Genomic DNA, 94281 nt, shown 5'->3' on the forward strand with positions numbered 1-94281 from the left:
TTTTTTGACAAGTTGTTCAATACGACTTCGCGTATCATCAATTAATTTATAATAGTTAGAAATGCTTATTTTGATTTTAGTCTTTAGCAATTCCAATTCCTCTTTACTTTCACCATCCATTAGATCTTTACTATAAATTATGTGAACATTCTTCATATGATCTATGGCCTCTGGCTCATGTGATGTCAACATTATAATCGGAATATGTGGTCTTACTTTTTTAAACTCATCAAACAGAATATTTCCATTAAAACTAACTTCGCCTTCTTCCTCTAGAAGATAATCAACTACAACAGCATCTACCTCATTTTCGAGTGCCTTACTTATTAAAGACGGAACATCAGATTCTGAATCTACTTTTATTTTTACAATTTCAAAATCAGATTTAAAGCTATGATAAAATTGACTTATTGCTTGATCACTTTCATCTATATGCGCTAATTTATATTTCATTTCCTTGTCTTAAAGGTTATTTTTAAACTTAATCCTTGTTCAACCCCAATGATATTTATTGTAGATTGATTGTATTCCTCAATTATTGATTTAACAATATACAGTCCCAATCCAGTTCCTATTTTATTACCTCTAATATCTTCTCTAGAAGACTCATTTAGAACAAATATTTCATCAGGATCCTCTTTATACTTTTCATCAAGCCCTTTTCCATTGTCAAAAAAACTTATTTCGATATCATCCTGAACCTTTTTCCAATTTATTGTAATTGTTTTCTCTCGTCCTTTTATTCCTTTAACTGCATTTATCGCATTTGAGAGAAGATTGTTAAAAATTGAATCCATATCCACTTCAAATGCCTGAATTTTACAATTATCTTCTCCTTCGATAATTAAGTTAATATTTCTCTGCTGAAGGGCTTTGTTCCAAGTAGATTTAAAACGTTCAAAATAATCAGAAAAATTTAAACCTACTCTTTCTCTTTTATCTCTCTTTAATGTGTTTAAAGAATAATCTAACCAATGTTTTAATTTTGTATCTTCTTCACTCATCAACTTTATCATATAGAAAGGATTATCATCCTTATCCAATTCTTTATCCTTAGCTAGTTCTTCCTCATTTAAATACTTGCTTAATTCATTAATTAAATGTTCTGTTCTCGGAATAAGCCTCGATCTCAAACTTTTAACTTCGTGAGCAAAAGAAGAAATAATTAGACCAACACTTGCTAAACTTCGTAATAGCCTAATTTCATCATCCTTTTCTTCATTTTCTTTAGTCAAAATTTGAACTCCATCCGCTAAAACTTTCTCTCTATCAGTATAAGCAGAGGCAGATTTCCCATCAGAACTTCCATTGTCTTGTTGATTGTTCGTAGCCTCTTCCTTTTCCTCCTCTTCTTTTTTTATATTATCGGCTTCTTCCTGAGCCTTCCTTCTTAACTCTTCTTCTTTATTTTTATCCTTATGTAATTCAGATAAATAATACATTATAGTATTTCTATCTTTTTCAAATAAAGAAATAATATCCTTTATAACATTTTTAAATAGTTCGAAGACATCATTTTCAATGATACCTTCACGACCTGATTTATCTTGAAAACTTATGTTATTTATTCTCGAAATGTTTACCGTTCCTGCAATCTGATTAGGCCTAATTCTATATCCACCTAACCGCTGACCCGCACCGCCTGGACTTTGAGATTGCCTCTCTCCCAGTCTTAACCAATCCTCTCCTTTTTCACCATATGGCCTAATTCTAAATTCATCTCGAAAAATCTTAACCCCACCAAATTTTTTAAGCCAAGCCTTTCTATTAGCACTGTTGAATGACCGATAAGGGTACTTTTTTATATTACCGTCATTCTTATCATCAGATATTGTATTTTTTAAAAAATAAAAAGTAAAATCAAATTTACCTATTTGATCAAGTAAATCTTGGCTCACATCTTTTGACATTATTGAAGACAGAGGCTTCGAAATTTTAATCTTATCTTTTTTGAAATCTGACAACGTATAAGGGCTCACTTTCATAGATTCATAGTCAAAAACTTCAAAATACCTTTTTTCTAATGCTTCAATATCTAATTCCTTGCGACTTATGTCTAAGTTTAGTATTTTATCATTATTTTCATCATAACTTGCTTCAACTTTATAATCAAAATCATCGTAGAAAGCGGTCTTTACTTTTCCAAAATCACTAATATTACTCAGCGAAAACATATCAATTCTAAAATCTGACTGTTCCTTCGGTGGTAATAACATCTCTAAATTTTCAAACAATCTTGTTAATTGGGATAGATTCCAATCATCGTTTAGTTCCGTAATTTCTATAACTGTACCTGAATCAAATGAAATATCATTAATTAACGAACCTATCCTTTCATACTCTCTAAACCTATCTAAAAGAACATTTTTTAAATTTAATGACTCGTTTTGAATTAAAATAGCTTCAACATCTGAGACACTCGCTCCCTTCCGATCAAAATCTCGCCAGTCCACCAGCCACTCCACACCTTTTCCTTCTTCGATAGAGACTGTCGAAAGTTCTGTTAACAATCCCAATCTATTTAAGGCAAAGCGTCCGATCCCTTTTGCTCCAGTTTTTACTCTGCCTTTATCCGATCTCGGATCGTATAATTTATCATCGGTACCGATCGTCATCCATTGATTTGAAATGATCTTTTCAGTCATTCCAATACCATTATCGATTATATAAATTTTACTAAACTCCTTATTGATGGACGGCTCAATGTCACCTTCATTGCTATGATACTTTAAATCAAAAATCAACAAACAATTTTTACTGTCTGCGTCATAAGTATTTTTGACTAACTCAATAATAGCGCCTTCCTCAGTCGAGAAATTTTCTAGTCCAATAAGCTTAGCAGTTCTCGCTGACACTTTGAATGGCAACTTTTTACTAACAGAGACAGTATCTTTCATAAATTTATTGTTTAAAAAATAGTACTTTTATTTAGCTTTTCATTCCTTTTATTATAAAAACATTCAAGCCAAACATATTGTCAGTTTGTGAAGCTCCTTTCTATCACATAAATTAATATTGAAACAAAAGCACTTAATCACCTTACTAAAAGGGAGATAACTCAGAAAAATTAATTCTTGCTTTTGAAAAGCCTATTGCGTAAAGATATTGTTTTTTTTTATCTTTCGTAACTTCTACTAAATAAATTAGGATGGATAGTTATTTTGTAAAACGCATTCCAGGCTTACCTTTCACTTGCAATTGTATCCGGATCTACAAGCTCATGAATGGAAGGAACTTTCGAATACCCGTTCCCTCCATAACGAATATGGTCATTATTTTCACTTTTGTAAGTTGTCAGTATATTTTTAAGCTCAATCGCTCCTTTTATGTCAAAAATTGCCTTTACATTCTCAAAATGCTTTTTAGATGTCATTTTTGCGAAAAAATTGATAGGCTGTGATTCACCATAAATATAAGTATAAGGAAACCACGTTTCGTAATCAACTATTTTCAGATAGCTAACAAAATAACATACCATATCAGCTAATATAAGGTCGGTCTTTTTAAAATCTTCGCACAAATTCATAATAATATACTCTCCAAAACCTGTAATCTTCTTGTGTTCCCTAGAAAAATATTGTTCCAGATATTCATGGTAACACCCAATAAAAGTAAACTTTGAAGCTTCGGTCTTCCTTGCATATTTTTCTTTTTTGTAATATTTAGTATGTAGCAGATCTGCAACGAGTTTGTAGTTTTTGTTTTTTAAGGCAGCAGCTATTGCATACAGGAACAGTTCATGAAAAATTACTTTAAAAATGTCAAATCTAGCAGGGCTCCAGCTGCCTTCGTGTTCTCTCGGACTGTCATAAAGCGGAGCAGTTTCAAAAAATTCGATTAATAATTCATCGCTATTTTCCAGTTCGTTACTTGCCAAAATTTCAATAAATTGTACAAAATCCTCTTTCAATGGTCTATATGATTTCAGCGTATCATATAATTTCTCGCCATAACCGATTATATCAGTTGGCGTATTGGCAAGCTCAAAATCCCAAAGTTTATCCTGAAAGATCTCAATAAAATTTTTCAATTCCCTATATGCAACCTTTCCATTCTTATTGATCTGGTTATTTATTGTCTTTAATTTATTGTGGGTTTCAGCAAGATTTACAACAGAATCAGTGATATAGGTGGGCGCTTTCATTCCTAATTTAGGTTTAGGAAGCGATGGGGCTTCAAGAATATTTCTTAACAATTCCTCATAACTATTTTCAAAATCCTCTTCCCTAGAAAAATCGATATATTTTCTGCTTTGTAAATACACAGGAAGAAATGCATGTCCATCCTCATCCCTCTCTCGGACGAGTGGAATAAATTTGACTTGATCTTCCTTCGAATAGATATTGGGCGTAATAATCTGGGTTTCGGTTCCCACGCCCCCAGATCGATCATTAGATTTTTCTGTATATGTTTTATCAGAAACTATAAGTACCCGAAAAATATCTTTTGCCTTAACCATAGTTTCCATGAAACTATGGATATCATGACCATCTTGAAGTGACCACCTATCCAACACAACGTCAACGCTGTCGTTCATTAGTCTTGTTGCAAGATCAACTATCCATTGTTGATGCTCACTATTACCCCATGCATAGGAAATAAATACTTTTTTACTCATGTAAATTGTGCTATTCTAGGTTTAAAATTTGCGTAAAGAATGCTATAAATTCTCCAGCTTTCTATTACACAAAAGTAAGTAAATCTTTGTGTTTAAAAGCAACCAGCAACAGATCCACGCGAATAATATGAAAAACAAATCAAGGAAAAGTTAAAGACCGCGTAATTTTTCAGCAGTGCATTTCCTACTCTGTTTGAAAAAATCTATTCAGTCCACTTAACGCTATTCCCAAAATGCCTTATGTATAACATTATTATGGCGTGTGCTCTATGGCACCGCGCTTTCCGTTACAAGTCCTCGTTCCTGTGGGTTTTCCACTTCAATCACTCACGCAAAAGATATCGTTTCAAAATCCATAATACAAAACATCAATATCATTGCCAGCCCACAAAAGCAAAAGCACATTTACGCCATGCTCGTTCCTTCATTGTAAAAGAGCTTTCTGCTTCCCTGACATAGAAAATTGAAAGCCGCTCTCCTAAGCTCGTCCGGATGATACGCAGCTTTCAATTACCTATGAATAATACTGCTTTACCACGATTGAAATTTCAGGAAAAATAAGATTTGTTTAATCAGTTTTTATCAAAAGAACAGTCGAAAAAGGGAAGTAAAAATACGTCGGCCAGCCACCGACACCACCCTGCAAGAGAAATAACGAATGAACGGTCTACGCCCCAGAGGGTCCCCCCCCATTAAATCATGATTTCTCTTGACTCTGCACCATTTGACCGGCGTATACATTGACTTTCTTTTTTTTCCTGTTTTTTCTTTTGAAAAAAATGATTCGGGGCCGAGCCTCAGCAAGACAGGAAAAGGGGGAAGCATAACAGGATTGTATAACTTAAAAACAGACGATTATGAACATCATCGGAAGGCTGACAAAAAATGCAGAAGTCAGCAAAACACCAAACGGAAAAGAAGTTGTAAACTTCTCCATCGCAGTGAACGACAGCTACAAAAACAAAGCAGGACAGCGAATCGAGCAGACCGAATTTGTGGACTGCTCCTATTGGCTTACGCCTAAAGCCGTGACATTCCTTGTCAAAGGGCTATTGGTTGAACTATCGGGCAGAATCAGCGCAAGGGCATGGCTGTCAAGTGACGGAACAGCAAAAGCAGGGCTCAACTTCCACACCTCGGCGATCAAGCCTTTAGGAAAATCCTCAAAGCAGGAAAACGGACAAAGTACACAAGCCAGCGCAGGCAAACAGAACGCAAACACCGCAATAGTGTCAGGCTCGGATGATGACGATTTACCTTTCTAATTGTCCGATTCAATCTCACAGATTCATCAATAAACAGAACACCTTAAAATCAGAAATCATGGCACATAATCTAAATTACAACAACAGAACAGGCAGATATTCATTTTTCTCGGTAAAGGAAAAGGCTTGGCACGGACTAGGACAGATTGTTCAGGACTACCCGACAAGTGCCGAGGCAATCCGGCACGCAGGTCTGGACTACGAAGTAGAAAAAAGCCCACTATTTACAAAAGGTTCGGGCATCGTTCAAATTGCAGACGGTATCGTCATTCAGGACACGGAAATCGAGGTTCCCAATTATTTTGCAAACATCCGCACGGACAACAATACCGTACTCGGTGTTGTGGGCAAAGACTACCATATCGTGCAGAAAAAGATGCCTTTACCTTTTTTGATGCTATCGTAGGCGGTGAAAGTGGCATCCTCTACGAAACCGCAGGGGCATTGGGGCAGGGAGAACGTATTTTTATAACCGCCAAACTCCCTAACTACATCCGCATCGGCAATTCCGATGATGTGATTGAAAAATATATCTTCCTGACGACCTCCCATGACGGGAGCGGAAGCATCACGGCAGCCTTCACCCCTATCAGAATCGTCTGTCAGAACACACTGAACGCTTCACTCCGCAACATGAGCAATGTAGTACGCATCAAGCACACCGCAGGAGCAAAACAGCGCCTGAACGATGCCCACAAAGTAATGGGATTGGCGAATAGCCTGACCATGCAGATGGATGGCATTTTCAACAGTTGGGCAAAGGTCAAAGTAAAGGACAGCGAAATCCGCAAGCTGATTCAGCTCGCCCTATGTCCGAACAAGGAAACATTTGACCTGCTGAAAAAAGGGGCGGATGATGAATTGTCAACGATGTTCAAAAACACGGTGGATGATGCATTTGCATACGCCATGATTAACGATACCCAATTGATGGAAACCACAAAAGGGACATTGTTCGGCGCTTATAATGCCGTGACGGGGTACTTTCAAAATGTCCGAAACTACAAAAACCCCGAAGCAAAACTACAGAGCATCGTTCTGGGCGGTACTGCACAGCTTAAAACCCAAAAGGCATTTGAACTATGCACCTCATTTGAGAAAATCGGTGCTGATGTGTTTGAACTGAATTAATAAAACTTTGAAAGGTGGCAGTCCTGCAAAAGTCTGCCACCTAAAATTAATCCTAAAAGATGTACAAATGAAAACACTAAATCAAATGGACAACCTTGATAGAGCCTATTTGCTTGCCAACCTTTTTCCCGATGAACTTAAAAATCTGACGGATTTCATCAAAAAAGAAGCAGATTTCTGCCAAGATAACAAGGAACAGATTTTAAAGGATTGGACAGCAGAGCATATTACTGCCGAACTATGGTACAATTTAATAGCCTTTTTTGTGCGTAGATACAAAAAGAACGGTACAAGACTGTACAGAAATAAAAAAACATTCAGGGACCAGCTTTTTGACGGTTACGATGCGCTGTTCAGTATCAATGCTCTCATCAAATTTACAGCAGAGCCACAGTGTTCTAAAAAGCTAAAATATGCGATTTACTTGCTGTTTGGAGACAGTAAACTTGTACAGATTGATTTAAAATCATAGTCATGAAACCATCAGAAAAAGTGACTGATAAAATGATGCTCAAAGCCTATTCCAATGGTTATCGGAACAACTATGAAATTGCAATTGTAAACCTGACCAACACTTGGTTCAATTCGACGAAACGGATATTTACCATCGCCAGATCGGCAGGGGTCGGACTTGAATTAAGGGACAGATATAGGGATGGCTCTGCAAAATTCTTGGTCTATATCGGATGTAACTGTCCACCTTATGAGCATCTTTTCGGTGAAAAGGACATTGCTTTTATAGAAGCTGACCCCGAAGAAATTGAGCAATTGTATGCTGACAACGAATACATGAAAAGTGACACGCTCCTTTTTACGTATGACGGTATCTCTCATTACAGGACAACGCAGGACATTTGTTATCAAACAGCGGAGTTCGACCTTGAGCTACTATTAGAAATTTTAGAACAAAAAAATCAACAAAAATGACACGTTCAAATCTTCATATCACATTAAGCAACGGCGAAGAAATTATATGCGTTGCTGACAGCTCGAGTGCCCCCGAACAGGGTTATATCGTAGAGGAACTTCTTACGCCCTTACTCGCATTAAGCAATAGCAAAAGAGAACTTTCTTTAATCAAAAAGTACTGCACAATGGACGAGAGACGGACAAATGCATCGTACCGCTATTGCATAAACCTCAAAACCAAAACAGTTACCCTGTTCGAGGAAAATTATAACTACCGCACAGACCGATTTAAAAAGGGTAGTGATTTAACAGAACGCTATACAAGCTACTTAGAAACTTTAAATAATGGAAACCATGAAAAAGGAAAATGAAACATCGTTTCAGGCGCTCGCCATTATCGCTGAAATGGTAACGAAATTCGGACAGCTCTACGTCCTCAATATATCATCCGAAGATTGGGAGCAACTACAGTACGTCAGGGACAGGCTTGAAAAGGTCATTCACGATAATGGCTACCGAATGAACTACGATAAAAATATTAAGCAGAACATTATTAAAAGATAACTATGGATACTTTGGCAAAATACAAGTTCGCAGATTGGTTATTCAACAGATTTGTCGAAAAGTATAAAAATCAAAATGTCGTGGAAGCGTTCATTTTCTTGGACATCCTTTCACGCTATCAGCTATTTGCACAGGAAATACGCAAACTTTCTGACCAACGAAGACATATCAAAGAACTGCACAGAACCGTCACTAAGGCACTGAAAGAAGGAACAGCGCACAGACTTCACCTTGCAGACGAAGAAGGAACAGCAGAATTTAATAAGGTAATGGCAGAATATGAAGCACAATTAAGGGAAATCGGTCTTTCCGAATCATACATCACCGACCGTGTAAGCGACAAAAAAATGAATTATTATGGAAGCAACTAATTTTTTCAGACAGATTGCGAAAATGGAAATGAACAGCAAATTGATGCTAACCATTACCAAAGCAACAGAAAATATAATTATCGTTTCGATATTGATCGAAAATGACAGTTGTGGGGACAAGGCTAAAAACCTGATTCCTCCCTTTAACCTGAAAGGTACGCCCGAAGAACTTGACGAGGGATTTTTTTCCCACATCAAAAAACCTGTTCAGACAGCTTCTGGCCTGCTCTCCAATATGGAACATTTTATGAAACAGGTAGAACTTGCTCAGGCTAATTCTGCGATGGAAAAACAAAACTCCAATAAGGAACAAAAGGACAAAGACAACAGAAACAAGAAATATAATGAAGCCATGCTAAAAGCGGATGCCTTTGAAAAGGAGGGAAAATACAAAGATGCTTGGACTGCACTCCCTAAAGTCGGGGATTATCCTGAACATTCCGAAGTTATCAAAAACAAACAGGAAATCTATGAAAGACAGTTTGCCCCTAGCCTATTTTCAGATACAGGAAAAGAAACAGTCGAAATCACTCACGAGAATAACCCTTAAAATCAATAGTATGTTAGTAGCAACAGCACTTCCAAGAGTATTCGTACTCAAAGAGAAAGAACAGGAAATCAGGCTTGACGACCCTGAGCCAAAATGGAGCGTACAGGCAGTCCTTAATTTTTATTCAAATAACTATCCTGTACTCACCACTGCGAAAATTTCACGTCCCACGATTGCGGATGATACGATTCTCTATCGTTTTGAGACGGTCATCGGAACTAAAGGTTAACTAAAAAATCAAACACATGAATTATGCAAACACAATATCCCGAAACGGTAAAGTTACCAAGAAAAGAAAACCAAGCGCCACTGCACCGACAGTTGGAGCAGTTCGAACGGTGGATGAGAAAACCAAAGGATGCAGGGGAAATACAAAAGGACAAACAGAAGTCCGTACCACCTGCGATGTTGCCAATGCCTTTTTAGGAATGCGCTTTCCTCCACGATTGCAGGAAACCGAAACTATACAGGACTGTGATAGATTAAAAATGGATAGGGATTTTAAAAAATCCCTGTCTCTAATCGCTAAAAAATTTAATCTTTCTTTACAGGATTGTGGAAATATCCCTTTTCCGTATAACATTGCTGAATCATTGGTAGACCTTAAAAAACAGCTTAAAATTACGGAGACGGATTGGAAAGAAGTCCGATTGATACATCATAATAACAGCACTTACTTTGCAAAAGAAGACAGATACGACACAGGAATGACTTTATACTATATCCCTGTGATTCCACTTTATGGTATCCTGCACAATTCAGAAACTGAACAGGCTAGTAAGCTTTTACTTTCTGTATATGCCTACATCTATCAGGTTCTCGGTGTACCCTACTATAGAGCTGATGATTGCTATTTGTACTCTATGTATGAAATGCATGAAAATTGGATGTACGATGACGGTGCGGAGGAAGAGTTTATAGCCGACTTCAATGATGCTAAACGCATCGGTGATTTTATCAAAAAAATAATCAGTGACCCGATAAACCTGCGCAGTTACACAAGCCGTTTAAAAACATTTGTCTCAAAAACCGATTTTGATAAAAAATGCCTGACTGTTGCAAAGTCTTTTTATAAGATTTTTAGCGCCTATCCTAATGTTCGAATCAATAGAAAATTCTATCCCTTGCGTTTCAGGGAAAGAATAGAAATTGATGAGCGTGCAGTTTCATTGGATAACTATGTTTCTTTTTGCGCTTCGATTCACGGTAGTTTATTTGAATCGCTCTGCCAGTCCATTAACGAAGATTTACAGGAATACTGCGAAATAGACGAGCCTACACGCTTTATCCCCTACGACAACAGGAGAATAAAAGAAAACAATTTTGATTTTGAAAGCAAGGTTTTTAATGCCATTGATAACCTTATTCAAATTTGGCAGGAACATCAACTCTAAAATTTAGAAATCATGGAAGATATTACAAACAGTTTTGGAACTTATTTTTACCCCTCAAGCGCATTGGTTTTTTATCAAAGCAACGGTGGCTTAAATGATACTTATGTAGAACACTTTGATATGGACAGTAATGGAGCGCCCGTCAATCCCCACCCCCTTACGATAAGTGAAGCAAAAAGGTTGGCGACAGCACTAAATATTGATGAAGATAGTCTCACTCAGTTAAAATCGGATGGCATTTTACCCAATAACCTATTGTCATTTGACGCAAAATCCGCAACCATAATTTGGTATAGTAAAGCTCAAAAAAGAGAACTTATATTTTCTGAGGGACTTGGAATAAAGTCTGGAACAGCACAAATTCCGCCTTTGGTTTGGATGGCAGACCGAGAATCACTCCATGTTTATGCTTTAGCGATAAATAGTAAACCAACAGCAAACACCGCCCTGCATTATGCACCTTTTTTCAATGTATATGAAAGTGGTGAGGTCTGTATGGGAACAGTGGACATAAAAGCAACCGAAACAGGTTCCATAAAAGAGCTGATGACCTTATGGGAAAACTATTTTTTTAATAGCTATTTCTCCCACCTGATGGCTGACCATAATCCTGTTAACGGAAACTGTGTACTGCTATGGGAAAGCCTAATCGGAACTGATACCATGTTCCCAACTGATAGACTTATCAAAAGCAATCAAAAACTTAAAGATATATTACGATGAGATCACCAAAAACAAATGTCCACTTTCTGGACAATTACCTTCTAAGCCCAACAAACCCCGTCCGTGTCAACGTAATCGGTGCAGGGGGAACAGGTTCGAAATTTATGACTGCGCTGATGGAAATCAACCACAGTTTATTGGAACTTAACCACCCAGGATTGGAGGTACATCTGTGGGATGACGATATGATAACCTCCGCAAACGTAGGTCGCCAAAGATTTGCAGAATCAGAAAAGGGACTTTATAAATCTCAGGCAATTATCAATAGACTTAACCGTTGGTCGGGCACAAACTGGAAAGCCAAAACAGAAAAATTCCAACGGGTTGAAAATGGAGAAATACCGCTCCATGCAGGTGCATCAATTTATGTATCCTGTGTAGATACCGTGCATTCAAGATTTACGATGTCAGAAATATTACAGGAACTAAATAACAAATACCCAAACCATAGGAATAAAGGAAGGTATTGGTTAGACCTTGGGAACACCAAATACACAGGGCAGGCAATACTGTCAACCATTGGAAAAATAGAACAGCCCACATCAAAAAAATTTCAAACCTTTGATTCGCTTCCCTCCATTATTGCGGAATACGGTGATGCAATGCTCAGTTCTGAAAAAGAGGATAACACCCCAAGTTGCTCGCTGGCTGAAGCTCTTTTAAAACAGGACCTTTTTATCAACAGTACCATTGCACAAATGGGAGCTTCCCTACTTTGGAATTTGTTTACAACGGGAATGACAGAAAACAGGGGCTTCTTTTTAAATCTAAAGAATTTTAGAACACAACCTATTTGCGTTGGCAGTTGAAAAACTGCCCGCGCCAAAATTCGGTTCCTCCTATTGTCGGAACCGAATTTTGGCAGAAAAGCGGTGCAAGCGCTTTTAAAAATAGCTTCCGCTAAGCCATTCCATTTTTAAAACCGCTTGCGGTTCGTTCATTATTTTGGTTTGTTTTCTTCTAACAGCTAAATTCTATTTATCAGTTTATACTTTTTTGCTAATTCTTTCACCATAAATCTAACCAACAAATTTGCCACGATTTCAAAAGAAAATCTAATTATAAAAAGGATTATTTTCAAAGTTTATAAACAAAAAAAGCACCGACGGGTGCTTTTCAAACTTCATTTAATGCTATGATTTTATATTTATCCAGCCTTCCATAAAACAAATTCTGATGTATATTTTAGACATTAATTTTATTATAAAATCGATTTTCTATTGATGTCAAAAATATCAATTTCATTTTCTTCTAACAATGTCTCTAAAGCATCGGAACCTTTTTGCTTAAATAATTCAAATTCAGGTTCTGATATCGGAATAGCAAGAAGAAAATGGACTTCTTCATTTTGCACCATAAAATCTTCAAGTTTATCCTCCCACAAATACGGTGCAGTAAAATAAATTTGTTTCATTTCAGAAGCAGGGTAATACATTTCAACAAGTTTTTCAAAAACCACCCCTTCAGAAACCTTCCATTGATCTTTAATACAAAAAAAAGCACTTGTACTCACAATATTTCCCACTTTATCTTGCGCCGAATATCCTGAAATCATTAGTTCGTAGTTTTTATCACCTACGGAATAATCAGACAATCCAATTGTAGCATAAAAAATAACATTTTTATCTAAAGGATCGGGACATTCCATAATGAAAATAGCATTTTCACCCGTATCATCTCCATATTTAATGACTTTAGGTTCTGTACCTACTATTGGTGCGAGCTTTTTATATAATTCTTTTTGTCTTTCTGTTGGTTTCATCTATAAAAGCATTTTATGAAAAAATAACTATCAATCTATTCTGTTTCCTCTGGCAAAATGTAATAAAAAAGCTACCTGAGAGGCAGCTTCCATTATATCACTAATATCTATTTAAGGGTATTTTTCCTTTTATTCGATCTTTCCTAAAGCTTGTGCAACTATGGATATATGTTCTCTTAATTTAACTTTTTGTAAATTTTCTACTTTTTCCGGTCCCCCGAGCCCTAGAAGAGGCACGTAACCATAACATTCATCTGCTTCAACTTTTCCAAGTCTTTCTTTCGCTGGTTCATAATTATCTAATAATAATTCTTCCGAAAAGTATTCCCAATCAGTCATTATCGAATTAAACAAAACATTGACTTTTCTTCCAATCACCTTTGAAACGCTATGACGGATGTTTATATAAATCACACTTCCACCCTCATACGAATATAATCCCCCAAAAGCATCCCTAGCAAAACAAATTGATGGTTCATGGACAGGAACATAAATTTCCTTTAAAATAGGATCAAATTGTACCGGATCAACTACCCAAAAAAAACCATCCATATAACTTCCCGCACCGTTCGATATAAAACTGAAAAGCTCATCCGGTAAAAAGCTTTTTACTTGCTCAAGGTGATCATTTGGCAACTCAACTTTATGCTCAATATTTCCGTATTCTTCAATAAATTTTTCAAACATGATATCTTTTTTACTATAACAAATATAATCATTTAAAGCCTATTACGGGTATAGTTCGACGTTTAAATATGTACTTTTTCGCTCCGCCTCGCTCATTTTCTCAGCAGCATCTCTGACATTTTTATCAAGGTCATCTATCCTTGTTTTCCACTGACTACCCAAGCTTGAATTTACTCTTTTATCACCCATCCCAGTTACTTTATCTCCGAATCCGCCAGCAATTTGATCTGGATCGTGTAGAGCTGCTTTATCACTCATCCATTCTTCTGCTTCCAATTTTGCTTTTTTAGGAGACATTCCACTTTCAATATTGTTTTCAATTCTTTCCTGCAATGCTTCTTGTCTGAACCTTTTCTGAGCAGCACTACCTTCTGCTGATCTTCCATTTTTCAGGTATTCATCTCTGTTCTTTAAAAAATCATCAACACTTAGTTTATTTAAACCTTCTTGTTGACCTTTCAATTGTCGGATGAACTCATCTAAATCATGCTCAATATTTTTTAGGAATGGATTAGTTACCTTAAATTTAGGAAGCAAACTTCTAGTAACTACAGCAGCAATTTCATCACTTTCTTTTTTAGCTAGCTGCTCCAAGGTTTCCTTTATTCCTTTTTTTGCACCTGCTTCCAAAGCCTCTTTACCTGCTTTTTCTGCACCTGCCTCTGCAACTTCCTTTACAGTCTTTTCAACAACTACTTCTGCACCTTCCTTTAAAGCTGTCTTACCTGCTGTAGCTGCTAGTGAGCCACCGGCCGTGTACACAGCTGCAACAGCATCTGGTATAAATTCTCCAACGGTAGTACCGATCTTCCGAGGATTTTTAGCGATCCATTCGCCCGTATCTTGAGCTCCCTTGACAATATCATTTCCAAGCTTATCCCAATTTTCTTCTTTGGAAGCCCAATCCCATGTTGAATTTGCTGCTTTTTCTAAATTGCCTGGTGTCGTACTCCATTTGTATGCCTCATTAAGTCCTTTAGTGGTCGCCTCATACCCCTCTTTCACCATACCTCCTAAAGCTTCGGCAGTACCTACCGGATCTTGCCCAACCTGATAGATAACTTCCCCAAGTCCAACTACTCCATTCACTGCGCCTTCCACCAATCCCGTTCCAAGATCATCAAACCAATCCTTTGCTCCCGCTATTGGCTTCATCCAGTCAGGAATCATTTTATCACGCTCAGCTCGATTTTCTTTTGTTTTTTGTTCAAGCCAGTCAAATCCTTCTTTAATGTAATCGCTGGGCATTTTCCCCTCTCCTATACCGTAGGCAACGGCGGAAGCCCTATCAAAAAATATACTGATCTTACCTCCAAAAATACAATTGCAGGTAGAATCTTCTAAAAGCATCCTGTTTCCATTAATTTTTACACCATCCTTCGGATTATCCCATTGCAAGGTCGTAGGTAAACAGGTAACACCCGTAGCCCATTTTGCAGGACAGGTACAAAGTCCCATTGGTTTAAGGTGAAAAAAAGGTAACTTATCTGCCTCGGTTGCCATTGGCACCGCATATATTGTCGTATTTTTGTTAAAGCTAACCCGTAATGTCGATGGGCTCGTTCCTTTATCGCAGGCGAGAAAAGCACCCTCTGGCACATACTTTTTTGCCATGATCCACTTATTTATAGTTAACGTTCTTAACGCAGGTGCAGATTTCTACCAATTTGGTTTTTCTAAAAATCCGCTCCAATTCACTTAGGTTTTCTTTCGACTCCAAGACCGTGAAATCAGGAATCTTTAATATTTCCGATACCAGACAACCTGATAAACGTTTAATCTTTACGTTGTCGGCATAGATATCTAGACAGTTTAGTTCTGCTAGTTTATCGGCATCCTTACTGCTCAGTAGTATAAAGTATCGGTCATTTTGAAAGACAAGATCCTCTATCTTAAAAATCATATTGCTTTTAAAATATTTCTTTCTTCACGGTACAGCGTACCAGGAATTTCCGCTATACTCATGCACATACTCTGTTCAGACCAAGGCCATTCATCCAAACGGTATCTTTCGATGTAACCTAACTGTAGCTGTGTTGGAACGCGTGGCCTGTTTTTCAAAATCCTGATCATGGCAGTAACTTTCTCCTGTTCAAACTTTTCATCGTCAATTGTCCCCTTAACTTCAATCTGGATTTTGCCGCCTTCTAATTCTGTAAGCGTTTCCACGGTATTAATCGGAACCATTTTTGCCGCCAAAAAATTGGGAAGTTCACGATATCCAGTTGTCTCTTCATCTTTTTTTAACTGCTTTGCATGAATACCCGGAAATAAAAGAAGATAAGGCTGTGCAAAACGTAAAGCATCCGATAAGTTGTCTGCGTTTTCCAAAAGTTCATTAATACCTGTAATAAAAATATCTTTGTGCGAGTCTTTCTTATGTACTTTTATAAGCTCAGGTTTAATTTTTTCCCATTTCCGGCGTATATCTTCCATATTTAAGATTGTACCTAATTGCCCTTTTTCATTTAGTGTAAAAATCAGTTCACTCCTAATCTCATGAATATCGCCCACCCAACTGTACAAGCCAGTAGCATTACTCTGTTTATATCGAATTATATTGATTTTAAAGGTGGGAACTCCCTGAAAGACGGACAATAACTTTACATCGAGACCAATTTCCAAATGATTCTCATTGCGCAAACCCTGAAATTGATAGCGCTCTTCCCTGAGAAAAGCATACTTTCTTGTTTTCCCAATATCCTGAATATCGAACTCCATAATTATCCTTTATTAATTTCTACATCTGCCCCTGTAATATTGGTCGGCCCACTTGAATTGATCTTTGAAGATTTACTGTCAATAGCTAAGTCAGCATCGGTCGTGATATCCATGTTGCCATTACTATGAATAGTAAATGTTCCCGCAGTCGCATCGAAACTGATGTTTCCATTGGTAACTGTTCCGGTAATCCCCTTTTTGTCGATGACAATTTTATTTCCGCCAACCTGAAAGGTTATACTTGTCTTGCCGTCAAGCGTAATATTACCTGCTGCGTCCATATTTAAGAGAGATTGTGGCGGGGCATTTTTTTTACCGCCGACATTAATGGAACTATTGCTGCCAGCATTTACACTATGGGCTGTTTTTGCATTTGTTGTGGCATTTCCAGCTCCGTCAAAATGCATGTTTGCTCCGCCCTGATCCTGTAGATTCATGGAACCTGCACCATTATGAAATTTCAATTCTGCTCCGCTCCTACCACTGAAACTCATTACATTATTCCCTTCACCACCACCAGCGCCAACTTTTCCATGAAACATGCCTCCCATAACAAATGGCCGATCGGGATGCAGATGGACAAAATTTACAATAACCTGATCCCCCACTTCAGGTACAGACATAAATCCACGATTTTTGCTGACCTTATCGCTACTACCTGCATCGGGAGACATTACACGGATAAATTCAGTAGAATCTTTTCCACGTTGCCAGTCCAGTTGCACCTGTACGCGCCCTTGATTGAGTGGATCTGTATTTGACATTACTTTCCCAAACTGCGGTTCCGCAGTTGGAACTACAAATTCCGGCCTTGGGATGAATCCTGTATCGGATGCAATCGCTTGAAATGAACCATCATAATACCCGCGAGCGTCAACTTCGTGCATCACTTCAATAAGCATCAGTTTTGTAAAGTATGAGGTTTCGCTACTATTAGCTTTTCTCATCTCGATATCCGCTATACAGCCAGGATGAAGAAACGGAACTGTTGTATTTCCTGAGGTAACAAAAACTTCCGACGCTTTACTCCCGGCAGTGCCTTTCTGCGATGCATCAATATCCATAAAGGTTGCTGCTTTTATAGGGGCAACACGTAAAGATGGTGTTTGAAAAGTCCGTTCAGAAATCTCATATGCTCTTTTGGCAATATCTGATTTATGGTCAATTTTACTTTTTCCACCAGCGAATTTTTCATCTTTACTACTGTTATAACCATAGAATGTTGGATTTACATGCTGCGCCTTCATTTTGATTTTCACATCAGTCAGATTGCTGCCATAAGTAAGTACAACGGGTTTCTCCTGCGGCGGTAACTGTCCAAAATGAAGGACTTCACCATCATAGAAAAATTGTTCACCATAAGCTTCTGCCATTCTAGCCAGATAGTTATAATGTGTCTCCTCATACTGACAACTATAAGGTACATTTCCATAGCGGGAATCAACCCTGAAATCAAATTTGTCTGCACCTAAGCCTTCTTTGATGACTTCACTTGCTATACTATTTAGGCTGATAGGTCTTGATCCGCCGAAACTCTGAATATGCGGTGCTGCATCCAATAATATTGTGGGGCTATAGCCTGTCATGACAAGATTGCCTAGACTTCCTTTTTCCTGGCTAAAACCTACTTCTGTAATAACTCCTACAAAATTTCTCTCAGGGCTATTATCTACATCTTTATATTTAAAGACAATGGTTATTCTTTTTCCCAGAAAATTTTGCGCCTCTTCCAGATTGTGATTTTCCGCCGCTCCTAAGGTATCATGAGCAAGTGTAAGCTCAAATTCATGGTGCTTCACAGCGCTTTGGGTAAGTTTAAGGTGCTTGAAATATTTGATTTCTTTTCCATCGACAAAAATATCGAGCTTTACTACCCTATTGATCCCTGCAATTGCATTTTCAGGAATCCCTGCTGCATTAAATATTTTGGAAGTAGGCTGGTTTGACCAAACTTTTTCCTTGAGAGTGGTGGGGTCATTTGGTAATAACGGCTGATTCAGAAACTGCCGCCCCGTGTCGGTTATATTTTTTGCTTGTTTAAGATACTCTTTTTGTGGACCCGGAATATTAGTAACGTCATCTAAATTGACGTCACTTAACGAATCCAAAACGTTTTTCTTGGATGAATCTATTCCCTTACTGGAAAGATTATCTTCTTGTTGAAACATGATAACATAATTTTTTTCGGTTGTGTTATTTAAAAAGGTTTATCACCGAGCGGTGAATTCAATTACCAGGGCTACAAATTAATAAGCAGGTAGTACTTTCACAAGGCTATCGTAGTAGAGATCTGATAATGGTACCAAAAGAAATTCCGTGGGTCGAAATTACTCTTTAAGTATTAAGATACGCGAACTATTGTTTGGTTGTATTCATTCTTTTTCATAAGCATTTTAATGATTTTGGTTTTGCAATATAATACCTTACAACTTCACGGCAAAATGATTTTGACATTATTTTAAAAATTGTCGTAATTCTACTAATCAGAGTTTTACAGTGTTTACCTACTGTCCTTTTCTATTTTTTCAACTTTGTAAACATAAACTTTAAAAGTATCGCCTTGTTCATTTGTGCCAATGAATTCCAGCAGTTCCACAGGAACTCGCACTTGTTCTTTTACAACTCGCTTTGTCCATTTTACATTAATTAATTCACCAATCATAAGTTAAATATAGGAAATGAGCTTATAGCAAAAATTAGAAAATCCCGATTGATCCAGCAAACAAATGTTTTTTTTAACTGAAATGCAAAACAATATTTATCCTGCATATTAGTGTTCAAAAATTTATTATATTGTAGCTAGAAACTAACAAGCCATTACTAATGCCAAATAACCTATTAAACCGGATCAATTACGTCCATGTTGGAAAACATGGGACATTCTACCCTGACAATAATCCCCTGTACAATTCAACACCAGAGGAGGTTGATTCATTGTTCAACTTCTTAAAGGATAATAATAAATCTAAGTTACTGTTATACTTTCACGGTGGATTGGTTCCCGCGGACGAAGGATTGAAAACCGCTGAAAGAATTGTAAGGTATAGCAGCTCAGGTTCTGATTCCCATGCATTCTGCTTTGTCTGGGAAACAGGCTGGATGAAGACAATTACAGATAATCTAACGACCATTTCTAATTCTGATTTTTTCAGGAAAATTTTAATAAAAGTTTTAAAGGTCACAGGTCCAAAATTAGGAATTGAACCTGATGATCTTTTCGACGGTGCAAAAGGTTTTGCTCAATTTACAGAAGAAGAAATTGAAGCCGAACTCAGAAAAGAAGCACCTTTTGAAAGCTATCAGATTAATGCGGGCGCAAAATCGGCAACAATCTTAGATGCTGAATCTGCAATGGATGAAAGTGGTATTCAGATCCTAGAGAGTGAATTGCAAGCAGAGCTCGAACTAGAAATAGAAAGCGACCCAGAGCTACAGGAACTTATTTCTACTGAAAAAAGTCAGGCTGAAGAAGATATCTTAGATCCTAAGTACAAGCACAATTTAGAAGAAAATGCCAAAGGGTTAATCACCACAATGGAAGTGATTATAGGAGCAACCAAAGTTGCAATCCGTGTTATAAAGCGTTATATAAAAAAAAGAAATCATGATTTTTATCCAACAGTCGCCGAAGAGACCATGCGTGAATTGTATGTTTCGGAACTTGGGAATTGGCTTTGGGGAAATATGAAAAAGAAAGCCACAGATATGTGGAAGCACAGCGACTTTGAAGGAGACTACACTCAGTGGCCTGTAGGATTATATTTCATAAAAAAGCTTGCTGAGTATCAAGAAGAAACAGGCAAAAAATTAACAATCGATTTAGTGGGACATTCTGCTGGTTCTATCGTCATCTGTGAATTGATAAAAATGATATCGGCCAAAGGCTATGACATAAAATTTCGCAATGTTATTTTCATGGCTCCAGCATGTCGTACAGATCTTTTTAAAGATACCATCCTTAAAAACCCTTCGATCTTTACTTCATTCAGATGTTTCACTATGTCCGACGAATATGAGAAAAAGGATAGACTGTTTTACTTTGTGTACCCAAGATCCCTCCTATATCTAATTTCAGGGATACTGGAAGATGAGAGCGATGCATTGATTTTAGGGCTCCAAAGACATACGACAGGGAATCACCCATATAATGATAATAATGCCATCCAAATATCAGATTTTCTAAAAAAAGAAGGTCATACTGTTTATTCAGTGACGGATAAAAGCGCGTTAGACGGATTCCGATCTGGAGCACGAAAACATGGAGCCTTTGACGATGATGAAGAAACGACATTGGATAGTATTATACATATAATAAAGCAATAACAAAATGCCTGCAAATATAGACGATTATGCAGTAATAGTTGGTGTTAACCACTATGCTGAATTAGCAACGTTAAAAGGGCCGGATAAGGACGCCAAAAGATTTCATAATTGGGTTGTTGACGAAAAGGGAGGATATGTTCCACCTGATAACTGCTATCTGGTACTTTCAGAAAAAGATTCTCTATTACCTATACAGTATACCATTGATCAATGTTTCGGTAAAATCAACAGCAGAACCAAGAGGCGAAAAGGCAGAAGGTTATATTTCTACTTTTCCGGACATGGTCTTGGTTTATCCTGGAATGACACAGCGCTTGTTCTACCTCAGTGGGATACCTTTTTTAGAAACCACGCCCTTTCATCAGGTGATTACCGTACCACTTTGATCGAATCAGGAATTTTCAGTGAAATATTCTTTTTCTTTGATTGTTGCAGAAATCGGAAAGTAGCCGTGAATGGTGCGCCACCATCGTTTGGCAACGTTATGCCTGCTGCGACGGCAGGAGCATGCAGATCATATGTCTATTCAGCTTCCGAATTTACTAATCAAGCTTATGAAGCGCTTATACAGTCAGAAAGTGGCAGTTTACAAGAAGATGGAATCAGGGGAATATTTACGGAATCGCTTTTACGCGGCTTAAGGGGAGCAGCTGAAAAAGATGGCAAAATAACTTCCCTTTCGTTAGCAAATCACCTCGAAAGAGATCTGCCAAAGATCGCTGCGCAAACTAAAAAAGTTCAGGTCCCAAATATTCAGGGTGATCATGCTGACACGACAATAATAGATGGACTGACTGTAAATATTACCAATGTGCAGATTACTTTTACCGTCAGCGGTAAAAAGGCAATATTGGAAGATTCAGAACTTAAAGTTTTAAAAGAAGGTATCTCAGATGTAAATGAACCTTGGACAGTAGACCTTTACAAAGGCCTTTACACCATTTATTATGAAGATGAACAATCTTTTGCAAAAATGATAAGGATTGATGGAACGCTAAAAACAGTAAGTTATGGTATTTAGAACACAAGAAATAAATGAACAACAAGAGTTTAATTTTAACTTTTCTGTTGTAGGGCCATTAAGTGAATTTGTTTTACTTAAACTATTCAGTGGTAAAGGAGAAATGTTAGTTAGCCGACATGAGGAGATAACAAAAAATTTACCCCGCGGGCTTTATCAATTACAGATCTTTTCCAATGAAAAATTTGAACAGAAATTCATCAGATTGGAAGAAGATCTTCACTTAACATGGGAAAATAAAGGCTCCTTTTCGTCTATTCCGGCAGATTTCTTGCGAAGTACCAAAAATTATTACCAAATTGCTGTTAATCAGTGGTGCCAAAGATCCACTATGGATAACATGGAAATTAGCGATAATGATGCATCGTTGTTTTTATTTTTTAGATACCCCGATGAAATTATAAAAGGAAAGCAGGAAAATGTAGCCCAGTCTATGGGATGGCGCTTTTCAATATTGGATAGTGATAGAAAGGTAATTTATCGCCTGTATAATGAAACAAACATTAAAGAAGATACACGTGACGGTTGGTTGGCATTCCACGCAAAAATAGAACCCGGTATCTACTATCTTGTATATAAAGGTAATTCTAAATTAAGAGAAATTCCATTGTATGTATTTCCAGAATGGCAAACCCAATTCTATCTCACTTTCAAGCGCACACCTATTTTTTCGACAGCAAGGGTTCAACTTGTTCGACAGAACAGCCATCATAGATTGCAAGAACAGGAAACAATTCAGTTAGACGCAATTTTAAGAAATCTGGAAAATGGGATCTATTATGTTCCACAGTCTCTGATTAGTAATACTGCACATTCAAAATGGCGCAATCCCATTTTAGCAATTGCGGTTTGCTACGCCTATTTACTTAGCAATGAAGAAACAAATGACAATCTTTTTCGTATAATGCTGCGGAATATTGAAGAAAGGATATTACCCCTGGAAAATGCTTCTGACCTAAAAGCACTACGATTACTGGCCGCAAATCATTTCGGAGATCCTATACCTCACATGGAGTTGCAGGAACCTTGCATGTTTAATGTAGGAATGAGAGCATTTATTGAGCACTCCATTAAATATCCTGACAAGATTACTATAAATGACATGTGTGAAGAAATTATTTCAAATCTACATAGTGACTGTGCCTGGACATCATATAGACCTCTTGAAAACTCTTATAAAGATGTAGTATGGAATTATTCGGAACAGATTAGGATTTTCGAAACTTTTCAACTGGAAAATAACCCTTATGAAAAAATAATAAAATCCTTACCTAAACCTAAGAAGCTTCGACTTGAAGATTGGCTGAGTCTCAGTATTACTTCACAACTAATGGCAAAGAAAGAAAGTCCAGTAACGACGAAAAGCTTAGCATTACAGTTTCAGGTAACACAGTCAATGGTTGAACATAGCATTGATAACATTAAGAATGAGTTAATCAATAATAACCGGAAAAATTTATTACAGGACAAGAATGAACAGACAGATAATTTAAAGGACAACATTTATAAACTAATAATTGATGACTTAGATAATATACTGTAAATTATTCCTGCCTGATGTCAGGTAATCTCCTGAATTAAGACAGGGTGAATTAAAAACTCAAATTGGAATCGCTATACTATTGTCTCAATGGTGAGGTTCTGCTCCATATTAATATCGTGCATGCGTCTCTTGATAAATTCGGCAGGGCCTATTCCATTGATTTCTTTGAAAAGTTTCGAAAAATGATTTCTTGAGCCCATACCACATTCTTCAGCAAGGGTTTCGATCTTATATTTGCGGTATTCCGGGTCACTATAGAGTTTATCAGTTATATATTTTATCCTTAAATCTATGAGGTATTTCGTAAAATTCATGCCTTTGTATTCGTTCACGATCTGTGACAGATAGAAATGATTAGTATCAAATTTATCAGCCAATTTATGCTGTGTAATCCCATTCTCCCTGAATCCTCCCTTATCCTCAAAATCCTGTAATTTATGCAGTATTTCCTCTATAACTTTTTGGTCAATTTCAAGCTTATTGCCATCTTGCTTTTCTTCTATTTTAATAGCTATATTGGCACTGTCTCTAGCTTTGATCTTTTGCTCCAGAATGTCATATTTCGTTCGGATTCTTTTTTCTCTTCTTTTATAAAACAACATAGTCGCAGCAAAAGTGACTGCCACTGTACCTAAACCCCATTGGGCCACTTTATCTTTTATGGATTTCTTTTCTAGTCGTTTTTTATCTTCTTTCAGTAAACGTGTATCATACTCCTTGCTTATCTTTCGGGACAGATAATTGAAATCTCTGAATAAGACACTATCTACTTTTAAAAGCTGATTGGTATAATATAACTGCTTCTCTACTCCATTGTTTGCTTTGTAATGATCAATCAAAAGTTCATAGGTATCCCGAACTTCTGGAACAATGAAACCATGCCTCTGAAAAATGGAATCGACTTTTTCAAAGTTTTTTAAAGCATCTGGTTCATCACCCAATGCAAGATAGGATTTCCCCAAATATGAATAGTTTACAGCTAACCATGAAAAATCATTAATTTTTGAAAGTGCTACTGATGAAGCCATAAGTGAGGCGATAGCAGTTGAAAATTCTTTTTGCCGAAACTCTGAAATTCCTTTTTCTTTTATAAAATATCCAGATTCCTGCCTATGTTCACGGGTGGAACCGATTTCTTTAAGTCCGATGCTAACAATAGAATCGGCAAGTGAAAATTTTCCCATATTTCGATAACAAATAGCCATCTGATGAAGACTATTATAGTTACCCCTCCTAGAATCATATAGAATATTAGGATCTTGCTGTTTCTTTAGCTCTGACGCAAAATGGTTCCGTGTCTTTATAAATATGGGCAATGCCTCATCGTAGTAGCCTATATAGCTTTTGACAACACCGATCAGATAATTTAGCCGGTTCTGATAATAGGGATCTGTATCTTTTGGTGCATACTGAACTGCTATAAGAAACTCATTCAATGCCAATTGGTATTTTTTGAAATGGAAATAGTAGACAACTCCCTTTTCAAGGCATGCAGAACTTACTAGCGCCTGTTTGCGGGATAATTTGGCGGCAATGATTGTACTGTCTGCAAATTTTAGCTTTTCATTGCGATCAGCGGAAAATTCGACACCGTCTGCATATCCCTGATATAATTTATCATAATCCTTATCCTTTTTTGCTTCAGCAATGTACTGACGTATGAATGGAAGCGCCCTGAAATCATTCTCTGAGAATACTTCATAATTTCTCCTGATATAATAATACTTACTGTATTCCTCTTGCTGGGCACAGAGAAATTCACAGTGCAACAAACATAAAACAATTATGATATGAAAAGAGGAGAATTTCATAGGTCAAGTTTATATAAAATTAGTAAAAATCGCCAAACCATGATTTATCAAAAACGAAAAACTGCAACATACCATAAAAACATTTTAAAACATTGATTATCAATTCTATAACAATGCTCAATTTGAACAATTTGCGCATTCAAATTGTTCAACGGGCGCAATAAACAGTTTTTCCGTCTTCAAATGCCCTCTACCTTCGCTCTTGAATTCGAAATAACCGGCCGGGATAATTCTTAAAATTTTTAACAAAATGAAAACTATTATCTCAACAATATTAATCATCGCAGGAGCGGTCATTTTACACTCCTGTCGAGAATCCGAAATTGAGGAACCGCTAGAACTGGAAAAACTGAATACTGTCAACTCAAAAACAGAAATGTCAAAAAATAGCGATACAATTCAAGCAGGAATAGTCTCCAACGACGCCGACACTGATGAGACGATCAAAGACCCACCGATCAGACATGGTGGCCAATGGAGGACCTCGAAATAATGCTCGATTTAAACAGTGTGTGGAATAACCTTTCAACTTGAATCACAAAATACTCATACCATGCGAACGAAAAACTTGATAGCCGAAACAATTATATTCTTACTCCTACTCATGTGGGCATATACATTTGCCAGTAAGGTTCTTGATTTTGACACTTTCAGAAGGCAGATCAATGGTGCATACCTACTGTCCTCCATGGGATCAGCTTTGCCTTACTGTTTACAACTACTGCATTTATTACTTGTGTTACTGCTGCTAAAGAAGTCTTGGAGGAAAATTGGACTTATTACCTCGCTATCTGTTCTGCTGTTATATACAGGATATCTCATCTATATCTTAAAATTTGCACCAAGCATACCATGTTCATGTATTTCACTTTTTAGAGGGTTGAACTGGAATGATCAACTGTGGATTAATCTTGCGGTGCTGACGCTAAATATCATTGGTCTGATCATGTTTTCGTATAAAAGTCCGCCACACAGTAGTCATGTTCAGACCACGTACTAAATTTTAAAACTAATAACCAAAACAGGGGAAGCCGAAAACCTGAAACCCAGAGTAGGCAAAAAACTAAAGTTTAGCTTTTTGATCTATAAAAGCACCAAACATCATGAAATCACTTAGAATTACCTTAGGAGTTGCAGCAATTGCACTAGGTACGTTTACAGCTTTCTCTTTTGCTCCGGCAAAAGTTGATTCAAAATTATCAACAGGAGTTTTTTATTCAAATCCAGTAGATGGATCATGGACACCTGAACAAGTTATGGGTGAGGGGGATTGCAATAATGAAGAAGGACCAATATGCTCCCAAGAGTATGATTTATCAACACATGAACCAACTGATAATCCTGCATTGATTAAAACAGGTGAAAGAGAGGAGTAAATTTAAATAGGAGAACCAAAAAGGTTCTCCTTTCTGTTATAGAGAATTAATAAATCTAACAAATTCCTCACCTTTGCTTCTAGGATCAGGCGGGCTCCCGACCATTTTCCCATTTTGGTCAATAACAACCAATTTTGGATATGTTGTAAAATTAAGATATTTGATAAGGGGGTGATTAGCATGCTGTTCATCAGTATACAAATGTGTGGCATTTAGACTTGTAAATTTACCAATACCAGCTAACCACGTCTTTCTAGTATCTATATTTACAGAAATAAATTCAACTTTGTTCCTATCAAATCGAGTTTCCAACAGATCCAATGCTTTAGTAATTTGTGCACAGCCCACACATCCATAGAACCAAAAATCTAAAACGATAACTTTTCCTTTGTAGTCATTTAATCTGTGTACTGTCCCAGTACTATCCGGCAACTCAAATTTAAAAAATGTCGACCCAGGCGCGAGATTTAAGATATTATAATTATATAAATTTTGTACCTCCAGAAAAAAAACACTATTAATTGATACATTTTCACCATAAAAATTATATAAATCTTTCGCATTGTCACTAAGCATGTTCCTAGCTAAGTTGCTTAAAGTTAAATCCGCTAACAGATATTCCTTAATAGCAGAATTCTTATCAAAATTTTTAATTATTAAATTAGCGAAATCGATTGGATTGTTTTTTATGAAATTTATACCAGTTTGTTGTGCAGGATTGGTAAAAGATGCTAAATAGACATAATTATAAAGAACATGGGGTGGAAAATAATTTATCACCTCGGGATCTAACAAGACATTCATCCTTTTTTTCAGGATTATATACTTATCAAAGAAATATCGAACAGAATCGCTTTTATTTCTTGCTATACCAAGAAGTGGTATATCGAGGGTATAATGGTATTGGTAGGCTCGCAAGATATCTTTAGCATGTTGGCTTATCTTTCCTTTAAATGATCTGTATACTGAATCAATACAGTTTAATTTTCTGTCAGTAGTTTCAAAACGAAATTGCAGGGATTGATAATGAGGATCTGTTTTATAAATGGGGACGAGCGGTTTAATAATTTCTTTTAAAAAATCAATTTTCTCTTTTCCATTACCTGTAACCTCAATATTAAGTAATCCAAGCTTTTTCAGACTGGGTATTTTGATGTTCAAGCTATCACCCGGTTCAACCAATAAATTATACACCCCAGGAAATAATATGTTTCGACCTTGTGCTTTTATTACTATCATACTTGGCGTATCGATTTCGAAATCAAAGGAAAACAATCCTTGATCTGTTTTTGCCTCCAATAGCCTTTGATTGGCAATTTTTATAGCTTTAGGGTCGTTGATAATTAATTGAACTAATACAGACGAATCTTTACTTTCGGGAATGTATCCTGATACTTTTGTAAGTTTCTGGGTGAATCCAGCTATAGCTACTAGATTCATAAATATTATAAGAATTATGTGGCTTTTCATGGTTAATATTTGTTTTGCTCTAAGCCATTAAAATTGATAATATACTGCGGTATGGGCAGTACATACCGTGGATCATTTGGAGGCAATAAATAATTTTGTAGTCCTATTGACCTTTTAAGAGTCTTAGTATATTGTGGATCTCTATTTAATCGCTTTAAATCTTGCCAGCGAAGACATCTAGTAAGGAGTTCTTTTCTTCTTTCCAACAAAATTATGTTTAAAGATTCATCTTTTGTTGATGCCTGCAGAGAAACATACGTTCCTTTCTTGAAGCGTTTTTCCAAGATGAGATTTAGTTTTTGCATAGCAATAGCAATATTGCCAAGCCTTGCATTACATTCGGCACTAATTAGTAATACTTCCGGTGTTGTAGTGCCGGAAAACAAAGCGGATCTGTAATGACCTCTAAAGGAATATTTACCATCTGATTCCAATTTAAAAAATAAGTTCTTTCTTAGATCATTCTTATCATAGGTCCCATATAAAATACTATCAATCCTACCAGTAGTGGCATAACTCACCGCGATTCTTGGTTCTAATGGAATGTGGATTTCTTTACTTTGTATATTTAAAGGACGTGATGGAGAGCTATTAATAGAATTATAATCTTCAATAAAACTGTGATATTTGTAACTACTATCCGCAGCCATCCTAGCCTCTTCGTATTGATCCATGAACAAATAGGTTCTTGCTAACAATGCATATGCGCCACCCTTTGCGATATGAGTTAGTGAGACCTTTTGCAATGGCAACAAGCTACAAGATAATTTTAAATCAAAAACTATTTTCCGATAAGTATCTTCCAAAGATGCTCTGAAAATATTTTCATCTATATCATCTGATATTTTCAGAGGTATACCCAGATCAGTTTTCGCCGTTGATTGTTCATAATATTTACAAAATGTCATCGCTAGATTTAAAAACTGTCTACTGCGATGATAAAGGGCTGTGCCTTTTATACGATCATATAAATTAGCATTTTCATTTGTTCTACTAATTTTTTCAAGGGCAGCAAGAACGACATTGCAAATCTGAATTTGATTATAAGAAATATCCCATTCATCTTGATTTACTGTACCATATTGAATAAATTCTGAGACTTGCCAAGTTGCAAGATTCCTTAAAAAATCCCTTGGCAATGCGTTGAATTGTTCCGTAGAATATGTCGCATCGTCAGAAGACATTTCTGATGCACCACGACCATCATTTAAAAAGCTGGGATTGTTAAGTAACATATCCAGATCATTTAATTCAGTGGGTACAATCAATTTAATATCCTGCTTCTTTTCTAACCATTCTTTGGAGCAACCGCTTAATACACATAGAATATATATTATAACAATAAAATTTATCTTTTTCATAGGAATTGAGTTTAAAAATTACAATGGAGTCCAAATGTTAATGTTCTTACAGGCTTGTTTGAGGGGAAATCAGGATCTAATTCCATTTTATTCGCTTTCCAAAGAATTCCTAAATTATTTGCCAATGCAAAAGCTTGTAAATTTGTTACTTTCAATTTCTTTAAGAATGTTTCATTGAAGCTATATGACAAGCGAATATCTTGCAATCGAATATGGTCTCCTTTTTCTACCAGCGTTTCAGAATTCCTATAGTACTGATCTGTAACACTACTAGCTGGATAAATCATTGCAGGAACATTGGTCTTCATCTCATCTCCAGAAGCCTGCCATCTTTGATAATAGTCACCGTGACTTGCATAGTTATTATACAATGTAGTGTACATTATCGAACTGCGCCTAAAATAATAGCCGAAACGATATGTGATGTTGAAAGAAAGTTCCACACCCACACATTTAAAAGTATTCCGAAAGGCTCCAAAGTAAGGAGGTAATGCATTTCCATTAAAAATAAGATTATTAACAGGATCTAGTGCTAAAGAAGCTGTAATTTTCGTATATTCTGTGGAAGGTTGCCCGTCTAAGTATCCACGAGGCTGACCTGTTTCGGGGTCTAGCCCAGCCCAAGGATAAGAATATATACTAAATAAGGATTTACCTACAACCGGTGTATAAGTCGTAGGATTTCTATAAAGACTATTATCATTTAAAAAATTACTGATGCCTACTGTCCGCTGATATTTTGTCACTTTATCTTTGGCATATGAAAAAATTATATTTGTTAGCCAAGTGAAGTTATTTGTCTTAATATTTATAGAATTAAGTTCAATATCTAAACCTTTCCCCTCCATATTTGCCACATTTCCCCTGTAAGAAGAAAATCCAGTTGTGGGATCTATAGCACCATTGCCAATCAAATCAGTCCCTTTACGATTAAAGTATTCAATATTTCCTGACAAACGATTTCTTTTTAACGAAAAATCTATCGCAATGTTCCACATCCTATTTTTCTCCCATCTCAAGTTTTTATTTGGTGGATTAAGCAAATATGCTGCTGGTAGATTATTAGTATAATTCATACTGGCCATTGCCGTTGTGTAGGCAGTCAGTTTTCGATCGACATTTCCGCTATATCCATAGGTTGCTCTGAAACTTAATTCGGGTAACCAATCAATATTATAAAATGCTTCCTTATTAATATTCCATTTGCTTCCCAATGACCAAAGTGGAACAGATTTTTGATTGGTTTGTACACCAAATAAATTAGACTGATCTATGCGGGCACTACCTGATATAACATATCGTAAATCATAATTATATGCTGCATTAACATAATTGGATCTCATTCTGTCGAGCGTTTCAGAATAATCGTTTAAAGGGGTAATTGATTCCGTTATACCCTTCCCATATAGTTGAAATTGAGTCAAATTATCTACAATAAGACTCGATCCAATATTGGGGTCAAAACCGTACAGTCTATTTGAAATGCCATTTGCTTTTGTCTCACGAACTTCAAATCCTGCTATTGCATTTATCTGGTGTTTATTCCACTTTTGATCATAATTTAGTTGGAAACGTCCATTGAGCGCATTAAGCTCTGTATTGGAATTATCTAGCATCCCTCCCAAGGGAATATTTCTAATTAATGCATCGTCAGTAAATGTTGAATATAGATTGATTTGATTCCTCATGTAGTAACTTTCCTTATCGTAGTAATTTCGACCATTTCCCTTTTGATTTTCATATTGAAATCTGGCTTCAGCTGATAAAGATGGTAGGATACTGTACTTAAGAGCGGCATTCACACGCATCTCAGATTGCTTTATTTTATTGTCCTGATATTTAAGTTCATCAAGTGGAACAAAATTCCAATTAAGCAGCCCATCTGTAATTGCTTTTTGCTTAAGTATATTGCTATGATCTTTTGTTACAATTGAGGGATTTCCGTTATCATCAACCAATCTCGCATATGGATACATCTGCTCCTGTCCCATATTAGATAGCATCGAAACAACATTCGAGGTTGAGTTATTATTCTGATTGTAAGAAAGTCCAGCAGAAATCTCCAGTTGCTTAATTGGTCTAAACACCTGATTACTATTCAGGCTTACTCTATTGAATCCACTTTCCTTTTCCGAATTACTATTTTTGTCCAATCCCGCTGAAAAATAATATGTGTATTTATTTGTTCCACCATTAAAATTCAAAGCATATTGTTGTTTAACGCTATTTCTGTAGAGATACTTGCTCATTTCATCACGCAGGTCATATTTCCTCAGTGCGTCAATCTGTGCTGTAGCTTCATCAGCCGTCAGCAGTCCATTTTTTTTATCATTGAGTATGCTGACAACTGGTGAATATGGTCTATTTGATGCTGTATTGCTAATAATAGTATTGTAAAAACCCTTATCAAAAAGCATCTTTTCAATATCAATGAAATCGGTTGGTTTGATCTGTGGAATATAGTTCAGATCTGGCTTCTGTCCTATGGTGACATTAGATATAAACCCTATGTTCATAGGCTGGTCTGCTCGTCCTCTTTTAGTTTTTATGACGATCACACCATTACCAGCACGAACTCCCCAGATCGAAGCCGCCGCCGCATCTTTCAGAATATCAATGTCCTCTATGTCGTTCGGATTGATATTGTTGATATCACCTTCATATGGGAAGTTGTCTACTACAATTAGCGGTTGATCATTACCAAAAATCGTAGCTTGTCCCCGTATTGTTAGCTTCGGGCTTCCTGAACGCTCGTCAAATAAAATGGATGGCGCAATTCCTTTCAGCCTGCTGATCACATCAGTTGAAACCTGTCTATTAAAAGTAGCATTATCAACCTTGGAAAAAGACCCTGTTGCTCTTTCCTTTGGAATAGATTGATATCCACTGGCAACAACGGATACCTCATCTATAACATTGTTATTGGTTGTCAATGTTATACGGTCAATGTATTTTGCTGATACCGACAATGGCGCATAACCTAAAAAGCTGATCTTTAGCTCAAATTCAGTATACTCGGCTGGTAATTCAAAATTTCCGTTATTATCGGAGTTCGTCACAAAGTTGCTTCCCTTGACCTGAATAGTTGCCCCTGCTAATGGATTGCCCTTTTCATCGACGATCTTTCCTTTTATGGTTTCCTTTTTTTTTGAATTGGAAGTATTCGATGTTTTCCGCTCCTGCAAAATGATAATCCCATCCGCAATTTCAAATGCGATCGGTTGGTTTGCGAAGAGTGTTCGTAATGTCTCTTCTAATGACGCATTTTTCAGGTTTACAGTAATGGGGCCAACTTTTTTCAGTAGATCCTCATTGTAAACAAAATCATATTTGGTCGCTTTCCGAATTTCTGAAATTGCTTTTGACAAAGGCGCTTTATGCAAGGAAAGGCTAATCTGTTGAGCCTGTAAAGCTGTACCGCTGGCAAGCAGTATAAAGAGCGTTGCACTCTTTATACCATTGCGCAGAAGTTTTCTCCTGTGGGAAAACATATCCACCCATGGCGGTATGTTTTTCTTGTTGGAAAAATCATGTTTTTTCATAGATTTGTGTAGGGTTAAAAAGTAATTTTCGTTGCTGGAAATTTATGATGTAGACCCGATCGCCGGAGTGCGCTAACACTCCGGCATATTTTCAGGCCAACATATGAAACTATAAATTCTTATTTCTGAATCTCAATCCTCCTTCCTTTCGTTAGGTTGATCTGTAAATCTGTAATTTTTTCAAGTGCATATAACACACTGGAGAGTTTCTTTTCTCTTGAAATAGTTCCGTTAACCTTGATATTTGGAATATTGTTGTAATCAACGTCAACGTCATACCATCGTTCAATTTGTCTCAAGACTTCCTGCAAAGCTGCTCCTTTAAACTGAAACTCATTTGAAGTCCATGCTGTAAAAGGTTCGGTATCTACGGAATTTATGGCAAAACCGTCATTGACTAGCTTAGCTTGCTGGCCGGGAACAAGTATAACAGTTGCCTTGTCACGGCTACTTAACAATTCAACTCTTCCGCTGATTAACGTAGTTCTGACAGAAGGTTCATTGGAATAACTGTTGATGTTAAACTTAGTTCCAAGTACCTTCACCTGCTGGCCATTAGAAGCAACGATAAAAGGCTTTGCCTGGTCGTGCGCCACATCGAAAAAGCCTTCCCCCTGCAATTCAACATACCTGTCTTTATCAGTGAACTTTGTAGGATACCGTAAAGAAGACTCCGCATTTAGCCAAACTTTAGTACCATCGGGAAGTGTTATCTTATACTGTCCCTTACGTGGCGTTGTTAGTGTTGCAAACTGTACCTTATTTGGTGATATGCTCGTGCCATCCATATAGGAAGTGCCCTGCTCATCTACTTTTATAGCTTTTTTATCCCCTGCGAGCGAAAGAACTCTACCATCTTCAAAAGTTAGCGTTGCTTTATTACTTCCCGGAAGAATATCTCCCGATAAGGTAGTTGTTGCGACTTCTGTCGATAAAATCTTGTCTGACTGATAAAATTTATAAAGCCATATGGAAATTGAAATCGTGAAAAGGACTGCTGCTGCTGTCATAAGCCTGAACCAGATGCTCTTTGGCTGTGGCTTGTCAAGTATTTTATTGAATCTTGCAAGTTCATCTTTGGTTGTAGTACCTGATTCTTTCAGTTCGATTAGATCAACAGCCAATCGGTGTTGATCCAACAGCTGTTGGAAAATAACTCTATTGGATTCACTTTCTTCGATCCAGTCCTCCAGGAACTCCCTGTCCCAATACGGGAGCTTTTGTCCAGTAATATACTTATGGAGTAGTTCCGTGATCTCAAATCCATCGAACAATTCTTCCTCTTTCATGTTTCGTATTTATTATAGAAACGGGAAACATAGAGGGCTTGTCCAAAAGAAAATGAAAATATTTTAAATAAAATAACACTGGAATTTTTCAGCTACTTTTGCCGGTAATAAAAATGCTTACAATATCATCGGATAGTTATCCTAGATAGTCCATATATTCATCAAATGTAAAAATGGATAAATTCGCATTGTTCTCCCTACCTACTTTCAGCATGGCCTTATCAGAGGTTACAAAATACAATTTATCATTTTCGATCTTATGCTCTCCGACATTTAACATCAATTGGGTGTCCCACCAAAAATTAGCTCTATTATTTTCAAACATATTGATCTGGCTGTTTATTATATTTTCGTAAACTGACTTGTACAATGCAATATACTCTGGAAAATTATTCACAAATTTAGTGCACAAAAATGTCCACTGAACCTCATCTGGCCTAACTAGTGTAGGATGTTCTAAAGCATAATAATTAAATACTGGCTCTATATACTCTCGTGCTAAAAATTGAGAGAACTCAGCGGATCGGATCTCATTTAAAAGTTTCCTCCGCTTCTCTTTATTATTAGGAAAAACAGCCCAATCTTCCATCTCAGGATCATATTCCTTTAGCTTTGTCAAAAATGATGTCGCGTATAAGTGCTCTGCATTTTTTACGAAACTCTTGGTTTTATTAAGGTTATCTTCCAAACGCTCAAAGATTTCATTGGTGGGAGACGTAGCCAAATCACGTACAATTTCAATAAATGCATTGCCTGTTTGCACTTTCTTTTCACTTGATAATCCAAACATATATTTGGCCACAAGCATTTCTGGTCTAGCTAACATTCTAGAAAACCCATTATCAAAACAATGAAGATACATTGCTTTAATCGCGTTTAAAGACTTTTGAAATAAACTGCTCCCACTTCGGCCCGCGACATGTGCCAAGAGTTCCTGTATGACAATTGGACTAATGGATGCTTCCAGGTTATTTTTCTTTTCCTTTGCTCGGATCTCAAGCATGTAATCATCTAAATCATCAAAACTTAAATCTTTAATTAGGTACCTATATGCATTGGTATCAAATACTACTCTTTCCATTTATTATTGTTTGAAATCATACTTCTCCACGAGAAGAAATTAGGAATTAAAACGCTAAAAATACAGATATTTAACCAAAGAAATAAACTTATTTAGGTAGGAATAAAGGATGGTATACAAGTTAAATGCATAAAAGCAAAAGTGCAATCCCCTTATTGGAAAGGGTCTTTTTCAATATGGAAATAGCCCGTGCCTTCTGGCTGTTTACAGTGCTGACACTAATATGAAATTCTTCGGCGATCTCTTTAGGTGTCATTCCATCCATTAAACTTTGCATAATATTCCGACATTGTTCGGGAAGAAGCTCAATAGATTGACTCAATTCAAGAAGTACCTCTGTATGGATCATTTTGCTCAATATGTTCTCCTCATCGAGTTCCTCTAGCCCCTGCGAATATTTGTTCATCCGATTTAACCGTACCTTCTCTTTCTCAATAACATCAAAGCACTTGTTTTTTGTGGAGATATACAAAAATGCTCTAACACTGTCATAACTTTTAAAGGTTTCCCGTAATTCAAATGTTTTGAGCATAACGTCAAGAACAATCTCCTGTGCATTAGCCTGATCAAAATTGACAAGTAGTCTATGGGCAAAAAAGATCAATGCGGGATGGTAGATCCGGAAAAGTGTATCCATTGCTCTCCTATCACCGCTTTGGAACTTTATTAGCAGTGCCTTTTCTTCGATCTCTTTTCTGGATGTCATAATAAGGCTATTGTTAGAAGAGTAAAGTTAGAAAATATTTATTTCAAAAAAGAAATCTTAAGGTCTGCAAAAAGTAGATTTGTTTATTAAGCGGCATTAATGGTAGTAATAAATCCTGAATAACAGCAATGTTCAGCTCATTATATATCAAAACAGCTTGTTTTCCAGCACTAAAAAAAGCCGAATTATTTGCTTAAATCTAATTTTGATTGCCTCGATACTCAAGAATAGTTAAATTTGTTATTAAGGCAAATACTTCCGTATAATTGGATTGTGATTTCCCTGTAATAAAGCCATCCTATCACCCTAAGATTTGTAAAAGTATATGAATATAATAAAAGTACAGGACTTCAACAGAAAACTTACTGATGAACGACTTCACAATCATAACAGATACCAAAATGAACTGACAACCCTTTATCGGGAGATTATTTCCGGTATGGCTACGGACTACTTTGAGTATCGGAACCATATACCAGCTTTCTTACATAGTTTAGAACAAAATAGTGATCATTCTCTTCCGTATTCCATTGATCTTTTCCTTGAGCTATATAACAAACTTCTGGGCTCAAAGAACTTTAATTTATTTGACCTCTCTATTATGGATCATAAACCGGATGATCATACAATCAAAATGATGGAGCCGATTTTAGAAGCTTCCTATAAAAAGAAAAAAGAACAGAGGTTATCAGAAAATAATTTTGATATTTCAACAATTTCCGATCAGAATAAAAAAAAGATGGCTACTTTGGTTATCCGGAAATTTCAGAATGATGCCAAGCAATTAAATTGGGATGAAGGTCTGGTTATCTCAAATATATCTCTGGCAGGATTCTTACGTCAAATACTGCTAGCACTCAACAATCCAGAATTATTTTATCATAGCGTTGGGCTTATTGTTGATAGGTTAAGCTCCTCCGAATATTATCAACCCGGACGCGATTTTGCAGAAGAGGTCATACTGTCATCCTATAAAGACGGTATCCCTGAAGCGGGTTATTTTAATAGTTTCCGCATATATTCCAACATTGGTAGCATCCATGCTTCTTTAATTTATATTAATCTTGCTTTAACCTGCTTACTAGAAAAGAAACCGCCGTATTCAGATAGGTTAACAAGGGAAATTATCTGGCAAAGCTTTAAATTTTTTAGAAATGTTAAATTTTATGAATTTGCCATTGAATTGTATACTGAAATCCCTGCAGAAATCAATTTTCCGGCCTATGAAAGGAGATCTCTCGATCACGGATATTTCACCGTTTTACTAATGATGCATGATCAATCTCTTCCATCGAAATTACTCGATTATCTGCGTACAGAAAGAGAAAACATCTTGGCTGGAGGAATTAACGACGCTACGCCTTGGCTTCTAACCCTATACAATATCAAAAGAACTTACCCATCTGCGGACTTTAGTGCCAGTGGATTTGGTTTTTTTCTTTCCACATTTGAAATGATTGTTCCACCGGAGAACGTTAAAAAATACAAGGATATCATTCATGCGGATTCAGAGGATCTAAAAAAGCATTTAAAGGAATCTCTTGTTAAATTGAATGAAACAAGAAATACAGCAGACTTTGTTTACGATAACAAAACTGCCATCATGATTTCAGAACGACTTATTGACTATAGCACAAAAAAGGAGAATGCTGCAGCTTTCCTTTTGTCCATGGTACTAAAGTCTGATTACAGTATCCTGTTTCAAGAAAAAAAATCAGCCGAACTTGTCCCATTAATTCTACCGGAGATAAATGTTGATGAATTAGAAACACTCTATGATAATACGGAGGAATTTAAAAAGGAACTATCACTCAGTACCAGGATCGCAATGTGCTGGCTTGCCTCTGCGGAGGAGCAATTATCCGAGTTGCAGTTATTTAATGATGTATTTTCATTTCATCTTCTTAAGGACTGGAATCATAGTATATATAAACAATTACTTGATAGTGACTATTTTGTTGATCTTGAATTTAATGATACCGTAAAAGAGAGTCGAAGTATACGACAGGTCTATCCCGAAGAGTATGAAAATGAAGAAATTAGAATGATCAAACAGCTTAGTATTGGAAAGTTGTCAATTCATAATATGGCTCAGGGACTGTATATTGTAAATGATATGGAGCTGGCAAGATTTCCTCATAACTTATTTCTAAATGGCGTAGGCGACTTTATCGCTAAACATATTCCTGTTACTAATGTCCTTTCGACCGAATGGCTTTTAGAAAAAAAGGGAACTAAACCATTACATTTTGATTACAGGAAATCTATCTGGATACCTATTGAAAGTGGAGATATTCCGCTGAGCTACTTATATGGAAATATTGAAAATACGCTGCAAGAATTTTCTTTTGTTGTTCATCAGGAAATACAATTACAAACTCCTCTATCTGCGGAGATCAATATAGTATGCTCGCACGGTGCAAAAAACATTTCCGACACCCAAATGATCTCTCAGGGAGGTAACTTCACATATGACTTAAACACCATCATTGGAAAAGGGAAAATTTTGATCTTCTTTGTTTGCCATTCAGCCTCTATGAAAACAGAGTTTTTCAGGAACAACGTAACGTCTTTGATTAAGAGATTTATTGCTCAGGGCTATGATGCTGTCATCGCGCCATGCTGGGCACTAGATGTTACAGTTCCAAAATATTGGTTACCAGAATTTTTAAAGTCATTTGAAGAAGGTCAAACTGTATCAGAGGCGATGTTCAATGCAAACAAGAAAGTATATGAGCGATATCCTACACCAGCAGCTTGGGCATGTTTACACCTATATGGAAATCCGAATCTAAAAAGAGATATCAATTAACAAAATAATACAAAATCTGAATTAATTTACTCTTTTAACTTGCTATCAAAACCTATTCTTGGTAATCCAATTTCATGTTCCTGAGGATAAGGTGCCCGAAAAGTCATACTCACATCTTCTTTCATACGTTGCTGTGCTTCGTATTTCTTATCCTCATCGTGCGAATATCGTGGATCAGGAATAAATGGCATCTTTGCCATTTTAGTTATTGTAATCGTAGGAAAATGAAAGTCTACTTCTACTATTCCCAAAAGCAGATAGCACCCACCCCCTTGAAATGGATACTTTTCAAGAGAATCTGGAAAATGAGCCGTATCAAAGTAATTTCCATTGACATCGACCCAGGTTCCAAAATACATAGTCCCCCTCTTTGTAGGTACATGCTTACGCGAAATCAGATATGCAAGCATCTTCACCTGCTTTTTATGGTATTGTACAAGGTCATTGGCCATCACAGTTCCTCTGTACTTTGTCTGCAACAGATCAAAGGGTGTGCAAGACACCGGAAAAGATAGAATCTCAATCTCATCAAATGCATCTTCAAAGATGTTCCTTTTCAACTCTGGAAATTTAAATTCCTTCACAGGTTCTTCAAACAACGTTTCAAATCTACGTTCGGGTTTAAAGTCTCCAAGCAATACCCTTGCTTTTAAAAGCAATTCATTCTTCGGTACAGCAGTAAACCGAAATGCCCCAATAAAAATCAAAATCTGCAATGTTTCTATACCAATAGGTATTCGTTTGATAAAATCTTCAATGGATTTGTATTGTCCATTTCTTCTCCTTTCTTCGGGAATCAATTGTCCGAGTCTTGATTCAACTTTTTCAAGATGCATAAATCCCAAATAGATCTCATCGCCATAAATCGTAGCTTGGTGCTCACTCCTGTTTACACATGGATTCATAATCTTTCCACCAGACATCCTTGCTTCATGAACATACACCTCCGTCCGGTAAAAACCACCCATATTATTGATAACTGACACCATAAACTCCAACGGATAGTATACTTTCAGATATAAACTCTGATAACTTTCTACAGCGTAAGATGCAGAATGTGCCTTGCAAAATGAGTAGCCTGCAAATGATTCAATCTGTCGGTAAATCTCTGCACTCAGTTCTTGCGGGTGTCCCTGTTGTCTGCAAGATGCAAAAAAATCGTCTTTTACTTTTTGAAGTGCCGAAAGTGACCTACCTTTTCCGCTCATTGCCCTTCTGAGAATGTCACCATCCGCTGCGGATACTCCCCCATAATGCAGCGCAATCTTAATAACATCTTCCTGGTACACCATGATGCCATAGGTATCTCCGAGTTGCTCTTCAAAAACTTTATGAAAATATTCAAACTTATCTGGATTGTTGTGCCGAAAGATATATTCCCGCATCATGCCACTCTGCGCCACTCCTGGTCTAATTATCGACGATGCTGCCACCAGAACTTTATAGTTGTCACATTTTAACCTTCTAAGCAGCCCGCGCATTGCAGGACTTTCGATATAAAAACAACCTATTGTCCTTCCCTGGCTTAAAAATTCATTGCATTTTTCCTCATCCTTGGAAATGTTAGTGTCTTTGATGTTTACCTTAATTCCTCTTTTCTCTTCCAGAAGCCTAACTGTATCATTGATTGTACCCAGACCCCGCTGGGATAAGATATCGAATTTCTCAAATCCGATTTCCTCTGCCACATGCATATCCCACTGCACGATCGGAAATCCCTTGGGCGGCATTTCCAGTGCAGTAAAATTTGTCAGGGGTTCCTCAGAAATAATAATCCCACAAGAATGCATGGAACGCTGATTTGGAAACTTTTCTAAGAGCTTTCCATATTTCTGAACTTGCTGTACTATCTCATCTCGAAATACTCTTTCAGGATATTTCGACAATTCATCGAGTTCCTCTTTCGGTAAACCAAACACCTTCCCTACCTCCCTGATAATAGATCGGTACTTAAACTCAACATTCGTCCCACAGAACGCAACGTAATTTTTACCATAACGGTCAAAGATATAATCCAATATAGTATCCCGATCCTGCCAGCTCCAATCGATATCAAAGTCCGGTGGGCTTTTTCGGTTCTCATTTAAAAACCGCTCAAAATAGAGATCGAGTTCCAAGGGGCAGATATCGGTAATACCCAGACAGTAAGCGACAATACTATTTGCACCACTACCCCTACCAACATGCATGAAGCCCACACTATTACTATACCTGATAATATCCCATGTGATCAGGAAATATCCACTAAAATTAAGTTCATCAATAACTTTCAATTCCTTTTCGATCCGCTGTTTTGCCTTTCCGTGACTTTTCCCATATCGCCTTTCCAGTCCAGTAAAAGCTAACCGTGTTAAAAGTCGCAGGTCGTCTTTCTTAGACCCTGTATAAAATTTTTTATTGCGTGGTGTTTCGAATGTAAAATCAAAATAGCACTCCGAAAGAACTAGAGTTGTATTCTGGATAATTTGCGGATAATTCCGGTAGGTATTTAAAATTACTTGTGGTGATTTTAAATATGCTGTTTTCGAGCAAACTTCACTTTCTGGTAATTTAGAAAGCAACATATTATTATCAATAGCCCTCAAAATCCGGTGCAGATTGAATTCTTTCTTCGTGCTGAAAGTCACAGGGTGTAATATGACCATTTTGGGAATTAACCTTTGATATTCTTTGCGGATCAAAATATTTAGTTGTTCCTCCTGAATTCCAATATATTCATTATCATCAAGCTGTTCAGGTCTGTGAGCATTCAGTGGATAAATGATAAAACAGTTTGCAAAATCTGGTCGCTCAGGTAGATCGATACCATCACAATTATGAGATGCTAGAATCCGATTTACCTCTCCTATCCCTGTAAATTCTTTTGCAATGACAATATAGAGCAATTCACTCCCTTTACGTATCTCAACACCAACAATCGGCTTTATTCCTTTCTCTTCACATTTTTTCTTAAATTCATAAATGCCCGTAATCGTATTGATATCAGTAAGAACAAGCTCTTTAATACCCATTGCGAACGCCTGGCATACAAGATCGTCAATGGATAACGTTCCATAACGTAAGCTGTGATAGGAATGGCAGTTCAAATACATAGTTGAGCAATTAGCGTGAAAAATTAAAACCCACGGCCCTGCCGACCGCATCTTTTCCGAAACGATTCTTAATATTATCCATTGCCTGATAAAGGTTGATGAGCTCAGCATTATCCTCAAATAAATTCATCTGATAACTACCGTGGACAAGATCAGTAAATCTTAAACCCACTAAACGGAGACGCATCCTTCGCACATATACCTTATCGAAAAGTTCAAGCGCAACTCTTGCCAAAGTATGATCAGATGATGTATAGCTTACACGGCTCTGTTTGGTTTCGGTATCAAAATTTGAATACCTGATCTTAATTACTACGGTTGCTGCCAACCATTTTTCTTGGCGAAGCTGATGGGCCAACTGTTCAGCCATTCCCGAAATAATACTTCTAACTTCATACACATCCATCGTATCGCTATTAAAGGTTCTTTCTTTTGAGATTGATTTTCTCTCTGAATATGGTACGACAGGAGTTTCATCAATTCCATTGGCTTTCTTCCATAGATCAACACCATTCTTTCCGATCATCTGTTGGAGCACCTCAACCGGCATTTCAGATAAAGTGCCTATAGTTCTTATTCCAACTCTTGAAAATAGCTGAAAAGTTGCATTCCCTACCATAGGCATCTTTTTGATCGACAAAGGGTTTAAAAATGAATGAACGCCTACTGAAGGTATCTCACGATGACCGTGAGGTTTGGATTCCCCCGTTCCAATTTTGCTCACTGTTTTATTTATTGACAACGCATAACTGATCGGAAGTCCTGTTTCTTTTTCAATTCTGGCACCTAACTCATTCGTCCATTTATATGCCCCGAAAAATTTATCCATACCGGTAAGGTCAAGATAAAACTCATCGATGGAAGCTTTCTCCATTACCGGTGCGCTTTCTTCAATAACTTCTGTAACAGTTTGGGACATCTTACTGTACAATTCCATATCGCCCTTCACTACTTTAGCCTGTGGGCAAAGACGTAGCGCCATTTTCATTGGCATGGCGGATCTAACGCCGAAAGTTCTTGCTTCATAACTACAGGAAGAAACCACACCGCGGTCTCCTCCACCAACAATCAATGGGATACCATTAAGCTGTGAGTTTACAAGCCGCTCGCAGGAAACAAAGAAGGTATCTAAATCCATATGTACGATAGACCGATTCATGTTTACTAAATTATTTAGCAAAATTGAGAAGATTTATCACAATTTATATTACTTTTGTTGTGATAAATTGTCACAAAATGTCAACACTCTCTATTCTAGCGGATAACATAAGGTATTTGCGACTTAAACAGGCACCTAATCTCTCACAAGAAAAAATTGCTGAGAAATTGATGATTTCCAGAGACTCATACGCAAAATATGAGACTGCGAAATACACTCCTCCCCTGGATGTATTGTTAGCTATTTCCCGCTATTATCATATCAGTACAGATCTATTATTGACTGTTGACCTAAGAAAATATAAACTGGAAGAAATGCTCAATCTGCCGGATAACAGAATACTGCTTCCTATAAAGACGGACTCATTAGGGGAAAACAAGATAGAAATAGTTCCTTACAAAGCTAAAATGGGCTATCTTAAAGGATATGCAGATCCTGAATACATCGAGGGGTTACAGACAATGTCTCTTCCATTTCTAAGAAATGGTAAGTATAGGGCTTTTCCCGCAGAAGGCGATTCCATGCCCCCTTACAAAGATGGCACGTATGTTATTGGAGAATACGTAGAGCGTATTAGTGATATAAAATTAGGTAAAGTCTATCTCCTTATCACGCGCACCGATTTTATATTTAAGCGGATAGAAAGCGTAAATAAAAAGTCCATCACCGTGAAATCAAATGAAAGCTTCTATGAAAACTATGAAATTCCTTTTTCTGACTTATGGGAAATCTGGCAACATGCTGGCAGCTATTCACCTCAGGAACTTGAAATTATTGACTTTGCAAGCGAAGATGTAAAATCAATGTTATTGAGATTAATGCAGGAAATAAAGGAATTAAAGGCAGCTATAAAGAATTGAGTGAATTTAGGAAACAATCGGGAGGATGTCACCTGAGGAGACTCCCGATTGTTTTTGAAGATAACTGTTGCTATTCAGATTCATATTTAACCCAGGCACAGCCTGAAATATAAACTGCAAATTCGGTATCCCCAATGTGGCAGATCGTAAACTCGTCTTCCCTATCCGTATTGAATTTTTTAGTGAATTCTACACCCCCAAAAATAAACTTTTTATTCTCCGGGAGCGATCCTAGCGTTATTTCTTTCGTCATTATCCCAAAAATAATAAACAAAACACAGAGATTTTACGGTTTACCGTAATTCTTTGAAATAATCAGATTTATATTTTGATCAGCTTCGATATAAAAGAAATATCCGAACTTTTAACTATGACCCTAACACCAGAAGGATATTCTATCATGACTGGAGTTTCAGCATAGTTAGAATCTCCTTCCACTGCATTCCCGTTCATTAATTCATTTCTCACAATCTCCAGTGTATGACTTTGCGGTGGAGTTGGCTCATGAAAGGTTTCTGAATTTTTCACTTGAACAGATAACATCGAATCGGAGACACCATGTTGTTCCAGATATGGATTGATTGGTTTTCCGGTTTCTTTGTGCTTCAAATATGCAAAATAGCTATATGGTCGTGGTGTAAAATTCAAAAGCCAGGCCGCCATTTCTATAGCTAGTTCAGAAGTATTCTTGTCCTTTTTCAGAAAGTAAATTAAAGGCTTAAATTTTGCCGGATTTATCATTTTAACTTCCAAAAGCGAAACCTCATCCTTCATGGACTTATCCATGAAATTTTTGAGTGTACGCATATCATAATGGTTTGAAATTTCCATGTAGCTCATAATACACTCATTTCTAACCTTTGCTGGGGTTAAGTACAGCATATTATTTGAAATTATCCCTTGTTCTTTGAGTGTCAAATAATAGTTTCTTACAGCATCTCTATATTCATTCGTCATAATTTGAATTATTTATATGTCCTAACTATGATTTAAAGTTCATAATTTTTGGCATAATTTAATAATTCCGGACTGCTATAATACTATAATATCTTTTGTTAAATGGAAATTTATTTGAGTCTACACTTAAAAACTAAACCGAACTAATGGGACAACCTCGTGTCTTCATATTTTTTTCGTTCAGTTTTCAAAGAAACCAACCATTCCAAATACATTCCTTCAGGCATATTTCGATAACCTATTTCATGAATATGCTTATATTCTTTATTCAACAAAGAAAGCAATTCTTTTGCTTTTGGTTCAGTAGCAACTAATTTTTGATATTGCTCCTTATGAGTTTCAGCTTTTAAAATCAATGCGGTCACTAAATAAGGATAAACCTGTAAAGCTCTTTCCGCACATTTCAGGGCGAAGCTTCCATCATTTTCGGGAAACGATCTCTTGTAGCCATTTGCAAGATCCACCAAACATAGGGCAAGACTTTCACGATCAGTTAAGGCCTTCATATAAACACCGTTCTGTATCGCATCCAAATGTATAAATCCCGATGCCATAAGCCATGCATCCTGCGGGAAAACACCACTCGTCAATTCCGTATTGTACCAACCTATTGACTTTATATTATGCTTAATATAGATGTGGTTTGGAGCTAGCGCCAAACTCGCATCAGCACCAATCTCTTCTGCAAGTATTTTATATAGGTATGGTAGAGAATTACAGTTACCTTTCTGCGTATTGACCAGTTTGGAAACAAAAAGGTTTGTTAACTCTTTATGACCAAATACGTCATTAAAATCATAAGAAAAGGGTTTATAATGAAGCGTATCCTTATTCATAACAATCGGTGTTTCTTGGCAGATAATTGAAAATATAGCGGCATATTTACTCACAGCTACTTTATCGTTTCCGTCATAGGTCAAGTCTCTACTTGCTATAATTTTTTTTGCAAAGTTGGCCATGAATTTTATTTTCCGGTTTACTTCGACTGTATCCAGCTTACCTTGATAATAAGCATCTTCAACACTTAGCACAGCACTTTTAAAACTATAAGCCTGTTTATCAGCCAACATATTATTTATCGTCTGAAAAGCATCATCGTAAAACTTATTTTGCTGTGCTTTGGCAAAATTGGTTATTGAAAGAACTAGGGTAATAATAAAGTATTTCATAATTTGGAACTCTTAATCATAAAGAGTATTAGATTTTATTGTTATCAAGATGATCAATGATTTCGATCACCAATACATCATCGGTTTTTTTATCATATTTCGCAAGGAACAAATCTATTAGTCGGCTTAGTTCTTTCAACGAGCACAGACGTTCATAACTAATATTATCCTCTTTTAGCAATTCTCCCATGCCTCTTTTTGACTTAAAAAACCGATATTCTGTATCTGTACTAACAGAATGTTCTGCAAAAATTATAATCTTGTCAAAATCCAGCTCTATATACTGATCGCCTAACAAGGTAGCTAGTGAATTGCGTCTGATTGCTTTAATAATATTTTCTAATTTCATCTCTATCGCATTTCATAATTAATTTCATTCAACAAGGTTCAATACTTTCCAGCCATCCTTGCCAGAATACCATACCCACAGTCTATTTATAGTAACTGTACCGTCACTGTAAATAACCTTCTCCTCTATTAATTGCTGATCTTCTCTTTGATATTCCATGGTGAAAACCCTGTCTAAACCTTCAAATTTGGGGAACCCATTTAACTCTAACTCTTCAAAAAATGATACTTTCAAGGCTGATGTTATCATCTCATGGGTCTTCTCATTAATCTCCACAGAATGTTCTACCATAATGTTCTCAGCTTCCTTTCTGAAATCTTTACAGGAAATAATTCCATCAAGATCTTTGTGACTATAAAACTCCTCAATAGCTAAAATTGCACCTTCAGGCGTAGACCGGTCTGGTCTGAAAAAATCATTCCCTTCATCAATTCGAAATCCACATTCTATTTCAAAATTGAGTTTTTCCTCTTCTCCCAGCGTATTCCAATAATGTCTTATAGAATAGCCTCCAAGCATTCTTTGCCCCTCAATAATCATCCAGTCTATAGCTGTATTTAAAGGGACTTTTTTCGGCTCATTATTTTCAGACAAAACTCCACAGTAATAGCTATCTTCAATCCTAATATTTTCTAACCAGACAAAAATGCCATTCTCATTCTGAAATTTGATCGCAGAATAACCAGAATAACCACTTTTAACAAGCTCGTTGAAATACCAGATTGTGTTTTTTGCTTTATATAATAAATAGAGATATTCTTGATTTACCTCTAACTGAAAACTTTTATTCATGTTTCACAGGTGAATGTCACCGTTGTTTTAGGGTTACATTATTATAGTCGAGCAGACATCTTTTAATTTATAACTTTACACATCGCATTTTGGGTTATACAATGCAGTTCAAACAGATCAATTTATCGAGGATTATTCATCACAAAATAGCTCTTATCCACTGTGCCGATTTCAAAAATCGTTTTGCTGTATCATCCCCCCATTGCGCCCCATAATCAAACTCAAAGTTTTTGCAATTGTCATTTTTCAAAACTGTATTGGCGGTTAGTAAAAGCTTTTTACTATCAATAGTTCCTGAAAGCTCCTGAAATTTCTTCTTCCAACCTGCGGATGGATTAGCACCACGCCCAGTGTCAAAGAAATTAATAAGCTGAACTTTAATGTCAAAATCATCCCAATCGTCTTCAGCAATTTCTAAATTAAAAATGCCATTCAAGATTTTATAACAGCCCTGCTGATTTTCCACTTGAAATTTTTTCAGATAATCAATTAATGCGACATCCTTAGGCGAAACCAATTTCAAAATCTTTTTAAAACAGATAATATCATGGTGAAAGGTCTTTTGCTGAATAATGTGCAATATATTTTTCAAAGTTGAAAACTTAACTTCGTTAGTAGCCTGTTTAAAAATCCCACGAACATGTTCTATTTTTAGAATGTCTTCTATGAAATTACTGTTGGGCGAAACGAAATAGTTATCTCTAAGATAAACAGTAATATGAAAAAAATCTTCTGGCGAATAGACAGTCATCTTATCATTTACTAACTTGGATATCAAATTATCTCTGAGTAAAGCTCCTAATCTGGCTACATATAACGATCTTAAAAAAGCACCATTAAATTCGTTATTATAATTTAATAACTTAGGCAAAATGTATTTATAGCTTTTTCGCTCAATTTCTGCTGAAATCAGTTCGTTAAAAGCGATTTCGAGGTCCCGTTCTGTCGTTAATTGTTCTACTATATCACTAGTTGCATCTTCATGCTTAAAAAGTAATAAGTCAAACCAGTTTTGGATTTTAATGAAATCACTCTCAGAAATAGCTAGTTCCCTAGCCAAGATTCTTGATTTTGCCAGTTCATCTTTTTTAAAGATTAAATATTTTTCATCCATTGCTACGACTTTCTATGGTGATATTTTATTTATATCTATGATCGTTGAGTATCATAAACCAATAAACCATCATCGAACCAAACATCTTCATAGCCTTTATTGTCAATCAAAAATCGATTGCCAGGAGGAAGTCCCAAAAATTTTACTATGTCAGGAAAACTTTCCAATAAATGAAAAATATGAATTGGTTTAAAAAAATCTTCGGATTCCGAATACTCTCCGGCCCATATATACCAGCCAGAAGTATCTCCTTCGGGAAAATGTCTCAATCCATTTAAAGGTATTTCACCACTATTGAAGTTATCAGATATACCAATTTTCAAATCAAGGCTTGTATTAAAAAAATCCTGATTATATTTTATGCAAATCTCTTTTTGCTCTTCTATATATTTATTTTCCATTTGTTCTTTGTTGTATTATTTTTTTCATTTCCTTAGAGTATTGACTCATTGCTGCTCCTTGTTTTGCAGAACAAGTTTGACACTGAGAATTCACTGCATTTAATGATTTCATTCGTTTTGTATCAATAGTCCCCGTTTGGTAATGTTCTTTGACAAGTTCATATTTATGATTTGCTACCATTTTTGTATCTGTAACCCCACAAGTGACGCAAGGCTCTCCTTGAACTGCCGCACGTTGTGCAGCGGTTGTAGCATTATTAGGTCTTTTATATAGTGTATTTGTGACCGGTTCTGTAAGAGCATTTTTTGTGCCACTTGCTTCTGCACCCAACAATGGAGCAACACTTCCAGCCATTTCAAAAGCCTTCCCAACTGGCGTAGTTGCGCTTGGGGTATTCACGTTCATATTTGGATCTGGACTAAAAGTCGCAATCATCCAAACGTCATATATGCCATTAATAGCTGAACCTACTGCTGAAAGTGTAGAAGAAATGGCATCTCTTGTAAAATTAGACAGTTGAAGAGCACCTGTAGCCCCACCCGCTGGAAGTGATTGAGCTTGGCCATTAAATCCTAAGTAAACAGCACCAGCATCACCTCCTTGGCCTTGTATAGTCGCATTACTAATTACAGATCCGTCAGCTTTATATTCACTAAAACCTTTTGATTGATAATTATCTGCTGTTAAATCACTTTGCCATTGCCAGACATTATCTTTACCTAATCCCCATCCTAAGCCTTCTCTTCCATCAGGATCAATATTGCTGATAGGATTATTAAATACATAATTATATGGCGTCCAGCTTGAGAACTCTTCACTTAGTGGGTCGGGACTTATCCAACGACCATGTGTATCTCCAATTGGTTGGGCATCTGGATCGTCGAGATCGACTTCCAGAAAATCGACAACCTCACCCTTTTTGACATTGAAGCGTACTGATCCGATAGTGACAACACTATCCTGATCGTGAAATTCAAGGTATTTTCCTTTGCTTAATGTTGCAACTTTTGGATAGTACCCATATTTTTTAAAAGGATTTCCAGCAGCAATATTCTTTCTCCTTCTCTCGGCCTCTTCCGGACTAAGACTATCTCTAGTTTTTAGAACTTCCGCCATGTAAGGACGGGAGCGCTCTTCTTTTGTCAGCTTAACAGGATTGATCCACTCCTTTTTTTGGCTAACCTTTTTCTTGTGATTTACCTGCGCTTGGGAAAAGCTTAGCAGGAACAACACAAGAAAAAATAAAATCTTTCTCATAATTTATTTGTTTTTGGTTAATGGTTAATAATTCTCTAAGTATTCTATAATCTTTAGGCTTTTCCTTTTTTGGCGGCACCGGTTTTGGTCGCTCCTTCGCTTTCCTAAGTTTCTGCGCATTTATGATTTTAATACGCTCGGCGATTTCGTCACTTTTTTGCTTGTTTTCTGTACTCCTTAATGAGCCAAGCCATTTTTCATATTGGTCAAGTGGCATCTGCGTAAAGCCTGATTGGTCTATATAATCGAAGTCAGACTTAATTTGAAGAAATTGTTCTTCCAATGGTGGATAATTACGGATATTTTGTAGCTGATCCTTATTTTCAGGATCAATACCAAATCTAGCACAGGCTTGCATAAAGCGCATTTGATCGGTATTGCTCTTCCATAGCGTAGCATTAATATTATTTGGATTTAATGCTAATGCTTTATCTAAAACTTTGGATACAAATTCATCATAACCATATTTATGAATATATCCACTGGCAAGATCAACATAGGTCTGTGATAAGATCTCCTGCTTACTTAGGTTCTGCATATACAATTTATTCTTTAATGCCTCAGCCTTGATATAGCCAGAATTAAGCACAAATGAATTGGCAGAAAACATTCCATTGGTGAGCTCTACACTTAGCATTTCACCATCAGCATCTTTAAACCGAATGTAGGAGTGATTAGGAGACATAACCAGATAAGCTTCTGCACCGATCTGTTCAGCTAAAATAAGGTATAACAAGGGCATCGAATGACATTGTCCTGTATTGGTTTTCATCAACTTGGAAACAAACATTTTGGAGTAATCCTTTGCGCCCATATAATCATCAAAATCATACTTCATTGCTTTATGCACTACTTTTCCGTTAAGTTTACTGTCTTCCGCGAAGTATTTGAAAATGGATAAGTTTTTAGAAACATTGTCGGAATCTTCAATTCTACTATTTTTTATTTCTTTACGAATGATATTTGTGGCTTTCTGGATTTGACCCTGATAAGTTACCTGAAAATTTCTATCATTGTTATTGTATGCATTTTCCACTATAAAAACTGCATCAGCAATTGAATAACTTTCAGAATCAAGTTTTGAAAGATGTTCAAATGCATTGTAATATGCGCTAGTTCCTTTCTTGTCTGACAATGGAGATAGCTTAAAATTTCTTGAAAATGCTTCCGCACGAATCTCTGCCATCTGACGTTCAACTTCTTTATTTAGATGCTCTTGATCGGACTGGTAATTAACTTTCTTCTGTGGATTTACATAATTTGGGTAATTATTCATTCTAGAAGACAAATTGGATGTCTCATTCCGAATCACCGGAACACTATTTAAATTAGCTTGCTGAGGAGTTTCAGGAAGTTTTGGTAATCGTTGTCCATAGCAATAACATCCAACTATAAAATAGTAAAGTAAAATAATTTGTCTCATCGGTTTAATGTGTTCTTATAGGTCGATTTTGGCTTCGCAATATATTTATTTTATAAAAACTAAAACATAGGGGTTTTCACGGAATTTTGAATAATTCTCTCTGTTTAGCTTTTCATTTCTAATTCTTTAAAAACAAAATTAAACTGCGATAACGCCAAAACCTGTCGTAATATAATAGATGTTATTACGAATTTGCGCTCTTGTACTTTTTAGGGGTAAAATACAAAAGGCATGGAACTATGACGCTATGTTAGAGAGGTACTGCGAGAACCCGACAACCATATAGACGACCTAGCCCATGCCCATATAATGGTACACGGGCGTAAGTCTGTCAAAAAATGGTTGTAAAGAAGATTCGCAGTTTTCTCTAACCAGTTGACAGCTTACGCTTTATTTGTTTTCGATAAATTTTAGGATGTAAATATATAAATATTTTTTAAACGAAATTTAATTTCACCATCAAAGGATGTAATTACACATATCGTAGACAATTATTGAGCAATTCCAATTTCACATAAAATTATTCAAACAATTGCAAGATTTAATGCAAATCTATTACAAAAATTAACTTTTTCAATAAAATATAATTAAATTTGTAAAGCGAGACTTCCGAAACCTTTTTAATGACTTTCTTCTCTAAACATATAATTGATGTCGAGGATATGTATAAATCCATATATAATACATATCGGGAACGTGTGTTTCATTATATCAATGGAAAGGTTAAGGACAGAAATGATATTCGTGATATCGCACAAAATGTGTTTTTCCATCTATGGGAATATAAGAAGTCGCTGGGAGGTGCTAACACTGAAAATATAATTTTTAAGACCTGTAATCAAGAAATTTCAAAATTTTTCAAAACACAACGAAAACATATATTTGAAAATAATTATAATATTTCCGAAACACCTGATGATGCTGTCGATCAGCTGAATTCTAAACTCATTAAAGAACAACAATTGCAAGCAATGCAGGATAGCATTGAGTTACTTCCGACTTCAAGTAAGAAAATGTTCACTATGAACAAGCTTGAGGGCGTCACTCAGGAAAAAATTGCGGTTCAGCTTAATTTGTCAAAAAAAATTGTGCAAAAACAAATTTCAGAAGCACTAATTTTTCTTCAAAATTTTCATAAAAACTCTTAAAACGAGTTAAAGTCAGTTAAAAAGAGTTAAATAAATGCTCCAAGAGGGGATCTTTTTTCATTTCGTTCCTAAATGTAATAAAAGACCCCTTTCTATGAACAATAATGAACCTTACATAGAACCACTCACCCCCCAGGAGGCAGAAGAAGATTGGCTCGCTATTATCGCTCGGATAAGAGCCCACGAAGCCAAAAAGAGAAAAAGAAAAATCACCCGCTTTGTATCTGCAATTGCAGCATCAATCCTGCTGTTAATCGGTACTATTATAACTTACAGAATGTATGTGTTACCTGACATATACTTCGCTAAGGATAATGATTTGGCAATAACCTTAACGGATAATTCTCATATTACCCTTTCCAAAGGTGCAAAATTAACAGTATACAAAACCTTTCCTTCTGATACAAGGGATGTTTTTCTTGAGGGTAATGCAGTCTTTAAGGTCAGCAAATCAAAAGAGCATCCATTTATTGTACATGCTGGTTCCTACGAAGCTAAAGTTTTAGGAACTGTATTTAAAGTGGTGCAAACAGGGGCTACTTTTAAAGTAGATCTGTATGAGGGCAAAGTTCAGGTGAGCAACTCTACAAAACCCAAAGAATCTTATATCATACGGCCCAAAGAAACATTTTCAAATATGGGCTCCAATCAAGTTGCTACTGTAGTACCAACAGTCCATGACGATTTCAAAAAGAAAAAGATAAGCGCTACGCTAGCTTTTACCGACTTCTATTTACAGGATGCCTTAAAGATCATAGAAAGGACTTATGGGATTAAAATCATATTTCCCGCAGACCGGGCCTCTTCAAAAATATCTATTTTGAGTAAGGATGCCACGGTAGATGAGCTAATGGAAAATATTTCTATACAATTAAACCTAAATATAAAAAAAGCCAATGTTAATACTTTTGAACTGGAGGAGTAAACTCCGGTCTTTGATTACTGCGGACATGATCCCAGACATTTGCCCTAAGTTAGGTTGGACTTAATAGAGAAGACCGACGGGCGCAACCGTCGGTCCTGTATCCAACTAATAAAACTGAACGGAATTATTAATTTTTAAATACATGCAAAAATATGAAAATTTTATGCAGTGCCGCTGTATTTCTATTATTCGGCTGGCACGGGCTACATGCCCAACAGAATCTCTCCCAAATGAGGGTAAGTTTTGAAATCGGTAAAACTCCTGCAACAAAAGCAGTTGAAAAATTTCTAACCAAAAATAACATACCGTATAACTACTCTAATGATGACCTCAAAAATTATACGGTTCAACCGCTAAAGTGTAAGAACGAACCTGTAATTGATTGTTTAAACAAGCTATTAAGAGATATACCAGTTGAAGCTTTAATAAATAATAATAGTGTTATTATTCGACCAAAAAAGAACAAGATAACATCTGATAATATTGAATTGTCTGAACCCTCTATCGCAAAAGCAGATACCTTACGCGAAGCATCTAAAACTCAAACCATTGAAGAAGTTATCCTAAATGCTGGTTACTATAAAGTGAGAGACAAGGAACGCACTGGTAGTATTTCTAAGGTAACAGCAAAAGAAATAGAAAACCAGCCTGTTACCAATGTGTTATCAACTGTTCAGGGGCGTATGACAGGGGTCAACATTATTCAGAATAGTGGTGTACCTGGCGCAGGATTTGAGATTCAGATCAGAGGACAAAACAGCTTAAGAACAGGAACTTTTACAGAACAAAACGGTAACGTCCCTCTCTATGTTGTGGATGGCGTTCCCTTTAGTGAAATAAGTCCCCAGAAATCTCAGATCTCATCGACAATCATACCCGGAGGGAATATCAACCCATTAAATACAATCAATCCAAATGATATCGAAAGCATCGAAGTACTAAAGGACGCCGATGCCACAGCAATCTATGGTTCAAGAGGAGCGAATGGTGTTATACTGATCACTACAAAAAAAGGTAAATCCGGCAAAGTAAGCCTGAATTTTTCTACCAATTATGGAATAAGCGAAGCTATATCCAATCTTACCCTGCTCAATAAAGATGAATATCTAAACATGCGCCGTACAGCCTATAAAAATGATGGTATTACTGCCTACCCATCAAATGCCTATGATGTAAATGGTGTGTGGGATCAGCAGAATGGAATTAATTGGCAAAAAATTTTGATAGGTAAAAAGGCTACGACCAATAATACCCAGCTATCAGCAAATGGAGGAAGCAAAACCACAAGCTTTCTGGTGAGTTTAGGTCATAACGAACAGACAACGGTATATGGACAGGATTTTAAATACACTTCTAATAATTTTAGCTCAAATCTATCACATCGCTCAGAAGATAACCGATTTCAGATCAATGTTTCAAATTTGTTCACACAACAAAAAAATAATGTTATTTATAGTGATCTGACAACAAGAGCGTTTACACTATCTCCTATATCACCTCAGCTCTACACCCCTGATGGTAGTCTGAACTGGGCTAACAATACATTTACAAATCCGCTAGCAGCCTATAATGCATCCTATAACAATGACACAAAGCTGTTCCAAACAAATTTAAACTCAGAATACAAGCTTTTTAAAGACTTTAAAGTTAAGGTTAACGCAGGACTAAATTATACGACGGTCGATGAGTTGGCCCTACAGCCAAATACCATCTATAATCCTAACATTGGAAGTGGCCTTTCGAGTGCAAATTCACAGGCACGCCAGAAAAAACAGAACATTTTCTCCTTTATTATAGAACCACAGGTGAACTGGGCAAAAAGCTGGGGCAAACATAATCTACAGATTCTTTTCGGAGGAACTTTTCAGAGTATGGTCAGAGATACCGAAGAAGAGCTGGGTTTTGGTTTTGAAAGCAATCAGTTCATCAGTAATATAGCCGCTGCAAAAACTATAATGATGTTGGAAAACTCCAACATTGAGTACAAGTACGCCGCAATCTATGGTAGGCTTAACTATCAATTTAAAAATAAATACATACTGAATTTAACAGGCAGACGCGACGGTAGCAGTCGTTTTGGCCCCAATAATAGATTTGCAAATTTTGGTGCCATAGGGGCAGCCTGGAATTTTTCGAAAGAAAACCTTTTAAAAAATATGGAATGGTTGAGCACAGGTAAGTTACGTGCTAGTTACGGATCTGCTGGAAGTGACAATATCGGTGATTTTCAGTTTCTTAACAATTATATTGTTTCATCAACATTGATCTACAACAATATTACTGGCCTATCTCCTTCCCGTCTTTACAATCCGGATTACAGCTGGGAAATAACGAAAAAAATGGAGGCCGCAGTTGAACTGGGCTTTTTTAAAAATAGATTAAACCTCAGTACAGCCATGTATCGCAACCGCTCTTCAAGTCAGTTGGTTGGATATCAGCTTTCCGCAGTGACAGGCTTTTCCAGTGTTATGGCAAATCTGAACGCGACTATAGAAAATAAAGGACTGGAAATAGAAATCACAGGTCGCCCGATCGCAAAGAAAGACCTGCAATGGGAATCAAGTTTTAACATAAGCTTCCCCAGTAACGAGCTGCTATCATTTCCCGGACTGGCAGGCTCATCCTATGCAAATCAATATGTTATTGGCCAGCCCACAAATATTGTAAAATTATATCAGTTCGAGGGAATCGACCCTTCAACCGGTCAATATAGATTCAAGGATTTTAATGGTGATGGTAAAATTACTAGCCCGGAGGACCGACAGGTTGTAGCCGATATTGGCATCAAATATTTCGGTGGATGGAGCAACAATTTCCGATACAAAAACTGGGATTTATCAATTCTCTTTCAATTTGTTAAAAAGAAAGGTTGGAATTACAACTCCATCATGTCACTTCCGGGAACAATGAGCAATCAGCCTACACAAGTACTTGACGTTTGGTCACCACAGAACCCTACAGGTTACTACATGCCATACAGTACCTTAAACACGAATATACATAACCTATTCCGTATTAGTACTGCCGCAGTTTCTGATGCTTCCTTCATACGTTTAAAAAACATTCAGCTTGCGTACACGCTACCACTAACTGAGGGTACATTCAAAAATGTAAAAATTTACTTTCAGGGCCAGAACCTCTTCACCTGGACAAAATTTTTTGGCGTAGACCCTGAAGCATTGACATCTGGTTTTTTACCACCACTCCGAACATACTCTTTCGGAATTCAATTTAACCTTTAAAAAAAAGAAAATGAAAAAGATAAATTTTGTCATACTGATGATATTCATTTTAACAGCCGCATCATGCGATAGATTATTAGATGTAAATACACCTGACAACCAGATCGACCAAAGTAAAGTTTTCGAGGATATTCAGACAGCAAATGCTGCTCTTGCTGCACACTATGCCGACCTGATGAAAAGTTCCCCAATTGCGGGCGGTGATCTTGAGACTTATTTGAGCTCATATACAGATGAACTCCGAAATTATACGACAACCGCATCTGATAGCAGAGATCTGTTTTTAAATCTGCACACAGATACAAACAGTATCATGCTGAACGCGTGGGCAACCGCTTACAAGCACATCTACACTGCGAATGCTATTATAGAGGGAATTTCAGGTTCACAAGGAATTTCAGCCAGTGACAAAAACTGGTTCCGCGGGCAGGCTCTACTGACAAGAAGTATTATGTTCTTCTATTTAAACCAACTTTATGGAGATATTCCCTATCCTGAATCAACAGATTACAAAGTCAATAATGTCATTGAAAAAACATCATCAATCACCGTACTGACAAATTTGGAACGTGATCTTCTGGAAGTCTCTTCGCTACTTCAAAATGAATATAAAGATCCCGAGAGGATTTACCCGAACAGATTTGTAGCGAAACTGCTACTGGCTAAAGTATATATGGCGAGGCAGAACTGGGATAAAGCTGAAATTTTATTGAAAGAAATTATACAGAGCCCCATGTATCAGATCGAATCTGACATTACAAAGGTTTTTACAAAATCTGGAAAAGAAGTAATATGGCAACTAAAACCTAACAACAATGCTTCTTTACAGCAGGCCACAATATTTTATTTCACCAATTCATTACCAAATATTTACGCAATTTCGGAATCGTTGATCAACACATTTCAGGATAATGATCTCCGTAAACAGAACTGGATAGGACGTGTAGATTTTGGTGGCGTTTCCTACTACAGAGTGGAGAAATATAAAAATCGTAATAACACCAATACCAACGAATATTCGATTGTGTTTAGGCTTGAAGAAGCATATCTCTTACTGGCAGAAACACTTGCTCAGGAGAATAAGGTTGATGAGGCACTGCCCTACGTCAATGCAATAAAACTGCGCGCGCAACTTGCTCCTCTTACAATCCCAATCGCTAAGGAACTACTTCTGCAGGAGATCCTACTTGAAGATAAGAGAGAATTTTTTGTGGAAATGGGACATCGTTTTCTAGATTTAAAAAGAACAGGAAAATTGAACACGCTACAAGCGACAAAACAAAACTGGAAAGATTTCCATCAATTATGGCCAATACCTCAAAAAGAAATTCTTTTAAATGCTAACCTGAAACCTCAAAACCCCGGATATTAATGTTGACTACAATAAAAATATTACTGCTGTTTACAGGCTGCATTTGCGTTTCGGGACAAAGCTATCCGGACACTATAACAGCCTGGAAAACGAAGTTCGCCAAATTGGGAGGAGCACCAAAACTTTCTCCCGCAGGTAAATGGATATCTATCAATAAATTTTCCAGGAACGCCACAGACACTACCTACGTTGCTGAAAGTCTGTCTGGAAAAAACCTCCACAAAATAGCGGGCAGTGCCACCTTTTTAAATGACCAGCTCGTCATAGGAAAAAATAGGGATAACGTTGAAGTTATCAATCTTAAAAATGGAAGTAAATCTTTGCACGAAAATATCAGCAATGTTTATGCATTAACTGCTCTAAATCGATATGCTCTGCTAACAAGGGCAAAGACAATCGAAATATATGATCAGAGCGGTAAATTAGAACAGTTAAACAATATCGAGGGATTTGGTATCAATAAACAAAATAGATTGTATGTGGTACGCAAAGTTGAAAACAGCCATGAAATCTGGGATCTCTCCTCGAAACATATCCGTTGTGCTTATAGTACACCTCATAATATAAGAAAAACCGATATTAGTATTTCTGGTGACAAACTATTTATTACCGAAGGGATTAAAGGTGAGCCAGATGACCAGCTTGTAATTGTTGGAACAACTGGAACTGACATTAAAATTCCAATACCCAAACTGGCAGAAATAAGTTTTACAGAAATCCAGAAAGGTAAGGCATTCCTACTGGAGGCGAAGGTTAAATTTGACGAGATCCAGAAGGAGGATGTAGAAATTTGGTATGGTAATGATACGTATCTGGGACAGGATAAACTGTATTTTAAAGCCAAATCACAAAAATTCTGGTTTTATAATCCGACTAAATCCATTATTAAAGAGTTAACATCGACCAAAGGATTCGAAGTTAAAGCGCTAAATAATGAAAGATTTTTCTTAACCTATATTCCCCGTAAAGACTTCAATTACCTGACATCTAATCTCAGTCCAGAAGACCTCAATGATGCCCATATATATGATAGCTTTTCGGATATCTTCATCCCCATCGGCAATTTTAAAGCGGTCAGAAGGTTAAACCGCAGAAAGGTACATAAAACAATTTTTGAACAAGTTATATCTTCGCCCGATGGCACCAGATTCCTTGCGAGCACAGATGGACTTAAATGGACTTTATTTGATGTTTCAGGAAAAACTAAACGTGTAATAGACAAGGAAGGATTAGAGCTTCCTGTCTTTTCGCAAGACGGTGAAAAAATCTTTTTTGAAAGTTCGGATGACTTCTGGATTTATAACCTCAAGAAAGAACAGCTTAGTCCAATGAATATTGCACATGGTCAAATAACTAGGATTAAAAACAACGTTTATAAAAATGATAACCGCGCTCCATCTCTGTCTGTGCAAGAACCACTGTTAGTTGAAGGTTATAGTTTGCTGAACAATACAACCTCCTACTACCTTATCGAAAATAGAAAATCAAAAACAGTTATTCCGTCTACTGATAATCGGATCAACCACATCGTATTTGATCAAAAGTTTAGGAACTTCTATACAGTAGAGGAAAATTTCAATAAACCACCGTTTTTACGGCATTATAGTGGAGCAAAGACAGCAAAGATAATCATGGAATGTTATTCACATGATAAAAGTGCCAAAAGGATCAAACAGGAAATCATTTCTTTTGATGCCATCGGAAAAAAACTAAATGGCATTTTATACTATCCTACTAATTTTGATCCAAAACGGATATATCCAATGGTTGTTCACATCTACCAAAGACAAAGACAGGAGTCAAATGAATATCTTTCACCCAATAATGAGTTTCCGGTCGGATTCCAGATAAGGACTTTAATTGAAAGGGGTTACTTTGTCTTCCTACCAGATATTTTATATAATGACTCAGGTACCGGGTTATCGGCGCTAGAATGCGTAGAACGAGGTTTAGACCGCGTGCTGAAGAACCCCAATATTAACGCGACAAAAATTGGGCTCGGGGGCCATTCACATGGTGGATATGAGACAAATTTTATCGCCACCCATTCAAACCGATTTGCCACATATGTCTCCGGAGCTGGTAACAGTGATATTATTCGCTCTTACTATTCCTATAATTACAACTTTATCAGTCCCTTTTATTGGCAGTTTGAAAATGAACAATATGAACTGGGGAAATCCGTTGCAGAAGACAAGTCTTTATATCTGAAAAACAGTCCTATTTTAAATGTAGAAAAAGTGAATGCCCCAATACTTCTTTGGGCAGGCAAAAAAGATGAAAATATTCAATGGGACCAGGTAATGGAATTTTTCATAGGCTTAAAACGCTATAAAAAAGATGTTATAGCTTTATTTTATCCAAACCAAAGCCATGCTTTTATCAACGGTACATCAGCTGAACAAGATCTTAGTACACGGATAATACAATGGTGGGATTACCATCTGAAAAATGAAAAAAATATAGACTGGATCAATCAATTGAAAAAGGATGCCGATTAGGCATCCTTTCTTTTCTTTACGGCTGACTTCTGTGCATTTCAGTTGAACAGGTTGTTTCGTTCAATTTGAATTGGTACAACTGCACGGAACTTGATCCATCTAAAGTACATAGAAAAGAGCCTGCATTATCACAGTCTTGTTCTACTTGTACACATTGATTTCCTTCAATACGGAAAGTAGGAATAATTTTAGATGATTTGCTTACCTGATTGCCAGCAAAAGCTGCCCCTATACCTACTGCTACAGTAAGAACAGGAATAAGTAATTTTTTCATGCTATCATAATTTAATCGGTTATCGCCTAATCTATTACAGGGTTTTCGGCTAATTCCCTATCAATCCTATCCATCGACGGCTCCCAGAACTGTCGATTTCGAAATAATTCTATTTAAAAACCTCCCCCCTAATTTTATAACGTCGTAACTCATTGCCGACAATTACATACAGATAACTCCCACTTACTAACCAGGAAGACAGCGCTTCACCTTTTTTATGGTTAATATAAAAACTACCTATATATTGCTGTTGCTCGGTATTATAGACGTCAATTATAGACGAGGTTCGCCAAGACTCGGAGGTCTCATATTGCCCCTTCAAATTAGATTCATTAAATAAGAATTTACCAGCAATAACAGATCTTTTATTTACAGTAAATGGAGGTGCTCCCATTTTTTTGCTCCCGTCCGACAATTTTGTAATTGTTATTTTGGCATGTGTGGTTGTATCGATTGTCTGAAAACGATTATCAATTTTCATCGTACTATCCATCACAATAAACTGATTTCGATAAACGTATGTATATACCAATTTCGTCGCATTGCTGTTGGAAATTAGTGAGCCATCAACAGAAAATACACCATCAATCTGTCCTTGAAGTATATTTGATTTTAATTTTACCTTCGAATTCCTACTTAGATCCAGCAAAGCTAATGTATAACTCCGGTCTGATCCTCTCTGTGTTCTGATGGCAAACCTCGTGGAATCGAGAATGACCATTTGATTAAAAAATGCATCCTTATAACTTAATGTCCGTGCGATAGAATCACCAAGATTTCCTCTATATATTATAGGAACTGTACCGTCAAACACATAAAAATATGGTTTTCGGACTTGAAGCTTTACATTCCGGAAATTATAATCTTTTTTATCAATTATTGTATGCATTTGGGAAAACACGGTTAATGATGTGTCAATTGTCGTAACAATCAACGGTGCACTGATATTTCCAAGATATAAAATACCCTCTTCAATTCCTGCCAGATAGAAAGAGTTCACTTTTAAGTCTTTTGTTTTTTCAATGAGTACAGGGTGCGGCAAAAACCTTCTGGTGAAATTATTATCACTTTTAATAATATGTTCTGAACTTCGGAAAAGTGCAAAAACGAATAGACAGCTGATAACAATAATTAGTCCTCCAACTCCAAGTTCTTTAAGTCCAGACCTTCCCATTTTTTTCACCAAAACAATTAGCGCAATAAATGATAACACTAAAACGAAAATATTAAAGATCAAATGTTCAGTCCATCCTAATTTTTCTAGAATACCTCCACATGAGCATGGAACGAAATCGCTATATTTTAAGATAAGATATATATACAGTGTGAATGCTGACATAAGGCCAATTGATGCATATAGTCCTACCTTATTGCTATTTGGAATCAATAATATGATTGCCACCAAAAACTCAATGACCAAAATTCCGTAAGAAATAACTCCAGCATAGGCACTCAATAGTGGAGATTGGGCTAATTGAACCTGAAATGCTTCAAAGTCAAATAATTTACTGGCAGCTGCATAAATGAACAGTAAGGCAAGTAAAATACTGACAATCTTTACTAAGTGTTTCCAAATAAAATTAATAACCCTCATAACCATTGGCATTGATTATTACAAATTTCGCCAATACAGGAAAATATAATACGGACAATATTGATGATAATATTTCCATTTTGGGGAAAAACATGCCAAATATTTATTTACGAACCTTCAGTTTTGCCAATCGCGGAATATCACCAAGACGAATTCCATTCCTTACAAAAACCTTGTGCATGTTCTCGTAATCAGAGAAATTATTTTTGAATGCTATTTCCTTCAGACTAAGGGTTGTAAAGGCGATATCACTCACAGCTTCCAACATCTTAATTTTTAACCAAAACCGATAAAAGGAATCACCAAGACAGATCTTGGAGTCGCGCTGAAAATGCTCATAAATATAACCTTCGGATTCAATATAATTTTGAAGAGTCTGTTTAAATCCTTGGTTATATGACTTTAGTAGATCCTTTATATACGAGACATCGGATGGAACATCTTGCAGTACATGTTTTGGAACGAAAAGATCGACAAAATGCAAGTAACCATTCCTGATATCTTCCAAGTATGCTATTCCAACGACAAGATGCATGCTGTCCCCTTCAGTATAACGGTGATGAACTGGAAATACATCCTTATAAGCCTGAGCTTTCCAATTCGTCTTAGCAATAACATCGAGCACGGTGGGGTCGTAATCATTTAAATCTGTAAAATCAAAACTACACACATATTCCTTCTTGAATGCTTCATTCGGAATAATATCAAGCTTTTTTAAAATTGCATAAAAGCTATCCACAATACTTTGCAAACGCATAGATAATTCCAGTTGATCGGAGAACAAAACGGCTGGCTTCACAAAGTTTAAATTGCAAAATTTAGAGATATTTCGCCCCGCCAAATCATCCAATAATGAAATGGTGTAAAAATTCATTGTAACCTATAGTTAGTTTTCAAAGTAAGACCGATCTCAGAACTGGCATTATAATAAGTTTTCGTATAGTGTAATTTACGGCCTATAGTTTTTTAAATATAATATTTTTAATCTAATAAAGAAATAACATACAATAAATTACCAATTAAATGCGTTACAACACATTACCGATCCTTTAATTGTAACAAAAAAGGACGGCTTTAAAGCCGTCCAATCGAGCATGGGCTCATTCTGGTAGTGTAGGATTTTCGTTTTATAAAAGTAACAAACAATTCCAGCTTTAGAAATTATCTAACTGGGCCAATAATAATGGGGCCTAGCTTCTTATTGTTAAACTGGAATGATAGCTGCTTTTCATTACCAAAACTATCACTGATCCATACGTCAAAATTCTGTGCTACAAATGACTCAGAGGTATAATAAAGTCTGAATTCCTTTTGCATTAACGGGTATAGATCATTTGGCAGATAAGGTTTATGATCAAAATACCTCAATGTTCCTTGTCCGTCGTTCTGAAAATAACGTATGTGATACTTATTTTCAGCGTACTCACCACTCGAGATAATCGATATTCTCATTTCCACTGTTTCACCCAGTGCTATATCTTTTGGTACAGGCATTACCTTTACCTCAAAAGGAAAATTCTCCTGGATATCCAAAGTATCTTTTGTACAGCCTGACAAGAAGATAATTCCAACAATCGCCATCAACCCCAGTACAAGCGTACCAAATGACATTTGACTAATATGCATTATATTTTTCATAACATTATTTTTTCAAAAGTTAATGCGTAATCCAATCCCTGAAGAGGGTCTGAATTGATCCAAATCTGTTCCCCAAAGCACTCTAATGCGTCCCTGTAAAAGCAAAACGATATTATCGGACAAATAAGTTTCAAGAGATAATCTACCTGCCGTGCCGAACATGAAACCACCATCATTCAATAACAGCGCGCCGTCTGAAAGTATTCTATCGCCACGATTCAAAACTTCATATCCGGCAACACCGGTCAATCCCGCATTAAGTGTGATAAACTTTCTTGCATCCGAAAGCAACTGTACACTATATCCAATCTCACCCAAATAATTTTCCAACGGGAGCGTCCACTGCTTATAATCTGTAGTACGACGCTGAAATTCTGCACTCCAAATCCAGTAGTTCCCGCGCCTGCCGAAGCTATTTAGGGTTAAATTGACGTAGTAATTAGAACTTACATCTTTACTTGCCAGCATTCCGCCACTTACCTCTAGCGCTTTTTGTTTATAGACCATGCGTTGCGAATATCCATGAATACTTATAAGCATAAGTATCAAAACAATGATATACTTTTTCATAAGATATTTTTTTACTGACTAATTTTGATTTTCATATCCGAAACAGATTTCGCATTCACCAGATCGGAATTTTCTATTTCTAACACCTGATTTCGACCTCCATTCTTCTCATACAATGCGATCTTTAGAACCTGATCATCACTAATGGTAAATTGATCGAGAAGCACGACATTTGATGCCGATGATTCATCTGAAACGATCTCCATCATCGGATATTCACGTAATGGTGCAAGCTGTTTTTCCTGCGATACTGTCCTTTTACCAACCTGTTTATCCACAATCTTGAAAGTGCAATAATCAATTAAGTAAGGAACGTTCGATTTATTCTTGACCTCCGTATGAAAGTAAAATTTACCATTGTGCACAAATATGCCCTTCAGGATAAATTGCACACCATACGATTTAGATCCTATGTGTCTGATGTACCGTTTGTCTTGCTGATAAATGGTCTTCATCACCGTTTCCGTTAATGATGGTGGGTTAAAACCTAGTTCCTCAAACTGGACATTTTTTTGCTCGACACGTTCCCCCTCTTGTTGCATTTTATGCAGGTCATAATTTAATGTTTGCGGATAACCATTGTATGTCACATTAAAATTATAGAATTGCCCATCCTTTGTAATTACACTAAAATTAGTTTCTTCACTAAAATCCTTTACCGCAGCTTTAACACGCAGCACGTTCTGAGCATCTTCCGCGATTCCAGCAGTAAGCAACTCTGAACCCAGATCTGCATATCTTATCGCAACAGGAAAGATTAAATGAGTAGTCTTGTTGTATGTTACCTCAAGCCTATAGGCTTCGACCCTTCCCTTTTCAAGATCGGATTGTTGTCCAAAAGTTTTTATAAATAGTCCCACCAAAAGGACTATTAAAACTGTATTCCTTATGATATTCATCTTTTTGATTTTTGTTAATTATTCTTTTTCGTAACCAGCAAGACTTGCTGACCGGCTTTAAGGGTCACCTTGACAGTCCTTATTTTTTTTGAAAAATATCCCGAAACTCCCTGCACAAGACCGCGTGTCAGGTCGCCAACAACCTGCTGTCCTGCTGAACGCGACATGGAAATATTCATACCGGAACTTTGGCTCATATTAGCAGCTATCTCACCAGCGGCATTGATTTCATCAGACCTTGGAACGGATAACCCTAATTGACCATTCACATCATAAGCAAGTATCTCAACAGGCAGGATATTCCCCTTGACCTCAACTGATGAAACTTTTAACTGTAACCTATTCCCCTGAAATTTTGTACCAGCCTCCATTTCTGTCCCTTTGGGAACGCTGTAGCCCGCAATCGTTGCATCTTCCAGTAATCTCAGCTTTACAGAGCCATCCGCCGTAACAGTTTTAGTTTCCATAATTATAGCACGTATACTATTCCTTGCAATCCCCATTTTTTCTCTTGCCCCTACCGTTAAAAAGGAATGATTCCTTTCACCTTCCAGACTTGCTAGGAAAGTGCTGTCATCTTGTTCGCGATACAAAGCGCTGACTATACTTTTTCGTAGTCCCTTTAGACTTTCCGTTTTTTCGGTTTTGCTTGGACTTTTATGATAATTATAATTTGCTGAATCTTTAAAAGATGCTGCTGCTGTCATATCCGTTCCTTGGGTTCCACTGGGAAGATATTTTGATGCCATTTGATACGACTTTTCCATTAAAGTTAGCTGGTCATTCAAGGTAGGAGCAGCCGGAACATCCTTTGCAGAAAGCTTCTCTTGCAATTGATCAACTTTCCTGCGCAATTCCAATTTCTCCCTGTCATCATCTTGATAAAAGGAACTCAGCGTACTTTGTGCATTTCTGTAGCTCGTTAACGAATTATTTTGGTAACCTGGGTTTCCAATATTTCCTGATGTATTTCCAACACTTGCGGTAGACCCAGGAAATTCTCCTGCTGTAGTGCTATCGCCGTTGTTATTCCAATAATCAGCCAGTGATTGCAATGAACTTCTTTTTTCAGCTTCCTTTTCATCCAACATCTCTTTCTCGTATGCCTTTTGTTTATCCGCCTGCAAACCTTTGTCCGTAGCTTCGGGAACAACATTTTTTAATCCCTTTTCATCTATCGCGCTACCAGAACTTTTTGGCTTAAATATCAAATACAGGCACGCAATAAAAACAATTCCCATGATTCCAAAAATCAACGGTTTTTTGAACTTGTCAACTTTTGATTTACTATCGGTTAAATTGGAACTATCACTGCCAGTTTCATCATCGACGATTATACTTATGCGTTTATTCTCTCTCTCTTCCATTTCTATATTTTTTATAGTTAATTAGGATAGAATCCTTCCTCGCAGATGAACCATCATTAATGGAGGGAGATTCTATATGGCTTATTTCCATTTGTCGATCCTCTTTGCCCAGATCATAGCATACCTTGACAAGCACACCAATGCCCATTGTGAGGTAAAAAGCAAAAAGAATAATGACATACCTGCATTGGGTCTTTAGCGGTAGTGCCTGCCACCTATTATCGAGTTTTTCTAACTCGCTTTCGATTGTATTTCTAAAATTTTTCATGTTATTTTTTTTAGCTATAATGAACCTTCGTTGTGCAGATTTTTCATTCGTCTACTACTTGTTTCTACCGCTCGATAACCTCTTCGTCCTTATTTGCTAATACACCGAATTTCAAAATCTGAAATCCCTGTGGATTATTATCTGATTTCACACTGTTCAAGAGTGTACAGGAAGTAACCAAACTTCGCCTGGTCAGATTACTGGATCTTATAATGAACTGCTTGGCATAGGTAGTCACAGCATAGGGGTAAGAATTAAAATTGCATACAACGCTATCAACCTCAATACGTTGCTGCACATTACCAGAGATAATCCGATTATAGTATCCCTTCTCTGCAAGATCATGGTAGTAGTCGTAGGCACTTTTGTCCGCCAGATCAAATGCGCGTTTCATATTACTTTCAATGGCAGCTTTGTCGGGAGCAAGCGTAAAAAACAGCTCGTGAAATCTACGCACATGTTCTCTGGCCATAACCGGCCTATTAATGGCAGCGTCCTGTGATAAAGCCAGCATTAGGGATTTACCTTGATCCAAAACATAAATCTTTTCCCGCTGCACATTTGCAAAAGAATAGGATTTCCAGACTGAAAATCCAGTCACTCCAAAGCAAAGCAATGCAAAAACAATAGCGTATAGCCGGATCTGTCTAAAGCTATTCTCTATATTTCTTAAAGTTTTAAACTCCATAACTATTTCGTTTTTTGCCCACCTTGATTATTACCCATAAGTTGACCTCCAACTTCGCCGATGGCAGCTCCAGCACCAGCAGCAGCGACATTTCCGCTACGCATAGCCATTTGACTAACATTTCTGGTAAAGTTCCCAGCGCCTCCAGCCTGGATAATCCAGCCCGTCACTGTAGGTATGGTGAAGTAACCAACAATTCCAATGATCATGAATATCACATATACGGTGTTACTGGTGTCGGGAATAAATGTTGGATCGTTGAGCATTTCAATATCCCGCTCTAATATCAAAGACTGGATTTTCGCAAGCATTGCACTGAACATATCCGCCACAGGAAGCCATAGGTAAACACTTATATACCGTGTCAGCCACTGGCTTAATGTACTCTGAAAACCATCCCATACGCTGATCGCAAATGCTATGGGGCCTAATATAGAAAGCACGATCAGAAAAAATGTTCGAATTGTATCGACGACCAAAGCAGCAGCCTGAAAGAGGATTTCCAGCAGTTCCCGAAGCCACTTTTTTGTAGCCTGCTCCATATTATAAGCCGTGCGATCCATATACATTCCTGCCATAGTAACCAGATCATTTGGCGCCCAGCCCAACTCTTCCAGTTTTTTGTCGAATTCCTCGTTATTGACCAGATAGGCTGTTTCTGGATTTCTCAGTGTTGCTTCCTTTTCCAATAGGTCCTTCTGCTCCTGTAGCTTATTTAGGTCAAGCACCTGATTGTCCAGCATACTATGTGTTCCTTGCACAACCGGACTTAAAACCGCATTAATGGTTCCCAGTACGATGGTTGGAAAGAACATGATGCACATTCCAATCGCAAACGGTCGAAGTAAAGGGAAAACATCGATAGGTTCCGCTCTGCTCAATGCCTGCCACACTTTTAGTGCGACATAGAACAATGCACCCAATCCGGCAACACCTTTGGCAACGGTTGCCATTGTAGCAGACATCGGAAGCATCTCATCGTAGAGCCCCCGAAGGAGCTCATGTAGATTATTAAATTCCATAATTCTTCTTTTGATTTACCAATACTTTTGTCCATCTGTTCCATATAATTCCATTACCCTTTTGGTATTGTTTTGCTTCTTTGCGCGAAGAATACTGACAGAAATGTTTTTACTCGTATAGTATCGAACAAGGCTGTGGTATTCTTTGACCTCCTTATATACGCGGTCGATAATTTCCATTCGTTCCTTATCATTTAATGAAAGACTGCTTGAAGTGACGATCTGCTTGAGATCCTTAAGCAGCTCAGTACTCTCATTTAATAGTGCAGAATAGCCGTTACCGATAGCCATAAGTTCATTCGGAGAAAAATTATTGTCATTCAACATTTTCCCAAAATTGTTTACATACATTGAACTGACATCTCCGACCAGCAATACCGTCTGCTGCACCTTCCTGGCATCTTTGACTAAATTGTTTACGGCCTTTAGCTTATCATAGTATTCCTTCCCCTGCTCGTAAACTTTCTTGACTTCGTTAAAATTTTTCACAACATTTGATACAGTGCTGGAGGTCTGTACAATTTCATTGGCAGAATTTAAAATTCCAGAAGCCAGATTTGTCGGGTCGGTTACGACCCACTGTGCTTGTACTTTTTGGGTAATGGCTACTGTTAACACCATTACTACGGTGATAATAAAATTTTTCATTTTCTAAATTTTTAGGATTGTTATTAAATAGTTAATTGTCTTCTCTCGACAGTCCCTTGATCCTTCGTAGGGATATTTTCTTGATCGCTCCCTCAACATCGCCACCCATTTCCTGCGCAAGATTCATCACTTCTAATTTTTCAGATTCTTCCGTTGTATACGCCAAATACTCGTGGTGGCTCACTTCTGTGGCATATACTGCGGAATGCGTTCCACCTAAACCGATCCAAACTTCTTTGTAGAGGCGTGTGGGGTCATTATCCTGGTTAATACTTAAAATCTGAGATTTTTCGCGTTCGGTCAGCCCCAGCATTTTTTGAATGTCATCAAACTTATTAGCGTACTTTCGTTGGTCGAGCAGTATTTTGCAGTCTGAATTATTAATGATACTTTCACGTACAATCGGTGAATGAATAATGTCGTCCACTTCCTGGGTTACCACTACCGCTTCGCCAAAAAACTTCCTAACCGTTTTAAAGAGATACTTTAAATATTCCGCCATTCCTTCCTTCGCAATGGCCTTCCAGGCTTCTTCAATTAGTATCATTTTACGAACACCTTTTAATCTGCGCATCTTATTTATAAAGGTTTCCATTATGATTATTGTCACAACAGGAAATAGGATTTTATGATCTTTTATAGCATCAATTTCAAAGACAATAAATCTCTTATTAAGTAGATCAAGCTCTTTTTCTGAGTTCAGCAAATAGTCATATTCTCCACCTTTATAATATGGTTCCAGCACATTTAGAAAATTTGCAAGGTCGAAATCTTTTTCGCGGACTTCCTTTTCCTGAAGTACCCTTCTATAGTCTCCTTTCACATATTCATAAAAGCCATTAAAACTTGGTTGAACAGTTGATGATTTTATTTGCTCGATATAACCCGCAACCGCATTTGACAAAGCCACCTCTTCACTACGCCTCGGCGCTTCGTCATCACGTTTCCAAAGGGTAAGGATAAGCGTCTTGATGCTCTCTCTTTTTTCGATATCAAACACATTATCGTCCGTGAAGAAAGGGTTGAACGAAATCGGATTATCTTCGGTGTAAGTAAAATAAACGCCATCACTGCCTTTCGTCTTTCCCTTGATAAGCTCGCATAAACCTTGATAAGAATTTCCAGTGTCCACTAAAAGCACATGCGTCCCCTGCTCATAATACTGCCTCACCATATGGTTGGTGAAGAATGATTTTCCACTTCCATTTTTTTGAAGGGTTGGCGGGCTACTCAATTAAGGGTAGCCCGCCAACCCCCAGATGGCCCCAGAATGAAACGGTTTCTATTGGTAATAATGCCTTTTTTCATAGGCAAGTCCGAAATATCCAAATGGATTGGCTTACCCGTCAGCCTATCTGCGAGTTTGATCCCAAATGGCGACAATGAATCCTTATAGTTCGTTTCCTCCGTAAAAAAGCAAAGAGCTGGTTCAATGAAGGTGTAAAAGGATTCTTCAGAAGGGAAGTCACCTGAGTTGCCTGGTATCCCCGCCCAAAATAATGTGGCAGCGTCAACTGTGTTATGACGTGGTTTACATTCCATCAATGCCAAGGCACTTCCTACATCGTTCTTTATTTGTCGTAATTCTTCTCGATCTTCAGACCACGCAAATACATTGAAATGCGCCCGAATAGAAGGAGACCCATGAGAATGTGCCTCATTCAAATACCTTTCGATCCATTCCCTATTTATCTGATTGGCACGGCTATACCTTGCAAGTGAATGCATATTACGGGCAGATTTTTCAAACTTTCGTAAATTATCGGAACTATTGTCAATGAAGAGGTATTGATTATAAATGTGATTACAGCTCAACATTAGCCCAACGGGGGAGGCAAACGATAACATACAGTCACTTCTGTCGGTCGATAATCTGTCATATCGTTGCGATTCAGAAACGACACCAGGTAGATCATCGGTATCTGAAAGCGTATGCAAAACCATTCGGTTGCTTCCTATTCGTAGTTCCTCAGCACCTAGTGCCAGGTCTTCTAAGGGCACATCTTTTCCGCGTGACAGTGTGAAATACTGATCCAGTATTCCACTTCCATCCTTAGTTCCGATAATGTCAGACTCTTCGAGCTGATTCATTTTGATGTATCCGCTGTCATTGATGATACGCTGGAATTGCGCAACGTTCTCTACAAATCGTCGCATACCTTCCCTATCTCTGACCTCCTTTGAGATTAAGTTTCCCTTACAAAGACTACTAAAGTTGCTTTGCATACGCATCCTATCTTTAGTAGTTTTAGTTATAAAAACATAGCAGTAGTGATTTAAAAAGGGGCGTTCATTAAAATGCATTTGAAAGGAACGCGATAAAAAACTGTGCTCAGCATTTTCTAAGTCGGGTCTATATTCTTCTTTTAAGTACCAATCCTGCTTATGTACGATGGTAAAATCAGGAAGTGTTTTAACAGCCTTGCTCCACGTAGAATGAATAGACTCATAAACATCAGCTCCTACGGTGAAGAGCTCAGGAAGAAAAATTTGAAAACATAACGTGATATCCCCTTCCTTTGAGATGATACAGTTATTTTCTACGGCCAGCAATGGAAATCTACTTTCCAAGGTGGTAGCCTTGCTAATATTTTTCATTGTAAAGATTTTTGTTTTTTTATTATCTACGGTTGCGCAGTTTTCTTGATTGGGCTCGAAGCCGCTGAGTGGCAACCCATTTTTCATTTCGGACCAACTCGATTGACCTGCCAATCTTTACCGTGTCTACAAAGATTAAATCAGGATTCTGTTGACCGTTTTTATGATCCCGAAGATCCTTACACAGTGGTGGGCATCGAAGTTTTCTGTCAATGTAGAATCCTAGCTGGTCATTGTTAATATCCAAGTGAAGATCCTGGCGAGTCAACAAGTTGAAGGGGTTTTCCTTTTCGCGAAAGCAAATGTTCTGAAACTCATAGAGAAACTTTATTTCTGCTATTTCAACTTCGATTGCTTTGACACGTGGATGCATCTGTCCTACATATTCCCATAGTAACCTCGATCCCTCGCGGTCGTAAATTTCAAGTTGCTGCAAATGAATTTCCTTATACTGATCCTTGTTACCGCACGAAAGCTCTCCGACATTTCTGGTCTCTTCATCAAAATGAAAGTGAAGCTCACGACCACAGTGATTAATATTTCGTCCACTGATTATGTTGTTTCTATCCTGCGTATCAATCAACCGATAGTTCAATGCATCCACATAAAAGTCCGACCCTGGAACTAAACTGATCATCGGTAACAATCTTTCTTCATTCGCCATATCCATGTTATTTTCCATTAGGTGACTTACATACTAGATACTTGGTAATAATCTTTCTGCTGATGATATACTTTGGGTGCTTATTTTTTGCGCCAAGCTTCATCAGACCATGCTCGCCATATTTTGCATTAAGCGCGAAAGTTTTCCAGATAATAAGTGAAGCAGTACTGAGACAGAAACTAAGACACAGGTACATGTGGATTCCAACCATATACATGATCATCACAAGGATGAGAGCAGTAAGCAGCCCACCGGCAAAAACAAAAAGGTATTGAGCTTTCAAACCTTTGAATTCAACCGTCCTCCCTATTCCTTTATTAATATGATACTTCATAGCAATTTTATAGAAAGAATGAACGCAATATTGTTGCAGCCACAATCAGGAAAATACATGCCCCAAACCAGCTCGCCGCCGTTTTACTCGTGTCAGGGTCTCCAGATGAAAATTTATTATACACTTTCACCCCTCCAATCAGTCCGACGACAGCACCGATCGCATAGATCAGCTTGGTTGCAGGATCAAAATAGCTGGTTACCATTTGGGTTGCTTCTGATATACCTGCTACACCATTTCCTTGGGCTAGGAGCACATTTTGGAAGGAAAAGCAAATGGCAAATACTAACAGAATTTTTAGTCTTCGATTTTTCATGTTTCATTACATTTTTAGTTCGTAATCCCCGCCTGTGCGGGCTTGGAAACAAAGGTGTCACGGGAATGAAATGAAATTGGGGAGAGTGGTATAGAGTGGACTAAATTGGCCTAAGGTTTCCTAATTGAACATATTCTTGATACAAAAAAAACCGCCAAAGTACTCAACTTTGGCGGCTCCTTACTATTAGCCATTTATATATTTATAGCTTTGGTCCTCTTTTGTTTTTGAAAGAATTTTCCTGTGCTTTGACGGCTTTCTGAATAGGTTTCTTTAATCTGTTTTCAGTAATAAGATCATCTATCCCTGTTTGTTTCCAGGGAACAATCTTAGCCTCAAATTCAAGCTTCAATCCAACCCACTTTAGATCATCTGTTTCAGGCCATCCGTTTCGCCTGTTCCAGCCGACAGGATCGAGTACTTTCACATCTGGAATTTCAACGAATAACAGATCCTTTGGATATTCAGTGATATTCTCATAGTCCAGCTTTCCAATTTCATGCGTGCGTGGATTGTAGGGAAATGCATAAGTGTTGGTTTCCACAACATAATAATCGTCAAGGTCGTCAAAACGGATTCCCATTGTTGAAAAATCATCTTTGGGCCTTAATAAATCTATTCGGGCATCTGCATAGAAAATACTATCGGCAATTGTAATAGTTGGAAGTTGGCCGGAAGAAATTCGCTTTATAAGCAAGTCCTGATCAACCATAACCTCAAAATCACTTGACCCCTGAATTTCTTCCACTGACTTATTGTATTTTAATGCCATACCATTCGGATCCAAGGTTACCAGTGGAGGCAGATCGACCATAAAGGATTTACCGGTAGATTCATCGTAGTGCTCAAACGAATAACCTTCTTTCCCTAGATCGTTCATTTGAAACATAGAATAAGTATTTCTGGGATTTGACGTTTCTCGCACAGAATTATTTTCAACATCAACAAGAAATTCGAAATTTTCCCATTTGTAAATAGGCAGGTTTGTTTCCATAACATTTTGATTTTAGTTTTTCTTAATTCCAAGACTGCTAAAATCTGCGGAAACAGGAAAAGGATGAACAGAATGAGATAATTAAGTACTAATTATTCCTATAGTGTCCCATTGATGCATTGTTTTCGTCAAGCTCTACCTTGCAATCGAACTTGATCCTATCATAAAAAATTACCAATATCAAAATCGTCCAACTGGCCTTCAGATGGTGCCACAACGTTCAAGTTCTTGCTATCTAAAGTTTTATCAAGTAAAATTGCTACCCTTTGGGAAGCACCTTCAATTGTATTCTCTAAAACATTGTATAAATCCGTCCCCTGTATTTTTTGCATAACATCAATTACCTTATTTTGCTGCTCCGATTCGAGATCATTTTGCTGGAGAAGTTTTCCTACCGTCAACAACTCTTCAAGGGAAACACCCTGACTGAATCTTTCATCATAAGGTGGAAATTCATCCTCCAACCATTCTTCATCTTCGATCGGATCAATAGGTACTTCGCCCTCCAGTTGTGGATTTAATTGATTTTCCAAAACTTTGTTAGGTTGATCCAATTCATCAGTTTTAGGTTTTATCAATGGCCTACCGCTAATTCTGTCTTCACTTAACCTATGATCTGTGTCCTTATGGGTTTTGCCCATAACATCAGGTAATTGGGAAGAAACCGCCTTCGGTTCCGGTGTTTTCACGGACTTAACTATTTTAACCTTATCAATAGCAAGCAAAACGATAATTGTAAAAAGGCAGACCAGGATCACAATTTGTATTAAACCTTCCATAACACATCAAAAAAGAGGTTTACAGTTAGCTTCAAATTCCTCAATTATCATCGACTCAAATAGGTCAAAATGATGTGAAAGTATATTGTCGAGGTAGGCATAGAGAGGGATCTTATCTCCGCCAATGATTTGGGCAATCCGGGATAAACGTTGGTGGTACTCTTCCCGCATATAGATACTTTTTTCACCTCTTTTTTCCATATTTTTTTTGTCTAGGAACAACTTTTCATATGTTCCCTTAGCAATTCCTGTTTCTTGATTTACCTTAATAGTAACTTCAACTTTGTTTTGTGTCTTTTTCATTGTCAATTATATTATCGGTTTAAAGCGGTCATTAAAGTAATCAGTGATGTCACCCCCAAATTCCCTGAAATGATATTCCAAAATATTGTCTATGTAAGAGTACAGCGTTACTTTATCTTCCCTTGTCAATTGTACGATCCGAAGCAAACGTTCATGGAATTCCGATCGAATGTATACAACCTTACCACTTCTTCCCGAAGGAAAACGGTTGACCAGAAACGTTTCTTCATAATCAACTTTCTTAGCTAATGATGATTTTGCCCGTTCGCGGGGTTTGCTCTCTTTTGGTTCATCCTGTTTATCGATAATCTTATCTAGAGTCGGCTCATCCCCACTCATAATCTGCATGAGATAATCTTCATCGACGACAGGTCTGTCAAAATCTTTTCGTTCCTTTCCTCTTGTCATTTCTTTAAAATTTATAGGTGAATGATCTTTAGAAACTCCGTTATAAATAGGTCAAAGCGGGTAACCTTCAATAGCTGCAATTCAGCTGGTAGCAGACTGGATCGAAAAACGTAATTAATCGTATCATCCGTCTCTTTTCTAAACCGCTTACTATCCCGAATACCTGTTTTCATCATAAGTAGACCAAGCTCCTCGATCACCTCTTGGTATGCATTGTAGAGACCTGTCTTTTCACGTCCATCAACTTGGTTCCAAAACAGCCAGAGGGCTAGCCTTTCGTTCTCATCATCTGAGGGAGGAAGTTGAAGAAAGGCCTTACTGAATGCAAGTGTACTCTCCACGACAAGACGATCAGCAGTGATCGGAGAAAAAATAAAATCCATCGACTTTAACGCGGTTAACACGCCTTTTGTATTGGCTGTACCCGGTAAATCAAAGAATATAATATCTGGCTCAACAGAAAGCTGACTTATATTCTCTAAAGCTGTTTCCAGAGCTATATCCGCCTTACTCTTAATAATCGGGTAAGCTTTCTTATTAATGGTCTGGAATTGCTTCATAGCTGCCTTCTTGTGATATTCACTATTCATGATACTTACTCTATCTCTTTCTCGCATATTACTCAGACTATGCTGTGGGAAGTCACAGTCCATAACCAAAACATTAAAACCTAATCGATAATGCAGCACACTTGCCAGCAAAGTTGTGATTGTGGACTTCCCCACTCCTCCTTTTTGAGTATAAATGCTGACCTTTAAAGTTTTCTTCTTTTTTTCCATTGCTTATATATTATTAATCATTTTACCATTTAACCCCAAAAGCGGGAATGCAGAAACATATTTTATCTCTTTACTTCGACAATTGCAGTGTGTAATACCTTGTATACAAGTTGTTATATTACTTTTTATATGATTACCAAGGTGGAAATATGACCATAAATGAAAATGTAAAATCATTCACAGGTAGATACAAAAGACATTTTGCCAACTTTACCGCTTTTACGCTTTTACACTTTTATGTTTTTATGTTTTTAAAACCTAATACTTTTATTACCTACTTATTGACATGTTACATTCCTGACCAAAATGCAGGTTTACCAATCTTCCCCATTTGTTGTAAAGGAAAACAGTTTTAATAGGCATTAATGCTATCAGGGACATACTAACCTATCTTTTCCGAAATTGACTTAATCCTTTTAGGATTAACTTCTACTGTAGTATTTTTTTTATTTCTGTTCCCGTGAACAGAGCAAGTTGTGTTTTGAGTGCCTCAAAACTCGTTTTGTGCCCCAAAACGACTTGCTCCTGCCGAGAGCTCAGTACATCCTCCGAAGTCGGATGTACTATTTGAATATTTTATTAATTATTGTATTCTTTTCGGCTATCAAACGCCGACTTAGGAAAGAATAAGCAAAAACGTGGTTTGTTGCTTTCAAAACAGATAAGTTTTGTCAAAAAGATATGAATGCACAACACAAAGGCGGGAGAAATCCAAAATTAAACAGGGCGGTACACCGCTATGTTTTCAGATTAACAGAAACAGAAAACACAAGGTTTCTATCACTTTTTGAGCAGAGCGGATTGGATACAAAAGCAAAGTTTATTGTATCACTATTATTTGAGAGACGCATAAAATCAATTAAAATAGATGCTGGCGCAAATGAATACACAACCAAATTATCGCATTTCTTCGCACAATTCAGAGCCATTGGTGTAAATTACAATCAGGTAGTGAAGGTGATACATACGAACTTCAGTGATAAAAAAACGATACTATATGTTGGTAAATTGGAAAAGTACACCCTTGAATTAGCCAACTTATGTAAGGAAATACTGATTCTCACCAAACAGTTTGAAACAGAGTACCTGCTAAAAAAAGAAAATTAATGGTCGCAAAAATAGGAAGAGGAACTAATATCTATGGCGCTTTACTGTACAACCAAGGCAAAGTACTCAATAATAATGGCGAGATTTTGCACCTTCATCATATGAAGGAAACTGCTGACGGAAATTATACGGCAATGCAACTCTTAACTTCTTTTGCCCCTTATTTACTGGCAAATAAAAACACCGAGAAAACGGCACTTCATATTTCACTTAATCCAGATCCAAACGATAGTATTTCTGATGAGGACTATATAAAGATTGCTGAGGAATACATGCAGAAATTGGGCTATGGCGAACAACCTTATGTCGTCTTCAAGCATACTGACATCGAACGTACGCATATACACATTGTATCAACAACAGTTGATTGTAAGGGTATTAAAATTCCGGATTCATTTGAAAAGAAAAAATCAATGGATATCTGTAGAGAACTCGAAACAAAGTTTAACCTATCTCCTGCAACAGAAAAGCAGTTTGGCGATCCCAGCATCCCATTAAATCCAGTTCATTACATGACAGGAAGCATTAAAGCTCAGATCGCATCTATTGTTCGTTATCTTCCCAAGTACTACCATTTCCAGACCTTAGGAAGTTATAATGCATTGTTGTCACTTTTTAATATAACGTCTGAGTACATCAAAAAGGAACACCGAGGGGAAATCAAAGAGGGATTGGTGTATTTCGCTACAGATGAAAATGGGAATAAAGTAAGCAATCCCTTTAAATCTTCATTGTTTGGTAAACAGTCTGGCCTAAAAGAACTCAGAGCGCATTTTGATAAAAGCAAGGAAAAGAGCGCATCAGCAAAATCTTCGCTTACGCAAATTATAGTGCAAGCAATGCAGCTAAATTCAAACGAAAAGACCTTTAAGGAATATTTGATCCAACATGGAATTAACACTGTTATCAGGAGAAATGAGCAAGACCGAATTTACGGCATTACCTTCATAGACCATAATACAAGGAATGTGTTTAACGGTTCCCAACTAGGAAAGCAATTCTCAGCGAATGCCTTTCAAGAACTATTTTCTAGTCACGACTTAAAACTGAACCAAAATAAAATAGTACAGCCAATTATTATTAATCAGACAAATTCAACTAATAATACGGCCACATCAGATAACTTACATCCGTTTTTTGATTTTATGGTAAATCTTTCTAACATTGATGGTTTTGGGTTCCTCGAATCACTACTCACTGGCACATTTGCCGAAGATTCCGAAGAGCAAGCATTTGAATATCAGATGAAGAAAAAACGAAAAAAACGCCCCACCTGATAATCGCCAGCAAAAGCGTCAGAAAGATGGTACAGCCTACAAAAAACCGTAAGTGGCCCACATTTCCTGAATACGGTCTTATAATCTCTCTGCCATATATGAACTTTTATGGACGCGATCCTGCCATATTTCATCGCACCAATATCCCAGTTCATCATTCCACCATACAAGCCCGTGAAAATTACTGGCCGTAAATTCAGCACAGTAATTCTTTCCCTGTATCCACGATGCCACATTATAATCCACCTCATTATCAAAATTTGAAAAGACCGACCATTTTTGGTATATAACAAACTTTTTAGGTATCCTCAAATCTACTTTCATAAATGACCTATAATTTTTATTGACTGAATTCCCAAAAATGTAGACGATTAGGCTAACTTGGATATCATAACCTATAACGAAGAGCTATTTGGCGCCAGATGTCTTCTGCCAGATCCTTATCTTCGCCATGTGCAAAATGCCATTTTCCATCTCGCTTAATAAGAGTCTGAACCAGCCCATCTAATAAAACAGAAAATTCTTCTTGGTCCTTCGTTAAATCTTTTTTCAATAAAACAATCTGGAAATCACGGTTTTTAAATGTAATCCTAAAAGTCTGCTTATTAAAATGTTCTTCATATTGTCCGATTGTATCCAGCATGATAATATATTTACTTTCGAAATTCTTTTTAATAATATGAATTTTGTCTCAAAATAGAAATTCTCTGAAAATATTCCAATTTTAAAAACCCACATTCAAACCAATTTTTCGTGTCTCTAAAAACTTGTTTTTATCCTTGATATAAGACATTACAGGACAACTTATACCGCTTGGAACAACTTCCCAAATTTTCATCCGCAGAGATAATATCTATGGTGAAAATTTTCACTTATGCAAGAAGACGATTTGCGAGGATTAGCCAAAATTATGGCCTTTATGCGTGCGGTTAGTATCCTATTGGTACTTATGAATTTCTACTGGTTCTGTTATTCTTTTTTCTACGACCAGGGATGGACACTTGAGGTTCTGGAAAGGATATTAAAGAACTTTCAAAGGACAGCCGGCCTGTTCGACAATTCGCAATATAGCAAAGTATTTGCATTGATCTTATTGGCGCTCAGCTGCCTTGGGACCAAAGGTGTAAAAAATGAAAAAATTAAATGGAAAAACATTTACATATGCCTGATATCCGGTTCAGTTCTTTTTCTTTTAAATTTTCCACTCCTTAAAATTTCCAATCCTCTGTATATGCTTACCACTTCAGCGGGATTTGTCCTGCTGATGGTAGCTGGCTTATGGATGAGCAGACTCCTAAAAAACAGGTTAATGGACGACCCTTTTAACAACGAAAATGAAAGTTTCATGCAGGAAACCCGCCTTATCGAAAATGAATACTCCGTTAATCTACCTACAAAATTCTATTATCAAGGAAAATGGAACGATGGATGGATAAATGTTGTTAATCCTTTCCGTGCTGCAATAGTCGCCGGTACTCCAGGATCAGGAAAAAGTTATGCTATTATAAACAATTATATCAAGCAGCACATTGAGAAAGGATTCTCTATGTATGTATTCGATTTCAAATTCGACGATCTTTCATTAATCGTATATAACCATTTGTTAAAACATTATGATAAGTATAACGTCAAACCACAGTTTTACGTCTTAAACTTTGATGATCCACGTCGCAGTCATCGATGTAATCCTTTAAGCCCCTCATTTTTGAGTGATATTTCCGATGCGTACGAATCTGCGTATACGATAATGTTAAATTTAAACAGGACATGGATTCAGAAACAGGGAGATTTTTTTGTAGAATCACCCATCATTCTTCTCGCCTCCATTATTTGGTTCCTCAAGATATATCAAAACGGTATCTATTGTACGTTTCCCCATGCCATTGAACTTCTGAATAAGAAATACTCCGATCTATTTACGATTCTGACAAGCTATCCAGAACTTGAGAACTACTTAAGCCCTTTTTTGGATGCGTGGGAAGGTGGAGCGCAAGACCAGCTACAGGGTCAGATCGCATCCGCAAAAATACCATTATCAAGAATTATATCTCCAAAATTATATTGGGTAATGACCGGAGATGATTTTTCACTTGACATAAATAATCCAAATGAACCCAAGATCTTATGTGTTGGTAGTAACCCGGACAGGCAAAATATATATTCCGCTGCGCTAGGACTTTATAATTCAAGAATTGTTCGTCTAATCAATAAAAAAAAGCAGCTAAAGTGCTCCCTGATTATCGATGAGCTACCCCAAATTTATTTTCGAGGCTTGGATAACTTGATTGCCTCCGCCAGAAGTAATTTAATATCCGTATGCTTGGGATTACAAGACTTTTCAATGTTAACGAGAGATTATGGCGATAAAGAATCTAAAGTAATCCAAAATATAGTAGGTAATATTTTCGCGGGACAAGTGGTTGGCGACACTGCAAAAACATTGTCAGAAAGGTTCGGGAAAATTGTACAAAAAAGACAATCCATCAGTATAAACAGAAATGATACCAGTTCTTCGATTTCCACACAGCTCGATAGTTTGATTCCTGCATCAAAGATTTCAACCTTATCACAGGGTATGTTCGTCGGAGCCGTAGCGGACAATTTTGGTGAAAAAATAGAACAAAAGATATTTCACGCCCAGATCATAGTCGATACAGAAAAGGTAGCTAATGAAACGAAAAATTATAAGCCTATTCCACAGATACGATCCTTTCTATCCGAATCTGGGGCAGATATTATGGAACAGGAAATTAACGAAAATTACCGGCAGATAAAATTGGATGTTTCGATTATAATTTCGAACGAATTGACGAGAATTGAAAATGATCCTGAACTGGCTCATTTAATCCGACAGGAATGATTTCAATACGATGAAGGATAACCCGAGAGCATAGGCTGAGAATGTACCCTCCTATCTCCCACTGATCATAACGAACCTACCATTTACCAATAGAAATTAAAAAAAATAAATTTAATATGGATTCAATCAAACCTAGACAATCTACAACTAAAACCTTATATCACGGAACCAACAGCTATTTTAATGAATTTTCACTAGAATATCTAGGCCAAAATACAGATAGAGACAATTGTCATCGGGGTATTCATTTAACGGAGGAAATTGGTATAGCACAACTTTTTGGTGAAAAAGTCTTTGAGTGTCAGGTTCACCTAAAAAAATGCCTGAATTTGGATGATGTCTTTGGCTGCACTGACCAAGCACCCGACATTGTTAATATTATATTTGAAGAGGATATTACCGATCCTAATGAAGCATTGGAATTTATAGATGATAATATCGGATTAGGGGAATATATGGAATTTATGGAAGCCTTTAACTCACAAGATAACCTCAATATGTTTAAAGAACGTGGTTACGATCATATTATAGCTGGATTCGCCAGGGATAAAGTAGAATATTGCATTTTTGAACCTGCTGAAATTTCAATTCTTCATAAGGATTTTATTTCTCTTTTTCCAAAGAATGCGTACCTTTCCGTATTGCCAGCGAATTCCCGTCAGATTGAAAATATTTTAAAAGCTCTACAATCAAAGAATGATCGGGAATTAAATATCCTGTATAAGCAACTGCTTAAAAATATCAATAGTATTCCCAACAAAATAGACGGTTTTGAAATAGATAATATTAAAAAACTAAAGATACTGGCTGGGAAAGATAATACAGAAGGTTCTCTGTGCTATTCTATAAATAAGGGGAAACTATATCGAGAGTTGCCTGGTACGCTGGACGGAAAATCACCGGTTCTAAAGCTGTCTGCCGATAAAGTCAAAAAGAACGGCTTAGGAATCTCACGATAAACCATTAATTGTACAGCAATTCACATTTTTCTTCTAAAGGAACTTTAAAATTAGATCTTATGCTTATTGACTACTTTAGTATTTTCTATTTTGTTTTGTCCGTCTTCTGAATTAACAATTCTGTTTTTGCTTTCATCCAACGAAATCTGAATGTTACGCTCCACTGCTGCAAGTTCAGTCTTTAAACCAGCTAGATTCTTTTCCTTATTCCACTCACCATTTACAATATCATCCAGTATAGTTTTGTCCTTTTTTATGACTTCTATCTGTACTTTTTCTTCGTCAATTAAACGTGGTATTTTTTTTAGGGCATTAAGAAAATTCAAGCTAGCCTTTTCAGGATCTGCAGCAATAATTCCATTGTTATGAGTGTATTTTATATTCCCCTCTCCACAGATATAAAAACGGTTATCCCTTTCCATTATATTCTCCTTTTCCCGAATCTCCGTTTTTACAAGAATACGAAAACCATAGAGAGAACCAATTTCTTCGTAATCACCGCCTGTTCGGGCGTTTGAAGCAATTTTATTAAGATATGAACCAATTTCGGTAATTCCTGCATTTTTTGCCAGCCCATTTAATTGTATAGGATTTAATAGAGTACCGTCAGAAGATTTAAGAATACGATTTTGAAGATTATCCCTATCAACTATAAATCTTTCCAACTTTGAAATTCGCCCTTCCAGTTCCTCTTGCAACAATCCAAGTTTGGAGCCTGCACTCCATTTAGACCGTAAAAAAGCACTTTTTTCATTTTCCATCGCCACAATCTTCTTTTCTACTTTTGCCTTTTCCAATAGATCAGTATTTCCTGAGAGTAAGGCAACATACTCCGAAAAGTTCATCCCGGAAACCTCATCCATCGCTCCCTCATCGATAGTACGCACACTTAGACTATTACTTTTTAACTGACCAACAAATCGCTGTTTGTTAGCAAGCGTATTAAACTTATAAGCATCCAGCGATTTTTCAACAGCATAAATAAAGACATCCACTGTATTATTGGCAAAGAATTTCGCGATTTCATTTCCTTTGCGGACAGCGCGGCCATTGCGCTGTTCAAGATCTGACGGTCGCCATGGAATATCCAAGTGATGTACTGCAACTGCTCTTTTCTGTGCATTAACACCAGTTCCAAGCATATCTGTAGAACCAAAAAGAACTCTTACCCTTCCATCATTCGCGGCCTTTATCAATTCATTACGTTGATCCTCCGTCTTGGCCTCCTGTATAAACCGAATTTGATCAACTGGAATATCATGATCCTGCATAAGCTTTCGCTTTATCTCGGAATAGATATTCCATTCACCAGGCTTGTAGGTTCCTAAATCTGAGAAAACGAACTGCGTACCTTTCTGAGCATTATACTTTCTGTAATATTTAGTTATGTTTGCGGCACATACAGAGGCTTTATTTCCAGCATCATCGGCATATTTAGATGAAATCAACCTCATATCCAGCGACATTTTTCTCGCGTAATCTGTAGCAATCAGCATTTTGGCTTTTTGTTCTGTCGGACTTAATGGTGGCCTTCCAAGCAATTCTGCATTTCCAGACTTAGCAAATTCCATCAATTTTTTGATGAAAATCTCCTGATCCGGAGTTGGTGGGATATTATACAATATCTCATTTTTTACAGGCCGGTCAATACCAATGTCTTCAGCAGTACGGTAATCGGTTATCTCTGCATAGAATTGTGCCAGCTCGGGTACTTTGATAAAATGACGGAATCTCTCTTTTTGCACAATATTATTTGCAACAGAAAATTCATAATCAATGGACTTTCGCGCAAATATCGCAGCCCAGGCATCGAAGCAATTAATACCCTGACGTTCCAATGCTTTTGGACGTAGATACTTAAAAAGACAGTATAACTCGGTCAGTGAATTGGAAATGGTCGTTCCCGAAAGAAAAGTTGCCCCTAAGTCCTTACCGCTTCTTTCCTGGATTGTTCTTATGGCAAAAAGAAGATTAAGTGCTTTTTGACTGCCTTGCGAATTGCCCAGACCGGCAACACGCTCATGTCTTGTATTGAACATAAGGTTCTTGAATTTATGGCTCTCGTCCACAAAAAGGTGATCGATCCCCATCATTTTGAAGTCCACAACATCATCTTTTCGGTTTTCTATATCATGTTCTAAGGTCTTTAGTTTAACATTCAGGTTTTTCTTACGGATTTCTACTCCTTTAAGCATAGCACCCGAAATATCTTTACCCTGACTTCTTAAGACTGAAAGATTTTGCTCCACGCCATCCAGTTCAGCCTGTAGAATATCCTTTTGAAGTTCTGACGACTGGGGGATCATCCCAAATTGATCATGCGTGAGAATAATGCAGTCCCAATCGTTATTCTTGATATCGCCAAAAATCTTAAGCCGCTTTTGTGGGGTAAAGTCCTTTTTTCCGGGATAAAGTATTTTTGCATGGGGATAAGCTTCCCGATAGGTCTTGGCAATATCATGCACATTTGCCTTTAATGCAATAATCATCGGTTTATGGACAAGCCCTAATCGTTTCATCTCCTGGGCCCCTGCACACATAATCAGCGTTTTGCCAGCTCCCACTTCATGATCACAAATTCCTCCGCCATTGGATTTTACCATCCAGATAGCATCTTTCTGGCTGCCATAGAGGTCCTCAATGTTCACCGCCCTCCGATCCAGTCCGGGAAAGCTCTGATGGCTACCATCGTATTGCGGTCGTACATAACAGTTAAATAATTCATTATACCGTTCTGTCAGTTCATTTTTGAACGCATCGTCCTGCTGATAGAGCCATTCTGTAAATTCGTGACGGATTTCATCTATCTTCGTATTGGCAACCTGAATAGTCTCCATATCCCGCACCTTCACAGCCGTACCATCAGCCAAATATTCTGTTTTTGTAATATCTGGGGTAGTATTAACAAGTGCATGTCGCAATAAATTCAAACCGTCAAAACTGCGGCTTTCGGATTTCACCGCATACTTTTCTGTGATCTTCAGATTGCTGGATTTTGCACTGACAGAATAGTCATCACTACTTTCAGAATAATGAATACTAATCGTTGTGTCAAAAAGATGGGTAGCAAAACGATTATAGATATCGGTTCCGATCCAGCGTTCTCCCAGATTAAAGTCAAGAGCCTCAAACTTAATAGGCTCAGGCCGTACCTTTTCAAGTGCTTCAAGACTTACTAGAGCTTCCTGATCATTAGGATTATCGACAATGTAAGCTTTTACTTGTTTTGCTTTTTCAACGACATCACCAGAAAGAAATTTTTGAGAGACTTCCAGCTCGCCACTTATCGGATTATAGTAAATACGTCCCTGTAGGCTTTCTCTTAATGCATCAGAAGACAGACCACTGATCTGTTCCATATACCTCATATCAACATTACCGGAGCGGTTCAAAGAAGCCGACAAAGCTTCCTGCGGAGAAGCCTCAGAGATTTTCATTCTTGCAAAACTAACCGGATGGTCAAAAATATCCGACTTATGGATTACACCTCCGACAACCCGTTCAAGTGAGGGAATTTCATTGCCCGAGGGATCCATTTTTATAACCTTAATATTTTCGGCAGCATTTAGATGACCATATCTTCTGACAAAATCATCATAGAGCTTATTCAGGAGTCCCCGATTGGTACTATCCTCTTCCTGATTTTTAGTTTCGTAATTATACAGATCATTATAACAGTCCCTTACTTTTATATAGGCATCAATTCGTTTTCGCTGGATCTCGCTAAGCGCTATTGGTTTAAAACTATAATTTCCATCGCGTGTATTTCGTTTGATCCTGCCAACATGTCCCCTATAATTAACTAGGGTATCCTCTCGATAGTAGCTTTTAACTTCAGCATCAAAAACCTGCGGTTCCAAACTACGCTGTTCCTCATTATCTTGAAATAAGGAAACCATGGAAACTGCTTTAACGTGTTTGTTCCCGCCATCTTGCTTCTTATCTACGCTGGAAGGCTTTATTTTTACTGTAGTATTCTGTGACCGCACCTGTTCATCCAAATTCTCCGCGAACAGTGACAACTGTTCAGTTACCGTGGGCTTATTTGGCGTATTGCTTCGCTTTTTCCTATTTGTTGGTGACTTTGTAGACTTAGCAATCTCATCTTCTGTAAAAAGGTTGAGCTGAACTGCATTTGATGTGGTCGTATCAGGTAGATTATATGATAATTTATCGCTTACCGTAGAAGTTATTTTTTTCTCCGAAGCACTGAAATCTGATAATTTGGCTCTTTGAAATTTTCTGTACAAATCAGGATTAAAATAATTTTTAAAATCAGCCACAAGCTTTTTCGCAAGATCTTCACCGATACCAGCCAGTCCCCCTTCATGTAGATATACTGTACCGGGTTTACCGTATTGATCGGTACCGACAACAGCTTTGGTATAAACAATGTGATTAGGATTATAGAAAAGTAGATTGCAGTTCTCTCCGCCCGGCTTGATTCCGCTTTTTATGAAATCTCTGGCCCTCTGGGACAATTCCCTGTTTTCAGTTCTTTTCTGTAAAATAAGGAGGTCCGTTCCAACTGAAGTGCCTGCCTCATCAAATAGGTTATTTGGCAATCTTACCGTAGAAACCAAATGATGTTCTTTCATCAACACTTCCCGGATCGCTTGATTGGAAGGACTATCCATCACTCCCTGAGAAGTGATGAATGCCAAAATTCCTCCTTCCCGTAACTTATCTGTGGACTTTAAAAAAAAATAATTATGAATCGCTGAAATAGAAGCTTTTCGGGCCAGATCAGTTCCTTTTGAATAAGAAAGATCAAACACAGAAGTTTTTCCAAATGGAATATTGCCAAGAATTACATCGTACTTACCATCCTCCTTCATTCCTATATTTTCAAAACCTTCGACATTGACCTTAGACTGTGGGTACAATAATTTTAGGATCAAACCTGTGAGTGGATCTTGTTCATATACTGTAATTTCAAGATCAGGAAGGTTTGAAAATGGTTTGATGAATGAACCTACACCCGCTGATGGTTCCAATAATGTCTGAATCTCTACATCATTATTAATTAAAACCTTTGAAATCGTTTCTGAAATGGGTACAGGGGTATAAAAGGCATCCAGAATTGATGCCTTTATTCCATCTATATATTGCTTATATGTTCTGTCATTCTCGCTGTTCTCCAATATCAGATCGTAGAGTGTCTTCGTTAACTCAAAAAGAGGTCGGTCAGCCACACTCCACTTCTCAATGTCATCAACAGACTCTGCTGGATTTAGGATAAATTTCAGTCCTCCAAATCCGGCATACAACGACATTTGTCTTAGCTCCTCCGAACTTCCTTCCCTTTTTTCTTTGTGCAACAGAAAAGCAATTTTCAGGGCATCAATATTCTGCTGGAGGTGCTGCCTCTTATTGAATGCCATTCTTTTCGATCCATATCGCGATGAAACCTGTCAGTTCCGTATATAGCAGGTCATAATCATTTGAATATGCAAAATCATCGGCTAGATCATACTTTGCAAAAACCTCTGCACAGATAGGAAGTATTTTTAATGCAAAGTCCCGATATTCAAAGTCAAAGAACAGATCTGTAAACTCATTGGTCAGGACATCAAATAGACTGTCGTATTTTGAAAAATGTAGACCTTCATACAAAATATAGTCGGCTATTTCATCACATTTGTGAACGCCATTGCCAGACCTGAATGCTCCTTCATACGCATTGGCCGCCCATCGAGCCCGTTGGCCGATAAATTTTGTATCCTCTAATTTCTCAGGAAAACTCGCTTCTATATGTTCCTGTAGCTTTAATTGGTAGTAGGAAAAATCCTTTTGCTCTTTTTTCATGTGTCAATTGTTTACTTGTCAGGTAAACCTAGCCACAGAAGCTCTCGTAATGCAGTTTGTGAGGTATTCTAACCTAAGAAGTCCGTCATTTTCCTAATTGAAAAAATGAGGTAAAAAAAAGAAGCCTGAAATCACCGGGGATCTCAGGCTTCACACCAAATCACATCATGAAAATTATCTGAACTTTCGTTTCTTTTTCTGCTCAAATTCAAAAGAAGTAGTACCGTCCTCCGATAACACAATATAGGCATCAAATGGCTTTCCACTGTGACCGACCATCTTGCGGATCAATGGTGTTCTTTTCTTGGTAAGCAAAGCTTCTACAATTTTATATGTTAATTGTATTCCGCACACCTTTCGAAAAAGTATCCATCCGCATTCATCACTACAGCATTTGATTACCTTTTCACGCAAATAGGCTTTACTACTACATTTTGGGCAGTATAGATCTTGAGGACCCGCCTCAGCAATTTTCTCGGTCAACAGTTCTTTGGTAACCTCTTGTGTCAGCTTTTCAAGTTCTCCATGAAATTCCGTAGCAGACATTTCATTATTCTGTATCTTTTCAAATGCAAGTTCCCATTGCGCTGTCATAGCCACGTCTGCTATCTTTTTATCCGCTACGATCTGATAAACAAGAAGGCCCTTCTCAGTAGGAATGATCGACTTCTTCTCCCGGCGGATATAATCCCTGTCGAAAAGCGTTTCAATAACCGAAGCACGGGTAGCTGGTGTACCTATTCCAATGGTTTTAAGTGCCTTTCTCTCCTCAATATCCGCAATGGTATTACCGGCATTTTCCATTGCTGATAGAAGTTCTGCTTCAGTATATAATGCAGGTGGCTTTGTTTTTTTGGAAAGAAGCGTCGCAGCGGTTACCTGTAAGAGATCGCCATTGTGGAGTTCCGGCAGGTCAAAAACATTGTCCTCCTCGTCTTCATTAAAATTTCCATTGATCAGCTTCCAGCCTGGGGAAGTAATCTTTATTGCTTTAATTGCAAAATTATAATGTAGGATTTCTAACGTTACCGAAGTAGTTTCCCTATGGCAGGCTGGTGAAATAGCTTCAAGAAGTCGGCAGGCGATCATATCATACAGTGCATTTTCCTGCGCGTTCAAAATACTAGGTATATTCTCCGTTATTAAAATTCCATGATGGTCAGTCACTTTTACATCATTGACGATATGTTTGTTATATCTCTCCCATTTAACTTTTTCAACCTTTTCTTTAAAAGCGTTGGAAGCCCCTAAAGCGACAATCAGATTTGGAATTTCGCTCCAGACATCTTCGGGAATGTACTTTGATCCCGTACGGGGGTAACTTATCAATTTCTTCTCATACAAGATCTGCGCTATTTCCAGTGTTTTTTCCGCGGAAAAACCCAGCTTCCTGTTGGCCTCTTTTTGTAAGCCTGTCAAATCAAAAAGTAATGGTGCCTGCAAGGAACCGGATTTCTTTTCAACATCCACAACAAGTACAGTTCCTGCACGCTCAATAGATCTTATTGCAGATTCTATTCTAGTTCGTTCTTCCCATTTATCAACCGATAAACTCTTGAAAATAATACCCTCTTTTTGATGTTCCAGCTCAATCTGGAAATAGCTTTTTACTTCAAACGATTTATGATCTATATATCTTTTGCAGATAAGCGATAAAGTAGGTGTCTGAACACGTCCTAAAGAATATAAACCATCCCCTAAACTGATCGTAAGGGCTTGCGTGGCATTGATCCCGATCATCCAGTCAGACTGTGACCGCTCGCGTCCCGCATAATAAAGACCATCAAAATCAGCCCCGGACTTCAAATTGTTTAATCCGCTTATGATTGCTTTCTCTGTTAAACTACTGATCCAAAGCCTCTCAAATGATTTATGGCAGCCTAAATATTCATATATGTATCGGAAAATTACTTCACCCTCCCTACCTGCATCGGTAGCAACAATAATGCTGTCGCACTTTTCGAAAACTTCGCCAATTATTTCTAATTGCCGTTTTGAACCTTCATCGTAATCATAACCATTACCAGCCTTTACTTTTCTACAGGTAAGCATAAAATTTTCTGGTATGATAGGAAGGGATTCCCTGTTGAATCCCTTTATTCCATAGTCCGCAGGCATCGCCAGTCCTACAAGATGTCCATAAGCCCATGTGACCATAAAATCACCCCCCAAAAAATATCCATCTTTTCTTTCAGTCGCTCCTACAATTCGGGCTAGTTCATGTGCTACAGAAGGCTTTTCTGCTAAGATTGCTTTCATAATGGCTTACTTTAGTGAAGTTTCGGTCGTCTTGTAGGTGTCTTTCTTTCTTGGGCATCAGTCTTTGCAGTATTACGTGCGGCCTGTTTTGAATCATCTTTTTGCACCGGAGATTGTCGCTGTTTCTTCTCTTGATTTGTATCACCAAGGACTTGCTCCAGCTGATTTTCCAAATGAGGTTTCTGGAAGGAGAAATCAACCTTTCCTTTTTGTTCATTGTAGAAGACGTAACCTGAATATATTCTATTTTGATCCTAATGACAAGATCTTCCAGATAAATAGCTTTACCCTCTTTTAGCTGATCCTGTTCTTTTTCGCTAAGCTGTCGGTCTCTGAAGACGGGTGGAATTACCCTTGTAAGCTGTTGTTCAATATTTAGGGTTTCTTTATTGCCAGCAAATACAATTTTTCTGTCATCCGCACTGAACTGCAACGTTTGGCTGAACAGTTCCCCTGTTTTTGTATTTACCATACCATCAACGAGCACGGGCTTTCCTTCCATGAGTTCCTGCTTTTGTTCCTTACTTAACTTTACGCCACCAAATTTATCATTGATTTTAATCCATTCAAGCGGATATGATACCGGCTCCTTTGTATATTTATCCAAACTGATCAATGACTTTACTGTAATACCCTGTGTATTCGTCAGTTCAGCCACCCGTCCCATATTTCCAGTTTTTATCAGGTTCTCCTTATCCTCTCTTGTAAACCTATGGCCATAAAAAGGATTTTCCAAAGGAGCTTTATGTCGTATACCATGCGTCAAAATAACAATCTTATTATCGACTTGTCTTAAAGAAAGACGAGCATCACCTTTTAATGCCAGCCCTTCAAAATTTCCTTCAATCTTAAATATTGTATCTGATTTGTATCCTTTTAGCAATTTGTCCAATTGTCCATTTTTCTCTAACAGCTCCCTGTTCAAGCCAAATTTATGAGCTGTATTCCAGTCAATTTCATCTGCATTATAACGATTCACATTTTTTGCATCATCTTTGGTTTTCCCTTGATTAACTTCTTGTTTCGTTTCCATATCCTGCTTTTTTTGTTTATTGTCATGTTTCACTTCCAATGCGTCCAGCAATTTATTTCCTTCCGGTGTTGGATTATCGAGCGCAGATTGTAATTTCTTCGCTACCGCCTCCATATCGATGTCGGCAATTTTAAAAAACTTGTATCCTGTAGGATCGTTGAGTTTTCGCCAGAAATTAGAAAAGAAATTGCTGAAAATATCGCTTTTGTCTACGCGCATAAAATCCAGCAAATTCTTCTGTTTGGGCTCTCCTGTTTCCAGTTTCCCATCCTTATTTACTCCTTTTACAGCTTCGATCCTGTTCTTAACTTTGTCAAGAACCAATAGGATATCGGACAGCGGCTCTAACGCTTTGGCTACCTTTTCGTCGGTGATTGTTTGTTCGTTCATAATAAAAAAGTTTTAAGATTATCGAAAGTAGAATGGGAATCGTTACAGTATTATATCTATTCCGTTAGAAACCTATTTTTGCCTATATTTTCCGCCGTGATAACTGTCTCTAATAAACTGTTGCACATCAGAACTCTTGTAATAAATTTTACCACTGATAGTGAAAAACTTTATTCTGCCGATTGTACGGTAACGCTGAAGACATCGGTAAGTGATCTTTAGCATTTGAAGCACGTCTTGATTATCGAGCAGTTCATCACCGTCGATACTCAATCTCTTTTTGTCGCGGATTTCAAGATCCCCTGCGAGTATATCGAATCGCTTCATGATACGATCCATCCACGCGAGGAATTCAACTCGATCTATATTCATAGCCTTTTACATTTGGTTTACATACCAAAATTGGCCTTGATTTTCCGCTAAATCGTACAAGGTAGTACCAAGGATATACCAAGAGAAATGAACTTTTTTTTCGTTATTTTTTTAATAGTGGCGCCAGTTTGCATTGGTATCCTATGACTAGTATATTGGTACATACTAAAAGTATGAACTGTCGAAGCCAGCTGTGTAAATTTCAGGTTAGTTATTCTACGAATAAATTCAGTATAACAGGACAGCATAAATTTCGGCAATAAAAAAACAGGTCATCGATTTGATTACCTGTCTTGTACAATAGATTTACTACCTACCTTAAAGTTCTCTATCCATATATTGTTCTAGAGAACTTTTTAAGAAAAGTAAATAGCTGGTTTTCTCTCCTGCCCTGAACTTCATCTGATGGAATGCATGATGAATATCCCCCAATTTGATTTCAAACACTTCCTCAAATAGTTTACTCATTTTTCGCAGGCCAGCTCTTCCATTAGACACACTACCTGCTGCATGTAGTGCATAAATCAGTTCAATTAACGCATTCTTGGAATCCGTCCAAGAAAAACTTCCATTTTCAGGCATAGGGGAACTGCCGGTGTTATTGGAGTCTTTCTGACTAATTTTCGACAAATAATAGGAAAAAAGCAAGTCCATCGCTATGATCTGAGCGACTTTATAATCATAATAGGTAGAAAACTCAATATCAACTTCAAAGAAAAAACTGTCTACACCATCGAAGAAATTAATATTGCCCAATCTAAAATATGAATTGTCCTTGTCGCATCGGCCAGAACGATAATACCAGTAAAAATCCGAACTCTCCAGGTGCTTTTTATATTCTTTGTTTAAAAGTTTGATCTGCTCGTTGTAATAAGCTTGTACCAAATCATAAAGTTCCGGGTTAATAACTTCCAAACGGACAAGCTTATTATAGTAAATGAGTTTTCCTAAAATCTCGGGCTTGACAGTCTTAAAAAAGACTACTTCGTCGTCGGCTGTAGCAAAACCATTTTTAGCAATTTGGGTTTTAAGATCGCTTAATAATTGGCGAAGAAAAGAAACCATATGATAAGCTTCTTCAATGGTGCTTTTCGTACTTCGCTTCAGATTCTTCTCCTGTTGTACAATTGATAATAGAATATTTTTATATAATTGTTTCATTTTCGAACCCTTTTATTGCGATTGGTTTAGCAATTTCTAAAAAGGCATATTCTGCTGTATCTAATGTTTCTCTGGGTATTCTTATCTCCAAAAGCTTTTGCAGCCTTACAAGAGGTTTAA

The 94281-nt window shown here is 37.2% G+C and carries 82 protein-coding genes and 2 pseudogenes (1 of these 84 running past the window's edge); 29 read left to right on the forward strand and 55 right to left on the reverse strand.

Features of this window, described 5'->3' with window-relative positions:
• The 3 genes from NBX25_RS09760 to NBX25_RS09770 all read right to left on the reverse strand — a co-directional run.
• On the reverse strand, positions 1–453 hold the 5' portion of the coding sequence (locus NBX25_RS09760; RefSeq protein ID WP_250253505.1) for a hypothetical protein. 198 nt of this gene lie to the left of the window's left edge; 453 of the gene's 651 nt are visible here — the first part of the coding sequence; its start codon is at positions 451–453; its stop codon lies off the left edge, out of view.
• A complete protein-coding gene (locus NBX25_RS09765; RefSeq protein ID WP_250253506.1) occupies positions 450–2897 on the reverse strand; it encodes an ATP-binding protein in 2448 nt (815 codons plus the stop codon). Before NBX25_RS09765 ends, NBX25_RS09760 begins: the two co-directional genes overlap by 4 nt.
• A 284-nt stretch (positions 2898–3181) precedes the next feature.
• Positions 3182–4618 carry a toll/interleukin-1 receptor domain-containing protein gene (locus NBX25_RS09770; protein ID WP_250253507.1) on the reverse strand — a complete coding sequence of 479 codons (1437 nt, stop codon included), beginning with the start codon at positions 4616–4618 and terminating at the stop codon, positions 3182–3184.
• Positions 4619–5475: 857 nt separating this feature from the next.
• Here NBX25_RS09770 and NBX25_RS09775 point away from each other — a divergent pair.
• The 12 genes and pseudogenes from NBX25_RS09775 (at position 5476) to NBX25_RS09830 (ending at position 12334) form a co-directional block, all read left to right on the forward strand.
• Positions 5476–5883 (forward strand): single-stranded DNA-binding protein, encoded by a 408-nt coding sequence (locus NBX25_RS09775; protein WP_250253508.1) that lies wholly within the window; start codon positions 5476–5478, stop codon positions 5881–5883.
• A 58-nt stretch (positions 5884–5941) separates the two neighbouring features.
• Positions 5942–7014 (forward strand): annotated as a pseudogene (locus NBX25_RS09780) (DUF932 domain-containing protein).
• A 67-nt stretch (positions 7015–7081) separates the two neighbouring features.
• Positions 7082–7486: a hypothetical protein gene (locus tag NBX25_RS09785; protein WP_250253509.1), complete on the forward strand. Its 405-nt coding sequence runs from the start codon at positions 7082–7084 to the stop codon at positions 7484–7486.
• A 2-nt stretch (positions 7487–7488) separates the two neighbouring features.
• Entirely contained in the window at positions 7489–7941 is a 453-nt protein-coding gene (locus NBX25_RS09790) for a hypothetical protein (RefSeq protein WP_250253510.1), read from the forward strand.
• Entirely contained in the window at positions 7938–8294 is a 357-nt protein-coding gene (locus NBX25_RS09795) for a penicillin-binding protein (protein WP_250253511.1), read from the forward strand. The genes NBX25_RS09790 and NBX25_RS09795 overlap by 4 nt, the downstream gene beginning before the upstream one ends.
• Positions 8278–8487, forward strand: coding sequence for a hypothetical protein (locus tag NBX25_RS09800; RefSeq protein WP_250253512.1), 210 nt, complete (start codon positions 8278–8280; stop codon positions 8485–8487). The genes NBX25_RS09795 and NBX25_RS09800 overlap by 17 nt, the downstream gene beginning before the upstream one ends.
• A 2-nt stretch (positions 8488–8489) precedes the next feature.
• The gene (locus tag NBX25_RS09805; RefSeq protein WP_250253513.1) at positions 8490–8858 is read left to right on the forward strand and encodes a hypothetical protein; all 369 of its coding nucleotides are present in this window, start codon (positions 8490–8492) and stop codon (positions 8856–8858) included.
• Complete coding sequence (locus NBX25_RS09810; RefSeq protein WP_120334266.1) at positions 8845–9408, forward strand: PRTRC system protein E; 564 nt, start codon at positions 8845–8847, stop codon at positions 9406–9408. Before NBX25_RS09805 ends, NBX25_RS09810 begins: the two co-directional genes overlap by 14 nt.
• A gap of 10 nt (positions 9409–9418) precedes the next feature.
• Positions 9419–9637: a PRTRC system protein C gene (locus NBX25_RS09815; RefSeq protein WP_250253514.1), complete on the forward strand. Its 219-nt coding sequence runs from the start codon at positions 9419–9421 to the stop codon at positions 9635–9637.
• 16 nt (positions 9638–9653) lie between these two features.
• Positions 9654–10802 (forward strand): hypothetical protein, encoded by a 1149-nt coding sequence (locus tag NBX25_RS09820; RefSeq protein WP_250253515.1) that lies wholly within the window; start codon positions 9654–9656, stop codon positions 10800–10802.
• 12 nt (positions 10803–10814) lie between these two features.
• Positions 10815–11525, forward strand: a complete 711-nt coding sequence (locus NBX25_RS09825; protein WP_250253516.1) for a PRTRC system protein B — start codon at positions 10815–10817, stop codon at positions 11523–11525.
• A complete protein-coding gene (locus NBX25_RS09830) occupies positions 11522–12334 on the forward strand; it encodes a PRTRC system ThiF family protein (protein ID WP_250253517.1) in 813 nt (270 codons plus the stop codon). Before NBX25_RS09825 ends, NBX25_RS09830 begins: the two co-directional genes overlap by 4 nt.
• A gap of 392 nt (positions 12335–12726) precedes the next feature.
• Here the strand turns inward: NBX25_RS09830 and NBX25_RS09835 are convergent, their stop codons facing one another.
• The 6 genes from NBX25_RS09835 to NBX25_RS09860 all read right to left on the reverse strand — a co-directional run bounded on the left by NBX25_RS09835 (position 12727) and on the right by NBX25_RS09860 (position 19357).
• Positions 12727–13287 carry a suppressor of fused domain protein gene (locus NBX25_RS09835; RefSeq protein ID WP_250253518.1) on the reverse strand — a complete coding sequence of 187 codons (561 nt, stop codon included), beginning with the start codon at positions 13285–13287 and terminating at the stop codon, positions 12727–12729.
• A 129-nt stretch (positions 13288–13416) separates the two neighbouring features.
• Complete coding sequence (locus NBX25_RS09840) at positions 13417–13974, reverse strand: T6SS immunity protein Tdi1 domain-containing protein (RefSeq protein ID WP_250253519.1); 558 nt, start codon at positions 13972–13974, stop codon at positions 13417–13419.
• 42 nt (positions 13975–14016) lie between these two features.
• Complete coding sequence (locus NBX25_RS09845; protein WP_250253520.1) at positions 14017–15588, reverse strand: polymorphic toxin type 15 domain-containing protein; 1572 nt, start codon at positions 15586–15588, stop codon at positions 14017–14019.
• Positions 15589–15873: 285 nt separating this feature from the next.
• Positions 15874–16695 (reverse strand): hypothetical protein, encoded by an 822-nt coding sequence (locus NBX25_RS09850; RefSeq protein WP_250253521.1) that lies wholly within the window; start codon positions 16693–16695, stop codon positions 15874–15876.
• Between the two features lie 2 nt (positions 16696–16697).
• Positions 16698–18863, reverse strand: coding sequence for a type VI secretion system Vgr family protein (locus NBX25_RS09855; RefSeq protein WP_502799748.1), 2166 nt, complete (start codon positions 18861–18863; stop codon positions 16698–16700).
• Between the two features lie 332 nt (positions 18864–19195).
• Positions 19196–19357, reverse strand: a complete 162-nt coding sequence (locus NBX25_RS09860; RefSeq protein ID WP_250253522.1) for a hypothetical protein — start codon at positions 19355–19357, stop codon at positions 19196–19198.
• Positions 19358–19518: 161 nt separating this feature from the next.
• Here NBX25_RS09860 and NBX25_RS09865 point away from each other — a divergent pair, with 161 nt between their 5' ends.
• Genes NBX25_RS09865 through NBX25_RS09875 form a run of 3 tightly spaced genes read left to right on the forward strand, consistent with a single transcriptional unit; the run spans position 19519 to position 23582 of the window.
• A complete protein-coding gene (locus NBX25_RS09865; protein ID WP_250253523.1) occupies positions 19519–21018 on the forward strand; it encodes an alpha/beta hydrolase in 1500 nt (499 codons plus the stop codon).
• A 4-nt stretch (positions 21019–21022) separates the two neighbouring features.
• Positions 21023–22039 carry a caspase family protein gene (locus NBX25_RS09870; protein WP_250253524.1) on the forward strand — a complete coding sequence of 339 codons (1017 nt, stop codon included), beginning with the start codon at positions 21023–21025 and terminating at the stop codon, positions 22037–22039.
• Positions 22029–23582 carry a hypothetical protein gene (locus tag NBX25_RS09875; protein ID WP_250253525.1) on the forward strand — a complete coding sequence of 518 codons (1554 nt, stop codon included), beginning with the start codon at positions 22029–22031 and terminating at the stop codon, positions 23580–23582. Before NBX25_RS09870 ends, NBX25_RS09875 begins: the two co-directional genes overlap by 11 nt.
• Before the next feature lie 71 nt (positions 23583–23653).
• On the opposite strand, the gene NBX25_RS09880 is transcribed toward NBX25_RS09875, so the two are convergent.
• Positions 23654–25393 carry a helix-turn-helix domain-containing protein gene (locus tag NBX25_RS09880; RefSeq protein WP_250253526.1) on the reverse strand — a complete coding sequence of 580 codons (1740 nt, stop codon included), beginning with the start codon at positions 25391–25393 and terminating at the stop codon, positions 23654–23656.
• A gap of 250 nt (positions 25394–25643) precedes the next feature.
• Here NBX25_RS09880 and NBX25_RS09885 point away from each other — a divergent pair, with 250 nt between their 5' ends.
• The 3 genes from NBX25_RS09885 to NBX25_RS09890 all read left to right on the forward strand — a co-directional run bounded on the left by NBX25_RS09885 (position 25644) and on the right by NBX25_RS09890 (position 26769).
• Positions 25644–25886, forward strand: coding sequence for a hypothetical protein (locus NBX25_RS09885; RefSeq protein ID WP_250253527.1), 243 nt, complete (start codon positions 25644–25646; stop codon positions 25884–25886).
• Positions 25887–25946: 60 nt separating this feature from the next.
• Complete coding sequence (locus NBX25_RS24790) at positions 25947–26393, forward strand: MauE/DoxX family redox-associated membrane protein (protein ID WP_349815573.1); 447 nt, start codon at positions 25947–25949, stop codon at positions 26391–26393.
• A 103-nt stretch (positions 26394–26496) separates the two neighbouring features.
• Positions 26497–26769, forward strand: a complete 273-nt coding sequence (locus tag NBX25_RS09890) for a hypothetical protein (RefSeq protein ID WP_250253528.1) — start codon at positions 26497–26499, stop codon at positions 26767–26769.
• 36 nt (positions 26770–26805) lie between these two features.
• On the opposite strand, the gene NBX25_RS09895 is transcribed toward NBX25_RS09890, so the two are convergent.
• The 6 genes from NBX25_RS09895 to NBX25_RS09920 form a co-directional block, all read right to left on the reverse strand.
• Complete coding sequence (locus NBX25_RS09895) at positions 26806–28209, reverse strand: peroxiredoxin family protein (RefSeq protein WP_250253529.1); 1404 nt, start codon at positions 28207–28209, stop codon at positions 26806–26808.
• Between the two features lie 32 nt (positions 28210–28241).
• The gene (locus tag NBX25_RS09900) at positions 28242–29600 is read right to left on the reverse strand and encodes a RagB/SusD family nutrient uptake outer membrane protein (protein ID WP_250253530.1); all 1359 of its coding nucleotides are present in this window, start codon (positions 29598–29600) and stop codon (positions 28242–28244) included.
• A gap of 11 nt (positions 29601–29611) precedes the next feature.
• Positions 29612–33142 (reverse strand): SusC/RagA family TonB-linked outer membrane protein, encoded by a 3531-nt coding sequence (locus NBX25_RS09905; RefSeq protein ID WP_250253531.1) that lies wholly within the window; start codon positions 33140–33142, stop codon positions 29612–29614.
• 119 nt (positions 33143–33261) lie between these two features.
• Positions 33262–34416, reverse strand: a complete 1155-nt coding sequence (locus tag NBX25_RS09910) for a FecR family protein (RefSeq protein WP_250253532.1) — start codon at positions 34414–34416, stop codon at positions 33262–33264.
• 151 nt (positions 34417–34567) lie between these two features.
• Positions 34568–35512 carry a hypothetical protein gene (locus tag NBX25_RS09915; RefSeq protein WP_123871794.1) on the reverse strand — a complete coding sequence of 315 codons (945 nt, stop codon included), beginning with the start codon at positions 35510–35512 and terminating at the stop codon, positions 34568–34570.
• 121 nt (positions 35513–35633) lie between these two features.
• Positions 35634–36218: a sigma-70 family RNA polymerase sigma factor gene (locus NBX25_RS09920; RefSeq protein ID WP_123871795.1), complete on the reverse strand. Its 585-nt coding sequence runs from the start codon at positions 36216–36218 to the stop codon at positions 35634–35636.
• A gap of 439 nt (positions 36219–36657) precedes the next feature.
• On the opposite strand from NBX25_RS09920, the gene NBX25_RS09925 reads away from it, so the two are divergent.
• Positions 36658–39030 (forward strand): hypothetical protein, encoded by a 2373-nt coding sequence (locus tag NBX25_RS09925; protein WP_250253533.1) that lies wholly within the window; start codon positions 36658–36660, stop codon positions 39028–39030.
• Positions 39031–39056: 26 nt separating this feature from the next.
• Here the strand turns inward: NBX25_RS09925 and NBX25_RS09930 are convergent, their stop codons facing one another.
• Complete coding sequence (locus tag NBX25_RS09930) at positions 39057–42122, reverse strand: DNA polymerase III subunit alpha (RefSeq protein ID WP_250253534.1); 3066 nt, start codon at positions 42120–42122, stop codon at positions 39057–39059.
• 10 nt (positions 42123–42132) lie between these two features.
• A complete protein-coding gene (gene dinB / locus NBX25_RS09935) occupies positions 42133–43281 on the reverse strand; it encodes a DNA polymerase IV (RefSeq protein ID WP_250253535.1) in 1149 nt (382 codons plus the stop codon).
• 77 nt (positions 43282–43358) lie between these two features.
• On the opposite strand from dinB, the gene NBX25_RS09940 reads away from it, so the two are divergent.
• Positions 43359–44141, forward strand: a complete 783-nt coding sequence (locus NBX25_RS09940; RefSeq protein ID WP_123861448.1) for an XRE family transcriptional regulator — start codon at positions 43359–43361, stop codon at positions 44139–44141.
• Positions 44142–44211: 70 nt separating this feature from the next.
• On the opposite strand, the gene NBX25_RS09945 is transcribed toward NBX25_RS09940, so the two are convergent.
• The 9 genes from NBX25_RS09945 to NBX25_RS09985 form a co-directional block, all read right to left on the reverse strand.
• Positions 44212–44394: a hypothetical protein gene (locus tag NBX25_RS09945; protein WP_076351056.1), complete on the reverse strand. Its 183-nt coding sequence runs from the start codon at positions 44392–44394 to the stop codon at positions 44212–44214.
• A gap of 68 nt (positions 44395–44462) precedes the next feature.
• Complete coding sequence (locus NBX25_RS09950; protein ID WP_250253536.1) at positions 44463–45098, reverse strand: hypothetical protein; 636 nt, start codon at positions 45096–45098, stop codon at positions 44463–44465.
• A 143-nt stretch (positions 45099–45241) separates the two neighbouring features.
• The gene (locus NBX25_RS09955) at positions 45242–46267 is read right to left on the reverse strand and encodes a hypothetical protein (protein ID WP_250253537.1); all 1026 of its coding nucleotides are present in this window, start codon (positions 46265–46267) and stop codon (positions 45242–45244) included.
• 28 nt (positions 46268–46295) lie between these two features.
• Positions 46296–46616, reverse strand: a complete 321-nt coding sequence (locus tag NBX25_RS09960) for a hypothetical protein (protein ID WP_250253538.1) — start codon at positions 46614–46616, stop codon at positions 46296–46298.
• 24 nt (positions 46617–46640) lie between these two features.
• Entirely contained in the window at positions 46641–47408 is a 768-nt protein-coding gene (locus NBX25_RS09965; protein ID WP_250253539.1) for a DUF2314 domain-containing protein, read from the reverse strand.
• Positions 47409–47547: 139 nt separating this feature from the next.
• On the reverse strand, positions 47548–48522 hold the full coding sequence (locus NBX25_RS09970) for a hypothetical protein (RefSeq protein WP_250253540.1): 975 nt from the start codon (positions 48520–48522) through the stop codon (positions 47548–47550).
• A 35-nt stretch (positions 48523–48557) separates the two neighbouring features.
• Positions 48558–48923, reverse strand: a complete 366-nt coding sequence (locus NBX25_RS09975; RefSeq protein WP_250253541.1) for an immunity protein Imm33 domain-containing protein — start codon at positions 48921–48923, stop codon at positions 48558–48560.
• Positions 48913–50181, reverse strand: a complete 1269-nt coding sequence (locus tag NBX25_RS09980; RefSeq protein ID WP_250253542.1) for an RHS repeat domain-containing protein — start codon at positions 50179–50181, stop codon at positions 48913–48915. Before NBX25_RS09980 ends, NBX25_RS09975 begins: the two co-directional genes overlap by 11 nt.
• Positions 50102–51604: a transglutaminase family protein gene (locus NBX25_RS09985; RefSeq protein WP_250253543.1), complete on the reverse strand. Its 1503-nt coding sequence runs from the start codon at positions 51602–51604 to the stop codon at positions 50102–50104. The genes NBX25_RS09980 and NBX25_RS09985 overlap by 80 nt, the downstream gene beginning before the upstream one ends.
• A gap of 662 nt (positions 51605–52266) precedes the next feature.
• Here NBX25_RS09985 and NBX25_RS09990 point away from each other — a divergent pair.
• The 5 genes from NBX25_RS09990 (at position 52267) to NBX25_RS10010 (ending at position 60792) form a co-directional block, all read left to right on the forward strand.
• Positions 52267–52752, forward strand: coding sequence for an RNA polymerase sigma factor (locus tag NBX25_RS09990; protein WP_250253544.1), 486 nt, complete (start codon positions 52267–52269; stop codon positions 52750–52752).
• A gap of 94 nt (positions 52753–52846) precedes the next feature.
• Positions 52847–53677, forward strand: a complete 831-nt coding sequence (locus NBX25_RS09995) for a FecR family protein (RefSeq protein ID WP_250253545.1) — start codon at positions 52847–52849, stop codon at positions 53675–53677.
• A gap of 488 nt (positions 53678–54165) precedes the next feature.
• Positions 54166–56919, forward strand: coding sequence for a SusC/RagA family TonB-linked outer membrane protein (locus tag NBX25_RS10000; protein ID WP_250253546.1), 2754 nt, complete (start codon positions 54166–54168; stop codon positions 56917–56919).
• A gap of 10 nt (positions 56920–56929) precedes the next feature.
• Positions 56930–58291 carry a RagB/SusD family nutrient uptake outer membrane protein gene (locus tag NBX25_RS10005; RefSeq protein ID WP_250253547.1) on the forward strand — a complete coding sequence of 454 codons (1362 nt, stop codon included), beginning with the start codon at positions 56930–56932 and terminating at the stop codon, positions 58289–58291.
• Positions 58291–60792, forward strand: coding sequence for a S9 family peptidase (locus NBX25_RS10010; RefSeq protein ID WP_250253548.1), 2502 nt, complete (start codon positions 58291–58293; stop codon positions 60790–60792). Before NBX25_RS10005 ends, NBX25_RS10010 begins: the two co-directional genes overlap by 1 nt.
• A 16-nt stretch (positions 60793–60808) precedes the next feature.
• On the opposite strand, the gene NBX25_RS10015 is transcribed toward NBX25_RS10010, so the two are convergent.
• From NBX25_RS10015 to NBX25_RS10110, 20 genes and pseudogenes are all read right to left on the reverse strand, one after another.
• Complete coding sequence (locus NBX25_RS10015) at positions 60809–61066, reverse strand: DUF6520 family protein (protein WP_076351028.1); 258 nt, start codon at positions 61064–61066, stop codon at positions 60809–60811.
• A 109-nt stretch (positions 61067–61175) separates the two neighbouring features.
• Positions 61176–62672, reverse strand: coding sequence for a DoxX family protein (locus NBX25_RS10020; protein WP_250253549.1), 1497 nt, complete (start codon positions 62670–62672; stop codon positions 61176–61178).
• Between the two features lie 91 nt (positions 62673–62763).
• The gene (locus tag NBX25_RS10025; RefSeq protein ID WP_250253550.1) at positions 62764–63534 is read right to left on the reverse strand and encodes a helix-turn-helix domain-containing protein; all 771 of its coding nucleotides are present in this window, start codon (positions 63532–63534) and stop codon (positions 62764–62766) included.
• A gap of 287 nt (positions 63535–63821) precedes the next feature.
• Positions 63822–64286, reverse strand: coding sequence for a DUF3872 domain-containing protein (locus NBX25_RS10030; RefSeq protein ID WP_502799749.1), 465 nt, complete (start codon positions 64284–64286; stop codon positions 63822–63824).
• Positions 64287–64310: 24 nt separating this feature from the next.
• The gene (locus tag NBX25_RS10035) at positions 64311–64868 is read right to left on the reverse strand and encodes a conjugal transfer protein TraO (RefSeq protein WP_250253551.1); all 558 of its coding nucleotides are present in this window, start codon (positions 64866–64868) and stop codon (positions 64311–64313) included.
• Positions 64869–64879: 11 nt separating this feature from the next.
• Positions 64880–65767: a conjugative transposon protein TraN gene (gene traN / locus NBX25_RS10040; protein ID WP_250253552.1), complete on the reverse strand. Its 888-nt coding sequence runs from the start codon at positions 65765–65767 to the stop codon at positions 64880–64882.
• Positions 65768–65781: 14 nt separating this feature from the next.
• Entirely contained in the window at positions 65782–67134 is a 1353-nt protein-coding gene (traM, locus tag NBX25_RS10045; RefSeq protein ID WP_250253553.1) for a conjugative transposon protein TraM, read from the reverse strand.
• Positions 67115–67402, reverse strand: a complete 288-nt coding sequence (locus NBX25_RS10050) for a TraL conjugative transposon family protein (protein ID WP_076352062.1) — start codon at positions 67400–67402, stop codon at positions 67115–67117. Before NBX25_RS10050 ends, traM begins: the two co-directional genes overlap by 20 nt.
• A 64-nt stretch (positions 67403–67466) precedes the next feature.
• A complete protein-coding gene (gene traK / locus NBX25_RS10055; RefSeq protein WP_123871817.1) occupies positions 67467–68090 on the reverse strand; it encodes a conjugative transposon protein TraK in 624 nt (207 codons plus the stop codon).
• A gap of 2 nt (positions 68091–68092) precedes the next feature.
• Positions 68093–69112, reverse strand: a complete 1020-nt coding sequence (gene traJ, locus NBX25_RS10060) for a conjugative transposon protein TraJ (RefSeq protein WP_076351014.1) — start codon at positions 69110–69112, stop codon at positions 68093–68095.
• Between the two features lie 15 nt (positions 69113–69127).
• On the reverse strand, positions 69128–69733 hold the full coding sequence (locus tag NBX25_RS10065) for a DUF4141 domain-containing protein (RefSeq protein ID WP_378114386.1): 606 nt from the start codon (positions 69731–69733) through the stop codon (positions 69128–69130).
• 58 nt (positions 69734–69791) lie between these two features.
• A pseudogene (locus NBX25_RS10070) lies at positions 69792–72358 on the reverse strand (TraG family conjugative transposon ATPase).
• 22 nt (positions 72359–72380) lie between these two features.
• Entirely contained in the window at positions 72381–73022 is a 642-nt protein-coding gene (locus tag NBX25_RS10075; protein ID WP_123861466.1) for a hypothetical protein, read from the reverse strand.
• A 7-nt stretch (positions 73023–73029) separates the two neighbouring features.
• A complete protein-coding gene (locus NBX25_RS10080; RefSeq protein ID WP_076351008.1) occupies positions 73030–73356 on the reverse strand; it encodes a DUF4133 domain-containing protein in 327 nt (108 codons plus the stop codon).
• 7 nt (positions 73357–73363) lie between these two features.
• Entirely contained in the window at positions 73364–73672 is a 309-nt protein-coding gene (locus tag NBX25_RS10085) for a DUF4134 domain-containing protein (protein WP_076351006.1), read from the reverse strand.
• A gap of 202 nt (positions 73673–73874) precedes the next feature.
• A complete protein-coding gene (locus NBX25_RS10090) occupies positions 73875–74666 on the reverse strand; it encodes a hypothetical protein (protein ID WP_250253554.1) in 792 nt (263 codons plus the stop codon).
• A gap of 161 nt (positions 74667–74827) precedes the next feature.
• On the reverse strand, positions 74828–75355 hold the full coding sequence (locus NBX25_RS10095) for a hypothetical protein (RefSeq protein ID WP_123867285.1): 528 nt from the start codon (positions 75353–75355) through the stop codon (positions 74828–74830).
• Between the two features lie 96 nt (positions 75356–75451).
• On the reverse strand, positions 75452–75748 hold the full coding sequence (locus NBX25_RS10100) for a DUF3408 domain-containing protein (protein WP_284346219.1): 297 nt from the start codon (positions 75746–75748) through the stop codon (positions 75452–75454).
• 6 nt (positions 75749–75754) lie between these two features.
• On the reverse strand, positions 75755–76156 hold the full coding sequence (locus tag NBX25_RS10105; RefSeq protein ID WP_123861470.1) for a DUF3408 domain-containing protein: 402 nt from the start codon (positions 76154–76156) through the stop codon (positions 75755–75757).
• 11 nt (positions 76157–76167) lie between these two features.
• Positions 76168–76935 carry a ParA family protein gene (locus NBX25_RS10110; protein ID WP_076350998.1) on the reverse strand — a complete coding sequence of 256 codons (768 nt, stop codon included), beginning with the start codon at positions 76933–76935 and terminating at the stop codon, positions 76168–76170.
• Positions 76936–77616: 681 nt separating this feature from the next.
• Here NBX25_RS10110 and mobA point away from each other — a divergent pair.
• Together mobA and mobB are read left to right on the forward strand one after the other, a co-directional pair.
• The gene (gene mobA, locus NBX25_RS10115) at positions 77617–78042 is read left to right on the forward strand and encodes a conjugal transfer protein MobA (RefSeq protein WP_076350994.1); all 426 of its coding nucleotides are present in this window, start codon (positions 77617–77619) and stop codon (positions 78040–78042) included.
• A complete protein-coding gene (gene mobB, locus NBX25_RS10120; protein WP_076350992.1) occupies positions 78042–79319 on the forward strand; it encodes a conjugal transfer protein MobB in 1278 nt (425 codons plus the stop codon). The genes mobA and mobB overlap by 1 nt, the downstream gene beginning before the upstream one ends.
• Positions 79320–79397: 78 nt before the next feature.
• Here mobB and NBX25_RS10125 read toward each other — a convergent pair whose 3' ends face one another.
• Both NBX25_RS10125 and NBX25_RS10130 read right to left on the reverse strand, forming a co-directional pair.
• Positions 79398–79643, reverse strand: a complete 246-nt coding sequence (locus NBX25_RS10125) for a hypothetical protein (RefSeq protein ID WP_076350990.1) — start codon at positions 79641–79643, stop codon at positions 79398–79400.
• A gap of 64 nt (positions 79644–79707) precedes the next feature.
• Entirely contained in the window at positions 79708–79962 is a 255-nt protein-coding gene (locus NBX25_RS10130; RefSeq protein ID WP_076350988.1) for a hypothetical protein, read from the reverse strand.
• A gap of 231 nt (positions 79963–80193) precedes the next feature.
• Between NBX25_RS10130 and mobC the strand changes: the two genes are divergently transcribed.
• The gene (gene mobC / locus NBX25_RS10135) at positions 80194–82179 is read left to right on the forward strand and encodes a conjugal transfer protein MobC (protein ID WP_076350986.1); all 1986 of its coding nucleotides are present in this window, start codon (positions 80194–80196) and stop codon (positions 82177–82179) included.
• Positions 82180–82295: 116 nt separating this feature from the next.
• Positions 82296–83138, forward strand: a complete 843-nt coding sequence (locus NBX25_RS10140) for a hypothetical protein (RefSeq protein ID WP_250253555.1) — start codon at positions 82296–82298, stop codon at positions 83136–83138.
• 50 nt (positions 83139–83188) lie between these two features.
• On the opposite strand, the gene NBX25_RS10145 is transcribed toward NBX25_RS10140, so the two are convergent.
• From NBX25_RS10145 to NBX25_RS10170, 6 genes are all read right to left on the reverse strand, one after another.
• Positions 83189–88522: a helicase-like domain-containing protein gene (locus NBX25_RS10145; protein WP_250253556.1), complete on the reverse strand. Its 5334-nt coding sequence runs from the start codon at positions 88520–88522 to the stop codon at positions 83189–83191.
• On the reverse strand, positions 88509–88946 hold the full coding sequence (locus NBX25_RS10150) for a DUF1896 domain-containing protein (protein WP_076350980.1): 438 nt from the start codon (positions 88944–88946) through the stop codon (positions 88509–88511). Before NBX25_RS10150 ends, NBX25_RS10145 begins: the two co-directional genes overlap by 14 nt.
• A 174-nt stretch (positions 88947–89120) precedes the next feature.
• Positions 89121–91205, reverse strand: coding sequence for a type IA DNA topoisomerase (locus tag NBX25_RS10155; RefSeq protein ID WP_250253557.1), 2085 nt, complete (start codon positions 91203–91205; stop codon positions 89121–89123).
• Entirely contained in the window at positions 91165–92628 is a 1464-nt protein-coding gene (locus NBX25_RS10160) for a DUF3945 domain-containing protein (protein ID WP_250253558.1), read from the reverse strand. Before NBX25_RS10160 ends, NBX25_RS10155 begins: the two co-directional genes overlap by 41 nt.
• A 72-nt stretch (positions 92629–92700) precedes the next feature.
• Positions 92701–93000: a helix-turn-helix domain-containing protein gene (locus NBX25_RS10165; RefSeq protein WP_076350974.1), complete on the reverse strand. Its 300-nt coding sequence runs from the start codon at positions 92998–93000 to the stop codon at positions 92701–92703.
• Between the two features lie 318 nt (positions 93001–93318).
• Positions 93319–94161, reverse strand: coding sequence for an RteC domain-containing protein (locus NBX25_RS10170; protein WP_250253559.1), 843 nt, complete (start codon positions 94159–94161; stop codon positions 93319–93321).
• Positions 94162–94281: the final 120 nt, after the last annotated feature.

The sequence above is a fragment of the Chryseobacterium sp. Marseille-Q3244 genome, assembly GCF_940807095.1.
Taxonomy (GTDB): domain Bacteria; phylum Bacteroidota; class Bacteroidia; order Flavobacteriales; family Weeksellaceae; genus Chryseobacterium.

Coding starts and splice junctions, on each gene's coding strand:
- NBX25_RS10005 (WP_250253547.1), top strand. CDS start 56,930: ATGAAAAAGATAAATTTTGTCATACTGATGATATTCATTTTAACAGCC.
- NBX25_RS09865 (WP_250253523.1), top strand. CDS start 19,519: ATGCCAAATAACCTATTAAACCGGATCAATTACGTCCATGTTGGAAAA.
- NBX25_RS10130 (WP_076350988.1), bottom strand. CDS start 79,962: ATGCTGGATACAATCGGACAATATGAAGAACATTTTAATAAGCAGACT.
- NBX25_RS09915 (WP_123871794.1), bottom strand. CDS start 35,512: ATGGAAAGAGTAGTATTTGATACCAATGCATATAGGTACCTAATTAAA.
- NBX25_RS10145 (WP_250253556.1), bottom strand. CDS start 88,522: ATGGCATTCAATAAGAGGCAGCACCTCCAGCAGAATATTGATGCCCTG.
- NBX25_RS10170 (WP_250253559.1), bottom strand. CDS start 94,161: ATGAAACAATTATATAAAAATATTCTATTATCAATTGTACAACAGGAG.
- NBX25_RS09985 (WP_250253543.1), bottom strand. CDS start 51,604: ATGAGACAAATTATTTTACTTTACTATTTTATAGTTGGATGTTATTGC.
- mobB (WP_076350992.1), top strand. CDS start 78,042: ATGGTCGCAAAAATAGGAAGAGGAACTAATATCTATGGCGCTTTACTG.
- NBX25_RS09855 (WP_502799748.1), bottom strand. CDS start 18,863: ATGTTTCAACAAGAAGATAATCTTTCCAGTAAGGGAATAGATTCATCC.
- NBX25_RS09840 (WP_250253519.1), bottom strand. CDS start 13,974: ATGTTTGAAAAATTTATTGAAGAATACGGAAATATTGAGCATAAAGTT.
- NBX25_RS09990 (WP_250253544.1), top strand. CDS start 52,267: ATGTATAAATCCATATATAATACATATCGGGAACGTGTGTTTCATTAT.
- NBX25_RS09955 (WP_250253537.1), bottom strand. CDS start 46,267: ATGAAATACTTTATTATTACCCTAGTTCTTTCAATAACCAATTTTGCC.
- NBX25_RS09775 (WP_250253508.1), top strand. CDS start 5,476: ATGAACATCATCGGAAGGCTGACAAAAAATGCAGAAGTCAGCAAAACA.
- NBX25_RS10140 (WP_250253555.1), top strand. CDS start 82,296: ATGGATTCAATCAAACCTAGACAATCTACAACTAAAACCTTATATCAC.
- NBX25_RS09970 (WP_250253540.1), bottom strand. CDS start 48,522: ATGGATGAAAAATATTTAATCTTTAAAAAAGATGAACTGGCAAAATCA.
- NBX25_RS10075 (WP_123861466.1), bottom strand. CDS start 73,022: ATGGCGAATGAAGAAAGATTGTTACCGATGATCAGTTTAGTTCCAGGG.
- traJ (WP_076351014.1), bottom strand. CDS start 69,112: ATGGAATTTAATAATCTACATGAGCTCCTTCGGGGGCTCTACGATGAG.
- NBX25_RS09900 (WP_250253530.1), bottom strand. CDS start 29,600: ATGAAAAAGATAAATTTTATTGTTATAATATATATTCTATGTGTATTA.
- NBX25_RS10025 (WP_250253550.1), bottom strand. CDS start 63,534: ATGAATTTTTACACCATTTCATTATTGGATGATTTGGCGGGGCGAAAT.
- NBX25_RS10110 (WP_076350998.1), bottom strand. CDS start 76,935: ATGGAAAAAAAGAAGAAAACTTTAAAGGTCAGCATTTATACTCAAAAA.
- NBX25_RS09995 (WP_250253545.1), top strand. CDS start 52,847: ATGAACAATAATGAACCTTACATAGAACCACTCACCCCCCAGGAGGCA.
- NBX25_RS09790 (WP_250253510.1), top strand. CDS start 7,489: ATGAAACCATCAGAAAAAGTGACTGATAAAATGATGCTCAAAGCCTAT.
- traM (WP_250253553.1), bottom strand. CDS start 67,134: ATGGAAGAGAGAGAGAATAAACGCATAAGTATAATCGTCGATGATGAA.
- NBX25_RS09980 (WP_250253542.1), bottom strand. CDS start 50,181: ATGAGAAAGATTTTATTTTTTCTTGTGTTGTTCCTGCTAAGCTTTTCC.
- NBX25_RS10105 (WP_123861470.1), bottom strand. CDS start 76,156: ATGACAAGAGGAAAGGAACGAAAAGATTTTGACAGACCTGTCGTCGAT.
- NBX25_RS10035 (WP_250253551.1), bottom strand. CDS start 64,868: ATGAAAAAGTATATCATTGTTTTGATACTTATGCTTATAAGTATTCAT.
- dinB (WP_250253535.1), bottom strand. CDS start 43,281: ATGAATCGGTCTATCGTACATATGGATTTAGATACCTTCTTTGTTTCC.
- NBX25_RS10080 (WP_076351008.1), bottom strand. CDS start 73,356: ATGAAGTATCATATTAATAAAGGAATAGGGAGGACGGTTGAATTCAAA.
- NBX25_RS09810 (WP_120334266.1), top strand. CDS start 8,845: ATGGAAGCAACTAATTTTTTCAGACAGATTGCGAAAATGGAAATGAAC.
- NBX25_RS09860 (WP_250253522.1), bottom strand. CDS start 19,357: ATGATTGGTGAATTAATTAATGTAAAATGGACAAAGCGAGTTGTAAAA.
- NBX25_RS10085 (WP_076351006.1), bottom strand. CDS start 73,672: ATGAAAAATCGAAGACTAAAAATTCTGTTAGTATTTGCCATTTGCTTT.
- NBX25_RS09895 (WP_250253529.1), bottom strand. CDS start 28,209: ATGAATCTAGTAGCTATAGCTGGATTCACCCAGAAACTTACAAAAGTA.
- NBX25_RS09765 (WP_250253506.1), bottom strand. CDS start 2,897: ATGAAAGATACTGTCTCTGTTAGTAAAAAGTTGCCATTCAAAGTGTCA.
- NBX25_RS09815 (WP_250253514.1), top strand. CDS start 9,419: ATGTTAGTAGCAACAGCACTTCCAAGAGTATTCGTACTCAAAGAGAAA.
- NBX25_RS09965 (WP_250253539.1), bottom strand. CDS start 47,408: ATGAATAAAAGTTTTCAGTTAGAGGTAAATCAAGAATATCTCTATTTA.
- NBX25_RS09845 (WP_250253520.1), bottom strand. CDS start 15,588: ATGGCAAAAAAGTATGTGCCAGAGGGTGCTTTTCTCGCCTGCGATAAA.
- NBX25_RS10015 (WP_076351028.1), bottom strand. CDS start 61,066: ATGAAAAAATTACTTATTCCTGTTCTTACTGTAGCAGTAGGTATAGGG.
- NBX25_RS10065 (WP_378114386.1), bottom strand. CDS start 69,733: ATGGTGTTAACAGTAGCCATTACCCAAAAAGTACAAGCACAGTGGGTC.
- NBX25_RS09785 (WP_250253509.1), top strand. CDS start 7,082: ATGAAAACACTAAATCAAATGGACAACCTTGATAGAGCCTATTTGCTT.
- NBX25_RS09905 (WP_250253531.1), bottom strand. CDS start 33,142: ATGAAAAAACATGATTTTTCCAACAAGAAAAACATACCGCCATGGGTG.
- NBX25_RS10165 (WP_076350974.1), bottom strand. CDS start 93,000: ATGAATATAGATCGAGTTGAATTCCTCGCGTGGATGGATCGTATCATG.
- NBX25_RS10160 (WP_250253558.1), bottom strand. CDS start 92,628: ATGAACGAACAAACAATCACCGACGAAAAGGTAGCCAAAGCGTTAGAG.
- NBX25_RS09825 (WP_250253516.1), top strand. CDS start 10,815: ATGGAAGATATTACAAACAGTTTTGGAACTTATTTTTACCCCTCAAGC.
- NBX25_RS10155 (WP_250253557.1), bottom strand. CDS start 91,205: ATGAAAGCAATCTTAGCAGAAAAGCCTTCTGTAGCACATGAACTAGCC.
- NBX25_RS09950 (WP_250253536.1), bottom strand. CDS start 45,098: ATGACGAATGAATATAGAGATGCTGTAAGAAACTATTATTTGACACTC.
- NBX25_RS10030 (WP_502799749.1), bottom strand. CDS start 64,286: ATGCATATTAGTCAAATGTCATTTGGTACGCTTGTACTGGGGTTGATG.
- NBX25_RS09835 (WP_250253518.1), bottom strand. CDS start 13,287: ATGAAACCAACAGAAAGACAAAAAGAATTATATAAAAAGCTCGCACCA.
- mobC (WP_076350986.1), top strand. CDS start 80,194: ATGCAAGAAGACGATTTGCGAGGATTAGCCAAAATTATGGCCTTTATG.
- traK (WP_123871817.1), bottom strand. CDS start 68,090: ATGGAGTTTAAAACTTTAAGAAATATAGAGAATAGCTTTAGACAGATC.
- NBX25_RS09875 (WP_250253525.1), top strand. CDS start 22,029: ATGGTATTTAGAACACAAGAAATAAATGAACAACAAGAGTTTAATTTT.
- NBX25_RS09770 (WP_250253507.1), bottom strand. CDS start 4,618: ATGAGTAAAAAAGTATTTATTTCCTATGCATGGGGTAATAGTGAGCAT.
- NBX25_RS09830 (WP_250253517.1), top strand. CDS start 11,522: ATGAGATCACCAAAAACAAATGTCCACTTTCTGGACAATTACCTTCTA.
- NBX25_RS09920 (WP_123871795.1), bottom strand. CDS start 36,218: ATGACATCCAGAAAAGAGATCGAAGAAAAGGCACTGCTAATAAAGTTC.
- NBX25_RS10050 (WP_076352062.1), bottom strand. CDS start 67,402: ATGAAAAATTTTAGAAATACAATCGAAAGCGAGTTAGAAAAACTCGAT.
- NBX25_RS09960 (WP_250253538.1), bottom strand. CDS start 46,616: ATGAAATTAGAAAATATTATTAAAGCAATCAGACGCAATTCACTAGCT.
- NBX25_RS09800 (WP_250253512.1), top strand. CDS start 8,278: ATGAAAAAGGAAAATGAAACATCGTTTCAGGCGCTCGCCATTATCGCT.
- NBX25_RS09890 (WP_250253528.1), top strand. CDS start 26,497: ATGAAATCACTTAGAATTACCTTAGGAGTTGCAGCAATTGCACTAGGT.
- NBX25_RS10090 (WP_250253554.1), bottom strand. CDS start 74,666: ATGGAAACAAACCTGCCTATTTACAAATGGGAAAATTTCGAATTTCTT.
- NBX25_RS09880 (WP_250253526.1), bottom strand. CDS start 25,393: ATGAAATTCTCCTCTTTTCATATCATAATTGTTTTATGTTTGTTGCAC.
- NBX25_RS09820 (WP_250253515.1), top strand. CDS start 9,654: ATGAATTATGCAAACACAATATCCCGAAACGGTAAAGTTACCAAGAAA.
- traN (WP_250253552.1), bottom strand. CDS start 65,767: ATGAATATCATAAGGAATACAGTTTTAATAGTCCTTTTGGTGGGACTA.
- NBX25_RS09945 (WP_076351056.1), bottom strand. CDS start 44,394: ATGACGAAAGAAATAACGCTAGGATCGCTCCCGGAGAATAAAAAGTTT.
- NBX25_RS09850 (WP_250253521.1), bottom strand. CDS start 16,695: ATGGAGTTCGATATTCAGGATATTGGGAAAACAAGAAAGTATGCTTTT.
- NBX25_RS10020 (WP_250253549.1), bottom strand. CDS start 62,672: ATGCCAATGGTTATGAGGGTTATTAATTTTATTTGGAAACACTTAGTA.
- NBX25_RS09805 (WP_250253513.1), top strand. CDS start 8,490: ATGGATACTTTGGCAAAATACAAGTTCGCAGATTGGTTATTCAACAGA.
- NBX25_RS09795 (WP_250253511.1), top strand. CDS start 7,938: ATGACACGTTCAAATCTTCATATCACATTAAGCAACGGCGAAGAAATT.
- NBX25_RS09870 (WP_250253524.1), top strand. CDS start 21,023: ATGCCTGCAAATATAGACGATTATGCAGTAATAGTTGGTGTTAACCAC.
- NBX25_RS09885 (WP_250253527.1), top strand. CDS start 25,644: ATGAAAACTATTATCTCAACAATATTAATCATCGCAGGAGCGGTCATT.
- NBX25_RS10100 (WP_284346219.1), bottom strand. CDS start 75,748: ATGAAAAAGACACAAAACAAAGTTGAAGTTACTATTAAGGTAAATCAA.
- NBX25_RS24790 (WP_349815573.1), top strand. CDS start 25,947: ATGCGAACGAAAAACTTGATAGCCGAAACAATTATATTCTTACTCCTA.
- NBX25_RS09975 (WP_250253541.1), bottom strand. CDS start 48,923: ATGGAAAATAAATATATAGAAGAGCAAAAAGAGATTTGCATAAAATAT.
- NBX25_RS10125 (WP_076350990.1), bottom strand. CDS start 79,643: ATGAAAGTAGATTTGAGGATACCTAAAAAGTTTGTTATATACCAAAAA.
- NBX25_RS09930 (WP_250253534.1), bottom strand. CDS start 42,122: ATGTATTTGAACTGCCATTCCTATCACAGCTTACGTTATGGAACGTTA.
- NBX25_RS09925 (WP_250253533.1), top strand. CDS start 36,658: ATGGCTACGGACTACTTTGAGTATCGGAACCATATACCAGCTTTCTTA.
- NBX25_RS10150 (WP_076350980.1), bottom strand. CDS start 88,946: ATGAAAAAAGAGCAAAAGGATTTTTCCTACTACCAATTAAAGCTACAG.
- NBX25_RS10010 (WP_250253548.1), top strand. CDS start 58,291: ATGTTGACTACAATAAAAATATTACTGCTGTTTACAGGCTGCATTTGC.
- NBX25_RS09940 (WP_123861448.1), top strand. CDS start 43,359: ATGTCAACACTCTCTATTCTAGCGGATAACATAAGGTATTTGCGACTT.
- mobA (WP_076350994.1), top strand. CDS start 77,617: ATGAATGCACAACACAAAGGCGGGAGAAATCCAAAATTAAACAGGGCG.